Source organism: Burkholderia pyrrocinia (assembly GCF_018417535.1).
GTDB lineage: Bacteria > Pseudomonadota > Gammaproteobacteria > Burkholderiales > Burkholderiaceae > Burkholderia > Burkholderia pyrrocinia_E.
Map to the genome: position 1 here is coordinate 3,486,469 of NZ_CP070977.1, position 111,592 is coordinate 3,598,060.

Below are 111,592 nucleotides of genomic sequence, written 5' to 3' on the forward strand. Positions count from 1 at the left end.
CCAGGAATGCCGTCGTTTCGCCGACGTCCTGCGCGGGCGAAACGGTATTGATGTCGAAAGCGACGAAATCGAGGCCCGACAGTGCGCGCAGCAGTGCAAGACCTTCCCTGGCGCTAAGGCCGCCCCATTCGGGCGTGCAGACGCCGGGCGCGCAGGACGGGTCGAAGATATCCATGTCGAAGCACAGATAGACGGGGCGGCCGCGCAGATGCTCGCGAATCCGCGCGCCGCACGCGGCCGGATCGGCTTCCAGTGCAGTGAACGGCACGATGTTGTAGCCGAGCGAGCGGCCGAATTCGAGCACGCCGTCCATGAAGGTCGTGCCGCGCGCGCCGACATGGAAGCTTTGGCGCACGTCGATCAGCCCTTCTTCCGCCGCGCGCGTGAACGTGGTCGCGGTATTGAAGCCGGCGAGGTCGTAGGTGTCGGTATGCGCGTCGATATGCAGGACGGCGAGGCCGGGGTGATGTTTGCCGACGGCCCGCAACTGCGGGAGCGTGACGGCGCCGTCGCCGCCCATCGACACGGGTACGATGCCGGCCGCCACGATCGGCGCGAGCGCCTGCTCGATCAGCGGATAGCTGCGCTCGACATCGCCGGGAAAGCACGCCACGTTGCCCGCATCGACCAGCCCGAGCGTATCGATCGCATTCGGTGGACGCTTGGCCGGATCGACGAAGAAGGGTCGCAGCAACCGCGACTGACGCCGGATCGCGTCGGGGCCTTCGCGCGATCCCACGCGAAACGCGTGCGTGCCGCAATCGAACGGAATTCCGATGATGCATGCGCGAGGCGCCGGGGACGTTGCATCGTCCTTGACCGGGACGCCCATGAAGGTGGCATAGGACATGGTGCGCTTCCTTGTATATCGCAGATCGCGATGAACAAATCTTAGAAGGCACATATGAATCGCACAACGTTTCAATATTATCGCCATGCGATACGATTGGAAGGTGCTGGCAAACCGCGGCGAGCGGTTTGCGGCTCGGTTGCTGTGCTCAGAGTGCCGTGAGCACGCGTCGATAACGGATCGCCTCGGCGATCTGCGCGGCCGTCGGCAGCGGGTCTCCGGCCAGGTCGGCGATCGTCCGCGCGACCTTCAGCACGCGGAAATAGGCGCGCGCCGACCAGCCGAAGCGCTCGCCGGCCTCGCGCAGCAGCCGCTCGCCTTCGTCGGTCGGCCGGCACAGGTCGTCGGTCTCGCGGCCGCTCAGCATGTGATTCGTCTTGCCCTGCCGGCCGAGCTGCAGCGCGCGCGCCTGCGCGACCCGCGCGGCCACCGCGGCGCTCGGCTCGCCGGGCGCCGACGCACGCGACGCGAGTTCGGCCGGCGACAGCGCGGGCAGGTCGATCTGGATGTCGATGCGGTCGACGAGCGGCCCCGACAGCTTGCGCAGGTAGCGCGCGGCGACGTCCGGCGTGCAGCGGCAGCGCCCGGACGGATCGCCGTGCCAGCCGCACGGGCAGGGGTTCATCGCGGCGATCAACTGGCACGCGGCCGGAAAGTCGGCTTGCTGCGCCGCGCGCGAGATCGTGATGCGGCCGGCTTCCAGCGGCTCGCGCAGCATCTCGAGCACGTGCCGGTCGAACTCCGGCAACTCGTCGAGGAACAGCACGCCGAGGTGCGCGAGCGTGATTTCGCCGGGCTGCGGCGGGTTGCGGCCGCCGACCAGCGCGGCGGCGCTCGACGAGTGATGCGGCGCGCGGAACGGCCGCCGGCGCCACTGTGCGGGCGAGAAGCCGATACGGCTCGCGGAAAGGAGCGCGGCCGACGTCAGCGCCTCGTCGTCGGTCAGCGGTGGCAGGAGCCCTGGCAGCCGAGCGGCCAGCATCGACTTGCCGGCTCCCGGCGGACCGACCATCAGCATGTGGTGACCGCCCGCGGCGGCGACTTCCAGCGCGCGCCGGGCGCCGCGCTGCCCGACCACGTCCGCGAGGTCGGGCGCGGCCGGCGCCGGCAGGCCGTCGAGACAGGGCGCCGCGACCGGCGCGAGCCGCCCGTCGGGCGCATCGGCGAGATGTGCGCACAGCGCGGGCAGGTCGGGCGCGCCGAACACCGTGACGCCCGGCACGAGCGCCGCCTCGGCCGCGCTGTCGAGCGGCAGGTACAGCTCGGGCGGCCGCGACGTTGCCCCGCGGCCGGACAGGGCGCCGGAATCCTGACTTGGATCGGAACCAAGGCCCGATCCGGTTTCGCCCGCGCGCCAGTCGCGCGCGGCGCCGCACGCCATCGCGAATGCGCCGCGCATCGGCCGCAGCGCGCCGGTCAGCGACAGTTCGCCCGCGAATTCGCGGCCGGCCAGCGCGTCGGCCGGAATCTGGCCGTTCGCGGCGAGGATGCCGAGCGCGATCGGCAGGTCGAACCGGCCCGACTCCTTCGGCAGATCGGCGGGCGCGAGGTTGACGGTGATGCGGCGCACGGGGAATTCGAATCCGCAGTTCTGCAGCGCGGCGCGGACGCGCTCGCGGCTTTCGCGGACTTCGAGATCGGGCAGGCCGACGATCGCGAACGACGGCAATCCGTTGGCCAGATGGACTTCGACGGTGACGTCCGGCGCGCGGCCGGATGCAGGCGCGCGACTGCGCACCACGGCGAGCGACATGGCGAGGCTCCTGTAAACAGACGGGCGACGGCCCGTTCGGGGCCGCATGCCGCGGAAATCGGAGGAATCGGTGCGCGCTTGCCGGCGTGGCGCGGGGAAAGAACGAGGCACTGCGGAACGACGAGCTGCGAAGAGCGGGGACAGCGAAGAGCGGGGGAACTGCGAAGAACGACGGACTACGAAGAACGGCGCAACGGCTTCGGGGCGGCGGGCGCGGGCCGCGCGAGGCGGCCCGCGCCCGGACCTTGCGGTCGGGTGACGGGCGTCAGGCCTGTGGTGCCGCGAGCTTCTGCTCGAGTTCCGCGACACGCTTTTCGAGTTCCTCGAGGCGCACGCGGGTGCGGGCGAGCACCTGCGCCTGCGTGTCGAATTCCTCGCGCGTGACGAGATCGAGCTTCGAGAAGCCTTGCGACAGCATGGCCTTCACGTTGCGCTCGACGTCCTTGGCCGGCGAGTTTTTCAGCAGGTCGCTGACGCGCGACTGCAGATCGTTGAAGACGTCGCTGGGTTGCTTCATGTGATTCCCCTTCCTTGCACAAAAAATGTGCATCTTCAGTTGCGTACGTGCCCATGATGCACGCATGACCGGAAATGGTGCGCCCGGAGCGCGAATTCCGGGCATGGCGCCCGCATGGGTGAATGCCCCGGCGATCCGGGACGTGCGTGCACTCTAGCAACGATCCTTTCGCCGCGCCAGCAAACCGGGCCACGTTGGCCATTCGGCCGGGCTTCCGCACCTTACATCACGGGATGCGACCCCGTTCAAGAGCCCTTCGAGACGGTGCTCGGACGAACATGGCATGCGAGTTGCTGAGAAGAGTCCGTTACAACATTCCAACCAATTCGACGGGACAACCCAGCGAGAGGACTTCATGAAACTCATTACCGCAATCATCAAGCCGTTCAAGCTCGATGAGACGCGCGAAGCGCTGTCGGCGCTCGGCGTCTCCGGCATCACGGTGACGGAGGTGAAAGGGTTCGGGCGCCAGAAGGGGCATACCGAGCTGTATCGCGGCGCCGAATACGTGGTCGATTTCCTGCCGAAGATGAAGATCGAGGCGGCCGTGTCCGACGATCTCGTCGACCAGGCAGTCGAGGCGATCGAGCGGGCCGCACGCACCGGCAAGATCGGCGACGGCAAGATCTTCGTCACGCCGATCGAGCAAGTAATCCGGATTCGCACCGGGGAGACAGGCGCTGACGCGCTGTAACAGAACAGACAAGACAAGCGACAAGAGGAAATCCAAGATGCGTAAACTTCTGATGTCCCTGCTGATGGCCGGCTCGCTGATCGCGGCCGGTGTTGGCCCCGCGCTCGCGGACGACGCGGCGTCCGCCGCGGCTGCGTCCGCACCCGCCGCTTCGGCCCCCGACGCATCGGCTGCCGCGGCACCCGCCGCGACGGCGAGCGCCGCGCCTGACGCATCCGCCGCTGCCGCCGCACCGGCTTCGGGCGCCGCCGACGCATCGGCCGCCGCCGCCGCGTCCGCGCCGGCCGCACCCGCCGCGCCGACCGCGCCGTTCTCCGTCGATTCGTCGAAGATCAACTCGGGCGACACCGCGTGGATGCTGACCTCCACCGCGCTCGTGCTGTTCATGACGGTCCCCGGCCTCGCGCTGTTCTACGCGGGCATGGTCCGCAAGAAGAACGTGCTCGCGACCGTGATGCAGAGCTTCGCGATCACCGCGCTGATCACGGTGCTGTGGACGGTGGTCGGCTACAGCCTCGCGTTCACGCCGGGCAACGGCTTCATCGGCGGCCTGTCGCGCACGTTCCTGCACGGGATGAACTACATCCACGGCGACAAGGCGACGACGCTGACCGTCAGCCACCTGGCGCCGACGATTCCGGAATCGGTCTACTTCGTCTACCAGATGACGTTCGCGATCATCACGCCGGCACTGATCTGCGGCGCGTTCGCCGACCGGATGAAGTTCTCGGCGATGCTCGTGTTCATGACGCTCTGGTCGCTGATCGTCTATGTGCCGATCGCGCACATGGTGTGGGAGCCGACCGGCTGGCTGTCATCGGACGGCGTGCTCGACTTCGCGGGCGGTACGGTGGTGCACATCAACGCCGGTATCGCGGGCCTGATGTCGTGCCTGGTGCTCGGCAAGCGCGTCGGCTACGGCCGCGAATCGATGGCGCCGCACAACCTCGTGCTGACGATGATCGGCGGCTCGATGCTGTGGGTCGGCTGGTTCGGCTTCAACGCGGGTTCGGCGGTCGCGGCTGACGGCCGTGCCGGCTTCGCGATGCTGACGACGCAAGTGGCGACCGCCTGCGCGGCGCTCGGCTGGATGTTTGCCGAGTGGGTCGCGAAGGGCAAGCCGTCGGTGCTCGGCATCGTGTCGGGCGCGGTCGCTGGTCTCGTGGCGATCACCCCGGCGGCCGGCTTCGTCGGCGTGGCGGGCGCGCTCGTGATCGGCATCGCGGCGGGCGTCGTGTGCTTCTGGTCGGCGACGTGGCTCAAGTCGAAGCTCGGCTACGACGATTCGCTCGACGCGTTCGGCGTGCACGGCGTGGGCGGGATTCTCGGCGCGCTGCTGACGGGCGTGTTCGCGGTCAAGGACATCGGCGGCGCCGACGGCAGCCTGCTGCTGCAGGCCAAGGGCGTGCTGATCACGCTGGTCTACAGCGGCGTGCTGAGCTTCGTGCTGCTGAAGCTGATCGACCTGACGATCGGCCTGCGCGTGTCCGAAGAGGAAGAGCGCGAAGGTCTCGACGTGATCCTGCACGGCGAGCATGTCGAATAAGTCATGAGGATGCACGGCGGGCCGCCGCGACGACGGCGCCCGCCACGAATGAGCGCAGCGACTTCGGCCCGCCCACCCGGCGGGCTTTTTTTCTCCTGCCGCCTGCTGCCGTAGCGCATAACCCTTCGCGCTATCGGGTCAATAGCCGAAAACTTCCTCCAAACCCTTGCGAAGCCGGGAACAATCCCCAAATGGGCAGGGCAATTGCTCTACAATCTTCATTCTCCCGCTCGCGAGTGATTCATGGTTCCCCACCTCGTTACCGCGTTGAACGGTCCGCTGCTCGAACTCGAGCAGAAGATCCTCGACGCGACGCCTGCGATCGAACGCTGGTTCAGGCTCGAATGGCAGGAACATACCCCGCCGTTCTATTGTTCGGTGGACCTGCGCAATGCCGGCTTCAAGCTGGCGCCCGTCGACGCGAACCTGTTTCCCGGCGCGTTCAACAATCTGCCGTCCGAAGTGCTGCCGCTCGCCGTGCAGGCCGCGATGGCCGCGATCGAGAAGATCTGCCCGGACGCGAAGAACCTGCTCGTGATTCCCGAGCTGCCGACCCGCAACGCGTTCTACCTGGAAAACGTCGCGCGCCTCGCGACGATCATGCGCCAGGCCGGCCTGAACGTGCGCTTCGGCTCGCTCGACCCGAGCATCATCGACATGACGCCGATCACGCTGGCCGACGGCCAGAAGATCGTGCTCGAACCGCTCGAGCGTTCGCAGCGCCGCCTCGGCCTGAAGAATTTCGACCCGTGCTCGATCCTGCTGAACAACGACCTGTCGGCCGGCATCCCGGCCGTGCTGGAAAACCTGCACGAGCAGTACCTGCTGCCGCCGCTGCACGCGGGCTGGGCCGTGCGCCGCAAGTCGACGCACTTCTCGTGCTACGACGACGTCGCGAAGAAGTTCGCGAAGATGGTCGGCGTCGATCCGTGGATGGTGAATCCGTATTTCGCGCACGTCGAAGGCGTCGACTGGCAGGGCCATGAAGGCGAGCAGGCGCTCGCCGACGCGATCGACGGTGTGCTGAAGAAGATCGCGCGCAAGTATCGCGAATACGGGATCAGCGAGAAGCCGTACGTCGTCGTGAAGGCCGACGCGGGCACGGCGGGGCGCGGCGTGATGACCGTGCACGACGCGGCCGAGATCGGCCGCATGTCGAAGGCCGAGCGCGCGCAGATGGCCGAGTCGAAGGCCGGCCTCGCGGTGCGCGACGTGATCGTGCAGGAAGGCGTCTATACGTTCGAGCGCGTCGGCGACGAAGTGGCCGAGCCCGTCGTATACATGATCGACCGCTACGTGGTCGGCGGTTTCTACCGCACGCACGGCGGCCGCGAGCGCGACCAGAACCTGAACGCGCCCGGCATGCACTACGTGCCGCTGGGCTTCGAGCACACCGCGCTGCCGGATGCCGGCGCGAAGCCGGGCGCCGCGCCGCCGAACCGTTTCTACATGTACGGCGTCGTCGCGCGGCTGTCGCTGATCGCGTCGTCGATCGAACTGGAAAAGACCGATCCCGAAGCCATCCAGGTGTAACCGGGCTTCGCTACGCACAGGATTCGCATGGACATTCTTTTTATCGCCGACCCGCTCGAGCATTTCAAGATCTACAAGGATTCGACCTACGCGATGATGGCGGAGGCCGCGCGGCGCGGGCATGCGGTGTACGCGTGCGAGCCGCGCCACCTCGCGTGGACGGGTTCCGCGGTCGAGGCCGACGTGCGGCGCATCACGTTCGTCGGCGAGCTCGACGATCTGCATCGCGAGACCTGGTTTGACGCGGGGTCCGTCGATGCGCGCCGTCTCGAATCGTTCGGCGCGGTGCTGATGCGCAAGGATCCGCCGTTCGACATGGAATACGTGACGTCGACCTGGCTGCTCGAACTGGCCGAGCGCGCGGGCGCACGCGTGTTCAACAAGGCGCAGTCGATCCGCGACCATTCGGAGAAGCTCGCGATCGGCGAGTTTCCTCAGTTCGTCGCGCCCACGCTCGTCACGCGCGACGCGAAACGGCTGCGCGCATTCCATGCCGAGCATGGCGACGTGATCCTGAAGCCGCTCGACGGGATGGGCGGGATGGGCGTGTTCCGCGTGAAGCCGGACGGCATGAACCTCGGCTCGATCGTCGAGATGCTGAGCCACGACGGCACGCGCTCGGTGATGGCGCAGAAGTTCATTCCCGAGATCAAGGCCGGCGACAAGCGCATCCTGCTGATCGGCGGCGAGCCGGTGCCGTATTCGCTCGCGCGGATTCCGCAGGGCAGCGAGGTGCGCGGCAATCTCGCCGCGGGCGGGCTGGGTGTCGCGCAGCCGCTGACTGCCCGCGATCGCGAGATCGCCCGGACGCTCGGGCCGGTGCTCGCGTCGCGCGGGCTGCTGCTGGTCGGCCTCGATGCGATCGGCGACTGGCTGACCGAGGTGAACGTCACGAGTCCGACGTGCTTCCGCGAGATCATGGAGCAGACGGGCTTCGACGTCGCCGCGATGTTCATCGACGCGCTGGAGCGTGCGGCCGCGTAGGCCGCTTCCCGCGCAACCCCGGCGGCGGCCGCGCAGGTCCCCCGTCGCCGGAGCAGCTTGACCGGCCTGCTACAATGCCCGCTTGCCAGGTGCCGAGATCGGCGCACCGAAGGCCCGGCGGTCGGGCCGACACTGTTGCAAGGCTGAACATGAAACGTTTCCCACACTCGCTACGCTCTTTGCCCCGCCAAGGGGTGTCGGCCCGCCAGGGGCGGCCGGGAGCGATCTGACATGGCCGGGATCCTGATCATCGCGCACGCCCCGCTCGCCACCGCGCTGCGGGATTGCATCGCGCACATCTACGGCGGCGTGCCCGCGCGCATCGGCTGTATCGACGTGACGGCGGACAGCGATCCGACCCAGGTGATGGCGTTCGCGCACGCGGAACTCGCGCGGCTCATGGAAGAGAACGGCGTGGTCGTGCTGACCGACATGTACGGCGCGACGCCCGCGAACATCGCGGGCCAGCTCGCGAAGATCGCCAACGTGCGCGTGCTGGCGGGCGCAAACCTGCCGATGCTCGTGCGGGCCGTCTGCTATCGGACCGTGCCGCTCGACAAGCTCGTCGACAAGGCGCTGTCCGGCGGCGCGAAGGGCGTCCACGAAGTGGCGGCCGGTACGCCGCCGCCGCCGACGGAAGCCGGCTGCGGCCAGTGCGCGCCGATTCCGCCCGAACCGCAACCGCGCACCGAATCGCACTGATCGCTGCGTTTTTCGTTTTAGACAGCACCGCCGGCGCGCGCCGCCGGCGGCCCCGACCGACCCGACCGAGAATCATGCTTCAACAAGAAACCACCATCGTCAATAAATTGGGGCTCCATGCGCGCGCATCGGCCAAGCTTACGCAACTGGCTGGCAACTTCCAGTCGGAAGTCTGGATGACACGCAACGGGCGCAAGATCAATGCAAAGAGCATCATGGGCGTGATGATGCTGGCGGCGGGCATCGGCAGCACCGTGACGATCGAGACCGAAGGGGCCGACGAGCGGGAAGCGATGGACGCGCTATTGAAGCTGATTGCCGACAAGTTCGGCGAAGGCCAGTGATCGCGCGGGATCGTTGCCGTTTCCAGTCAGAATGCCGCGGATTTCGCGGCATTTTTTTCGTCGGAAGCATTGATGCGGAATGCGCAATGCTGCGGTGCATGCAGTCAGAGGGGAGTCGCGGAATTTATAATCGCTAACCGGGGTCATAAGCGCATCGCAGCAGTGTGCCGCGGCTTTACTTGTACAGAGGAGGTGCGCGTGTCCTTCACGCTGCATGGCATTCCCGTCTCACGTGGTATCGCGATCGGGCGAGCGTATCTGATCGCGCCGGCGGCGCTTGACGTCGCCCATTACCTGGTCGAGGCGAACCAGATCGACGCCGAGGTCGAGCGTTTTCGCACGGCGCTCGAAGTCGTGCATCACGAACTCGAAGCGTTGCGCGCCGACCTGACCGACGACACCCCGAGCGAAGTGGGTGCGTTCATCGACGTCCACATCATGATCCTGAGCGATGCGATGCTCGTGCAGGAAACCATCGACCTGATCCGCACGCGCCGCTACAACGTCGAGTGGGCGCTGACCGAGCAGCTCGAGTTGCTCACGCGCCACTTCGACGACATCGAGGACGAATACCTGCGCGAGCGCAAGGCCGACATCGAGCAGGTGGTCGAGCGCGTGCTGAAGGCGCTCGCCGGTGCGCCGTCGGCGTCGCAGGCGCTCGACCGCGCGGCCGCGAACGGCACGAACGAGATGATCGTCGTCGCGCACGACATCGCGCCGGCCGACATGATGCAGTTCAAGACGCAGTCGTTCCAGGCGTTCGTCACCGATCTCGGCGGGCGCACGTCGCACACGGCGATCGTCGCGCGCAGCCTCGGCATTCCGGCCGCGGTCGGTGTGCAGCACGCGAGCGCATTGATCCGCCAGGACGACCTGATCATCGTCGACGGCGACCAGGGCATCGTGATCGTCGATCCCGCGCCGATCGTCCTCGAGGAATATTCGTACCGCCAGTCCGAGAAGCTGCTCGAACAACGCAAGCTGCAGCGTCTGAAATTCTCGCCGACGCAAACGTTGTGCGGCACGAAGATCGACCTGTACGCGAACATCGAGCTGCCCGACGACGCGAAGGCGGCCGTTGACGCCGGCGCGGTCGGCGTCGGCCTGTTCCGCTCCGAGTTCCTGTTCATGCATCAGAAGGCGATGCCGGAGGAGGAGGAGCAGTTCGCCGCGTACAAGCGGGCCGTCGAGTGGATGAAGGGCATGCCGGTGACGATCCGCACGATCGACGTCGGCGCGGACAAGCCGCTCGAGGCGCTCGACGAAGGCTACGAGACGGCGCCGAACCCGGCGCTCGGCCTGCGTGCGATCCGCTGGAGCCTGTCCGAGCCGCAGATGTTCCTCACGCAGTTGCGCGCGATCCTGCGCGCGTCCGCGTTTGGCCAGGTGAAGATCCTGATCCCGATGCTCGCGCACGCGCAGGAGATCGACCAGTCGCTCGACCTGATCCGCGAGGCGAAGCGCCAGCTCGACGACGCGGGGCTCGCTTACGATCCGAACGTGCGCATCGGCGCGATGATCGAGATCCCGGCCGCGGCGATCGCGCTGCCGTTGTTCCTGAAGCGGTTCGATTTCCTGTCGATCGGCACGAACGACCTGATCCAGTACACGCTCGCGATCGATCGCGCGGACAACGCGGTCGCGCACCTGTACGACCCGCTGCACCCGGCCGTGCTGCACCTGATCTCCTATACGTTGCGGGAAGCGAAGCGCGCGGGCGTGTCCGTGTCGGTATGCGGGGAGATGGCGGGCGATCCGACGCTCACGCGGCTGTTGCTCGGGATGGGGCTCACCGAGTTCTCGATGCACCCGAGCCAGTTGCTCGTCGTGAAGCAGGAGATCCTGCGCGCGCACCTGAAGGCGCTCGAGAAGCCGACGGCCGACGTGCTGGCCGCGTTCGAGCCGGAGGAACTGCAGGCGGCGCTGCAGCGTCTGTCGGTCGCCGAGCCGCGTGCGGACGCGGCCGCGTAGGTCGCTCAGGCTGCTCAGGCGCCCGCGTTGCCGCTAATTGCCGTGAAGTGTCATGCATGCGCCGGCAGGCGCATGCCGCTCGCGCGTCAGTGCCGGCCCCCGCATACGGGGCAGTCGGCCTGGCGCGCGATTTTCATCGTCGTCCATTCCATCCGCAGCGAATCGAGCATCATCAGCCGCCCGTTGAGCGTCGTGCCGATTTCGCCGATCACGCGCAACGCTTCGGCGGCCTGCATCGCGCCGATGATCCCGACCGTCGGCGCGAACACGCCCATCGTCGCGCATGCGACTTCCTCGAACGGCTGGTCTTCCGGAAACACGCACGCATAGCAGGGCGCGGCCGGGTCGCGGAAATCGAACGTGCTGATCTGGCCGTCGAATCGCAGCGCGGCGCCCGACACGAGCGGCACGCCGTGCGTGACGCACGCGCGGTTGATCGCGTGCCGCGTCGCGAAGTTGTCGGTGCAGTCGAGCACGACGGTCGCGCGCGGCACGTGGGCGTCGAGCCACGCATCGTCGACGCGTTCCGCGACCGCGTTCACGTGCACCTCGGGGTTCAGTTGCGCGAGCGCGTCGCGCCCCGATTCGACCTTGCTGCGGCCGACCGATGACGTCACGTGCAGGATCTGCCGCTGCAGGTTCGTGAGGTCGACCGTATCGGCGTCGACGAGCGTGATCGTGCCGACCCCCGATGCCGCGAGGTACATCGCGGCGGGCGAGCCGAGGCCGCCCGCGCCGACGACGATCGCGTGCGCGTCGAGAAAGCGCTGCTGCGCCTCGATGCCGATTTCGTCGACGAGGATGTGGCGGGAGTAGCGGAGGAGTTGATCGTCGTTCATGGGGAGATCGGGCGAAGCATGCCGCCGACGGCGGTGCGGACGTATCTGCGTATTCTAGGCGCACATGAAAAACGGGCCATCGCGGTCTTCCCGCGATGGCCCGTCGGATGCCGGCCGGCGCTTAATTCGGCGCCGACGCGGGCTTCGGTGCGGAAGCCGGCTTCGCGCTCGCGCCCGATGCCTTCGAGGCCGGGGCGGCCTTGCCTGCCGGGCTCTTCGTCGTGCTCTCGGCGAGCAGCGACTTCGATGCCTGGACGGGCTTGCCTTCGAGCTTGTTGAGCGCCTGCTGCATCATGAAGTCGTCGGTGCTGCCGAACTCGATCGGCTTGCGATCGCGGTCCTTCTGGCGTTGCTCCGGCGTCTTCTTGTCGTTCTGCTCTTCGAGGATGCGCAGTTGATCCATCCGGCGCTGCTCGCGATCTTCCTGTTCCTTCTTCTCGTTCGGGTCCTGCGTGTTCGCGAGGTGGTTCGTATAGTCGACCTCGCGCGTCACGAGCACGTCGTCCGGATCGCCGTCCGCGTACTGATCGACCGGCACGTCGGGCGTGATGCCCTTGTTCTGGATCGAACGGCCGCTCGGCGTGTAGTAGTACGCGGTCGTCAGGCGCAGCGCGGTTTCGGCCGTCATCGGGCGGACCGTCTGCACCGAACCCTTGCCGAACGTCGTCTTGCCCATGATCTGCGCGCGCTTCGAATCCTGCAGCGCGCCGGCGACGATTTCCGACGCGGACGCCGAATACGCGTTCGTCAGCACGATCATCGGCACGGTCTTGAAGACCGGCGGCAGGTTCTTCAGCGGATCGCCGTCGAAGGACGGCAGGCGATAGTTGTCGTACGTATCGCGGTAGACCTGCTTCGAATCGGGGATCTGGCCGTTGGTCGACACGACGACGGAGTCGGGCGGCAGGAACGCGCCGGCAACGCCGACCGCGCTCTGCAGCAGGCCGCCGCCGTTGTTGCGCAGGTCGAGGACGAGGCCCTTCAGGTTCGGCTGCTGGCGTGCGATGTCCTGCAGCTTCGCGGCGAGATCGGGCGTCGTGCGCTCCTGGAAGCTCGTGATGCGGATGTACGCGTAGCCCGGATCGAGGATCTTCATCTTCACGCTCTGGACCTTGATGATCGCGCGCGTGACCGTGACCGGGAACGTGCGGTCGTCGCTCTTGCGGAAGATCGTCAGCGTGACCTTGGTGCCCGGCTCGCCGCGCATCTGCTTGACGGCCTTGTCGAGCGTCATGCCGCGCACCGGCTTGTCGTTGATGCGCGTGATCAGGTCGCCCGGACGGATGCCGGCGCGGAACGCGGGGGTGTCCTCGATCGGCGAGATCACCTTGACGAGGCCGTCTTCCTGCGAGATCTCGATGCCGAGACCCGCGAAGCGGCCCTTCGTCTGCTCCTGCAGTTCGTCATAGTCGGTCTTGTCGAGGAACGACGAATGCGGGTCGAGGCTCGACACCATGCCCTTGATCGCCGCCGTCAGCAGCTTCTTGTCGTCGACCGGTTCGACGTACTCGCGCTTGATCTGGCCGAATACTTCCGCGAACAGGCGGAGCTGGTCGAGGGGAAGCGGCGCCGTGACGGTCTGCTCGGCCGACGCGGAAATCTGCAGCGTGGCGAACACGCCCGTGGCAAGGCCCGCGGCAATCAGGCCGATGTTCTTCAATTTCATTCGCATAGAGAGTCTGGTGCGGTCGGGAAGCGCGTGGCGGTAGCGGGGATATAGCGGACAAGTATAACTGTTCGTCCGATGACTCAGTGGAACGCCGCGAAAAGCGGCGAAAAGGGCCCGGAGAAGGCCCGGCGGGGTGCCGCCGGATGCGCTTGCGGGTTCGAAAGCGGATTCGACAGCGGCGGGCCCGCGAAGGTTCGCGCGGCGTGCCGGGCCGGCCGGGCATGCCGCGCCGGACGCGGCCCGCCCGGCGCGACGGGCGTCAGCCCGCCTTGCCCTGCTTCGCGACGGCGGCCTGCGCCTGCGCGATCGCTTCCTGGTCGCCGAGGTAATAGTGCGTGATCGGCTTCAGGTTCTCGTCGAGTTCATACACGAGCGGCACGCCGTTCGGGATGTTCAGGCCGACGATGTCGCTGTCCGAGATCCCGTCGAGGTACTTGATCAGCGCGCGCAGCGAGTTGCCGTGCGCGGCGATCAGCACCTGCTTGCCGGCGCGGACCGCCGGCGCGATCGACTCGTTCCACAGCGGCAGCACGCGCGCGACCGTGTCCTTCAGGCACTCGGTGAGCGGAAGCTGCTCGCGCGGCACCTTCGCATAACGCGGGTCGTTGAACGGCGCGCGCTCGTCGGTCGGCTCGAGCGCGGGCGGCGGCGTGTCGTAGCTGCGGCGCCAGACGAGCACTTGCTCGTCGCCGAACTTCGCGGCCGTTTCCGCCTTGTTCAGCCCCGACAGCGCGCCGTAGTGGCGCTCGTTCAGGCGCCACGAATGGACGACCGGCAGGTACATCAGGTCCATCCGGTCCTGCACGTGCCACAGCGTGCGGATCGCGCGCTTGAGCACCGACGTGTACGCGAGGTCGAACGTGTAGCCGGCCTCCTTGAGCAATTCGCCGGCCTGGTAGGCCTCGTTGCGACCCTGTTCGGTCAGGTCGACGTCGACCCAGCCGGTGAAGCGGTTTTCCTTGTTCCACGTCGATTCGCCGTGGCGGATGAGAACGAGTTTGTACATGGATCTTGCGGTCGGTAGTGAGGGAAGCGGTGCGCGTCGCGCGGCACCCGATCCGGGCCCGCCATCGCGCAAGACGGTTATTTTATAATGGCGGGATTGTCCTCATCCGATTTCTCTTTTTCCGGCGGAATTCCGTGACGTTCTTTACCGATTACACGAACCTGGCCCTCATCGCGATCCTGCTGGTATCCGGCGGCCTGCTGGCCTGGCCCGCGCTGCGCCGCGGCCGCGGCGGCCTGTCGGCTGCAGAGGCCACCCAACTCATCAACCGCCGCAACGCGGTCGTGATCGACGTGCGTGCCGCGTCCGATTTCGCTGCCGGCCACCTGCCGTCGGCGCGTCAGGTCGCGGCGGGCGAGATCGGCGCGAAGATCGCGCAGGTCGCGAAGAACAAGAGCACGCCGGTGCTGCTCGTCTGCCAGAACGGCCAGCAGTCGCAGAAGGCGGCGCGCGAGGTCGAGGCGGCGGGCTACGCCGAGGTGCACGTGCTCGAGGGCGGCGTGGCCGCCTGGCAGCAGGCCGGGATGCCGGTCGTCAAACAAGGAGTGGCGAAGTGAATAAAGTGGTCATGTACAGCACCCAGGTGTGCCCGTATTGCATCCAGGCCGAGCGGCTCCTGAAGCTGCGCGGCGTCGAGCAGATCGAGAAGGTGCTGATCGACAAGGATCCGACGCGCCGCGACGAAATGATGTCGCGCACCGGCCGCCGCACGGTGCCGCAGATCTATATCGGCGACACGCACGTCGGCGGTTACGACGATCTGTCGAAGCTCGACCGCGATGGCGGGCTCGTACCGCTTCTGCAAGCGGCCTGATTAGGGCAGAATGGCCGCCGGCCGCGCCGCGGCTTGGGCGCGCAGGATTCATCCGTGGCGGCCGGCGAGAAGCCGGGCCGCTCCGTCACCACTTTTAGGGAAACACCATGTCCGACGTCGAAAACCAACCGTTCTTCAATATCCAGCGCGTTTACCTGAAGGATATGTCGCTCGAGCAGCCGAATTCGCCGGCGATCTTCCTCGAGCAGGACATGCCGTCGGTTGAAGTCGAAGTCGACGTCAAGGCCGACCGCCTCGCGGAAAGCGTGTTCGAAGTCGTCGTGTCGGGTACCGTCACCGCGAAGGTGAAGGACAAGGTCGCGTTCCTGATCGAAGCGAAGCAGGCCGGCATTTTCGACATTCGCAACATTCCGGACGAACAGCTCGACCCGCTGGTCGGCATCGCTTGCCCGACGATCCTGTTCCCGTACCTGCGCTCGAACATCGCCGACGCGATCACGCGCGCGGGCTTCCCGCCGATCCACCTGGCGGAAATCAACTTCCAGGCGCTGTACGAGCAGCGTCTCGCGCAGCTTCAGCAGCAGCAAGGCGCCGCCGCAGGCGCGCCGAACGGCACGACGCTGAACTGACGTTTCACTCGGACCGGTGCTGGGTATGAAAGTAGCCGTTCTCGGCGCCGGTGCCTGGGGCACCGCGCTCGCGGGCCATCTGGCCGCGCGGCACGATACGCTTCTATGGGCGCGCGACGCCGCGCTCATCGCCGGGCTGCAGGCCCGGCACGAAAATTCCCGCTATCTGGACGGCATCGCGCTGCCTGACGCATTGCGCTACGACGCCGATCTCGGCGCCGCGCTCGCGCATGGCGCCGCGGACGACGCGCTGTGCGTGATCGCCGCGCCCGTGGCCGGGCTGCGCACGCTGTGTCACGCGATGCGCGACGCTGGCTGCGTGCCCGCGCACGTCGTCTGGGTCTGCAAGGGCTTCGAGGCCGACACGCATCTGCTGCCGCATCAGGTGATCGCGGCCGAGCTGCCCGAACAGCGCAGCAACGGCGTGCTGTCGGGGCCGAGCTTTGCGCGCGAGGTCGGGCAATCGCTGCCTGTCGCGCTGACGGTGGCGAGCGCGTCCGCCGAATGCCGCGAGCACACGCTCGCTGCGTTCCATCACGGCGCGATGCGGATCTATACGGGCGACGACGTGGTCGGCGTCGAGGTCGGCGGTGCAGTGAAGAACGTGCTGGCGATCGCGACCGGCATTTCCGACGGCCTTGGCCTCGGGCTGAACGCGCGCGCCGCACTGATCACGCGCGGTCTTGCCGAAATGTCGCGGCTCGGCGTCGCGCTCGGCGGTCGCGCGGAAACCTTCACGGGCCTCACGGGCCTCGGCGACCTGATCCTCACCGCGACGGGCGACCTGTCGCGCAACCGCACGGTCGGCCTGCAACTCGCGGCCGGCCGCACGCTGGACGATATCCTCGGGGCGCTCGGCCACGTGGCCGAAGGCGTGCGCTGCGCGCAGGCCGTGCTGGCGATCGCGCGCGCGCAATCGATCGAAATGCCGATCACCGAAGCCGTGTGCGGTGTGCTGTTCGACGGCATTGCACCGCGCGACGCCGTCAGCGGCCTGCTGCGGCGCGACGCGCGCGCCGAGTAGCGCGGACGGGCGCCGCCCAAGCGCGCGGCGCCAAAGCGCACTACGCTTGAACAGTCTCCGGCGTTCCGTGAGGTTGTCATGCTGCAGATCCATTCCACCACGCTCGACGCACAGGTCGTCGACATCACGACGCTCGAGGTCGACGTGATCGTCAACGCGGCGAACGGCTCGCTGCTCGGCGGGGGCGGCGTCGACGGCGCGATCCACCGCGCGGCCGGCCCCGGCCTGCTCGCGGAGTGCCGCACGCTCGGCGGCTGCGAGACGGGCGACGCGAAGCTCACGCGCGGCCACGGGCTGCCGGCGCGCTACGTGATCCATGCGGTCGGGCCTGTATGGCACGGCGGCGGTCGCGGCGAGCCGGACCTGCTCGCATCGTGCTACCGGCGCGCGATCGAGCTGGCCGAGGAGGTCGCCGCGACGTCGATCGCGTTCCCGGCGATCAGTTGCGGCATCTACCGCTATCCGGCCGGCGAGGCCGTCGACATTGCAGTCGGCACCGTCACCGAAATGCTGCCGCAGGCGCCGAGCCTCACACGCGTGATATTCGCGTGCTTTTCCCCCGACATCTACGACCTGTATTGCGCGCGGCTCGCGCGGGCCTGACGCATCCCGCGCCGCGCATGCGTCAGGCGCCGCCTTCGAAGCCGGCCTGGCGCCACGCCTCGAACACGACCACCGCGACCGTGTTCGACAGGTTCAGGCTGCGGTTGTCCGGCCGCATCGGCAGGCGCACGCGCTGTTCGTTCGGGAAGCGTTCGAGCAGCTCGGCGGGCAGGCCGCGTGTCTCCGAGCCGAACACGAACCAGTCGCCCGGCAGGAACGCATGATCGTGGAAGCGGCCCGAGCCGCGTGTCGTGAACGCGAACATCCGCGCGGGATCGGGCGATTCGGTCGCGACGAACGCGTCCCAGTCGCGGTGCACGCGCATCTGTGCATATTCGTGATAGTCGAGGCCGGCGCGGCGCATCCTCGCATCGTCGAGCGGGAAGCCGAGCGGCTCGATCAGGTGCAGGCGCGCGCCGGTGTTGGCGCACAGGCGGATCACGTTGCCGGTGTTCGGCGGAATTTCGGGAGCGACGAGGACGACGTTGAACATGTTTCGGTTTGGCTGGGCCGGCCGGGGCGGAGCAACGCGCGCTCCTTCCCGGCCGGCCGGTTCGTGATGGCCGCGGCCGCGTTCAGGCGGCCGGCCTATCTATCTAATTAATCCCTGGCGGTGCGCAGCGCAACCAGATTCGTCACGCGCGCGGCGCCCGCCGCCTTCAGTGCGTGCGCGGCGGCCGCGAGCGTCGCGCCGGACGTCATCACGTCGTCGACGAGCGCGACGTGGCGGCCAGCGACGTTGCCCGCCACCGCGAACGCCGCCATCACGTTGTCGCGCCGCGCGCGCCGGTCGAGCCGCGACTGCGGCGCGGTGTCGGCGACACGCGCGAGCAGCGCCGCATCCGCGGGCACGCCGAGCCGGCGCGCGAGCGGACGCGCGATCGCCCACGCCTGGTTGTAGCCGCGCACGACGAGCCGCCGATGCGACAGCGGCACCGGCGCGACCAGGTCGAAGCCGCCGGTACCGCGCGTATCGTCAACCAGCCGCGCGAGCCGGGCCGCGAATTCGGCGCCGAGCGCGAGCCGCGCATGAAACTTCAGGCCACGTGCGAGCCCGTCGAGCGGCGCGCGGTAATCCGCGAGCGCGAGCGTCGCATCGAACGGCGGCGGCGCCGTGCGGCACGCGTCGCACCGGTACGCGGTCGCGCGGCCGGCGCCGGTGTGTCCGCCGCGGCGCGGGCGCGAACGCGGTTGCCCGGCGCCCAGCGGCAGCGCGCAGACGTCGCAGCGCAGCCGCGCTTCATTCCAGTACGCGGCGTCGCAGGCAACGCAAATCACGGCGTGTGACAAATTGCCGCACAATGCGCAGCGATTCGGCAGCGCGACCGCGGCGACGCGTAGTGCCAGCGCGCGAACCTGCGACAAAACGACGCGCATCGTGCGCGGAGCGAAACTGCGGACCATCGCGAACACTCCTGGCAGCCCCGTCTCGATGAAGCCTGCGGGGCGAGCGAGTATACTTCGGGCTCTTCGCCAGTGTGCCCGACATGTCCCCAGCTTCGACTTCAACCGGCCGTCCGGCCAATGACGCCAGGCGCCTGCGGCGGATCTTCGATCGCCGTGCCGCCACGTTCGACGCGGTCGCGTTCCTGCCGCGCGAGATTGCGCAGCGGATGAACGAGCGCCTCGAATACATCAAGGTGAGCCCCACGGCCGTGCTCGATGCGGGCTGCGGCCCGGGCGACGACCTGCCGGCGCTGCGCGCGCGCTTTCCGGAGGCGCCCGTATTCGGCGTCGACCTGTCCGGTGCGATGCTCGCGCGGGCCGGTCAGCGCGAGATCGAGCAGGCCAGCTGGCGCCGCTGGCTGCCGGCTTCGCTCGGCCGGGCGCTGGGCCAGCGCGGCCCGCGCGTCGCGCAGGCCGACTTCGCCGCGCTGCCGTTCCCGGGCAGCGCGTTCGACCTGATCTGGTCGAATCTCGCGCTCCACTGGCATTCGCGCCCCGACGCGGTGCTGCCCGAATGGCAGCGCGTGCTGCGCGTGAACGGGCTGCTGATGTTCAGCACGCTCGGCCCCGACACGCTGCGCGAGCTGCGCGGGGCCTGCGCGGACGCCGAAGCGGCGCTCGGCATTGCGCCGCCCGCCGCGCGCGTGATCGATTTCGTCGACATGCACGACCTTGGCGACATGCTCGTCGAGAGCGGCTTCGAGATTCCCGTGATGGACCAGGAAGTGCTGACCGTTACCTACCAATCCCCCGACTCCCTGCTGGCCGACGTGCGCCGCTGGGGCGCCTATCCGTTCGAGCGCACGGCGCCGCAGCACGCGACGCGGCGCTTTCGCGCGGCGCTCGGCGATGCGCTGGAAGCGGCCCGGCGCGCGGACGGCACGATTGCGCTGACCTTCGAGGTGATCTACGGCCACGCGTGGAAGGCCGTGCCGCGCACGACTGCCGAAGGGCACGGGATCGTGCGCATCGAGGACATCGGAAAGGGGCGTCCGAAGAATCGGTAAAGCGGTAAAGAGGGGTTTTGTTATGTCTGAAATTAGCGGCGCAAAGCGGGGTCGAATTGGCGCCAAAAATGGCCGGAAAGCTTGTCGCGCTTGGCTTGCGGGGCGATAGCCGCTTGCTTGTGGATGCCATTGAACCCGCCTATAATGCGTCAGCTTGTCGTCCCGGGGTCCCAGCAATACGGGGCGACGAGTCCGATGCAGGCATGCATCGCATGCCATTCGCGTGAGGCGGCGATGGAAGCAGCGAGGGTTTTGGCGGAGACGACGAACGGCGAACCGGTCCTCGAAGACTGGCTCATGAAACGCAACTGTTCGGCGTCGCCACGCCAGTTCGTGCTGTTTTACGCGTCGCTCGCGGGCTTCTCGCTGGTGATCGCGGCGTTGCTGATGTGGCGGGGGGCTTGGCTCGTCATGCCCTTCACCGGAATCGAGTTGCTGGCTGTGGGTGTCGCATTTGCGATCTATGCTCGCCATGCGGTCGATTACGAACGCATCAGGCTGTTCCCGCACCGGCTCGTGATCGAGCGGATGGATGCGGAGCGGCTCACGCAGATCGAATTCAACCCGCGCTGGGTGCGGGTCGAGCCGGGTGCGACGCCACGCGATCCGATTCGGCTGGTATCGCGCGGGCAGACCGTCGTAATCGGGCAGCATCTCGCGCAGTACAAGCGTGCGCAGTTCGCCGACGAACTGCGCGTGTCGCTCAGGCGCTGCGGCTGACGAGGTGCGGGCACCGGCCGGGAACAGGCCGGCGGCTTGCGACGGGGGAGGGTTTGAATGGAAATTTTGGGTAAGGATGCTATGAAAACAATCAAGCGAGCCCTCGCGGGCGTGCTGGCATGCAGCGGATTGCTCTTTGCCGGTGCCGCCCTGGCGGTCGGTGATAGCCCGGGCGGCCCCCGTGTCAACGAGATCAACTTTCAGCCGCCTGTCACGAAGATCGCCGAGGAGCTCTACGATCTCCACACGATGATGCTGATCCTGTGTACGGTGATCTTCGTCGGCGTGTTCGGCGTGATGTTCTATTCGATCTTCGCGCACCGCAAATCCAAGGGCCACAAGGCCGCCAATTTCCATGAAAGCACGACCGTCGAGATCATCTGGACGATCGTGCCGTTCGTCATCGTCGTGCTGATGGCGCTGCCGGCGACGAAGGCCGTCGTCGCGATGAAGGACACGACGAACGCCGATCTCACGATCAAGGTCACCGGCTACCAGTGGAAGTGGGGCTACGACTACGTGAAGGGCCCGGGCGAGGGCATCGGCTTCCTGTCGACGCTGAGCACCCCGCGCGACGAAGTGATGGGCAAGAAGCCGATCACCGACACCTATCTGCAGGAAGTCGACAATCCGCTCGTCGTGCCGGTCAACAAGAAGATCCGCATCATCACGACCGCGAACGACGTCGTCCACTCGTGGTACGTGCCCGCGTTCGGCGTGAAGCAGGATGCGATTCCCGGCTTCGTGCGCGACACGTGGTTCAAGGCCGACAAGGTCGGTACCTTCCGCGGTTTCTGTACCGAGCTGTGCGGCAAGGAACACGCGTACATGCCGGTCGTGGTCGAAGTCCTGTCGGAAGACGACTACGCGAAGTGGGTCACCGCGCAGAAGGCCAAGCTGGCCAGCGCGGCGGTCGATCCGAACAAGGTCTACACGATGGCCGAACTCGTCGCGCACGGCGAGGAAGTCTACAAGGCGAACTGCGCGGCCTGCCACCAGGTGAGCGGCAAGGGCCTCGGCGCATTCCCGGCGATGGACGGCAGCCCGATCGTGAACGGCCCGATCGCCGGCCACGTCGAGCGCGTGCTGCACGGCAAGGGTGCGATGCCGTCGTGGGCGTCGCTGTCGGACCTCGACATCGCATCGGTCATCACGTACGAGCGCAATTCGTGGGGCAACCACAAGAACGACCTGCTGCAGCCGAAGCAAGTGGCTGACGCGCGCAACGGCAAGATGCCGGAAGACACGGCAGGCGCAGCGGCGCCGGCCGAAGCGGCTTCGGCACCGGCGCAAGCCGCGTCGGGCGCAGCCGAGCAGCCGGCGGCAGCGTCGGCATCGGCCGCACTGTCGACGATCTACTTCGAGACGGGCAAGAGCGTGCTGCCGGCCGACGCGAAAGCGGCGATCGCCGCCGCGGCCGACTATGCGAAGGCACATCCGGACGCGAAACTCGCGCTGTCGGGCTTCACCGACACGACGGGCTCGGCCGACGCGAACGCCGAACTGGCGAAGCATCGCGCGCAAGCCGTGCGCGACGCGCTGAAGGCAGCAGGCGTGGCGGAAGACCACATTATTCTCAAAAAGCCGGAAACGATCACGGGCGGGGCAGACGCGAAGGAAGCCCGGCGTGTCGAGATCGGGCCGGCGGCTTGACGTGTCGCTGAGTTAGTCGACGTATTCGCATTAGGAGATTCTCATGTCTAGCATCGGGCACGACGTAGCCGCGGACCACACGGACCACGCGCACGACGACCACGCGCACGAAACCCCGCACGGCTGGCGGCGCTGGCTGTTCGCCACCAACCACAAGGACATCGGTACGCTGTACCTGCTGTTCTCGTTCATCATGTTCCTGTCGGGCGGCGTGATGGCGCTCGCGATCCGCGCCGAGCTGTTCGAGCCGGGCCTGCAGATCATGCGTCCGGAGTTCTTCAACGAACTCACGACGATGCACGGCCTGATCATGGTGTTCGGCGCGATCATGCCGGCGTTCGTCGGCTTCGCGAACTGGATGATTCCGCTGCAGATCGGCGCATCCGACATGGCGTTCGCGCGGATGAACAACTTCAGCTTCTGGCTGCTGCCGGTCGCGGCAGTGCTGCTGGTCGGCTCGTTCTTCGCGCCGGGCGGCGCGACGGCCGCCGGCTGGACGCTGTACGCGCCGCTGTCGACGCAGATGGGCCCGGGCATGGACTTCGCGATCTTCGCGGTCCACATCATGGGCGCGTCGTCGATCATGGGCGGGATCAACATCGTCGTGACGATCCTGAACATGCGCGCGCCGGGCATGACGCTGATGAAGATGCCGATGTTCGCGTGGACGTGGCTGATCACGGCCTACCTGCTGATCGCCGTGATGCCGGTTCTGGCAGGCGCGATCACGATGGTGCTGTTCGACCGCCACTTCGGCACGTCGTTCTTCAACGCGGCAGGCGGCGGCGACCCGGTGATGTACCAGCACATCTTCTGGTTCTTCGGCCACCCCGAGGTGTACATCATGATTCTGCCGGCGTTCGGGATCGTGTCGCAGGTGATCCCGGCGTTCGCACGCAAGACGCTGTTCGGCTATAGCTCGATGGTGTATGCGACGGCTTCGATCGCGATTCTGTCGTTCATGGTCTGGGCGCACCACATGTTCGCCACGGGCATGCCGGTCACCGGTCAGCTCTTCTTCATGTACGCGACGATGCTGATCGCCGTGCCGACGGGCGTGAAGGTGTTCAACTGGCTCGCGACGATGTGGCGCGGCTCGATGACGTTCGAAACCCCGATGCTGTTCGCGATCGGCTTCCTGTTCGTGTTCACGTTCGGCGGCCTGACGGGCCTGATGCTCGCGATGGCGCCGCTCGACATCCAGTATCACGGTACCTACTTCGTGGTGGCGCACTTCCACTACGTGCTGGTGGCAGGCTCATTGTTCGCGCTGTTCTCGGGCTGGTACTACTGGGCGCCGAAGTGGACGGGCTGGATGTACAACGAGACGCGCGGCAAGATCCACTTCTGGGCGTCGATGATCTTCTTCAACCTGACGTTCTTCCCGATGCACTTCGTCGGTCTCGCGGGCATGCCGCGCCGCTATGCGGACTATCCGGCGCAGTTCACGGACTTCAACCAGGTTGCGACGATCGGCGCATTCGGCTTCGGCCTCGCGCAGGTGTACTTCCTGTTCGCGGTCGCGCTGCCGGCCTACCGTGGCGGCGGCGAGCTGGAAAAGGCGTCGGACAAGCCGTGGGATGGCGCAACGGGCCTCGAGTGGACGGTGCCGAGCCCGGCTCCGTTCCACACGTTCGAGCAACCGCCGTACGTCGAGTAAGTTTCACAGTGCGCTCCGCCGCTGCCTGCCGCGCAGGCAGGCGCGGCGGGCGCCGAACCGAAGTTTCAGATGAACCGGAATCCACAAGAAAGACGAACGTCCGAGCAGATTCGCGCGGGCAACAAGCGGCTCGGCCTCATCCTGCTCGTCATCGCCGCCGTTTTTTTTGTGGGTGTCGTGATCAAGCAGTGGTGGCTGTCCACTCACTGAGGCAGTAACTGACGCAGTAGCGAGGAAGTTGTCGTATGTCGAAGCCGGAAGAGGGCGCGGTCGATCGCGCGTTCAATCGTTCGATGCTGGTGAAGCTCTTCGTCGTGGCCGGGCTGATGTTCGGTTTCGGCTTCGCGCTGATCCCGATGTATCGGGCGATCTGCCAGATCACCGGCATCAACAACCTGGTGCAGCGCGACGTCAGCGAGCGCGAGGTGAAGAACTCGCAGGTCGACTACAGCCGTACGGTGTCGGTCGAGTTCGATGCGAACGCGCGCGGCCCGCTCGGTTTCAAGCCGGAGCACAACAGCCTCGACGTGCACCCGGGCGAACTGACGACGATCGTGTACGACGTGACGAACGGGCAGGGCCGGCCGGTCGTTGCACAGGCGATTCCGAGCTACGCGCCGAAGCAGGCGACGGAGTTCTTCAAGAAGATCGAGTGCTTTTGCTTCACGCAGCAGACGCTGGCCGCGAACGAGTCGCGCAAGATGCCGGTGGTGTTCGTGATCGATCCGAAACTGCCGAAGGACGTGAAGACGATCACGCTGTCGTACACGTTCTTCGAGCTGAATACGCCGGCTGCGCCGGCGCCGGCGACGCGCAGTACCGCGGCGCAGGGCGCGGCGAAGCCGGACGCATGACGACGGAGGCGGGGCAATGACGGAGGGCAAGCGGGGCGGATCGTTCGGCCAGGCGGTGAGAGCGGTGCTGTGGTCGTTCTTCGGGGTGCGCAAGCGGCGCGACCTCGAGGCCGACGCGACGCAGCTCAATCCGCTGCACGTGCTGATCGTCGCGTTGATCGCGGCCGGCGTGTTCATCGGCGTGCTGATCCTGATCGTGCGCGCCGTCGTGGGCTGAGGCCCGCGGCTACGAAAGAATGCAGTGCGCAGCGCCACGGTGCTGCGTGCAGGAAAGAGCGGTGGCGGTCGCGCCGCGCAAGAAATAAAGCCGGAGCGGTTTCCGGTACACAAATTGGACTGAAGTGGAGAATCAAGCATGAGCGGTCAAAACCAGACCCCGTACTATTTCGTGCCGCATCCGTCGCAGCATCCGATCAGCGCGGCCATCGGCCTGCTGGTCATGCTCGGATCGGTGGCGCTGTGGATCAACGGTCACGACTGGGCGCCGTTTACGGCGCTGCTCGGCCTGCTGTGGTTGCTCTTCACGCTGTATCACTGGTTCGGCGACGCGATCGCCGAATCGGAAGGCGGTCATTACGGCAAGAACGTCGACAAGTCGTACCGCTGGAGCATGAGCTGGTTCATCTTCTCCGAAGTCATGTTCTTCGGCGCGTTTTTCGGCGCGCTGTTCTATGCGCGTGAAATCGCGCTGCACCAGCTCGGCAGCCTCGACTACAAGCTGATCTGGCCGGACTTCTCCGCCGTGTGGCCGAACGAAGGCCCCGCCGCGCTCGCCGGTCACTTCAAGACGATGGGCCCGTGGCCGATCCCGACGCTGAACACCGCATTCCTGCTGTCGTCGGGCGTGACGCTGACGATCTCGCACCACGCACTGCGCGACGATCATCGCAAGAAGGCGATCGCATGGCTGGCCGCGACGCTCGCGTTCGGTATCTGCTTCCTGTTCCTGCAGGGCTTCGAGTACTTCCACGCGTACAACGAACTGAACCTGACGCTGAACTCGGGCGTGTACGGTTCGACGTTCTTCCTGCTGACCGGCTTCCACGGCTTCCACGTGTTCCTCGGCGGCACGATGCTCGCGGTGGTGCTGGTGCGGATGATCCGTGGCCACTTCAAGCCCGATCACCACTTCGCATTCGAAGGCGCCGCCTGGTACTGGCACTTCGTCGACGTCGTCTGGCTCGGCCTGTACGTCGTCGTCTACTGGCTGTAATGGAAAAACGGCCCGCGCAGCAATGCGCGGGCCGTTTTCATTGGTGTTGGCGCGAGCCGACACCACCCTGGCGCCGCCGCGACTCAGTCAGGCGGCGCTTTTGCTTGGTGGCGCGGCTATGCGGCGAAATGTCACAGCGGTTGCAGCGGGCCGCGGCGGCAAATGCGTCAACGTCCGATCGGCAGGCCGGTCGAATGGATCCAGCCCATCCAGTTCGCGAGCAGGATGAACAGGAACAGCGAGACCGACAGCCCGACGCGGGTGGCGAGCGACCAGGCCATGCGTTTCGTGTGGCCGCGGTCGTGCATCATGAAGTAGAGCGCCGAGCCCATGCTGGCGATGATGAGGACGAAGGCGATGGGAACGAGTATGTGCATGACACGAACCGGACGACGGCAATTCGAAAGGAAGGGGATAATTATCGCACTTCGCTTTCGTGAATGTGCCCGGCGGGCCGCACGATGAAGATTCGCTGGCTGCCTGCGCTGCTGGTTCTCGTCGTCGTCGCGGTCACGATCCGTCTCGGTTTCTGGCAGCTCGACCGCGCGCACCAGAAGGAAGCGCTGCAGGCGAGCATCGTGCGCTACGAGCATGCGGCGCCCGTCGATGTCGGCGCGCAGCCGATTCCGCTCGCGTCGATCGAGTTTCATCGCGTGCGTGCGAAGGGCCGCTTCCTGCCCGAGCAAGCCGTGTTCCTCGACAATCGGCCGTATAACGACCAGCCGGGTTTTTACGTCGTGATGCCGTTTAAACTCACGGGCGGCGGCGTCGTGCTCGTCAACCGTGGCTGGCTGCCGCGCAACATCGCCGATCGCACGGCGATCGAGTCGTTCGCGACGCCCACGGGCGACGTCGAGATCGTTGGCATCGCGCGCGCCGACGCGTCGCGCGCGTTCGAACTCGGCGAAGGCGGATCGGCGGCGCACCAGAAGATCCGGCAGAACCTGGACGTCGCCGCGTATGCGAAGGAAACTGGGCTGCCGCTGCAGCCGTTCGTGATCCAGCAGACGAGCGACGACGGCGACAAGCTCGTGCGCGACTGGCCGGCGGCGACGACCGGCGTCGAGCGCAATTACGGTTACATGTTTCAGTGGTGGGCGATGGCGGCGGCCGCGCTCGGCTTCGGCCTGTATGCCGCGCGGCGTGCAACGAAGAAGTCGGCCGGCGCATGAGTGCCATGCCATGCCAGGACGCGGCGCAAGCGCCGCGGGTTCGTTTCGAGAGGTCTGATTTGTCCATGCAATCTTCCCGTCAGGGTCCGGCCGCTGCGCCGATCTCGCCTGCGGCCCGCAAGCGCGGCCGCTGGATGCTCGTGCTGCTGGGTCTCGTGTGCGCCGCGCCGATGCTCGCGTCGTACTTCACCTATTACGTGATCAAGCCGAAGGGCGGTTCGACGAACTACGGCACGCTGATCGAGCCGCAGCGCCCGATCCCGGCGGATCTGCAGGTCACCGACGAAACCGGCAAGACGGTGCCGCTGTCGTCGCTGCGCGGCGTGTGGCTGTTCGTGATGACCGACCGCAGCGCGTGCGACGACGCCTGCGCGCAGAAGCTCTACTTCATGCGCCAGATCCGCGTCACGCAGGCGGGCGAACGGCACCGGATCACGATGGTGTGGTTGCGCAGCGATACGGGCGCGATGCCGCCGAAGGTGCTGGAAGCCTACCCCGATACGCGCCGGCTCGTCGCCGATCCGGCCGCGGTGGCCGCCTGGCTGCCGGCCGACGCCGGCACGAAGGACAGCGACCATATCTACATGGTCGACCCGAACGGCAACCTGATGATGCGTTTCCCGAAAGACCCGAATCCCGGCAAGATCAAGGCGGACGTCACGAAGCTGCTGAAGTGGTCGAGCATCGGCTAAGGCGATACAACGAGGCACCATTCCGATGTCGTATCTATTGCAACTCGGCCTGATCGGCTTCTGCATCGCGCTGCTGCCGCTGTCGTACGTGTGGGTGAAGGCCGACGACAACAAGTTCCGCAAGCTCGTGTGGATCACCACGTTCCTGACCCTCGACCTGGTGATGTTCGGCGGCTTCACGCGGCTGACCGATTCGGGGCTCGGCTGCCCCGACTGGCCCGGCTGCTACGGCACGTCGTCGCCGTTCATCGCGCACGCCGCGATCACGGCCGCGCACCAGGCGATGCCGACGGGCCCCGTCAGCATGACGAAGGCATGGATCGAGATGATCCACCGCTACTTCGCAATGGCGATCGGCGTGCTGATCATCGCGCAGGTCGTGATCGCGTGGTCCGCGCGGCTGCGCCGCCGCCCGCTGCACGTGTCGCCGTGGTGGCCGACGAGCCTGCTGCTGCTGATCCTCGTGCAGGGCGCGTTCGGCGCGTGGACGGTCACGATGAAGCTGCAGCCCGTGATCGTCACGATCCACCTGCTGCTCGGCCTCATGCTGCTCGGCACGCTCGGCTGGCTCGCGGCGCGGCAGACGCCGTTGCCGTCGCATGATCCCGAGGCCGGCCGCTACCGCGCGGCCGCGCTCGCGGCGCTCGTGCTGCTGGTCGTGCAGATCGCGCTCGGCGGCTGGGTGAGCACCAATTACGCGGTGCTCGCGTGTACCGATTTCCCGACCTGCAACGGCCAGTGGATCCCGCCGATGGATTTCCAGCACGGCTTCCACCTGTGGCGCGCGCTCGGGATGACGAAGGACGGCGACGCGATCACGCAGGATGCGCTGGTCGCGATCCACTGGACGCACCGCACGTTCGCGTTCGTCGTGGTCGCCTACCTGGTCGCGTTCGCGCTGAAGATGCGCCGCTTCGAATCGCTGCGGCGGCCCGCGAACGGCGTGCTGCTGGTCGTCCTGCTGCAGTTCGTGACGGGCCTGACCAACATCGTGCTGCAGTGGCCGCTGCCGGTCGCCGTCGCGCACAACGGCGGGGCCGCGATCCTGCTGCTGCTCGTCGTCATGTTAAACTTTCGCATCCTTTCAAGCCGCCCCGGCCGTGTCGCGCAGCCTGCGCGCGACGCCGCCCCGGCGTGACCGCCCCCATGCAAAGCACCCTCTCCCAATCGCCCGGTAGCCGTTTTTCCCAGTACATGGCGCTGACGAAGCCGCGTGTCACGCAGCTCGCGGTGTTCTGCGCGGTGATCGGCATGTTCCTCGCGACGCCGGGCATGGTGCCGTGGCATGTGCTGATCGGCGGCACGGTCGGCATCTGGCTGCTGGCCGGCGCCGCGTTCGCGATCAACTGCCTCGTCGAACAGAAGATCGACGCGATGATGCGTCGTACCGCATGGCGCCCGTCCGCGCGCGGCGAGATCACGACGCCGCAGATCCTGGTGTTCTCGGCCGTGCTCGGCAGCGTCGGCGCATGGACGCTCTATACGTTCACGAACCCGCTGACGATGTGGCTGACGATCGCGACGTTCGTCGGCTACGCGGTGATCTACACGCTGCTGCTCAAGCCGATGACGCCGCAGAACATCGTGATCGGCGGCGCGTCGGGCGCGATGCCGCCGGCGCTCGGGTGGGCCGCGGTCACCGGCGCGGTGCCCGGCGACGCGTGGATCCTCGTGCTGATCATCTTCGTGTGGACGCCGCCGCATTTCTGGGTACTCGCGCTCTATCGCCGCAAGGATTACGAGAGCGCGGGGCTGCCGATGCTGCCCGTCACGCACGGCGAGAAGTTCACGCGGCTGCACATCCTGCTGTACACGGTGATCCTGTTCGCCGTTACGCTGATGCCGTTCATCTCCGGGATGAGCGGGGCAGTCTACCTGACGAGCGCAGTGCTGCTCGGCGCGGTGTTCCTCGCGTATGCGTGGAAGATCTACCGCGACTATTCGGACGAACTCGCCCGCAAGGCCTTCCGCTACTCGATCGTCTATCTGTCGCTGCTGTTCGCGGCGCTGCTCGTCGATCACTATGCACGCCCGCTGCTCGGCGTGTAACCGCACGGTTTGAACGCAATGCTCCATTCACGGTTCGGGCGCCGCGCGCGCCAAGGCTGGATGCTCGCGTGTGCATTCACGGCAGCGCTGCTGCTCGCCGGATGCGACAACGCGCCGAAATTCCAGAATCTCGACATCACCGGCAACACGCAGTTCGGCAACGACTTCTCGCTGCCCGATACCGCCGGCAAGGTGCGCACGCTTGCCGACTTCAAGGGCCGTGCAGTCGTGATGTTCTTCGGCTATACGCACTGCCCGGACGTGTGCCCGACGACGATGGCCGAACTGTCCGAGGCGCTGAAGCAGCTTGGGCCCGATGCCGCGAAGCGCGTGCAGGTGCTGTTCGTCACCGTCGATCCGGAGCGCGACACGCCAGCGCTGCTCGGCCAGTACGTGCCCGCGTTCGATCCGTCGTTCATCGGCCTGCGGCCGGCCGACGAAGCGGCGCTGAAGAAGGTCACGAAGGATTTCCGCGTGTATTACGCGAAGGTGCCCGGCAAGACGCCCGGCAGCTACACGATGGATCACACCGCCGCGAGCTACGTGTTCGATCGCGACGGCAAGCTGCGCCTGTTCGTGCGCGACGGCCAGGGCGCCGGCCCGTGGGTCCACGACCTGAAGCTGCTGGTCGACTGACCGGCATTCGCCGGGCGCCCGGCCCGGCGTTTCGCGTGACGGCCGTGTTGCGCCGTCGCGCTTTCTCTCTTTCCCTTGTCGTCTGCATGCGCTGCCCGCCGGGCGGTGCGCCGGCACGCGCCTGTGTGCCGCGCAGGTGCCGCGTTACGGCAGCGCCGGCACGTTGAAGCCGGATGCGGCGCGCGTGATCCGGAATTCCGTCACGCGATACGTCGCGAGCCCCTCGGTGACGAACGGGTCGGTCTTCAGGATCGCGTCGAGTTCGTCGCGATCGATGCGGGCCGCGAGGATCACGCCGCCTTCGCGCGGCACCTTCGGCCCCGCCGCGATGAAGATGCCCTTGTCGAGCAGCGGCTGCAGATACGCACGGTGGCGTTCGAGCGCGTCGTCGATGCGCTCGAGGGACGCGGTGTAGTGGATGTCGATGACGTACATGGATGGCCCCGGAATGGCGCCGGCGCTTCGCGCGCCGGCCAGCCGGTCTTTGTAGCACAGCGGATGCGGGCTGTCGCGCCGGCGGGCGCGTGGCGGGGCGACGGCTGTGTGTCGGCCGCCGGTTCGCCGCACCGGCGCGTATTCAAGTTGTAAGCCTCGTTGCCGTAAATAGATGGGCAACCGTTTGCGCGCGACAGGCCGTTCGTGCGCATCGTGTGATCGACATCGACAAAGGCACGCAGATGAGCAGATTGAGTTTGAACCGCAAGCTGTGGCTCGCGCTTGCGCTGGTATGGATCGGTCTCCTGGGCGTCGGCGCATGGAGCGCCTACGAGACGCGCGCGACGATGCTCGCCGAACGCAAGGCCGGCATCGCGAATCTCGTCGACTCGGCAGCAGGCATCGTGACGGCGTATCACGCGCTCGCGCAGAGCGGCGCGCTGCCCGAGGCCGACGCGAAGCGCGATGCGCTCGCGAGCCTTGCCGCGATGCGCTACGGCGATTCGGGCTACGTGTTCGTGATGGACTCGAAGCCGGTCGTGCTGATGCATCCGACGCTGCCGAAGCTGGTCGGCACGCAGGTCGGCGACTATCTCGATCCGGACGGCAAGCCGCTGTTCGTCACGATCCTGGATGCCGCGAAGGCGACCGGCAGCGGCTTCGCCGAATATCGCGGACGGCTGCCGCACAGCGAGACCGCCGTGCCGAAGATCAGCTACGTCACGCGTTTCGCGCCGTGGGACTGGAACATCTCGAGCGGCGTCTTCCTGAAGGACATCGACACCATCTACTACCGGACGCTGCTCGGCCACCTCGCGGTCGTGTTCGTGATCGGCTTCGTGATCAGCGCCGCGATGCTGGTGATCATCCGCAACGTGCGCGCCAGCCTCGGCGGCGAACCCGACGAAGCGGCCGCGCTCGCGGCCCGCATCGCGCAGGGCGACCTGACGCAGCCGGTGTCCGTGCGCGCGGGCGACCGCACGAGCATGATGGCCGCGATGCGCGACATGCAGGCGCGGCTGCAGGCGACGATCGGCGGGATTCGCCAGTCGGCCGAAGCGATCGCGTCGGCGAGCCGCGAGATCTCGGCCGGCAACGATGACCTGTCGCAGCGCACCGAGGAGCAGGCCGCGTCGCTGGAAGAAACGGCCGCGAGCATGGAGCAACTGACCGCGACGGTGAAGCAGAATGCGGACAACGCGCGACAGGCGAGCGGGCTTGCGAACAACGCGTCGGACATCGCGCGCACGGGGAGCGACGTCGTGAACCGCGTGATCGGCACGATGGGCGAGATCGACGACAGCTCGCGCAAGATCGCCGACATTATCGGCGTGATCGAGGGCATCGCGTTCCAGACCAACATCCTTGCACTGAACGCGGCGGTCGAGGCCGCGCGCGCGGGCGAGCAGGGCCGCGGCTTCGCGGTGGTCGCGGGCGAAGTGCGCTCGCTCGCGCAGCGCAGCGCGACGGCCGCGAAGGAGATCCGCGAGCTGATCGTCGACTCGGTCGAGCGCGTGCGCAACGGCTCGACGCTGGTCGGCCAGGCCGGCACGACGATGGGCGAGATCCTGCAGGCCGTCGCGCGCGTGACCGACATCATGGGCGAGATCGCGGCCGCATCCGAGGAGCAGGCGAGCGGCATCACGCAGGTCGGGCGTGCCGTCACGCAGATGGACCAGGTCACGCAGCAGAACGCGGCGCTCGTCGAGGAGGCCGCCGCGGCCGCCGCGTCGCTGCAGGAACAGGCCGCGCGGCTGCGCGATGCGATCGGCGCGTTCCGGGTCGTCGGCGCCGGCGGCGTTTCGTCGGGTCGGGCAGTCGAGCCCGCGTTCGGCACGAAGGCGGCCGACGAAGCAGTGGTCGCGTGACGCGGGCTGGTTGATGCGCGCCACGCACAAACGCAACTAACGGCCAAGCCGCGCATCGTCTGCCGGCACCGCCGCGGTGCATATCCATATGAGCGGGATGTATTTCACTTCCCGCCGATCCTGTGACACCATTTGCGCCTTCCTGCGAGTCGGGGCATACCCGTATCGCGCCCCATTTCCAGTAAGCAAGAAAGCGAGAAACAGATGAAGCGTCGCAGTCTCCTGAAGGTATTTTCCGTGCTGGCCGCCGGTGCAGCGCTGACGCTGTCGGCAGGTGCGCATGCCGAGGACAAGGTGATCAAGGTCGGCACGGTCGCCGGCCCGGATTCGGAAGTGTGGCAACTCGTGCAGAAGGTCGCGAAGGAGAAGGAAGGCCTGAACGTGAAGGTCATCGAGTTCAACGACTACGTGCAGCCGAACGCGGCGCTCGACTCGGGCGACCTCGACGCGAACAGCTTCCAGCATCAGCCCTACCTCGACAGCCAGGTGAAGCAGCGCGGCTACAAGATCGTCAGCGCGGGCCTGACCTACATTTCGCCGATCGGCGTGTATTCGAAGAAGTTCAAGTCGCTGAAGGATCTGCCGCAAGGCGCGAAGCTCGCGGTGCCGAACGACCCGTCGAACGAGAACCGCGCGCTGCTGCTGTTGCAGACGCAGGGTGTGATCAAGCTGAAGGCGGGCGCCGGCACGGGCGGCAACAACGCGACGGTGCTCGACATTGCCGAGAACCCGAAGAAGCTGAAGATCTCCGAGCTCGACGCCGCGCAACTGCCGCGCGTGCTGTCGGACGTCGACGCGGCCGTGATCAACACGAACTACGCGCTGGCCGCGAACCTGCAGCCGACCAGGGACGCGATCGCGCTCGAAGCGCTGACGAGCCCGTACGCGAACCTGATCGCCGTGCGCGCGAAGGACAAGGACCAGCCGTGGGTGAAGAAGCTGGTCAAGGCGTACCAGTCGCCGGAAGTGAAGGAATTCATCAAGAAGCAGTTCAAGGGCTCGATGGTCGCGTCGTTCTGAACGCCGCACACCGGTCGGACCGCTGAACGAAAAGGGCCTGCGGGCCCTTTTTCATTGGCGCGGCCGATTGGCGGCCGCGCGGCGCCCGGCGGTCAGCGCTCGCTCACATCTCGCCGCGCCGCGAGCAGATCGACATGATCTGCTGGATCGCGTAGTTGTCGCGCACGCCCGGCAGCGACTGCACGACACACTCGTGAAAGCGCCGCTCGCGGGGCAGCAGCATCGCGTTGTTGCGGTACAGCGCGTCGCAGGAGCGCTGGATCAACTGGGCCGCCGCGCCGTTGCGGCTTTCGCGCAGCGCGCCGAGCATGCACTCGTCGTATTGCGCATAGCCGTCGGTCAGCGCGAACGCCGCGCCCGGCAGCGTCAGCGCGACGGCCGCGAATGCGATTGCACGGACTCCCCGTTTCATCTGCCCTCCGATGGAGTGGATTGGGTCGGCCGACAGCATAACGTAAAGCCGTGAGCGCGGCTGGCGGGTTGGCCGGAGCCGCCGCCGGCCGGGCTTCGCGCGCGGTCGCGGGCCTCGGCGGGTGCCGCGATCCGGCGCGCCGCACGAAAGCGCGGAGTCAGGCGGTGGTCTGCGGAAATGGTATCCTCGTGCGTTCGCCGCTGCACGCCTTCCCGGGGTGTGTGCGGGCCGGCCGCCGCCGTGTTGTACGCGTGGCGGCGCCCGTCCGACGGCGGCGGGAATCCATCATCCAGAACTGACACAATACGGGGGAGACACACCCATGAAGCGATTCAAGACTTTCGCGATCCGTTCGATCACGGCCGGCGTGGCCGTATTCGCGTTGGCAGGCGCCGCGCACGCGCAGACCGTCAAGGTGCTGTCGATCGTCGATCATCCGGCGCTCGACGCGATCCGCGACGGTGTGCGCGCCGAGCTGAAGGCGGAAGGCTACGGCGACGACAAGCTCAAGTGGGAATACCAGAGCGCGCAGGGCAACACGGGCACGGCCGCACAGATCGCGCGCAAGTTCGTCGGCGACAAGCCCGACGTGATCGTCGCGATCGCGACGCCGGCCGCGCAGTCGGTCGTCGCGGCGACGAAGAGCGTGCCGGTCGTCTATTCGGGCGTGACCGATCCGGTCGCCGCACAGCTCGTGAAGGGCTGGAGCCCGTCGGGCACCAACGTGACGGGCGTGTCCGACAAGCTGCCGCTCGATCGCCAGGTCGCGTTGATCAAGCGCGTCGTGCCGAATGCGAAGACGGTCGGCATGGTCTACAACCCGGGCGAGGCGAATTCGGTCGTCGTCGTGAAGGCGCTCAAGGAGATCCTCGCGAAGCAGGGGATGACGCTCAAGGAAGCGGCTGCCCCGCGCACCGTCGACATCGGCCCGGCCGCGAAGAGCCTGATCGGCAAGGTCGACGTGATCTACACGAACACCGACAACAACGTCGTGTCCGCGTACGAAGCGCTCGTGAAGGTCGCGAACGAAGCGAAGATCCCGCTCGTCGCGGGCGACACCGACAGCGTGAAGCGCGGCGGCATCGCGGCGCTCGGCATCAACTACGGCGACCTCGGCCGCCAGACGGGCAAGGTCGTCGCGCGCATCCTGAAGGGCGAGAAGCCGGGCGCGATCGCGTCGGAGACGAGCAGCAACCTCGAGCTGTTCGTGAACACGGGCGCGGCCGCGAAGCAGGGCGTCACGCTGTCGTCGGATCTCGTCAAGGAAGCGAAGACGGTCATCAAGTAAGCCGCGGCCCGACCGCTGCGCTTGCGGGCCCGATCCGGGCCTGAACGACACCGCCGGACGGGCGGCTCCCACCCGGGGTCGCCCGTTCGCTTCACCCGGCCGTACACGTCCGGCCGGGAAGCAACAGGATTTCCCCATCATGTCTCTGTTCTCGTTTCTGGGCGCGCTGGAGATCGGCCTGATCTTCAGTCTCGTCGCTCTCGGGGTGCTGATCTCGTTTCGCATCCTCAACTTCCCCGATCTCACCGTCGACGGCAGTTTTCCGCTCGGCGGCGCCGTCGCCGCGACGCTGATCTCGGCCGGCTACGATCCGTTCTCCGCGACGGCGTTCGCGATCGTCGCGGGCGCGCTGGCCGGCTTCATCACCGGCTGGCTCAACGTGCGCCTGAAGATCATGGATCTGCTCGCCAGCATCCTGATGATGATCGCGCTGTATTCGGTGAACCTGCGGATCATGGGCCGGCCGAACGTGCCGCTGATCACCGAGCCGACGCTGTTCACCGTGCTGCAGCCCGACTGGATGCCCGACTACGTGCTGCGCCCGGCGCTGCTCGCGATCGTCGTCGTGGTCGCGAAGCTCGGCCTCGACTGGTTCTTCTCGTCGCAGCTCGGCCTCGCGATGCGCGCGACCGGCGCGAACCCGCGGATGGCGCGTGCGCAAGGCATCGCGACCGGCCGCGCGACGCTCGCCGGGATGGCGCTGTCGAACGCGCTCGTCGCGCTCGCAGGCGCCTTGTTCGCGCAGACGCAGGGCGGCGCGGACATCTCGATGGGGATCGGCACGATCGTGATCGGGCTGGCCGCGGTGATCATCGGCGAGACGCTGCTGCCCGCGCGCCGGCTCGTGCTGACGACGCTCGCCGTCGTGCTCGGGGCGATCGTCTACCGCTTCTTCATCGCGCTCGCGCTGAACAGCGAATTCATCGGCCTGAAGGCGCAGGATCTGAACCTCGTGACGGCCGCGCTCGTCACGATCGCACTGGTGCTGCCGGCGACGCGCAAGAAGCTGTTCGCGCGCAAGAACGGAGGGGCATGACATGCTGTCCGCACAAGACCTGAAACTCACGTTCAATCCCGGTACGCCGATCGAGACGCGCGCGCTGCGCGGGCTGTCGCTCGAGATTCCCGACGGCCAGTTCGTCGCGGTGATCGGCTCGAACGGCGCCGGCAAGTCGACCTTCCTCAATGCGGTCAGCGGCGACCAGCGCGTCGATGCGGGGCGCATCTCGATCGACGGTGCGGACGTCACGCGCCAGCCCGCATGGGACCGCGCGCACCTCGTCGCGCGCGTGTTCCAGGATCCGATGGCCGGCACCTGCGAGGCGCTGACGATCGAGGAGAACATGGCGCTCGCGACGGCGCGCGGCGTGCGGCGCGGCTTCCGGGCCGCGCTCGACCGGCCGTCGCGCGAGCTGTTCCGCGACAAGCTGCGGCTCCTGAACCTCGGCCTCGAGAACCGGCTGACCGACCGGATCGGGCTGCTGTCGGGCGGCCAGCGGCAGGCGGTGAGCCTGCTGATGGCGTCGCTGCGGCCGTCGCGGATCCTGCTGCTCGACGAGCACACGGCCGCGCTCGACCCGAAGACGGCCGCGTTCGTGCTGGAACTGACCGCGCGCATCGTCGCCGAGAGCAAGCTGACGACGATGATGGTCACGCACAGCATGCGGCAGGCGCTCGACTACGGCGATCGCACGGTGATGCTGCACCAGGGGCAGGTCGTGCTCGACGTGTCGGGCGACGCGCGCAAGGGGCTCGACGTGCCGGACCTGCTGCAGATGTTCGAGAAGGTGCGTCACGAGCAGCTCGACGACGACGCGTTGTTGCTCGGCTGACGGGCGACGGGCGGGCCGGCGCGATGCGGGGTGCTGCATCGTGCCGGTTTGAGTGCCGATCGGGCCCGATGATTCGGCGCGCGTGCGTCGCATCGGGCCGGATGGTTGTGACGGCGGGTGTTCGGGCGGCATGATCCGGCCACGCCCGATCCGGCGCGCCGTCGCATGACGGGCGCGCCGGCTTTTCCTCTGCCTTTCTTCCGACAAAAACCGGTTTCGCACCGGCGCTGTGCGACGCAAGCGCATTGCCATATACTGTATATCCATACAGTTGTGGGTGGCGTCATGCTCGCATCCTCCATTTCTCCCGAATCCCTTCATCCGTCGCTCTGGCGCGGTTCGCAGCTCGCGCGCGGCGGTCCGCGCACGGTCGATACCGGCTTCGCGCCGCTGTCCGCCGAGCTGCCGGGCGGCGGCTGGCCGGTCGGCGGGCTCGTCGAACTGCTGGCCGCGCAGCCGGGCTGCGGCGAGATGCGGCTGCTCGCGCCCGCGCTCGCACGCACCGTCAGCGCCCGGCGTCCGCTCGCGCTCGTCGCGCCGCCGCAATCGCCGCATGCGACCGCGCTCGCCAGTCTCGGCGTGCCGGCCGACGCGCTGCTGTGGCTGCGCGCCGGCAACCGCACGGATGCATTGTGGGCCGCCGAGCAGGCGCTCAAGACCGGCTGTTGCGGCGCGCTGCTGCTCTGGCAGGACGCGCGGCCCGATGCGCTGCGGCGCCTGCATCTCGCGGCCGCGCGCACGGGCGACACGCTGTTCGTGATGCTGCGCCCGCTGTCGGCCGCGCGGCAGCCGTCGCCGGCCGTGCTGCGCGTCGCGCTGTATCCCGTGCCGGGCGGCGTGTCGCTCGACATCGTCAAGCGTCGCGGGCCCGCGCGCAGCGAGCCGCTCGTGCTCGACCTGCCGTCGCCCATCGTGGAGAGCCGCTATGCGCGTCTTGCTCGGCATCCATCTGCCGCGCCTGCCGCTCGACGTGTGCACCCCGCACCCGTCTGACGCAGCGGCCGGCGGCGCCGGCTGTGCGGTGCTCGAGCAAGGCGTCGTGCTGATCGCCGATGCGGCCGCGCGCCGGCAAGGCGTGCGCGCGGGCATGAAGCGCGGCGGCGTGCTGACGCTCGCGCCCGAGACGCAGCTCGTCGAACGCGATCCCGCGCGCGAGGCCGATGCGCTGCGCGCGGTCGCGCTCGCGTTGCTGCGCTTCTCGCCGTGCGTCGTGCTCGACGACGAAGCCACGCTGATCGTCGACGTCGGCCCGAGCCTGCGCCTGTTCGGCGGCCTGCCGTCGCTGTGCCGCCAGGCGCGCGCGACGCTCGCGGCGCTCGGTTATGCGGCGCGCCTGTCCGCCGCGCCGACCGGGCGCGGCGCGTGGCTGCTCGCGCGCACGTCGGCGCGCGCGCGCATCCGGCGCCGCGTCGCCGGCCAGGCCTCGCTCGTCCGCTTGCTCGACGGCCTGCCCTGTGTGCTGCTGCCCGATGCGCGTCCGTATGCAGGCTGGTTCGACGGCCTCGGTTGCCGCACGCTCGCCGATCTGCGCCGCCTGCCGCGCGCAGGGCTGCAGCGTCGTTGCGGCCCCGCGCTGCTGGCCGCGCTCGATCGCGCGTACGGCGATGCGGTCGAGCCGCTTGCGTGGATGGCGGTGCCGCCCGTGTTCGACGTGCGGCTCGAATTGCCGGAGCGCGTCGAATATGCGGAAGCCGTGCTGTTCGCCGCACGGCGGCTCGTCGTGCAGCTCTGCGGCTGGCTGGCCGCGCGGCAACTGTCGCTGGCCGCGATGACGTTCGATCTCGAGCACGAGCGCGGCCGCCAGGCCGTGCCGCCGACGCCGCTCGAACTCGCGTTCGCCGCGCCCGTGCGCGACGAGGCGCACTTCATGCGGCTGCTCGGCGAGCGGCTCGCGCGCGTCGAGTTGCCGGCCGCGGTGATCGCGGTGCGTCTGAAGGCCACGCGCGTCGAGTCGGTCGCACCGCCGGCCGACGATCTGTTTCCCGAGCCGGGCGGCACGCGCGAGACGCGCGCGCGGCTGTTCGAGCTGCTGGTCGCGCGGCTCGGTGCGGAGAACGTGCTGCGCGCGGCGCCGGTTGCCGATCACCGGCCCGAGGCCGCGAACCGCTGGCTGCCGCTCGATGCGCAGGCCGGCAAGCCGGCCGGCGGCCCGCCGGCCGTGCCGCCGCGTCCCGCGTGGCTGCTGGCCGAGCCGCTGCCGTTGCTGATGCGCGGGGAGCGGCCGGTATTTCATACGCCGCTCAGGATGATGTCGTCGGCGGAGCGGATCGAGGCAGGGTGGTTCGATGGTCAACTGGCCGCGCGCGATTATCACGTTGCGCAGGACGAAGAGGGCGCGTGCTATTGGGTATTCAGGGAGCGGACGAGCAGCCAGGCGGACCCGCACTGGTTTCTGCACGGCCTGTTCGGGTGAGCGGTGATGGCTGCGGAATACAAGTTTCTTCCTGACTACGCGGAGCTGTTCTGCCGTTCGAACTTTTCGTTTCTGCATGGCGCGTCGCATGCGGAGGAATTGGTCGAGCGCGCAGTGAAACTCCACTACCGTGGTATCGCGATCACCGACGAATGCTCGCTCGCGGGCGCGCCGCGCATGCATGTCGCGGCGAAGGCGAAAGGGCTGCCGCTCGTCATCGGTTCGTATTTCGAAGTAACACCGGATGAAGTCGCACCAGGCCACGATCCGGGCCCCGGCGCGTTCGGGCTCGTGCTGCTCGCGCAGAACCGCGAGGGCTACGGCAACCTGTCCGAGCTGATCTCGTGGCGACGGATGGAGGCGCCGAAGGGCACGTACCGACTGACGTCGCGGATGCTGTCGGCGCCGCCCGAGGAATTTGCGCATCTGCGCGGGATGCCGGATTGCTTCGCGATTCTTGTCCCCGCGTATCCGGTTCGCGCGAACGTGCTCGATGCGCAGGTCGCGTGGTTTCGCGCGACGTTCGGCGAGCGGGCACGGCTCGGGCTCGTGCAACTGCAGCGCGCGCTGGATGGGGGGCAGCGCGAGGAGATTCGAGCGGCGGGCGAGCGGCGTGGCGTGCGCGTCGTTGCGCTCGGCGACGTGACGATGCACCTGCGCTCGTGCAAGGCGCTGCAGGACGTGATGACGGCGATCCGGCTCGGGATGCCGGTGATGGAATGCGGGTATGCGCTCGCGCCGAATGCGGAACAGCATCTGCGTTCGCTCGGGCGAATCGGGCAACTGTACTCACCGGACGAGATCGCGGAAACGTGCGCGATTCTCGATGCGTGCCATTTCTCTCTCGACGAGTTGAAGTATGAATATCCGCTCGAACTCGTGCCGCGCGGACATACGCCGACGAGCTACCTGAAGCAGGAGACGTGGGCGGGTGTGGCTCGGCGTTACTGGAATGGTGTGCCGGAGAAAGTAGCAAAGCAGATCCGATATGAACTCGCCCTGATCGCGAAACTGGATTACGAGCCGTTCTTCCTGACCGTCTACGACATCGTCAAATACGCGCGCAGCCAGAACATCCTGTGCCAGGGCAGAGGCTCGGCAGCGAACTCGGTAGTCTGTTACTGCCTGGGCATCACCGAGGTGAATCCCGAGCAGAGCACGATGCTGTTCGAACGTTTCATCAGCAAGGAGCGCGGCGAGCCGCCCGACATCGACGTCGACTTCGAGCATCAGCGCCGGGAAGAAGTCATTCAGCATATCTACAAGAAATACGGCAAGGATCGCGCGGCACTCGCGGCGGCCGTTTCGACCTATCGTCCGCGCGGCGTGCTGCGCGAAACCGGCAAGGCGCTCGGTGTCGATCCGATGCTGATCGACCGCGTCGCGAAGGGGCATCGCTGGTTCGACGGTAGCCGTGATCTGCTGCAGCAATTCGCGACGACCGGGCTCGACCCGGCGACGCCGATGATTCGCGCATGGGCCGAATTGTCGGGGCGATTGCTCAATTTCCCGCGCCACCTGTCGCAGCACTCGGGCGGCTTCGTGATCAGCCGAGGCAAGCTCACGCGGCTCGTGCCGGTCGAGAACGCGGCGATGGACGGGCGGCGCGTGATCCAGTGGGATAAAGACGACCTCGAATCGCTCAAGCTGATGAAGGTCGACGTGCTCGCGCTCGGCATGCTGTCGGCGTTGCATCGCGCGTTCGACATGGTCACTGCGTGGCGCGGGCCGCCGCTGCGCGACGGAAAACCGTTCGCGCTGAAAAACATTCCTCAAAAGGACGAAACGACCTACGACATGATCTGCCGCGCCGACACGGTCGGCGTGTTTCAGATCGAATCGCGCGCACAGATGTCGATGCTGCCGCGCCTGCGGCCGCGCAACTACTACGATCTCGTGATCCAGGTATCGATCGTTCGGCCGGGGCCGATCCAGGGCGGCGCGGTGCATCCGTACCTGAAGCGGCGCAGGATCATCGCTGGCGAGGAAGAGGGCGAGGTGACGTATCCGAGCGAGGCACTCAAGGAGGTGCTCGTTCGTACGCTTGGCGTGCCGATCTTCCAGGAGCAGGTCATGCAGATCGCGATCGTCGCCGCGGGTTTCACACCCGGCGAAGCGGATGAACTGCGTCGCGCGATGGCCGCATGGAAACGCAAGGGCAATCTCGAGAGGTATCACGACAAGATCGTCTACGGCATGCTCGAACGCGGCTATACACGCGAATTCGCCGAACAGATCTTCGAGCAGATCAAGGGCTTCGGCGAATACGGTTTCCCCGAGAGCCACGCGGCAAGTTTCGCGAAGCTCGCCTACGCCAGCAGCTGGCTCAAATGCCACGAACCGGCGATCTTCCTCGCCGCATTGCTGAACAGCCAGCCGATGGGTTTCTACCCGCCGTCGCAACTCGTGCAGGACGCAAAGCGGCACGGCGTGCAGGTCATGCCGATCGATGTCACGCAAAGCGGCTGGGAAGCGTCGCTCGAAGCGCTGCCCGGCCAGCCGCCGCCACACGGCCCGCCCGCCGTGCGGCTCGGCCTGTCGCTCGTCCGCGGCCTTGGCGAAGCCGCTGCGCGCCGCATCGAAGCCGCACGCGCAGTTGGCCCCTTCGAGAACGTCGACACCCTCGCGCGCCGCGCGCAGCTCGAACGCCGCGACCTCGAAGCGCTCGCCGCCGCGAACGCGCTCGCGACGCTCGCCGGCCATCGCCGCGACGCATTGTGGCAGGCCGTCGCCGCGGCGCCGGAGCGCGACCTGCTCGCCGCCGCGCCGATCGACGAAGTGGAGAAGCCCGCGCTCGGCGCACCGTCGGAGGCCGACGACATCCTCGCCGACTATCACACCACCGGCCTCACGCTGAACCGCCACCCGGTCGCGCTGCTGCGGCCTGCGCTGTGCGCACGGCGGCTGTCGTCCGCGGCCGAACTGCGCGACCGCCCCGACGGCCGGCTTGCGCGCGCGTGCGGGCTGGTGACCGCGCGGCAGATGCCGGGCACCGCGAAAGGCGTGATGTTCATGACGCTCGAGGACGAAACCGGCTGCGTGAACGTGATCGTCCGGCCCGAACTGCTCGCGCGGCAGCGCCGCGAAACCCTCGATTCGCGGCTGCTTGCGGCGTCCGGCGTGTGGCAGGTCGTGAGCGACGTGAGGCACCTCGTCGCGCAGCATTTCGAGGATCTGACGCCGCTGCTCGGCGGCCTGCGCACGTCGAGCCGCGAATTCCACTGACGCCACCGACGCGTACCGCCGGCCCGCCCGGCGCTTCGCGAGACGATGCATACCAGTCGGCTCAACTGGTTCTATTCCGGTCTCATATTCACACCCGAAACCCGGCTGAACCGTGCATCGGAACTGTCCCCTTGCATACCACTCCGGGTAAATCCCTATCCCGCACGGCGTTGTAAACAAAGGCTTTATCGGCGCTAAAACGCTTGCCGGGCAAGGCTTTCGGCGATTTGCGCACCGCTAATACCAGTTCGTTGACTGGTATTATGGTGGTTATATAATGCGTTCACTTTCGACGGCCTGAGGTCGTCGTCCGACACCCGGAGGCACATGGAAACCGGCTGGTCCGAACTGGCGCCCGATCCGCTCAACGACACGCCGCTTTATCTGCAGCTCGCCCGCAACCTGGCGAGCGCGATTCACGGCGGCGCGTGGCGGGCCGGGGAGGCGCTGCCGTCGGAGCGGTTGCTGTCGGTGTCGGTCGGCGTATCGCGGATCACGGCTCGCCGCGCACTCGCGCTGCTGGTCGAGCAGGGGCTGATCACGCGGGCGCGCGGTGCGGGCAGTTTCATCACGCCGCGCGTCGCCGATCCGCTGTCGCGCCTGGTCGGCTTCACCGCGAAGATGCAGCAGCGCGGCTTCATGCCCGATTCGGTGTGGCTGTCGCGCAGGCTGCGCGCCGCGAACCGCGACGAGATCACGCATCTCGGCCTCGCGCCGGGTGCGACGGTTGCGCGGCTCGAACGGCTGCGCCGCGCGGACGGCATCGTGATGGCCGTCGAGCATTCGACGCTGCCGGCCGCGGTGGTGCCCGATCCGCAGGCGCTCGGCGCGTCGCTGTACGAATACCTCGAAGCGCGCGGCATGGTCGTCGTGCGTGCGCTGCAGCACTTTCGCGCGGTGAACGCGACGCGCGAGATCGCGAAATGGATGGCGGTGAAGCCGGGCGCGGCGCTCCTCGTGATCACGCGCATCGGCTACGGTGCCGACCAGCGCGCGATCGAAGTGACCGAATCGTATTGCCGCGACGACTATTACGACTTCGTCGCCGAACTGAAACGCTGACGCGCGAGACTGCCCGCGCGTGACATGCGCGAAGCAACGACACGGATTTGCAAATCACGACGCGGATGCCCGCGTCACCAGATCATCAAGAGAACGTCATGCTGACTGGAAACATCCTCACCCCCGACGGCTGGATTCACGGTTCGCTCGATAGCGAGAACGGCCGCATCACCACGCTCGACGGTACGCCCGCCGATCCCGCGAAGAACGACGCGCCGTACATCCTGCCCGGCTTCATCGACCTGCACGTGCACGGCGGCGGCGGCGCCGACGTGATGGAAGGCGGCGACGCGATCGAGACGATCGCCCGCACGCACGCGCAATTCGGCACGACGAGCCTGCTCGCGACGACGATGACCGCGCCGCGCGACGAACTGATGAAAGTCGTCGGCAACCTCGGCAGCGTTGCGCGCACCCGCACGCCGGGCGGCGCGCGCGTGCTCGGCGTGCACCTCGAAGGCCCGTACATCAACCCCGGCAAGCTCGGCGCGCAGCCCGACGCGGCCGTGTCGGCCGTGCTCGACGAAGTGCTGAAGTACCTGTCGATCGCGCCGATCCGCGTCGTCACGCTCGCGCCGGAAATCGCCGGCCACATCGAGATCATCGGCGAGATGGCCGCGCGCGGCGTGCGCGTGCAGCTCGGCCACTCGCTCGCGACCTACGACGATGCCGTCGCCGCGCTCAAGCACGGCGCATGCGGCTTCACGCACCTGTTCAACGCGATGTCGCCGCTGCATCACCGCAACCCGGGCCTGGTGGGCGCGGCGCTTGCGCATGCCGAATACGCGGAAATCATTCCCGACCTGCTGCACGTGCACCCGGGCGCGATTCGTGCGGCGCTGCGCGCGATCCCGCGCCTGTACGTCGTGACCGACAGCACGTCCGCAACCGGCATGCCCGACGGCGAATACCGGCTCGGCAGCCAGCACGTGACGAAGTGCCTCGGCGGCGTGCGGCTGGCCGACGGCACGCTCGCCGGCAGCACGCTGACGATGGACCAGGCGTTGCGCAACCTCGTGTCGCTCGGCCTGCCGATCGCCGACGTGTCGAACCGGATGTCGCGCTATGCGGCCGACTACCTCGGCATCGCCGATCGCGGCCGCCTCGAACGCGGCGCATGGGCCGACCTCGCGGTGTTCGATCGCGACCTGAACCTCACCGCGACCTATGTCGAAGGAGAATCGATTGTCGAATATGCTTAAGGAAGCGCGCGAGTCCGCCCAGGTCGTCGCCGCGCAAATCGCCGACACCACGCGCGTCGAAGCGCTCGCCGGCCAATTGCTCGATCACCCGCCGGCCGTTGCGCTGACGGTCGCGCGCGGCAGCTCGGATCACGCCGCGAGCTATTTCGCGAGCCTGACGATGAGCCGCCTCGGCGTGCCGGTCGCGTCGCTGCCGATGTCGGTCGCGACGCTGCAGCAGGCGCCGCTGAAGGTGCAGGATCAACTCGCGATCGCCTTCTCCCAGTCGGGCAAGAGCCCCGACCTCGTCAACACGATGGCCGCGCTGCGCGAAGCCGGCGCGCGCACCGTCGCCGCCGTGAACGTGCTGCCGTCGCCGCTCGCCGATGCGTGCGAGCACCAGTTGCCGCTGCTCGCCGGCCCCGAACTGTCGGTCGCCGCGACGAAGAGCTATATCGCGATGCTGTCGCTGTCCGCGCAGATCGTCGCCTACTGGCAGCGCGACGCCGCGCTGACGACCGCGCTGCGCGGCCTGCCCGACGTGCTCGCGCAGGCTGGCCGGCTCGACTGGTCGCAGGCCGTTGCCGCGCTTGCGGGCATCGAGCGGATGATCGTCATCGGCCGCGGCCTTGGTCTCGCGATCGCGCAGGAAGCCGCGCTTAAGCTGAAGGAAACGTCCGGCATCCAGGCCGAGGCGTTCTCGAGCGCCGAAGTCCGTCACGGCCCGATGGAGTTGATCGACCGCGACTATCCGCTGCTCGTGTTCGCACCGCCGGGGCCCGAGCAGGCCGGCCTGCTGCAGCTCGCGCAAGACATGCGCGCACGCGGCGCCGCCGTGCTGCTCGCGGCGCCCGCCGGCACGCCCGGCGCGACGTTGCCGCTCGCGCAGTCCGCCCATCCGGCGCTTGACCCGATCGCCGCCATTCTTTCGTTCTACGTGATGGCGGCGGATCTTGCCGTCGCGCGCGGCCGCAATCCCGACACGCCGCGCCACCTGAACAAAGTCACCGAAACGCACTGATAGCCGAGACAGCCGATGAGACGCGCCGAGGAGTCCCAGTTGAAGAGCCCCACCCACGATCAGATCGTCCTGCTTGCCCCGCTCACGGGGCCGATCGTCGCGTTGGCCGACGTGCCCGATCCGGTGTTCTCCGGCGGGATGTTCGGCGACGGCATCGGCATCGACCCGCTCGCGGGCAAGCTCGTCGCGCCGTGCGCGGGCATCGTGTCGCATCTCGCGCGCACGGGCCACGCGGTGACGATCACGACGCCGCAAGGCGCGGAAGTGCTGCTGCACATCGGCATCGACACCGTCGAGCTGAACGGGCAGGGCTTCGCTGCGCACGTCGAGGCCGGCGCACGCGTCGAAGCGGGCGATCTGCTGATCGAGTTCGACCAGGACGCGGTCGCGCGCAGCGCGCATTCGCTCGTGTCGGTGATCGCGATCGCGAACTCCGACGCATTCGAGGTCGTCGATCGCGCGAGCGGTTTCGCGACAGCCGGCGAGACGCCGCTGCTCGCGCTGCGCGGCAAGGGCGAAGCCGCCGCGCAAGCGGCGCAGGCCGGCGCGGCGGCGCACAACGAAGTGCGCCGCGAAATCGTGCTGGCGCAGCCGGGCGGCCTGCACGCGCGGCCGGCCGCGCGTGCGCGTGAAGCCGTGCGCGGGTTCGACGCGACCGTCGACGTGCTGTTCGACGGCCGCAAGGCGTCGATCGCGAGCGTCGTCGGCCTGCTCGGCCTGGGCGCCGGCGAAGGCGCGACGGTCGAGCTGGTCGGCCGCGGCGCGCACGCGCAGCAGGCCGTCGATGCGGTCGAGCGCGAGCTGCTGCGCGAAGCGCACGGCGAGGTCGAGGAAAAGCCGGCGCGGCTGAGGTCGCCCGCGCCGCAGACGGTCGCGCGCAACGTCGGCGTACCGATCGACCCGAACACGCTCGCGGGCGTATGCGCGGCGCCGGGCATTGCAGTCGGCACGCTGGTGCGTCTCGACGATGCGGAAATCGTGCCGCCCGAACAGGCATCCGGCACGCCGGCCACGGAAAGCCGTCAGCTCGACCAGGCGCTGAAGGCCGTCGACGGCGAACTCGATGAAACGGTGCGCAACGCATCGGCACGCGGCGCGGTCGGCGAAGCGGGCATCTTCGCAGTGCATCGCGTGCTGCTGGAGGACCCGACGCTGATCGACGCGGCACGCGACCTGATCAGCCTCGGCAAGAGCGCGGGCTTCGCATGGCGCGCGACGATCCGCACGCAGATCGACACGCTGTCGAAGCTCGACGACGCGCTGCTCGCCGAACGTGCAGCCGACCTGCGCGACATCGAGAAGCGCGTGCTGCGCGCGCTCGGCCACACGAACGGCGCGGCGCGTGCGCTGCCCGACGAGGCCGTGCTCGCGGCCGAGGAATTCACGCCGTCGGACCTGTCGTCGCTCGATCGCCAGCGCGTGACCGCGCTCGTGATGGCGCGCGGCGGCGCGACGTCGCACGCGGCGATCATCGCGCGGCAGCTCGGCATCCCGGCGCTGGTTGCGGTCGGCGATGCGCTGTATGCGATTCCGGACGGCACGCAGGTCGTCGTCGATGCGAGCGCGGGCCGTCTCGAACACGCGCCGACCGCGCTCGACGTCGAGCGCGCGCGGCACGAGCGCCAGCGCCTGGACGGCGTGCGCGAGGCGAACCGGCAGTTGGCAGGCGTTGCGGCCACGACGGCCGACGGCCGCGCGATCGAGGTCGCCGCCAACATCGCGACGCTCGACGACGCGAACACCGCGGTCGACAACGGCGCGGACGCGGTCGGCCTGCTGCGCACCGAACTGATGTTCATCCATCGCCAGGCCGCGCCGACGGTCGTCGAGCACCAGCAGAGCTACCAGTCGATCGTCGACGCGCTGCAGGGCCGCACGGCGATCATCCGCACGCTCGACGTCGGCGCCGACAAGGAAGTCGACTACCTGACGCTGCCGCCCGAACCGAACCCGGCGCTCGGCCTGCGCGGCATCCGCCTTGCGCAGGTGCGCCCCGACCTGCTCGACGATCAGTTGCAGGGCCTGCTCGCGGTGAAGCCGTTCGGCGCGGTGCGCATCCTGCTGCCGATGGTCACCGACGCGGGCGAGCTCGTGCGGCTCAGAAAGCGCATCGACGAGTTCGCACGCGCGCAGGGCCGCACCGAGCCGATCGAGGTCGGCGTGATGATCGAGGTGCCGTCGGCCGCGCTGCTGGCCGACCAGCTCGCGCAACACGCGGATTTCCTGTCGATCGGCACCAACGACCTGACGCAGTACACGCTTGCGATGGACCGCTGCCAGGCCGACCTGGCCGCGCAATCCGACGGCCTGCATCCGGCCGTGCTGCGCCTGATCGACATCGCGGTGCGTGGCGCCGCGAAGCACGGCAAGTGGGTCGGCGTGTGCGGCGCGCTCGGCGGCGATCCGCTCGCGGTGCCGATTCTGGTCGGCCTCGGCGTGACCGAGCTGTCGGTCGACCCGGTCGCGGTGCCGGGCATCAAGGCGCGTGTGCGCCGTCTCGATTACCAGTTGTGCCGTCAGCGTGCGCAGGATCTGCTCGCGCTCGATTCGGCGCAGGCGGTAAGGGCAGCAAGTCGCGAGGTCTGGCCGCTCGACTGAACGTCGACGGCAGGCTCGCGACCCGTTTCACTACGAGACAGCAATTAGGTCAACGACGATTAACGACGAGACAAGGATTGGAGGACTGAATGAACGGGAATCCGTTTCTGAAAATACAGGGCCTGGGCCGGGCACTGATGCTGCCGATCGCGGTATTGCCGGTCGCCGGCATCCTGCTGCGACTCGGCCAGCCGGACGTGTTCAACATCAAGATGATCGCCGACGCCGGCGGCGCGATCTTCGACAACCTGCCGCTGCTGTTCGCGATCGGCGTGGCGGTCGGCTTCGCGAAGGACAACAACGGCGTTGCTGCGCTTGCGGGCGCGATCGGCTACCTGATCGAAACCGCGATCATGAAGGACATCGACCCCAAGCTGAACATGGGCGTGCTGTCCGGGATCATCGCGGGTGTGGTCGCGGGCTTGCTGTACAACCGCTACAAGGACATCAAGCTGCCGGACTACCTCGCGTTCTTCGGCGGGAAACGGTTCGTGCCGATCATCACGGGGCTGGCCTGCGTGATACTCGGCATCGTGTTCGGGTACGTATGGCAGCCGGTCCAGCATGCGATCGACGCGGCCGGCCAGTGGCTGACGACGGCGGGCGCGATCGGTGCGTTCGTGTTCGGCTTCCTGAACCGCCTGCTGCTCGTCACGGGCCTGCACCACATCATCAACTCGCTCGCGTGGTTCGTGTTCGGCAACTTCACGCCGCCCGCCGGCGGCGACATCGTGCACGGCGACCTGCACCGCTTCTTCGCGGGCGACCCGACCGCGGGCACCTTCATGGCCGGCTTCTTCCCGATCATGATGTTCGGCCTGCCGGCTGCGTGTCTTGCGATGCTGCACGAAGCGCCGAAGGAGCGCCGCGCGATGGTCGGCGGCCTGCTGTTCTCGATGGCGCTGACGTCGTTCCTGACCGGCGTGACCGAGCCGATCGAATTCAGCTTCATGTTCCTCGCGCCGGTGCTGTACGTGATCCACGCGGTGCTGACGGGGCTGTCGCTTGCGATCTGCCAGATCCTCGGCGTGAAGCTCGGCTTCACGTTCTCGGCCGGCGCGATCGACTACGTGCTGAACTACGGGCTGTCGACGAAGGGCTGGATCGCGATTCCGCTCGGCATCGCATACGGCGCCGCGTACTACGGGCTGTTCCGCTTCTTCATCCGCAAGTTCAACATGGCGACCCCGGGCCGGGAGCCGGCATCGGCCGATGCGGCGGCAGAATCGTACGCATCGGGAGGCTTCGTCGCGCCTGCTGCGGGCGCCGCTGCGGCTGCGCCGCGTGCGCAGCGCTACATCGCCGCGCTCGGCGGTGCGGGCAACCTGTCGGTCGTCGACGCGTGCACGACGCGCCTGCGCCTGACCGTCGTCGACCCGGAGAAGGTATCGGAGCCGGAACTGAAGTCGATCGGCGCGCGTGGCGTGCTCAAGCGTGGCGGCAACAGCGTGCAGGTGATCATCGGGCCCGAGGCCGACCTCATTGCCGACGAGATGCGTACCGCGATCGGCAGCGGCGCGACCGGCGCGGCATCGACGGCGACGGCCGCCGCGGCGCAGCCCGTCACCGGCGCGGCCGCCGGCCCGCTCGATCCGGAGCCGGCCCGCTGGCTCGCGGTGTTCGGCGGGGCGACCAACGTCGCGTCGCTCGACGCGATCGCGACCACGCGCCTGCGCGTCGTCGTGCGCGATCCGTCGGCCGTCGATCGCGACCGTCTCGGCGCGCTCGACGTCGCATGGGTGTCGCTCGACACGTTCCACATCGTCTGCGGGAACGCGGCGGCACGCTATGCCGAACAGCTCGGCGCACGCCTGCCGCCGGCGAGCGGCGGGGCGGCTGCGCAACCGGCGTGATGCGATGAAGCCGGCCTGATCCGCAACACGGGTTCGGGCCAGCCGGCAAAAATGAAAACGGCTTGCGATGCGTCGCAAGCCGTTTTTCTTTGGTGGGGCGATTGCGCGATGCATTCGTCGGCATCGCGCATGGCTCCACTGCTCAATCGTTCAGCCGCTCGGTCGCACCGCCGTTCACGGGTTCGTCAGCGTGAAGGTCGGCTTCCGGTAGCCGATCCCCGCGCGGTCGAGCTTCGGCAATTCGCGTTGCGTGAGCAGTGTCGCGAACCCGGCCCAGTCGCGCTGCAGCGCGGCCGTGTCGACATGATGCGTATCGCCGCGCTTGTAGCGTACGCCGGCGGCGTACGGCAGCTCCCAGTCGGCCCGATGCCACGCGCGCTCGGCGAGCGCGAGCAGCCGCGGATAGGCCATGTATTCGAGGAAGGTGTCGTTGCGCATCACCTCGCCCCACGCCTGCCCCTGCATGCCTTCGACGCGCGGCGCGGGGCCCGTGCCCGTTACCTCGAACGCGTTGCCGTCACGGTCGCCCATCACCTCGGCGTTCTGCGGCAGGTTCTCCGGCGCGAGCGAGAACACCTTGTACTCGTCCGTCGCGTGCGAGCCCCAGTAGTAGCCGCGCTCGCGCGGGTTGAGCGTGTACGGGAAGTCGAAGTACAGGTAGTCCGGCAGCGCCAGCACCGTCAGGTAGCCCTTGCCGCTCAGGTCGCGCGCGCTGTCCGATGCGCCCCAGAAGATCGTGTCCCACAGCGACACCATCACGTGGCGCGTGCTGAAGTCCTGCGGCCCGTTCGCATGCTTGATGCCGTCCTGCCATGCGGCCATCGTGTCGATCCCGTTCGCGTTGACCGCCGCGCTCACCTGTTTCGCGAAACGCGTCGGCAGCTCGTCGATCGACTTGATCTCGCCGCGCTGGAGCAGCACCGTGCACGCGGGCGAACGCGCCCACGGCTTGTCCTGCGCGGCGAGATCGATGCGGCCCTTGTTCGGGTCGGTGCCGTTCAGCGGCTGGAAGCCCGCGCCGAGCAGGATGTTCTTCGCCTCGTCGCCGCCGTAGTGCCAGATGTGCAGCGGCGCCTGCGCGTCCGCATGCATCGCCGCGATCTCGCGGATCACCTTCGACGCGAAATTGAGCGCGCCCGGCACGCACGGGTTCAGGTCGCTGCGCCGGTCGTAGAACTGCACCGTCAGCAGGTTCGACGTGTCCTGGGGATCGAGCAACCGGTACGCGTTCGCTTCCTGCTCTCGGCCGGCCGCATGCAGCCGGCGGTAACGCGCCTCCATCGTCACGACGGCCGCGCGCGCATGCGCGGGCATGTCGATCTCGGGGATGATCTCGACGAAATGCGCGGCCGCGTAACGCACGAGCGCCACGTAGTCGTCGCGCGTCAGGTAGCCGCCGCCCGAGCGGTTGTCCGGGCCGGAGCCGAGCTGCGGCAGCAGGCAGCGCGTCTCGCTCGGGTCGTGGCAGCGGCGTGAGCCGATCCCGGTCAGCTCGGGCAGGCCGGGAATCTCGATGCGCCAGCCTTCGTCGTCGGACAGATGCAGGTGCAGGCGGTTGAGCTTGTACGCGCTCATCTGGTCGATCAGGCGGCGCAGCGGCGCCGGATGCTTGAAGTTGCGCGCGAGGTCGACATGCATCCCGCGATGCGTGAAGCGCGGCGCATCCTCGACGAGCATCGCCGGGATCGGGCCGCCGCCGGCCGGCGCGACCGAGAAGAGCGTCTGCACGCCGTAGTAAAGGCCCGCGCGATCGTAGCCCTCGATGAGCACGCCGCGCGGCCCGATCGCGAGCCGGTAACCGCCCGGGGTCGCGATGTCGGCCGGCAGCCGGCGCGGCGCGACGGCGCCGCGAACCGGCACGCGCGCCCCGTCGAGCCCGAGTGTCGTCGCGCGCTCGCGCAGCGCCGCGACCTGCGCGTCCGGCAAGTCAGGCAGCGCGAACTCGACGCCGCGCAGGTCGAGCGTGCCGGGCAGCGGCTGCTCGCGCTTCACGCTCGGCAGCGCACGGCTCGCGTCGGGCCGTGCGGCCACGGGCGGTGCATTGCCGGTCGAGTTGTTCTGCGCGTCGGGCGGCAGCGATTCGACGTAGCGCAGTTCGTCGTCGGTGTCGTTGTAGCGGAGCACGGCGGGCGGCGCGCCGTCGACGACGACGTACGGGCGCGGAATCACGTCGCTGTAGCGCAGCAGCCAGTACTCGGCGACGAACGGCAGCTCGATGCGCTCGCCCGGCGCAAGTCGCACCGAGCCCGGCTGCGGCGTCAGTTCGTACAGGTCGCCCGTGAGCCGCCGCAGCGCGAAGCCTGGACGGTCGATCCGCAACAGGCGGCGGATGCTGTGCAGATAGAGCTTCCAGCCGCCGTCGGCGATCGCCTGGTGGCCGCGGTTCTGCAGGATCAGGCGGCCCGTCGCGCAGGCCGCGCCGTCGGCGCCGAGATCGGCGCACGGCACGCCGGCCGCGGCCGCGTGGTTGTTGTCGACGGCGACGCGCAACGCGAGGCCGTTCGACAGCAGCGCCGCGAGATTGGCCGCTTGCGCGGTGGGCTGCGCGATGCCCGCGGTCGCGCCAGACGCGGGCACCGCCGGCTGGGCAGGGATCGCGGCCGGCGACAGCACCGCGATCAGCAGGCCGGCAAAGAGGGATGGCAAGGTACGCTTCATTCGAACTCCTGATAAAAAGGGAGGCATAGCGGCGTCGTGGGGTGACGTCGCTGCGATCGGGTCTTTCATTGGAGCTGCGGGAAATACCCGCGCACGGGGCGATGCGGCCGCACCGCGCGCATTCGGCACGCAGGGACGTGCGTTACGGAACGGGAGGCGGGCAGGCGTGCCGATCGGATCGGCGGGGCGGCGTACGTGTGTTCATCGGCGGCGCGCGGCAATCGGCGCGATGTCGAAGCGGCCGCAGTCGGCTACGTGCGTCCGTCCGCCCACGATGGGGACGGCCGGTACCGCCGAACGGCAACCGGCCGCTACCGCATACGGACGGCGACACGGCGCGCAGGCGCGCGCCACACACGGGATTCGCATGTCTCCCCCACCCAGAAGGATTCGGCCTGTCAGCGGCCGTGTCCAAAGATCTTATGAAACCTTTTATTGGTATTCAAGTGGTATCAATCTGGCGCTAAATTGGCATCGGCGCGCGGCGCCTGTCCCGGCGGCCGGGACGAAAAAAAACCTCGCGCGAAGCGAGGTTCCGTCCGGACGGCGGCGGTGCGATCCGCCGCACGCGTCATGCGTCAGTCGTGGCGCACGCGCGCGGGCGCTTCCTGCGTCTTCTGCCGCGCTTCGAGCCACATCGCATTGACGATGCCGAACGACAGCGCGACGCCGATACCGAGAATCCAGCTGAAATACCACATGATCCGACTCCTTGCGAAACGGTGGACGGGGGCGCCTGCGCGCCCCGGCCCGGTTCAATACATCGAGTGCTTGTTCTCTTCGAGCGTCTGGCGCGTGACCTTGCCGCGCATCACGCGATACACCCAGCTCGTGTAGAGCAGGACGATCGGCAGGAACACGATCACCGCGAACAGCATCACCTGCAGCGTCTTGTGGCTCGACGTCGAATCCCACACGGTCAGGCTGCTGCGCGGGTCGAGCGACGACGGCATGATGAACGGGAACATCGAGAAGCCCGCGGTCAGGATCACGCCGACGATCATCAGGCCCGTGCAGAAGAACGCCGTCTTCTCCTGCTTCGAACCCGCGAGCAGCAGCGCGAGCAGGCCGCCCGCGATCCCGACGACCGGCGCCCCGATCATCCATGGAAACTCGCTGTAGTTCGCGAGCCACAGGCCCGAGCCGGCGGCGACGTCCTTGAGCAGCGGGTTCGCGACCGTGTCGGTCGGCGCGGCGTTCGTGATGTGGAAGCCGCCGATGGTCGATGCGATCAGCACGCCGGCCAGCACGAACAGCACGACCGCGAGGAACGACGCCACGCGCAGCGCGATCGATGCGCGGCGCGCGATCACGCCGTCGGTCTTCATCTTGATGAACGCGGCGCCGTGGGCGACGAGCATCGTGAGGCTGACGAGCCCGCACAGCAGCGCAAACGGGTTCAGCAGCGCCCAGAAGCTGCCGTAGTAGGTTACGCGCAGGTCGCTGTCGAACTTGAACGGCACGCCCTGCAGCAGGTTGCCGAACGCGACGCCGAACACGAGCGCCGGCACGAAGCCGCCGACGAACAGGCCCCAGTCCCACCCGGCGCGCCAGCGCGGGTCCGGCCGCTTGCTGCGGTAGTCGAAGCCCACCGGCCGGAAGAACAGCGCGAACAGCACGAGCAGCATCGCGAAGTAGAAGCCGGAGAACGACGCCGCGTAGACGAGCGGCCAGGCGGCGAACATCGCACCGCCGGCCGTGATCAGCCACACCTGGTTGCCTTCCCACGTCGCGCCGACGGTGTTGACGATGATGCGGCGCTCGTCGTCGGTCTTGCCGAGGAACGGCAGCAGCGCGGTCGCGCCCATGTCGAAGCCGTCGGTGACGGCGAAGCCGATCAGCAGCACGCCGACGAGCAGCCACCAGATCAGCTTGAGAGTTGCATAGTCCATAGCGATTCCTTGTTCCGTTTCAGGTGCGTGCTCAGGCCGGGGCGCGCTCGCTGGCGGCCGCGAGTTCGTGGTGATAGCGGCCGGTATGCAGCGACGACGGGCCGAGGCGCGCGTACTTGAACATCAGCTTGATCTCGATGACGAACAGCGCGGTATAGAACAGGATGAAGCCCGCGAGACTCAGGTACAGGTCGGTCGGCGTCAGGCTCGACGCGGACAGGTGCGTCGGCAGCACGCCGGCGATCGTCCACGGCTGGCGGCCGAGCTCGGCGACGATCCAGCCGAATTCGATCGCGATCCACGGCAGCGGGATCGCCCACACCGCGTAGCGCAGGAACCAGCGGCGGTTGTCCTGCAGCAGTTCGCGGCGCGCGCAGAACCAGAACGCGGCAATGAACGTCGCGACGAACAGGAAGCCGAGGAACACCATGATCCGGAACGAGAAGAACACGGGGGCGACCGGCGGGATCGTCTTCTTCGCGGCGGCCTTGATCTGCTCGGGCGTCGCGTCGGTCACGTTCGGCGTGAACTGCTTGAGCATCAGCCCGTAGCCGAGATACTGCTTGTGCTGGTCGAACAGTTCGCGTGTCGCGGCGCTCGTGTCGCCCTGCTTGAGCTTCTGCAGCGCGCCGTACGCGATCATCCCGCTCTGGATGTGCTCCTCGCCGTGCTTCGCGAGATCGCGCAGGCCGATCACCGGTTCGTCGATCGAGCGCGTCGCGATCAGGCCGAGCGCATACGGGATCTTGATCGCGTAGTCGGTGCGCTGTTCCTCCTGGTTCGGAATGCCGATCAGCGTGAACGATGCGGGTGCCGGCTGCGTTTCCCATTCGGATTCGATTGCCGCGAGCTTCATCTTCTGCACTTCGCCGGTCGTATAGCCCGATTCGTCGCCGAGCACGATCACGCAGAGCGTCGCCGCGAGGCCGAAGCCGGCTGCAACCGCGAACGAGCGCAGCGCGAAGTCGACGTCGCGTTTCTTCAGCAGGTACCACGACGACACGCCGAGCACGAACATCGCCGCCGACACGTAGCCGGCCGACACCGTGTGCACGAACTTCACCTGCGCGACCGGGTTGAACAGCACGTCGAACAGGCTCGTCATCTCCATGCGCATCGTCTGGTAGTTGAACTCGGCGCCGACCGGGTTGTTCATCCAGCCGTTCGCGACGAGGATCCACAGCGCGGACAGGTTCGAGCCCAGCGCGACGAGGAACGTGACGACCAGGTGCTTGACCTTCGACAGGCGGTTCCAGCCAAAGAAGAACAGGCCGACGAACGTCGATTCGAGGAAGAACGCCATCAGGCCTTCGACCGCGAGCGGCACGCCGAAGATGTCGCCGACATAGTGCGAGTAGTACGACCAGTTCGTGCCGAACTGGAATTCGAGCGTGATGCCGGTCGTCACGCCCATCGCGAAGTTGATCCCGAACAGCTTGCCCCAGAACTGGGTCATGTCCTTGTAGACCTGTTTGCCGGTCATCACGTAGACGGCTTCCATGATGACGAGCAGCCAGGACAGGCCGAGCGTCAGCGGCACGAACAGGAAGTGGTAGAGCGCCGTGATGCCGAACTGCAGACGTGACAGATCGACGACTTCACTACTTATCATGGTGGTCTCCCTCGGTAGGTGCAGGCGCCGGTACCGAGAGCAGCTTCTCGGCGACGGCGGCAGGCGGAAGCGACATGTGCTCGGCCTGCGGATGATTGAAGAATGCGTATTTGAGCGACATCAGGAGGATCAGCTTGACGATCAGCACCAGGGTGATGTCGCGGGCGAGGGTGGGGCCGCGAGCCCATGCGGCGATGCGCGCGCGCCAGCCGATCGTACCGGCCGGCCGCGGGGGAGGTGGCGGCGCAGGCTCTTTATTGATCGAGATCAAGGCGATTATCCTGAATCGATTTAGGTCGGATTTGGGGCGACTTTACGTCGGATATATGACGGCCGTGAAGCTGTTTTAATCCTTTTGCACCTGACATGCCAATTTTAAAAGGACGGCTTTCCGATGCCGAGTGCTGCGCTGCGGCAGACCGTCGCGAACCGCGGGTCAAAACTTGAGGCAGATCAAGGTTATGCGGAAGGGGCCCGCAAACCGCCTATTACCTGATGAATCAGGTCAATTAATCGGCGAAGAAACGGACGGAGAAACGGGCGAAGAATCGAGCGGAGAAGCGGGTGAAAAGCGGGCGAAAAATCGGACGAAAAAAAACCGCTGCCGGTCGGGCAGCGGTTTTCGATGAAGCGCTCTAAATCGCCGGGATTTATGCGTATTCGGCGAGGGCAGTGCGCATCTTTTTCATTGCGCTCGCCTCGATCTGGCGGATGCGTTCCGCGGACACGCCGAACTCGGCGGCGAGATCGTGCAGCGTCGAGCCGCCCGAGCCGTCGTCGTCGACGTGCAGCCAGCGCGCCTCGATGATGCGGCGGCTGCGCGCGTCGAGCGCGTCGAGCGCCTGCGCGATGCCGTCCGTCTGCAGCATGTCGCGCTGACGCGCGGCGAGCACGGCGGTCGGCTCGTTATGCGAGTCGGCCAGATAGGCGATCGGCGCGTACGACTCCTCGCCGTCTTCCACCTGCCCTTCGAGCGCGATGTCGCCGCCCGACAGGCGCGTTTCCATCTCGGACACGTCTTCGCGCTTGACGTTGAGTTCCTGCGCGAGGCCGTCGATTTCCTCGGGCGTCATCGCCTGCATGCTCTTCTTGTGGCTGCGCAGGTTGAAGAACAGCTTGCGCTGCGCCTTCGTCGTCGCGACCTTCACCATGCGCCAGTTGCGCAGGATGTACTCGTGGATCTCGGCCTTGATCCAGTGGATCGCGTACGACACGAGACGCACGTTCTGGGCCGGGTCGAAGCGCTTCACGGCCTTCATCAGGCCGATGTTGCCTTCCTGGATCAGATCGCCGTGCGGCAGGCCGTAGCCGAGATAGTTGCGCGCGATCGACACGACGAGACGCAGGTGCGACAGCACGAGGCGGCGCGCCGAATCGAGGTTGTTGTCTTCGCGGAATTCGGTTGCGTACTGGCGTTCTTCTTCGGCCGTCAGCAGCGGAATGCGATTGACGGCCTGGATATACGAATCGATGTTGCCGAGCTGGCCCGGCAACATCGATTGAGCTGCGAGCGCCAGCGAGCCTGCCGATTCGGCCTTGGCCGGCGTCGGGCTCAGGATGTTCGGAAGGGTCAGGGCGTTGCTCACTAAAAAACTCCTTTGGAATCAGGGACAAACCCCCGGCATCGAATGAAATTCCGTGGGGCATCTTAGCACTCCCGCAAGTTGAGTGCTAATTCCTTAGAGCGGGCGTGGGCATCGGAGTTCCCGATTTTCTATCGAACTAGTCGAGTCGATAGTCTAATCTGCGACAGGGGTGGCGACGTGGAGTTCCGTAAACCGTTGTTTTTGAGGGGAATCAGTAGACGATTTCGATTTTTGTCGTTTTGGAAGGAAGCCATTTCGCTTCGTGATGCCGATCCGAAAAGTCCTTTACCATAACATTCAGTTCGCTCGGGCCCGGCTGTTGCGGCAGGCCCCATTCAACCCAAAAAGTTGGAGTGTCAGATGAACAATAAGAAGAATCGCCGGCGTCGCAGCCGGCTTGCGCTGCATGCGATGCTGGCAGCGTCACTTCTGGGCGGATCGGGTGCGGCGTTCGCGGATCGATGGGGTATCCAGGCGGGCGGCGGGTTTTCGGATCGTCACGGGATCGACAAGGCCGATCTCGGCGTGGTGTGGAATCCGGGCTGGAACTGGTGGGAAATCGGCGGCTGGCACTTCGCGTTCGTGATGGAAGGCCACGTCGGCTACTGGCACACGGGCGGCAATGTTCACGGCAACCTCGGCGAGTTCGGCGCGACGCCGATGTTCCGCTTCATCAAGAGCGCGGGCCAGGTGCGCCCGTTCGTCGAGGCCGGCGCGGGCATCCGGCTCCTGACTTCCCCGACGATCTCCCACAATCTTTCGCTGGGGACGTCGTTCCAGTTCGTGGATGTCGTCGGCGTCGGCGCACAGTTCGGAGAACGGCAACAGTATCAGGTCGGTTACCGTTTTCAACATGTGTCTAACGCGGGTATCAAAGAGCCGAATCCTGGTATAAATTTCCACCAGTTCTACGTGCAGTACAACTTCTGATCCGCATGCCCGCGCACGGCGTGCGCGTTGCCGAGGAGTCAGGCGATGGCGAAGGTGGTCGATGCGATCCGCGCGCTCGAGCGCGATCGGTTCCGGGCGATGGTGGACGGGGACGGCGAGGCGCTCGACGCGCTGCTGTCGGACAAGGTGTTCTTCGTGCACACCAACGGCAAACGTGAAACCAAGCAGCAGTTCATCGACGCCATCGTCGCCGGTCGCCGCCGCTATCGTCAGATCGAAATCCAGTCGCAGGACGTGCTGCCCGTCGGCGGCGAAACCTGCGTCGTCACCGGGCGCGCGTTGATCGAGATGGAAACGAACAACGGCGGCCTGGTTTTCCCGATCGCCTATACGTCCGTCCACACCGCGGAGCAGGGCCGCTGGTGCCTGCTCGCATGGCAGGCGACGCGGTGCGCGACCGAGACATGAGCGCGCGTGGAGCTCCTTTTCATGTCCCCGTCGAAGCGGCCTTCCGGGCCGCTTTTTGCTGGCCCGTGCGGCGCGGATCGCGCGGCGCACGGGCGGTCACGCGCCGCTCGCTGACTGTCGAACCCTGAGCGTCAGGCCGCCGCGCGGCGGTCCGTGCAATGCCATCCCGCGCGGTTGATTGCGCTGACGATTGCATCGAGCGCGGCGCTCGCCGCATCGGCGTGCAGGCCGACGCCGTGCCGCAGCGGCGCATCGCCGACCCGGCAGCCGACCGATACCGCGATCCGGCCGTCCGTCGTGCGCGCCTGTTCGCACGACGCGACGTCGATCGCGGCGCCCGCGGCCGCCGCGAATGCCGTGGCCAAACGTCGCACGGTGTCCTCGGGCGTCGCGTCGGCCGCCGGCGCTGCCGCGATCTCGCGGTTCTGCCAGCGCGCAGCGCCGCCATGCCGCGCGGCCGGGCCGTCGGTCTCGAAGAATTCGCGGGCGAACAGCGCGCAGATCGCGTCGCCCGTCACTTCCTCGCCGGACGTGTCGGCGAGCGTCTGCACCGCGTGGCTGAATTCGATCTGCACGCGGCGCGTCGGCGTGAAGCCCATCCCGCGTTCGAGCAGGAACGTCGCGCCGCCCTTGCCGGACTGGCTGTTCACGCGGATCACCGCGTCGTAGCTGCGGCCGAGGTCGGCCGGGTCGATCGGCAGGTACGGCACTTCCCAGGCCGCGTCGGGGCGCTGCTGCGCGAAGCCCTTGCGGATCGCGTCCTGGTGCGAGCCCGAGAACGCGGTGAACACGAGGTCGCCCGCGTACGGATGGCGCGGATGCACGGGAATCTGGTTGCAGCGTTCGACGACGCGGCGCACCGCGTCGATGTCGGAGAAATCGAGGCCCGGATCGATGCCCTGCGTGTAGAGGTTCAGCGCGAGCGTGACGAGATCGACGTTGCCGGTGCGCTCGCCATTACCGAACAGGCAGCCCTCGATGCGGTCGGCGCCCGCGAGCAGCGCGAGTTCGGCCGCCGCGACCGCGGTGCCGCGATCGTTGTGCGGATGCACGGACAGCACGATGCTGTCGCGATACGCGAGGTTGCGGTCCATCCATTCGATCTGGTCGGCGAACACGTTCGGGCTCGCGGCTTCGACCGTGGCAGGCAGGTTGACGATCATCTTGTGGTCGCGGGTCGGCCGCCAGGTTTGCGCGACCGCGTCGCAGATCTCGCGCGCGAACGTCAGCTCGGTCATGCTGAAGGTTTCCGGCGAGTACTGGAAGGTCCAGTGCGTGTCGGGACGCGCGGCGGCGTGCTCCTTGATGATGCGCGTGCCGTCGACCGCGAGCGCCTTCACGTCGTTCTTCGACATCCCGAACACGATGCGGCGGAACGACGGGCAAACCGCGTTGTACAGGTGCACGATCGCGCGCGGCACGCCGTCGAGCGCGTCGAACGTGCGTGCGATCAGGTCCTCGCGCGACTGCACGAGCACCTCGATCGTCACGTCGTCGGGAATCCGCTGGTCGTCGATCAGCTTGCGGACGAAATCGAAGTCGGTTTGCGACGCCGACGGAAAACCGACTTCGATCTCCTTGAAACCGATCGCGACCAGCATCTCGAAGAACTCGAGCTTCTGCTCGATGCTCATCGGCTCGATCAGCGACTGGTTGCCGTCGCGCAGGTCGGTGCTCATCCAGACGGGCGCGCGCTCGATGGTGCGGGTCGGCCAGCGGCGGCCATTGATGCGGACGGGCTCGAACGGACGGTACTTGTCTTGCGGATTGCGCTTCATCTTCTGGACCTCGGGTCTCAAGTCGCGAGCGAAGACGGGCGGCATGGGCGACGGTTGGCGCTGCCTCGCACCGCCGCGCGCGATCGCGCTGCGGATGCGGATGATCTTCGCGAATCGACCGACGGATAGACGGACGAATGCTGACGACTTCGGGTTGTAAAAACTGCGAGAGGGGTACTGCGAGGAACTGCTGGGAGGGACCGTGCGGACAGCACACGGCGCTACGACAGCCTTAGGCTAGTCGTAGCGATAGCGGCCGCGCTAGGCGGCCGGAGGTAATTCGGAGGGTGTTCGGAAAGGAACGCATGACGGCCACTCTATGCCAGGATGCGCTCGCGTGTCAAATGGTCGGGGCGCGGGGGCGGGTCGCCGCCGCGCCGTCAGCGCGCGATGCGGGCGATCTGCACGATCGTCTCGACCTGCCGCGCGACCGTGTCGGGTACCGGCACCTCGCCGCGCAACACGGCGTCCGTCCATGCGGCCGTCGCCTCCGCGTCGCGCGATTCGGGCAGCGTGACGGGCGGCGTATCGCTCGACGAACGTTCGGCCTCGATCAGCGTGTCGCACACGCCGTCGTGCAGCCAGTCGACCTGCACTTGGCGCCGCGTATCGGCGACGGCTTCGCCCTCGGTGCCACGCGCGAGCAGCGCGCCGCCGAGCGCGGCGTCCGGATGGTCGCGGAACAGTTGAGCGAGGCTGTCGCGGTAAGGCGGGTGCGTGTAGTTGACGAGCCGCAGGCCGGCCGGCGCGAACGGCTGCAGGATCTTCACGAGCGTGTGCGTCGAGTTGCGCACGCCGAGCACGCGGCGCATCGACAGCAGGTGCGCGATGCGCGGCGCCAGCGCTTCGATCGGCGCGAACGCGACGCGGCGCTCGGCGAGCATGTCCTCGATCGCATCGTGCGACGTCGACGGCGCGAGCGACAGCGCCGAGAAGATCTCGGCGCTCGTCACGCGGCCCGGGTCGCGCTCGACGCCGTGCACGAGTACCGGCACGCCTTCGCGCGCGAGCAGCAGCGCGAGCAGCGGCACGAGGTTCGGTTGCTTGCGCGCGCCGTTGTAGCTCGGGATCGACACGGGGCGGAACGCGGCGTCCTGCACGTGCACGGGCTCGAACGACGCCTGCGCGGCGGCGAGCATCGCGGCCAGCTCGTCGGCCGTTTCGCCCTTCAGCCGATAGGCGATCAGGATTGCACCGAGTTCGACGTCCGACACGCGCGCGTCGAGCATCGCGCGATAGAGCTCGAACGTGTCCTCCGCGGACAGTGCGCGCGCGCCGTGCGGGCCGCGGCCGATTTCCTTGATGAAGCGGGCGCAAGGGAACGGAACGGCGGCGGGATCGTGGGAAGCGGTCATCGGGGCGTGGGGCGGGCGGCCGGCATCGGGCCGCGCGGTGAGCGGTGAGGAATGCCCCGAGTATCGCACGGGTGCGGCCGGCGCAAGCGCGGCCGCGCATCGCGCTACACTCTGATTCCCGGCGGTGCGCGCGCCGGCTGCGCCGCGCCTGTGCCGTTGCCGGCCGAATACGACTACGAGAGACATCCCATGAAGCTCTACAGCTATTTCCGCAGTTCCGCGTCGTACCGCGTGCGGATCGCCCTGAACTTGAAGCAGTTGCCGTTCGACTATGTCCCCGTGCACATGCTGCGCAGCGGCGGCGAGCAGCTGAAGGACGAGTATCGCGCGCTGAATCCGGATGCGGTCGTGCCGACGCTGACGGATGGCGACGCGACGCTGCAGCAGTCGCTCGCGATCATCGAATATCTCGAAGAAACCCACCCCGAGCCCGCGCTGCTGCCGAAGCAGCCCGTCGACCGCGCGTATGTGCGCGCGATCGCGCTGCAGATCGCGTGCGAAATCCATCCGCTCAACAACCTGCGCGTGCTGAAGTACCTGAAGCACATGCTGCAGGTGTCCGAAGAGGCGAAGAACGCGTGGTACCGGCACTGGATCGAGGCGGGTTTCGAATCGCTCGAGACGCGTCTCGCGAGCGATCCGCGCACCGGCAAGCTGTGCTTCGGCGATACGCCGACGCTCGCCGACGTGTGCCTCGTGCCGCAGGTTTTCAACGCGAACCGCTTCTCGATCGACACGACGCACTATCCGACGATCCAGCGGATCGTCGATCATGCATCGACGATCGACGCGTTCAAGGCCGCCGAGCCCGGCGCGCAGCCGGACGCCGAATGAGCGTGGCGCCCGGTTTTCGGGCGCGCACGAAAAAGGGCGCCCGAAGGCGCCCTGTGCGATGCGTGCCGGCGGCGTTCAGCCGAGCAGCGCGTCCGCGAATTCCACGGCGCTGAACGGCTGCAGGTCCTCGACCTTCTCGCCGACGCCGATGAAGTAGACGGGCACCGGGCGTTGCCGCGCGATCGCGGCGAGAATCCCGCCCTTCGCGGTGCCGTCGAGCTTCGTGACGATGAGGCCCGTGAGGCCGAGCGCGTCGTCGAATGCCTTCACCTGCGTGAGCGCGTTCTGGCCGGTGTTCGCGTCGATCACCAGCAGCACCTCGTGCGGCGAGCCGTCGTGCGCCTTCGAGATCACGCGCTTCACCTTCTTCAGCTCTTCCATCAGGTGGAGCTGCGTCGGCAGGCGGCCGGCCGTGTCGGCCATCATCACGTCGATCTTGCGCGCGCGCGCGGCGCTGACCGCATCGAAGATCACCGCGGCCGGGTCGCCGCTTTCCTGCTGCACGACCGTCACGTTGTTGCGTTCGCCCCAGACCGCGAGCTGTTCGCGCGCGGCTGCGCGGAACGTGTCGCCCGCAGCCAGCAGCACCGACTGGTCGAAGCTCTGCAGATGCTTCGCGAGCTTGCCGATGCTGGTCGTCTTGCCCGCGCCGTTCACGCCGGTGATCATCATCACGAGCGGCTGCGCGCGGCCGAGCATCAGCGATTTCTCGAGCGGCTTCAGCAGCTCGACGAGCAGGTCGTGCAGCGCACCCTTCACCTGCTGCGGGTCGGTCAGCCGGCCCGTGCGCACCTTTTCGCGCAGCGCGCCGAGCAGGTACTCGGTCGCGTCGACGCCCGCGTCGGACATCAGCAGCGCGGTTTCGAGCTCCTCGTACAGATCCTCGTCGATCTTCGTGTTGACGAATACGCCGGTGATGTTCGAGCCCGTCTTCGCGAGCCCCGTTTTCAGGCGCGCAAGCCACGACTGCTTCGCGGAGGCGTCCTGCAGCGGCGGCGGGACGATCTCGACCGTCTCGACGACTTCGTCGCGGCCGTCGTTGGTCGGCGTGACCGTCATCACGATGGCTGGCGCGGCCGGTTGCGCGGGCGCCTGAGGCACGTCGGCCGCGGGCGGGGTCTCGACCGCGGGCGCATCGGACGGCTCGTCCGTTTGCGGTGCGTCGGCCGATTGCGATTCCGCGGGATCGGGCTCCTGCGTTTTCTTGAATCGTTTGAAGAAGCTGAACATGGTCTGACGTCGGGAAGAGGGCGGGCCGCCGCCAGTGGCGGGGCGCCGGAGGGGCCGTTCTGCGTTCGCGCGGGCGCGGCGCACGGCGGCCGAAACCGTGCATTTTATCAGTGCGGCGTCGCGCTCGCGTCAGTGTGCGCCGCCGCTGTGGTAACGTGCGCCTGTTTAGCGGTGCGCCCCTGCGCGCACCCGGTCCCTCCGTTGTCGATATTCCGTATGTCCCGTTCCTCTTCCGGCCGCCCGACGGCCCCTCCTGGCCGCGGCAAGCCGCACACGATCCGCATCATCGGCGGCGACTGGAAACGCACGCCGCTCGCGGTGCTCGATCTCGACGGCCTGCGGCCGACGCCTGATCGCGTGCGCGAGACGCTGTTCAACTGGCTCGGCCAGGATCTCGAGGGCCGGCGCTGCCTCGACCTGTTCGCGGGCACCGGCGCGCTCGGCTTCGAGGCCGCGTCGCGCGGCGCGACGAGCGTCGTGATGGTCGAGCGCCATCCGCGCGCCGCGCAGCAACTGCGTGCGATCAAGGACAAGCTCGGCGCCCGCACGGTCGAGGTCGCCGAAGCCGATGCGCTGCGGCTCGCGGCCGGGCTCACGCCGGGTGCGTTCGACGTCGTGTTTCTCGATCCGCCGTTCGGCGATTCCGCTGCGCTCGAGCGCGCGATCGCGCTGTCGGCGCCGCTCGTCGCGGCGGACGGTGCGCTGTACGTCGAGACGGGGGCGGAACTCGATCCGGCCGCGCACGACGCGCTCGCGGGCTGGCAGGTCGTGAAGCACGGCAAGGCCGGTGCGGTTCACTATCATTTGCTGCGGCGCGAAAATGATGAATAATGCGCGTTCGATACGAGGCGGCGCGCCGCAAAGGCGACGCATGCCCATCTCGGCAGCGGCGTGCGCATCGCACGGCTGCCATCCCGTTTGCGTGATGACAGGAGGAGCGACATGGTAGTCGCCGTGTATCCCGGTACGTTCGATCCGCTGACGCGCGGGCACGAAGACCTCGTGCGGCGTGCGTCGAGTATTTTTGATACGCTGGTGGTTGGTGTCGCCGACAGCCGCGCGAAAAAGCCGTTCTTCTCGCTGGAAGAACGTCTGACGATTGCGAACGAGGTGCTCGGCCATTATCCGAACGTGAAGGTGATGAGTTTCACCGGTCTCCTGAAGGACTTTGTCCGTACCAACAACGCACGCGTGATCGTGCGCGGCCTGCGCGCCGTGTCCGATTTCGAATATGAGTTCCAGATGGCGGGGATGAACCGCTACCTGCTGCCCGACGTCGAGACGATGTTCATGACGCCGTCCGATCAGTACCAGTTCATCTCGGGGACGATCGTGCGCGAAATCGCGCAGTTGGGCGGCGATGTCAGCAAGTTCGTGTTCCCGTCCGTCGAGAAGTGGCTGACCGAGAAGGTCGCCGCGATGGAAGGCCCTGCCGCGTGACGCGGCGCCGGCCGGTTTCGTTGCGAAGCCGGCCGCCGGCCTGAAGAAGTGAGATCAGTATGGCTTTGATGATTACCGACGAGTGCATCAATTGCGACGTGTGCGAGCCCGAGTGCCCGAACGGCGCGATTTCGATGGGCCCGGACATCTACGTGATCGACCCGAACAAGTGCACCGAGTGCGTCGGCCATTTCGACGAACCGCAGTGCCAGCAGGTGTGTCCGGTCGAATGCATTCCGCGCGATCCGCAGCATGACGAATCGCACGCGCAATTGATGGAGAAGTATCACGCGTTGATCGCCGGGAAGGGCGACGACGCGTCGTGATCCTGCGGTGACGCGCGCGCCATCGTCTGCCGGCGCACGCGTCTCGCTACCCGAGCGGCGCCGTCCGGCGCCGGTTCTTCCGTTTCAGGCAAGCAGCTCGCGCAGCGCCGCGACGAGTGCATCGCATTCGGCGTCGGTGCCGACGGTGATGCGCAGATGCTGGTCGATCCGCGGCAGCCGGAAGTGCCGCACGAAAATTTCCCGTTCCTTCAGTTTGGCCGCAATCGCGCCCGCATCGTGCGCGGGATGGCGCGCGAACACGAAATTCGCGGCCGACGGCACGACGTCGAAGCCGAGCGCGTCGAGCGCGTGCGTGAGCCGCGTCCGGCTGTCGATCACGCGCCGGCAGGTCGCGTCGAAATAGTCGGTGTCCTCGTATGCGGCCTGCGCGGCAACCTGCGCGAGCCGGTCGAGCGGATAGGAGTTGAAGCTGTCCTTCACGCGGTTCAGCGCGTCGATCAGCGCCGCATCGCCGAACGCGAAGCCGACGCGCATGCCCGCGAGCGAGCGCGCCTTCGACGTCGTGTGCACGACGAGCAGGTTCGGATGGCGGTCGATCAGCGTAATCGCCGACTGCGCGCCGAAATCGACATAGGCCTCGTCGATCACGACGACCGACGACGGATTCGCGGCCGCGATCCGCTCGACGTCCGCGAGCGGCAGCGCGCGCCCGGTCGGCGCATTCGGGTTCGGAAACAGCACGCCGCCGGCGTCGTCGAGATAGTCGTCGACGCGGATCGAGAAATCGTCCGCGAGCGGCACGACCGTGGTCTCGACGCCGTACAGGCGCGCGTAGGTCGGATAGAAGCTGTATGTGATGTCGGGAAAGCGCAGCGGCCGGTCGTGCTTGAGCAGCGCCTGGAACGTGTGCGCGAGCACCTCGTCGGAGCCGTTGCCGACGAACACCTGTTCGGGCCTGATGCGGTGATGGGCCGCGATCGTCTCGCGCAGCGCGCGCGCGACCGGATCCGGATAACGGCGCAGCGTGTCGCCGGTCTCGCCGAGTTCGCGTGCGATCGCCGCGACGACGCGCGGCGACGGCGGATAGGGATTCTCGTTGGTGTTCAGCTTGACGGGGTGCGCGAGCGCGGGCTGTTCGCCCGGCACGTAAGGCACGAGTTGCTGAACGACGTCGCTCCAGTAACGGCTCACCGCTGGCTCCTGTCGGGCAAAACGACGAGATTACCGCATGTGCGCGTCACGGTGGGGAGGGCGGTACCGCCCGGCGACGCCGGACGGCCCGATGCACCGGGCCGGTGCGACGCGGTCAGTTGCGATGCAGTTGCATCGTCGCGCGGTCGAGTTCGCCCTTGACGACCATCGGCATCACGGCGAGCGCGCGTTCGATCGACGCGTCGATCACGTCCTGTTCCTCGCGGCGCGGCGGCTTCAGCACGAAGTTCGCGACGTCGGGCTTCGCGCCGGCGCGCGCGCCTTCCGGAATCAGGTCGCGCGGATGGCCGATGCCGATCCGCAGCCGCCAGTAATGCTGCGTCGACAGGTGCGCGGAGATGTCCTTGAGGCCGTTGTGGCCGCCGCTGCCGCCGCCGAGCTTCAGCTTCACGGTGCCGGGCGGCAGGTCGAGCTCGTCGTGTGCGACGAGGATCTGGTCGGGCAGGATCTTGAAGAATTGCGCGAGCGCGACGACCGACTGGCCGGAGCGGTTCATGTAGGTCTGCGGCTCGAGCAGGTGGACTTCCTCGCCGTGCAGGCGCGCTTTCGCGTAGAAGCCGTGGAAGCGGCGCTCGTCGCGCAGCGTCGTGCCTGTTTCGCGGGCGAGCTGGTCGATCAGCCAGAAGCCGGCGTTGTGGCGCGTCGCGGTGTATTCCGCCCCGGGATTGCCGAGGCCGACGATCAGTTTGATCATGACGTTTCGAAGGCGGCGGCTGCCGCCTGGGCGCAGAAAAAGAAAAACCCGCCGGGCAAGCCGCGGCGGGTTGCGTCGACCGTTTCGTGAAACGGATCGATTGGGCGCGTAGGCAGCCGCTTAGGCAGCCGGCGTTTCGCCTTCGCCTGCTGCGTCCGACACGGCACCGGCCGGGACCGTCGCCGATGCGACAACCGGGTTTTCCGCGTCGATGTGCGCGACCAGCGCGACGCCGTTCGGCAGCGTGATGTCCTTCGCGTGCAGCGACTGACCGGCTTCGATCTTCGACAGGTCGACTTCGAGGAACTCCGGCAGGGCAGCCGGCAGGCACTCGATTTCGATTTCCGTCGCGACGTGCGAAACGATCGCGCTCGACAGCTTCACGGCCGGGCTGACTTCGGCGTTCAGGAAGTGCAGCGGCACCTTCGTGTGCAGCTTCTTCTTCGCGTCAACGCGCTGGAAGTCCACGTGCAGCACCAGTTGCTTGAACGGGTGGTATTGCACGTCGCGCAGCAGAACCTGTTGCGACTGGCCGGCCACTTCGAGGTCGAGGATCGACGAGTGGAAGGCTTCCTTCTTCAGGGCGTGCCACAGGGCGTTGTGATCGAGTTCGATCTTTTGCGGGGCGGCTTCGCCACCGTAAACGATACCCGTGGTCTTACCAGCGTTGCGCAGGCGGCGGCTCGCACCCGTACCTTGCTCTTGGCGCTCGAAAGCGACGACTTTCATGTGATTCTCCAATAGCTGCCCGCGACCAGGCAGTAAAACGGGGCCGTCAAACGGTGGCCCCCGATGAAACGGCCGGGGTTTCGTCTATCCCGTCCGATTGTGCAAAAAGCGAAGCGTTGCCGCTTCGCTTTCTGCGCATGCTTTGTTGCGTCGACTCGCGATCAGGATTCCGCGAACAGCGACATCACCGAATCGCCGCGGCGGATCCGCGAGAACGTCTCGGCCAGCAGGCTCGCGCTCGTCAGCGAGCGGATCTTCGAGCACGCCAGCGATTCGGCCGACAGCGGGATCGTATCGGTGACAACCAGCTCGTCGAGTGCCGATGCGGCGATGCGATCGGCGGCGCCGCCCGACAGCACGGGGTGCGTCGCGTACGCGAACACCTGCTTCGCACCGCGATCCTTCAGCACTTGCGCGGCCTTGCAGAGCGTGCCGGCCGTATCGACCATGTCGTCCATGATCACGCAGGTGCGGCCTTCGACTTCACCGATGATGTTCATCACCTCGGCGATGTTCGCCTTCGGACGACGCTTGTCGATGATCGCGAGATCGCAGTTGAGCTGCTTCGCGAGTGCGCGGGCACGCACCACGCCGCCGACGTCCGGCGACACGACGAGCAGATCCGAGTAGTTCTGCTTGCGCAGGTCACCCAGCAGAATCGGCGTGGCGTAGATGTTGTCGACCGGGATGTCGAAGAAGCCCTGAATCTGGTCGGCGTGCAGATCCATCGTGATGATCCGCTCGACGCCGGCGATTTCCAGCATGTTCGCGACGACCTTCGCCGAGATCGCGACGCGCGCCGAACGCGGGCGGCGATCCTGACGGGCGTAGCCGAAGTAGGGGATGGCAGCAGTGATCCGGCCGGCGGATGCGCGCTTGAGCGCATCGACCATGATCATCAGTTCCATCAGGTTGTCGTTCGCCGGCGCGCACGTGGATTGCAGGACGAAGACGTCCTTGCCACGTACGTTTTCCTGGATCTCGACCTGGATCTCGCCGTCGGAGAAACGGCTGACCATCGCTTTGCCGAGGGGAATTCCAAGAATGTTGACGACTTCCTGGGCGAGCGCGGGATTCGCGTTGCCAGTAAAAACCATCAGGCCGTCATGGCTGCTCATCGTGCACCTGCTTCAGGCTTAGGCGGGAAATGCGGGAAAATTTTGGCAGGGGAGGAAGGACTCGAACCCTCGCATGCCGGAATCAAAATCCGGTGCCTTGACCAACTTGGCGACTCCCCTACACTTAACTGATAACTTCACCGGACTTGTGTAGGCCATCCGGCAAAGTAAAACTTCATGACGCGAAAGCGAAGAGCGGATGCTCGTTCAGGCTCTCGGCAACTGCGCCGTTCCAACTGGCGGGCAGCCTGGCTTTCGCCGCTTCTGCCTCGTGCTTGCTGCGAAACACTGCAAACACGCTTGCTCCGGAGCCGGTCATCCTCGCGGGGGTCACATCATACAACCATTTGACCACCTGCGCAACTTCCGCGTACTTACTTGTCACAACCTGCTGCATGTCGTTCCGGCCGAAGCTGTCTGGCCATCCCGCATCGCTGTTTTGCTGTGCAAGAAAGTCAGCAATTGTGACGGGCTTCGAATCTCTTGTCAACAACTCATCTGAAAATATTTCAGCGGTCGGGACATGAACGCGTGGCGTCACAACCAAGAACCAGCGAGTCGGCAATTCTACCTCAGCTAATTCTTCTCCGATACCCTCTGCGAACGCATTTTTTCCAAAAATAAAAAACGGGACGTCTGCGCCGAGTTTGACCGCGAGTGACTGGAGTTCCGTGCGCGGCAGGTCGAGTTGCCACAGGCGGTTCAGCGCGAGCAGCGTCGTCGCTGCGTCGGAGCTGCCGCCGCCGAGGCCGGCACCCATCGGCAGGCATTTGTCGATCTCGATGTCGACACCGAACGCGGTGCCCGTGTACGCCTTCAGCAGGTTGGCCGCGCGTACGACGAGATCGCTTTCCTCGGGCACGCCGGGCACGTCGGTGACGCGCGCGACGCGACCGTCGTCGCGCAGCGTGAAGTGCAGCGTGTCACCCCAGTTCAGCAACTGGAACACGCTCTGCAGATCGTGATAACCGTTCGGGCGACGGCCGGTGATGTGCAGGAACAGGTTGAGTTTCGCGGGCGCAAGGCAGTTGCGCAGCGAGCGGGTCGAATCGGTCATGCGTATGTCGGAGCTAGGCGCACGTGCTTACTGATCGAGCACGAGCTTGATGTCGAGCGGCGGTGTCGCACGCACGAGGTTGACGCGTTTGACGCCCGTGGCCGGGGCGTCCGCGTAGGCAAGGTAGTCGATCGTCCAGCCGTCCTGGCGGATCTGCTTGACGCGCGTGCCGTCGGCCGGATCGCGCACCGTCTCCGCGGGCGTCGCGGGCGCGGGCGTCGGCTGCAGCCAGTAGCGCAGGCCCGCGAGCGGCAGTGCGAAGCCGAGGGTTCGCTGCATCAGGTCGCCGACGTCCGCCGCGTATTGCGTCGGACGGTTCGGCAACTCGAGCGACGCCGCCTGCGGTGTCGATTTCACGACCGCGAGCGTCTGGCCGAGCGGGCTGCGCAGTTCGAGCGATACGTCGTCGCCATGCTCCTGCCAGTCGAAGTTGCCGTACACGTTCTGCTGCTTGCCGAGACGGTCGTCGTACTGCACCGCGAAGCGGCCATGGTAAGCGTGCGTCGCGGCGGTCTGCAGCGCCGCGCCTGCCGGCCCGCTGGCCGACGGCGGCGTGCTCGCGCAGCCGGCGAGCGCGAACGCCGCGCCGGCCGCGGCCAGCGTGCGCTGCGCGCGGGAGGACAGGGAAAGCATCGGGAACATCTGCATCAGAGGCCGTTGATCTGGAGGCGTTTCAGCGTCTGCACGAGCGTGTCGTTGTCGGGCTCGAGCTTCTGCGCCGCACGCCACGCGGAACGCGCGTCGTCCTGCGCGCCGCTCTTCCACAGCACTTCGCCGAGATGCGCGCCGATTTCGGCGTTCGGCTGCAGTTCGTACGCGCGCTGCAGGACTTTCGCCGCGCCGGCCGTATCGCCCATCCGGTACTTCACCCAGCCGAGGCTGTCCATGATGTACGCGTCGTTCGGCGCGAGCGTCATCGCCTTGTCGATCAGCTTGCTGGCTTCGGGCAGGCGCTGGTTGCGGTCGGCGAGCGAATAGCCGAGCGCGTTGTATGCCTGCGGATTGTCGGGCTGCGTGCGGATCAGCTCACGCAACTGCTTTTCCATCGTCGTGTAGTGGCCGGTCTTTTCCGCCGCCATCGCGTAGTCGTAGCGCAGGTCGGGATCGTCGGGGAAGTCCTGGACCGCCTGCCCGAGCCGTGCCTCGGCTTCCGGATAGCGCTTCGCGGTGAACAGGATCGACGCGTCGGTGCGCGCAACCACGGCCGCGTCGCGCGGGTCTGTGATCGGCAGGTTGTCGAGCACCTTGCGCGCCTCGTCGGTCTTGCCCTGTTTCTGCAGCAACTGCGCGCGCGTGATCTGCGCGGGGAGATAGTGCTGGCTCGTCTGGTCGACCCTGTCGAGCCATTGCGACGCCTGCGCGTCGTTGTCCTGGTCGATCGCGATTTGCGCGAGGTAGATATAGCCCTGGCCGACGTCGAGGTTCGGCTGCTTGTCGCCGAGCTGCACGTACTGCTTCAGGTAGACGGTCGCTTCGTCGAGCTTCTTCTGCTGGATCCTGATCAGCGCGAGCGCCATCAGCGGCGTCGGATCCTTCGAGTCGAGCTTGCGCATCGTCTCGAACTGCTTCTGCGCGTCGTCGAGGCGATCGTCGGCGAGATAGAGCTGCGACAGCGCGAGCCGCGCGTCGCGCGACTTCGGATTCTGCTGAACATATTTCTCGAACGACGCGATGCCCGCCGCGCGTTCCGCCGGCCCCATCTGCGACAGCATCAGCGCCGCCGGCAGGTAGTCGGGGCGGAGCTGCAGCGCCTGCTTCAGCGACCGCGCGGCGCCTTCCTTGTCGTCGACCGCGAGCTGTTGCCGCGCGATCGCGAGCTGCGCCTCGGGCCGGTTCATGTCGTTCTTCAGCATGTCCTTCAGCACCGCGAGGCCGCCGACGCGGTCGGAGCCGCGCACGAGCAATGCCTGCAGCGCGAGGATCGCGGGGCCGCGCGTCTCGCCGGTCGCGCGGGCCAGCTCGCGCGCGAGCATCGGCTGCGCGTCGGCCGGCTTGCCGGCGAGCACCAGCAGCGCGGCGTCGACCTGCGACGCGCGGTTCGAGTCCGGCGCGTACTGGCGCCACAGGTTCGCGGCGGACAGCGCGTCGGCCGGGCTCTGCGCGCCGAGCGCGATCTCGGTCGCGCGCTGCGCCATGCGCGGATCGCGCGTGTCGCGGGCCAGCGCGAGGTAGGTCTGGTACGCCGGCGCCGGCTGGTTGCGCTGGAGCGCGACCTCGGCGGCGAGCACCTGGTAGACGATCTGGCTCGTCAGCGGGACGCCGGGGAGATTCTTCTGCTCGTCCGGCATCACATGCTCGAACGCACCCTGCGGCTCCGCGTCGTCCGATGCCGGATCCTGCGCGTGAGCCGGGAAGGCGGTGAGGGTCCAGGCGGCAAACAGCGCGGCGCCGAGTGTACGGCGGACCGGGAAGGCGCGCACGCCGCGCGCGGCGGCGGGGCGCTTCTGAAGCAGCGTCGAGGGCAAGGTCATGGAAATCCGTTCGATGTTTCAACCGATTGTAACGCGCTCGCTACAATACACGCACGATCGTGATAGGGTCTGTTTACATATGGAACGCACATGCGAATGCCCGAAATCGCCCGCATGGCAAGAAGCGAGGAGTGCCGTTTGGCGAGCCAAACAAGCGACGAGCGACGCCGCCATGCGGGCGATTTCGGGCATTCCCGTAACATGAATTTTTTAATTTGGGGTTGCCACGAGAACGGCCGCTCGCCGCGTTGCGCTCCTTGGCGATACGTCAGTATTCGCGGCGTCGCGCGCCTCGCGAGCGGCCGTTCTCGTGGCAACGCATGCGCGTTCCATATGTAAACAGACCCTAGTCTCAGACCCGCAAAACATGCCAGAGTTGCCAGAAGTCGAAGTCACGCGCCGGGGCATCGAGCCCTTTGTCGCGGGCCGCCGTGTCGAGCGTGTCGACGTCCGTACCGCGATGCTGCGCTGGCCCGTGCCGGCGGGGCTCGCCGAGCAGTTGCGCGCGCGCGAAGTGCTCGCCGTCGAACGTCGCGGCAAGTACCTGCTGTTCGAGGTCGACGCGGGCTGGTTCATCGTCCATCTCGGCATGACGGGCACGCTGCGCGTGCTACCCGCGGCCGGCGTGCCGGTCGCCGCGAAGCACGACCACATCGACTGGATCTTCGACGAATTCGTGCTGCGGTTTCGCGATCCGCGCCGCTTCGGCGCCGTGCTGTGGCACCCGCGCGAAGCGGGCGACGTGCATGCGCATCCGCTCCTCGCGAGCCTCGGCGTCGAGCCGTTCTCGCCGGCGTTCACCGGCGCGCTGCTGCACGCGCGCACGCGCGGCCGCACGGTGTCGGTCAAGCAGGCGCTGCTCGCGGGCGACATGGTTGTCGGCGTCGGCAACATCTATGCGTCGGAGAGCCTGTTTCGCGCCGGCATCCGGCCGACGACGGCCGCCGGCAAGGTCTCGCTGCCGCGCTACGAGCGGCTGGCCGATGCGGTGCGCGCGACCCTCGCGGATGCGATCGAGCGCGGCGGCAGCACGTTGCGCGACTTTGTCGGCAGCAACGGCGAAAGCGGCTATTTCCAGCTCGACTGCTTCGTCTACGACCGTGCCGGCCAGCCTTGCCGCGTATGCGGCACGCCGATCCGCCAGATCGTGCAGGGTCAGCGGTCGACCTATTTCTGCCCGACCTGCCAGCGTTGAAACCCTTTTCCACGATTAGATAACTTGAAGCCGCCCCGCATCGCCCCCGCTCCGTTTCCCGTCACGCCGCTGCATCGCACGTTCGCCACGCGCCTGGTCGCGTGGCAGCGCGAGCACGGCCGTCACGACCTGCCGTGGCAGAACACCCGCGATCCGTACCGGATCTGGCTGTCGGAAATCATGCTGCAACAGACGCAGGTGTCGACCGTCATCCCGTATTACACGCGCTTTCTCGAACGCTTCCCTGACGTCGCCGTGCTCGCGGCCGCGCCGAACGACGACGTGATGGCGCTGTGGGCGGGGCTCGGCTACTACTCGCGTGCACGCAACCTGCACCGCTGCGCGCAGGTCGTCGTCGCCGAGCACGGCGGCGCGTTTCCGGCGACGCCCGACGCGCTGGCCGAACTGCCCGGCATCGGCCGCTCGACGGCCGCGGCGATCGCGTCGTTCGCCTACGGCGCGCGCGCGACGATCCTCGACGGCAACGTGAAGCGCGTGCTCGCGCGGGTGTTCGGCGTCGAGGGCTTTCCCGGCGAGAAGCGCGTGGAGAACGACATGTGGGCGCTCGCCGAATCGCTGCTGCCCGACGCCGCGAACGCGGCCGACGTGAGCGCATATACGCAGGGCCTGATGGATCTCGGCGCGACGCTGTGCGTGCGCGGCAAGCCCGATTGCGCGCGTTGCCCGTTCGCGGGCGACTGCGTCGCGCAATCGACGGGCCGCCAGCGCGAACTGCCGGCCGCGCGGCCGAAGAAGGCCGTGCCGACGCGCAAGACCTGGATGCTCGTGCTGCGCGATGGCGACGCCGTGCTGCTCGAGCGCCGGCCGCCGGCCGGCATCTGGGGCGGCCTGTGGAGCCTGCCGCAAGCGGACGGCGACGCCGCGCTCGCGGAACTCGCGCGCGGCTTCGGCGGCGGCGGCCCCGTGCCGCTCGCGCCGCTCACGCACACGTTCACGCATTTCCGGCTCGAGATCGAGCCTCGACTGAGCGACATGGCGGACGGCGGCGGCCTGCCGTCGCACGCGCGGGATGCCGAGACCGCATGGGTGCCGCTGAGCCGGCTCGATGCGTACGGCGTGCCGGCGCCCGTGCGCAAGTTGCTCGACGCACTGAGCGGGCCGCTGCTGTAACGAAAGGGGAAGGGCGCGGCGCGGGCCGCGCGCTCAAGAGAACGCCGGGCCGTCCCGGGTTGTTTGCCCCGAAGGCAGTCCCTTCAGGGCGCGCTTACAGCCAGCCGTGCCGGTCGAGCACGTGATGCACGGCGTCGATGCGTGCGCCGACGTCCGGAAACTCCATCAGCTTTTGCCGCGCTCGCAGGTCGAGCGGCAGCAGTTCCGCGAGGCGGTTCGACACCCAGCTCGGATCGTCGAGGCGGAACGGTTCGCCGAACGGCAGCTTGCCGGGCTCGGATTTCTTAAGCGCGTCGATGATGCGCTCGAGCACCTCGGCGCACGAGCCGAACTGCGCGAGCGTCTGTTCGCCTTCGAGCGGGATGTCGTCGGGCAGCGGCTCCGCGATGCCGACCAGCAGCCCGTTGCCTTCGACGCGATACGACAGCAGTTCGAAACGCTGCGTGCCGACGGCTTGCAGATACAGCATCCCGAATTCGCCGGTATCGCACTCGGTGATGCGCGCCATGCAGCCGATGGTCTCGGGCACCGACACGGCGCCGTCCTGTGCGACTTCGGGCCCGCTCTTCAGCAGGCATACGCCGAACGGCGCGTTGTCGCGCAGGCACGCGCGAGACATGTCGAGATAGCGCGCCTCGAACACCTTGAGCGGGAGCAGGCCCCCCGGAAACAGCACCGTGTGCAGCGGAAACAGCGGCAGGTCGATCAGGGTGGTCGATAGGGAGGACATGGCGCGCTGAAGAAGGGGCGGGTGTCGCTAGGGTCGGTCGACCTCGGAGACGAGCCGCGACGACGCGTCGACATCCACTGGCGCGTCACGATGCCGCACGATCACGTTCGCCTCGTGCGCGAGGCGCGCGGCGAGCGTTTCCGCGATGAACACCGAGCGATGCTGGCCGCCGGTGCAGCCTATGGCGACGGTCAGGTAGCTGCGGTTGTCATCGCGGAAGTGCGGCAGCCATTTCATCAGGAACGCATGGATGTCGTCGATCATCTGGTGGACGATCGGCAGTGCGTCGAGAAAGGCGATGACCGGCTGGTCGAGCCCGGTGAGCGGGCGCAACTCGTGGTCGTAGTACGGATTCGGCAGCGCGCGCACGTCGAACATCAGGTCGGCGTCGAGCGGTACGCCGCGCTTGAAGCCGAACGACTCGAACATCACCATCAGGTCGTTGTTCTTCTGCTCGATGAAGCGCTTGACCCACGTGCGCAGCACGTTCGCGCGCAGCGTACTCGTATCGACCTGGTGGCCGAACTCGGCGAGCGGCGCGACGAGGTCGCGTTCGCGCTCGATCGCTTCCTCGAGCGACGACAGCAGGCCGACGTCCGCATCGTGCGACAGCGAACCGGACAGCGGATGGCGGCGGCGCGTTTCGGAGAAGCGCTGGATCAGCGCCTGGGTGCTCGCGTTGAGGAACAGCACGCGCACGTCGTGCTCGCGCGACAGTTCCCGGATCAGGCCGGGCATTTCGTCGAGCGATGCGCTCGAGCGCGCGTCGATCGCGACCGCGAGCCGGCGCTGGCCGTCCTCCGCGAGGTAGCGGGCGAGTTCGGGGAGCACATGCGGCGGCAGGTTGTCGACGCAGTAGTAGCCTGCGTCTTCGAGCGCGTTCAGCGCGACGGACTTGCCTGAGCCGGAGATGCCGGTGATTAGGACGATGCGCATGGGAAGCAGAGAATCCTGACGTTTCATCATAGCACCGGCTCGACGCGTCGGCGTTGCGCGGCCGGCGCGTGCGGGTTACACCAGCTTGCCGGGGAACTGACTGTCGGGATCTTGCATCGCGAGTCGTTGCCGATCCATGAAATCGCGCAACGTGTCGATTCCGCGCAACTGCAGGATCGTGTTCCGGACGGCAGCCTCGACGAGCACCGCGAGGTTGCGGCCGGCCGCGACCTGGATCGTGACCTTGCTGATCGGCAAACCGAGTACGTCGACGGTCTGGCTTTCCAGCGGCAGGCGCTGGAATTCGCCGTCGGGGCGCCGCACGAGCTGGACGATCAGCTTCAGCTTCATTTTCCGCCGCACGGCGGTCTCGCCGAAGATCGTCTTGATGTCGAGCAGGCCGAGGCCGCGCACTTCGAGCAGGTTTTGCAGCAGCGGCGGGCAGCGCCCTTCGACGAAATCGGGGCCAAGACGGACGAAATCGACCGCGTCGTCGGCGACGAGGCCGTGGCCGCGGCTGATCAGCTCGAGGCCGAGTTCGCTCTTGCCGAGGCCCGAGTCGCCGGTCAGCAGCACGCCCATCCCGAGGATGTCGATGAACACGCCGTGCAGCGTCGCGCGCGGCGCGAGGATGCGCGACATGTAGAGCCGCAGGCTGTCGATTACCGCGGCGGCCGACATCGGCGTCGTGAACAGCGGGGTAGACGAGCGCGTGCAGCGCAGCACGAGTTCGGGCGGCGCCGCGGCGCCGCCGGCGACGACGAGGAACGGCGGTTCGAGGGCGATCAGCTCGGCCATGTGGCGCGAGCGGTCTTCGTCGGTCTGGCGCTGGTAGTAGTCGATTTCGGCTTCGCCCAGCACCTGGATCCGGTTCGGGTGGATCAGGTTCAGGTGGCCGACGAGGTCGGCGCTCGACGTCGCGTTGCCGACCGTGTCGGCCGAAAAGCCGCGTTCCCAGCCTTCATGCCCCGTCAGCCAGCTCAGCTTCAGCGTGGCCGCGTTGTCGTCGAAGATGCTCTGGGCGTTGATGCTGGACGTATCCATGACTCCATCACTCCAATGGGCCGGTGCATGCGCGCGGCGACGGACGTCGCCATGCCGGGCCGGCGCCGGGCGGCCCTGGACGGCGGCGTGCGCCGCCTCGTACGGGAAAATATTCCGCCCGGATCAACTCAAGGTTGCCACTGAGTGAGCAGGCGATGCAACTCGGCGATATCCGTTTCGTTGTGCAGACGCTCGCGCGCGTCGCGATCGGACAGCAGTTGCGCGATTTCCGACAGGATTTCGAGGTGCTGCTGGGTGGCTTGCTCGGGGACGAGCAGGAAAATCAGGAGGCCGACCGGCTGGCCGTCGGGCGCTTCGAACGGGATCGCGTCGGCAAGCCGGACGAACGCGGCGAGCGGGTGCTTGAGACCCTTGATGCGCCCGTGCGGAATCGCGACGCCCTCGCCGAGCCCGGTCGAGCCGAGGCGCTCGCGCGCGAACAGGTTGTCCGTGACGGTGCTGCGGGCGATGCCGTTCTGATTCTCGAACATCAGCCCGGCTTGTTCGAACACGCGTTTCTTGCTGGTGACTGAGAGGTCGATGACGACGTTCTCTATGGGCAGGATTTTGGCTAGGCGATTCATGTTGGCAGGCGATTGGGCGGCCTGGGGTCTCCTTGCGGCGGCAGACTGATTTTCCATGTTCAGGCGATATCAAGGCGTTTGGCATCGGCAACCTGCAACGCAGCTACCGCACCCAACGCCCCCCGGCGATAACCGGAACATTATAGAGCACAGCCGCGCGCGTGGCGCAGCATGGACGGACCGGTCGCACCACGGGCGCGGAGTCGCAAAAAAAACGCCCGGCGAACCGGGCGGCGTGCGTGTTGCGGTGACGGTTACTGCGGCGGCAGTTCGATCTGGTCGATCGACGGTTGAAGCTTGATCGGGTCGTGCGCGTGCGTTTGCAGGCGCTCCATGTGCTTGACGACCTGGCGATCCAGCTTGTCGATCAGCAGATCGATCGCCGCGTACAGGTTGCCGTTCGCGCTTTCGACGAAGATGTCCTTGCCCTTCAGGTGCAGGTTGATTTCCGCGCGCTGCTGCTTGTCCTTTTCCTTGTGATTGTCGACCGAGAGGATCACAGTGCCATCGATCACCTGATCGCTATGCCGTAGCACCCTGTCCAGCTTGGTGATCACGTATTCGCGAATTGCAGGCGTGACTTCGAGATGATGTCCACTGATCTTCAGGTTCATAGTGCTTCTCCAAGCGAGTGACCACCCGGCCGCATCGAGGCGGCGCTCCGGTCGACTTGCCCGTGCCGCACGAGGCGGCATATCGCGGACAGGTCGCCCGGCCTGTTCCCCGTGTGCGCGGTGGCCGGAACACGCCTGCCGCCGGGCAGGCAGCAGGCTAAAGAGACTTGCGCAGATTCACTGCCGGGATCTTGAGGGCTTCGCGATATTTGGCAACCGTGCGGCGCGCGACCACGAAACCCTGTTCTGCCAGCAGCTCGGCAATGCGGCTGTCCGAAAGTGGCGATTTTGGGTCTTCAGCTCCTATCAGTTGCTTGATGAGGGCTCGGATGGCGGTCGACGAGGCGGCGCCACCGGTGTCGGTCGAAACGTGAGATCCGAAGAAGTACTTAAATTCAAGCGTCCCGAACGGGGTCAGCATGTACTTCCCGGTTGTCACACGGCTGACAGTCGACTCGTGTAGGCCCAGCGTATCAGCTATTTCCCGCAAAACCAAGGGGCGCATGGCAATTTCACCGTGCGCAAAGAAATTCTTCTGACGCTCGACAATAGCCTGCGCGACACGCAGGATCGTGTCGAAACGCTGCTGAATGTTCTTGATCAGCCAGCGTGCTTCCTGAAGCTGCTGCTTCAGCGAACCAGCCGACGGATCGCCGCGGCTGTTGCGCAGGATGTTCGCGTAGAGGTTGTTGATCCGCAGGCGCGGCACGACCTCCGGATTGAGCTCCGCGAGCCATCCCTGGCCGGCCTTCTTCACGAAGATGTCGGGCACGACGTAGTCGGCCTCGGCCTTGCCGTACGCGGCGCCGGGGAACGGCTCCAGCGAGCGGATCAGCGCGTGCGCGTCGCGCAGCGCGTCGTCGCTCGCCTTCAGGTGCTTGCGCAACCGCGTGAAATCGCGTGCGGCGAGCAGTTCGAGATGCTGCGACACGATCTCGAGCGCGAGCGTACGCGTCGGGGACGGATCGAGGCGCAGCAACTGCAGCTTCAGGCATTCGGATGCCGAGCGGGCGCCGACCCCGGCCGGGTCGAAGCTGTGCAGCAGCGCGAGCGCCGCATTCAGTTCGTCGCAGTCGATCTCCAGCTCGGACGGCAGGTCGGCGAGCACTTCGTCGAGCGTGGCGGTCAGGTAGCCGTCGTCGTCGAGCGATTCGATCAGGAACATCACGAGCGCACGATCGCGCGGGCCGGCCTGCGTGACGCGCAACTGCGCGGACAGGTGGTCGCGCAGCGACGTCGCGGCTTCCTGCACCTGCAGCGGCGGGAGGTCGTCGTCGTCGGACGCGCCGCTCGAGCGGCCGAATTCGTCGAGATTCCATTGCGGGCCGTCGTTGCCGTCGCCGGACGCATAATCGTATTCGTCGGCGCCGGCCGGCTCGTCGCGCTCCGCGCGATCGCTCGACGAGCTGCTGCCGTTCGACACGGCCGGCTCGGTGTTCTGTGCGGGCGGCGTCTGCGCGATCAGCGATCCGTCCGACGCGACGCGCAGCGGGCTCGCGATCCACTCGTCGTCGTTCTCGAGCAGCGGGTTCTGCGCGACGGCCATCGCGACTTCCTGCTGCAATTCGAGCGTCGACAACTGCAGGAGCCGGATCGACTGCTGTAGCTGGGGCGTCAGCGCCAGATGTTGCGACAGGCGGAGTTGAAGGCTGGCTTTCATGGCAAGGAGGGAGTCATACCGGCAGTTTGCCACGACCCAGGCGCGTTGAGCCATCCGCGATTACGCGCGGCGCGCCGCCCGGTCGCGGGCATGGCCGCGAAGCGGGGCACGGCCCCGCGCGGCGATGCCGGGCGGGGTGCAGCCAGCCACGAGGAGGAGGTTACATGCGGAAGTGTTCGCCGAGGTACACGCGGCGGACGCTTTCGTTTTCGATGATTTCGCTCGGCGCGCCGGCGGCGAGCACCGAGCCGTCGCTGATGATATACGCGTGGTCGCAGATGCCGAGCGTTTCGCGGACGTTGTGATCGGTAATCAGCACGCCGATGTTGCGCTGCTTCAGGAACTTGACGATCTTCTGGATCTCGAGCACCGCGATCGGATCGACGCCGGCGAACGGTTCGTCGAGCAGGATGAAGTTCGGGTTGGTCGCGAGCGCGCGCGCAATTTCGACCCGGCGTCGTTCGCCGCCCGACAGCGACAGGGCGGGGTTCTCGCGCAGGTGGCCGATCTGCAGCTCGTCGAGCAGCGCTTCGGTGCGCGATGAAATCGCGTCCTTCGACAGCCGCTTGCCGTCTTCGCCGAATTGCAGCTCGAGCACCGCGCGGATGTTTTCCTCGACGGTCAGCTTGCGGAACACGGACGCTTCCTGCGGCAGGTACGACAGGCCGAGCGACGCGCGCTTGTGGATCGGCAGCAGGCTGATCGAGCTGCCGTTCAGCGAGATCTCGCCCGCGTCGAGCGGCACGAGGCCGACGATCATGTAGAACGATGTGGTCTTGCCGGCGCCGTTCGGGCCGAGCAGCCCGACGACTTCGCCGCTCTTCACGTCGAGCGACACGTCCTTGACGACCGTGCGCGAGCCGTAGCGCTTCTTCAGGTTGCGGACGACGAGCGAGCTCGTGGTGCCGGCCGGCTGGCGGTTCGGTAGCGCGTTCATTGGCCCGGCGCTCCCTGGATCGTGGTCGACGGCGACAACTTCGCCGGTGCACCGTTCAGCGGCGCGGGGCCGCCGTTCTTCGGCGACAGCATCGCGCGCACGCGGCCGTTCGGGTTGCCCGGCGCCGCGACGTCCTTGCCGCCCTTCGCGGTGTAGAAGTCGCGCTGGCCGTCGTACGTGATCACGCTGCCGTGCACGGTGTCGGCGATCGTCGACGTGCCCTGCAGGCGGCGTACGGTTGCGGCTGTCGTCAGCGTGGTCAGGTCCTGCTTGCCGTCGTAGTCGATGCGCTCGGCGTCGCCGTCGATGTATTCGTCGAGGCCTTCGCGCTTCTGGCGGAACGTCGCGTGCTTCTTGCCGCTGCCGAACGACGTCGCGTACTGATAGCCTTCCGGATCCTGGCGCACTTCGACGCGATCGCCCTTGATGATGATCGTGCCCTTCGTGATCACGACGTTGCCGGTCGCGACCGTGACCTGCTTCAGGTCGTCATAGGTCAGGTTGTCGGCCTCGACGTTGATCGGCTTGTTCTGGTCGGCCTTCTCGGCATGGGCGAGCGGCGCCAGCCCGATCAGCGGGAGCGCCACGAGCGTCGCGGCGAGCGCGGCGCGGACGGCGCGCGCAGCGCCGCCGGAATTCTGTCGAGGGAACGGTTCGTTCATGCAGTCACGTGAGGGAAGCGTCACTTGGGTTGACCTTTCGAGCCGCCGGACGTGTCCGCCGCGGCGATCGTGCCGCGCACGTTGCCGTAAAGCTCGATGACCCGGGTGACGTTGTTGTACTTCATGCCGTCGGTCGCGTTGACGAGCGACAGGCCGCGCTGAAGTTTAACCGGCTTTTCGGTCTGGATCACATCGTCATTGACGAAGATCCGGAAATGCTGGGAATCGGCCTGCATCTGCGGATCGCCGCCGCCGGCCGCGCGCAGGATGCGCGCGTTGTCGTACAAATCGACGATCGACACGTCGCCGTTGACGGTGCCGCGCTTGGCGGTGGTGGTCACGACCGGCTTGCCGGGCTGGAATGCGCGCATGGCCGGATCGGTCAGGTCGCTGTTTTCGGTGTCTTCGTAATGGATCAGCTTCGCGGCCGTCAGCCGGTACTGGGTCGTGCCGGACTGGTCGAGCTCGGTGACCGAGAAATTGTCCGCGAAGTAGTCGGGCGTATGGCGCTTCGGCTGCACGGTGCCTTCGCCCGGCGGCGGCAGCGTCGCCTGCAGCAGCCACCAGGTGATGCCCGCGAGCGCGGCGACCGCGACGAGCGGCAGCAACTGGGTCCAGCGGAAATGCGTGTTCATCCGTCAGGCTCCGCAGGCGGCCGCGAGCAGCGCGTCGTAGCGGCGCTGCGCGCGCAGGATCGCGTCGCAGACTTCGCGCACGGCGCCGTGGCCGCCGCGGGCCTCGGCCACCCAGTGCGCGCGGGCGATCACGTCGGGGTGCGCGTTCGCGGGCGCGGTCGCGAAGCCGCAGCGCAGCATCACCGGCAGGTCGGGCCAGTCGTCGCCCATGTAGCCGCACGCGTCGGCGGTGAGGCCGAGCGATGCGATGAGGTCGGCGAACACCGTGAGCTTGTTCTCGACGCCCTGGAACAGGTGCGCGATCTTCATTTCCTTCGCACGCGCCGCGACGATCTCCGAGCGGCGGCCCGTGATGATCGCGGTCGCGATGCCGGCTTCGCCGAGCAGCTTCACGCCGTGGCCGTCGAGCGAATTGAACGACTTCATCGCGTCGCCGGCCGCGGTAAACAGCAGGCCGCCGTCGGTCAGTACGCCGTCGACGTCGAAAATCATCAGCTTCACGCGGCTCGCGCGTTCGGCCGCAGTCAGCGCTGCGCTCATCAGATCACCTTCTTCGAAAACAGGTCGTGCATGTTCAGCGCGCCGATCAGCGCGCCGTCGGCATCGACCACCAGCATCTGGTTGATCCGGTGGCGCTCCATCAGTTCCACGGCCTCGACCGCCAGGTGATCCGGCGCGATCGTGCGCGGGTCGCGCGTCATCACGTCGGTGATCGGCAGCGTGCGGAAGTCGCCGCCGAGCGCGAGCACGCGGCGCAGGTCGCCGTCGGTGAAGATGCCCGCGACCTTGCCGTCGGCGTCGACCACGGCGGTCATGCCCAGGCGCTTCGCGGTGATCTGGAACAGTGCGTCCGACAGCGTCGCGTCGAGCCCGACGGACGGGACATCGTCGCCCGAGCGCATCACGTCGCGCACATAAGTGAGCAGGCGCCGGCCGAGCGCGCCGCCCGGGTGCGAGCGCGCGAAATCTTCCGAACCGAAGCCGCGCGCGTCGAGCACGGCGACGGCGAGCGCGTCGCCGAGCGCGAGCGCGGCGGTCGTGCTCGCGGTGGGCGCGAGGTTCAGCGGGCACGCTTCCTTCGCGACCGCGGCGTTCAGGTTCACGTCGGCGAGCGTGCCGAGGCTCGACCCCGCGCGGCCCGTGATCGCGATCAGCTTCGCGCCGATCCGCTTGACGAGCGGCAGGATCGCGACGAGCTCTTCCGATTCGCCGGAATAGGAGATGCCGATGAAGACGTCGTCGGAGGTGACCATCCCGAGGTCGCCGTGGCTGGCTTCGGCAGGGTGGACGAAGAAGGCCGGCGTGCCGGTGCTGGCCAGCGTTGCTGCGATCTTGCGGGCAATATGCCCCGATTTGCCGATGCCGGACACCACCACGCGGCCGCGGCAGCCGAGCAGCAGCGCGACGGCCTGGACGAAGCCTCCGTCGATCTGGTCGCGCAGCGCGCGCACGGCGTCCGCCTCGATGTCGAGCACTTCGCGGGCGAGCGCGAGCGCCCGATCATCATTGATTTTCGCTATCATGCGCGGAGTATAGCAAAGGCGTTTGTTCGCCGCGCCGGCCCCTCGGACTCGTCCGACGTCGCCTATCCCACGCTACGCCACCGTGCCCGCTTTGCGGTGGCCCCGACGAACGAGGACGCTTTGCCCGTGATTTCCCCGCTCGAAATGACGCTCCTGCTGCTGCTGGCTTCGGTAGTGGGTGTTGTCGTGTTCCGTTCGATGAACCTCCCGCCGATGCTTGGCTACCTGACCGTCGGCATCGTGGTCGGCCCGCATGCGCTCGGGATCGCGGCGGATCTCGAACGGGCCGAGCATCTCGCGGAATTCGGCGTGGTGTTCCTGATGTTCTCGATCGGCCTCGAATTCTCGCTGGCGAAGCTGAGGGCGATGCAGCGGCTCGTGTTCGGGCTCGGGCTGCTGCAGGTCGTCGCGACGCTGGTACTCGCGCTCGTGCTCGGCGCGCTGTTCGAGCGCTGGGTGCACATCACATGGCAGGGCAGCATCGCGCTTGGCGGCGCGCTCGCGATGTCGTCGACGGCGATCGTGTCGAAGATGCTCGCCGAGCGGCTCGAGATCGAGACCGAGCACGGCCGCAACATCTTCGGCGTGCTGCTGTTCCAGGATCTCGCGGTAGTGCCGCTGCTGATCGTGATCGCCGCGTTCGGCGCCGAATCGTCGAAGGACCTCGCGCTGACGCTCGGCTTCGCGGCGGTCAAGATCGTGATCGCGCTCACGCTGCTGCTGGTCATCGGCCAGCGCTTCATGACGCGCTGGCTCAACGTCGTCGCGCGGCGCCGCTCGCAGGAACTGTTCGTGCTGAACCTGCTGCTCGTCACGCTCGGCGCCGCGTTCATCACCGACAAGTTCGGCCTGTCGCTCGCGCTCGGCGCGTTCATCGCGGGGATGCTGATTTCCGAGACGCCGTTCCGCCATCAGGTGGAGGAGGACATCAAGCCGTTCCGCGACGTGCTGCTCGGCCTGTTCTTCGTGACGACGGGGATGCTGCTCGATCCGCGCGTGATCTGGGAGCATCCGCTGCTCGTGCTCGGCTTCTTCGTCGGGCAGATCCTGTTCAAGGGGACGATGATCGCGGGGCTCGCGCGGCTGTTCGGCGCGACGCCGGGCGTCGCGATGCGCACGGGCATCGGCCTCGCGCAGGCCGGCGAATTCGGCTTCGTGCTGCTGAACCTGATCCTCGACCGGCATCTCGTCGATTCGACGCTGCTGCAGGCGATCCTCGCGTCGATGCTGCTGTCGATGCTCGCCGCGCCGTTCCTGATCCAGAACGCCGACCGGATCGTGATGCGGCTGTCGTCGACCGAATGGATGCAGCAGTCGCTGCAGATGACGCGGATCGCGACGCAAAGCCTGAAGCAGCGCGGCCACGTGATCATCTGCGGCTACGGCCGCGCGGGCCAGAACCTGGCGCGGATGCTCGAACAGGAAGGCATTTCGTATGTCGCGCTCGACCTCGATCCCGATCGCGTGAGCGCGGCCGCGGCGGCCGGCGAATCGGTCGTGTTCGGCGACGCGGCGCGCCGCGAGTCGTTGCTCGCGGCCGGTATCCACCGCGCGGCGGCCGTTGCGATCACCTATGCGAACACGCCGTCCGCGCTGCGCGTGCTGCACCACGTGCACGAGCTCGAACCGACGCTGCCGGCGATCGTGCGCACCGTCGACGATGCCGATCTCGAGAAGCTGCTCGCGGCCGGCGCGACCGAAGTGATTCCGGAGATCGTCGAAGGCAGCCTGATGCTCGCGTCGCATACGCTGGTGCTGGTCGGCGTGCCGATGCGCAAGGTCGTGCGGCGCGTCGAGGAAATGCGCGACGAGCGCTACAGCCTGCTGCGCGGCTATTTCCGCGGCGCGGACGACGCGGACGACGACGACCATGAGCAGGTGCGGCTACAATCGGTGCCGGTCGATGCGCGCGCGGACGCGGTCGGTCGCACGCTGGAGGAACTCGGGCTGTATGCGCTCGGGCTGGAAGTCACGGCGATCCGCCGGCACGGCATCCGCGGTGTCGAACCCGATCCGCAGACCAAGCTGCGCGCGAGCGACATCGTCGTGCTGCGCGGGCTGCCCGAGGCGCTCGCGCTCGCGGAGGAGCGGTTGTCGCGCCATCGGCGCGATCCGCCGGCCGCAGCCGCTTGAGCCGCGATTCAATAACCTGACCCGTATTTATTCGAAACGGTGCCCGATCTTCGCGCACCGTTTTTTTCGGAGAGTTTCATGCCGCATTCGTCGTCGGGCGCGCCGCTCGATCCGGTCGCCTTCATCCACAGCCAGATCCGCACGGTGCCCGACTGGCCGCAGCCGGGCGTGATGTTCCGCGACATCACGACGCTGCTGCAGAGCCCGAAGGCGCTGCGCATCCTCGTCGACCTGTTCGTCGAACGCTATGTCGACGCGAAGCTCGACTACGTCGCGGGCCTCGACGCGCGCGGCTTCATCATCGCGCCGATCGTCGCGTACGAGCTGAGCGTCGGCTTCGTGCCGATCCGCAAGGTCGGCAAGCTGCCGTACAAGACACGTTCGGAATCGTACGACCTCGAATACGGCAGCGCGACGGTCGAGATCCACGAGGACGCGTGCCGCCCCGGCGACCGCGTGATCATCATGGACGACCTGATCGCGACCGGCGGCACGATGATGGCGGGGCGCAACCTGCTGCAGCGGCTCGGCGCGGTGGTCGTCGAAGGCGCGGCGATCATCGACCTGCCCGATCTCGGCGGCTCGGCGCTGCTGCGCAACGCGGGACTGCCCGTCTATACCGTTACCGAATTCGCCGGCCACTGAACGCCGGCCCGCCTTACTCACGTTACGCCGCGAGGTCACGATGCCCAACTTCATGCTGTTTCTCGCCACGTCGATCGCGATCACGTTCGCGCCGGGTCCCGACAACCTGCAGGTGCTCGCGCGCGGCATCTCGCAGGGCCGCGCGGCCGGGTTCGTCGCCGCGCTCGGCTTCAGCGCCGGGATCCTGTTCCACACGACGCTCGCGGCGCTCGGCGTCGCGGCCTTGCTGCGTTCGTCGCCGGTCGCGTTCGAGATCCTGAAGCTCGCGGGCGCCGCGTATCTCGTGTGGATCGGCATCAAGGCGCTGCGCAGCCAGGGCCTCGCGAATGCGCATGAGCGCCCGCCGCAGCCGCTCGGCACGATTTTCCGGCAGAGCGTGATCGGCAACCTGATGAATCCGAAGGTCACGCTGTTCTTCGTCGTGTTCCTGCCGCAGTTCGTCGATCCGCACGGCGTGCAGGGCGTGACGCTGCAGATGTTCGAACTCGGCGCGCTGTTCATGCTGCAGACGGCCGCGATCTTCTCGCTGTTCGGCGTCGGCGCGGGCGTGATCGGCGCATGGCTGAAGCGCCGCCCGAAGGTCGGCGTGTGGCTCGACCGGCTGGCCGGCGCGACGTTCATCGCGCTCGGCATCCGCGTCGCGCTGAAGGACTGACGGCGATGACGTTTCCGTGCATCGCGGCCGCGCGGCGCTTCGATCCGGCCGCGCACCTGCGTTTCGAGATCGCCGGCCGGGCGGTCGGCTGGGTGCGCCGCCAGGACGTCGCGAAGCTTGCCCGCTGGCCCGACGTGTTCGAGCTGACCGGCGAGCGCGTCGTGCTGTCGGCGCGCTACGACTCGGTCGACGCGCGCAGCATGGCGCTGGCGAGCGCGATCGGCGCGCTCGCGGCCGAAGGCGCGATTCCCGGTTGGCGCGACGAGATCTATGCGATCCGCAACCGCTTCGACGATCCGCCGCTCGCGTACATCGAGCGCGCCGCGTCGCGCTTCTTCGGGACGCAGACTTACGCGGTGCATCTGAACGGCATCGTAGAATGCAAGGTTGCGCCGGGCGAGCCGTCCGCCGCGGCCGTGCCGCAGATGTGGCTCGGCCGCCGCAGCGCGACCAAGGCAACCGATCCCGGCATGCTCGACAACGTCGTCGCGGGCGGTATCGGCTGGGGCCTGGGCGTTCACGAGACGCTCGCGAAGGAATGCTGGGAAGAAGCCGGCATTCCGGTCGAACTGGCGGCGCGCGCGATCGCGGGCCGCGCGGTGCAGGTGCTGTGCTCGCTGCCGGAAGGCACGCAGTCCGAACTGATCTTCGTGTACGACCTGCCGTTGCCGCACGACTTCGCGCCGCGCAACCAGGACGGCGAAGTGGCCGAGCACCTGCTGGCCGATGTGTCCGAGGTGATCGGCTGGCTGCGCGAAGGCCGCGCAACGATGGATGCGAGCCTCGCGACGCTCGACACGCTGCTGCGCCACCGTTGGCTGACGGCGGAGGAGGCGGCCGATGCGGCTGGCATCGACGCGCTGTTCGTACCGGCCGCGTGACGCGCGCCGCGACGCGCGGTCCGGCGACGCGAACGGGCAATTTGACGAATACGGAAACAAAGGGAGTCGCGGTCATGTCGACCGATCACAGCTTTATCTTGAAACTGTCGTGCCCCGACCGGCACGGCATCGTCCACGCGGTCTCGGGCTTCCTGTTCGAGCGTAGCAACAACATCCTCGATTCGGCGCAGTTCGGCGACAGCCGTACCAGCGAATTCTTCATGCGCGTGCATTTCGAGCAGGACGGCAACGGCACGGATGCCGGGTCGGCGCTCGACACGCTTCGCAAGGAATTCGCACCGCTCGCGGAACAGTTCTCGATGCGCTGGGAGCTGCACGATGCGGCCGTGAAGCCGCGCGTCGTGATCATGGTGTCGAAGATCGGCCATTGCCTGAACGACCTGCTGTTCCGCTACCGCACCGGCCAGCTGCCGATCGAGATCCCGGCGATCGTGTCGAACCACAAGGAGTTCTACCAGCTCGCCGCGAGCTACAACATCCCGTTCCATCACTTCCCGCTGATCGGCGGTTCGTCCGATGCCGCGAAGGCCGCGCAGGAAGCGCGCGTGCTGGAAGTGATCGACGAGCACCAGGCCGATCTCGTCGTGCTCGCGCGCTACATGCAGATCCTGTCGCCGAACATGTGCCAGCAGCTCGCCGGGCGCGCGATCAACATCCACCATTCGTTCCTGCCGAGCTTCAAGGGCGCGAAGCCGTACTACCAGGCGTTCGACCGCGGCGTGAAGCTGATCGGCGCGACCGCGCACTACGTGACGACCGATCTCGACGAAGGCCCGATCATCGAGCAGGAAGTCGAGCGCGTCGACCACAGCATGACGCCCGACCAGCTGACGGCGATCGGCCGCGACGTCGAGTGCGTGACGCTCGCGCGCGCGGTGAAGTGGCATGTCGAGCACCGGATCGTGCTGAACGGGACGAAGACGGTCGTGTTTCGCTGATTCGCGTTGGCTGGCCATCGGCCCAAGGATCGCCGGCTGTCGGATGACCGGCTTCCGGCCGGCCGGCCCCCGGATCGCCGGCCCCCACAAACACAAACGCCGCGCCCTTTACGGGGCGCGGCGTTTTTTTTCGCCGGATGCGCGGCTGTCAGATCAGCCGCAGCAGGTACAGCTCGCGTTTCAGGTACGCATAGAAGATCGGCGCGGCGATCACGCCCGGCAGCCCGAACGCGGCCTCCATGATCAGCATCGCGAGCAGCAGCTCCCACGCGCGCGACTCGATCTGGCCGCCGATGATCTTCGCGTTCAGGAAGTATTCGAGCTTGTGGATGATCACGAGGAACGCCAGCGACGCGATCGCGGTGCCCATGCCGACCGACAGCGACACGGCGACGATCAGCGTGTTGGAGATCAGGTTGCCGATCACGGGCAGCAGGCCGACGATGAACGTGACGAGCACGAGCGTTTTCGACAGCGGCAGCCGCTGGTGGAAGATCGGCAGCGCGACGAGCAGGTAGATGCCCGTGAACGTCGCGTTGATCGCCGAGATCTTGATCTGCGCGAATACGATCCGGCGGAACGCGTCGGAGAAGCGCGATACGCGCGTGACGAGCGCGGTCGACAGCGGCCGGCGCACCTTGCCGTGCTCGACGCCGATCGCGATCATCGCGCCGATGATCATCCCGAACAGCACGTGGCCGAAGCCGCGCGCGACGCTCTTGCCGCTCTGCTGTAGCTGGTCCATGTGCGAGTGCATCAGCACGGCCGCCTTCGTCTTCATCTGCTCGACGTCGACGGGCAGCAGGTTCGCGATCCATGCCGGCGTGCGCGCGCGGGTTTGCTCGACGATCTGCATCAACTGGTCGAGCAGGCTCTGCAGGTTCGGCACGGTGCGCTCGAAGTGTTCGATGATGCCGATCGTCAGGCCCGTGAGCCCGCCGACGATCACGATCGCCAGCAGCACGACGGCGACCCAGCGCGCGCGCATGCTCGTGGTGTGGCGTTCGATCACGGGCGCGATCGTGTGGATGAGCTGGTAGACGAGCAGGCCGGCCAGCAGCCCGCCGAGCAGCTTGAGCTCGATCACGAGCCACATTGCGACGATCGCGAAGAGATAGCTGCCGATCTCGAGTGCCGACAGATTCGGCAGGCTGAAGTCGCTCGTCAGCCGCACGCTGCGCAGGTGCGGCTCGCGGCTCTGCGCATCGCGCGACGAGTCTTGTTGCTTCTCCATCGTGGATTCCTGTCGTTCGTGTGTCATGCCGCGCAATGAGCGACAGAGCGGTGCCCGCCCGGGCAGCACCGGATTGGTGCGGATGGCGAACCTTACGACCGTAAAGTATAGCCGCCATTATGGTCCGCAATCGGGCCGTTTGGCGCATGGTGTAAACGCAGAAGGGAAAACGAGAGGGCGGGCGGCGTACCACTAAATGGGGACGCGCGCGGCCGGGTGGCCGCGCGCGGGAAGGGCGGAAGGGCGTCAGCCGGCCGCGACCTTGCGGGTCGTACGCTTGAGCAGCGGCGCGAGGTACTTGCCGGTGAAGCTCGCCTTGGTTTTCGCGACCTGCTCGGGCGTGCCCTGCGCGATGATCTGGCCGCCGCCGGCACCGCCTTCGGGGCCGAGGTCGATCACCCAGTCGGCCGTCTTGATCACGTCGAGGTTGTGCTCGATGATCACGACCGTGTTGCCCTGGTCGCGCAGCCGGTGGATCACCTCGAGCAGCAGCGCGATGTCGTGGAAGTGCAGGCCGGTGGTCGGCTCGTCGAGGATGTACAGCGTGCGGCCCGTGTCGCGCTTCGACAGCTCCAGCGACAGCTTCACGCGCTGCGCCTCGCCGCCCGACAGCGTCGTGGCCGACTGGCCGAGGCGGATGTAGCCGAGGCCGACGTCGAGCAGCGTCTTCAGCTTGCGCGCAATGACCGGCACCGCGCTGAAGAACTCGTACGCGTGCTCGACCGTCATGTCGAGTACTTCGCTGATGTTCTTGCCCTTGTACTGCACTTCGAGCGTTTCGCGGTTGTAGCGCTTGCCGTGGCATACGTCGCACGGCACGTAGACGTCCGGCAGGAAGTGCATCTCGACCTTCAGCACGCCGTCGCCCTGGCACGATTCGCAGCGGCCGCCCTTCACGTTGAACGAGAAGCGGCCCGGATCGTAGCCGCGCTCCTTCGAGGTCGGCACGCCCGAGAACAGCTCGCGGATCGGCGTGAACAGGCCCGTGTACGTGGCCGGGTTCGAGCGCGGCGTGCGGCCGATCGGCGACTGGTCGACGTTGATCACCTTGTCGAAGTGCTCGAGGCCCTCGATCGCCTCGTGTGGCGCCGGCTCGGCCGACGAGCCGTACAGGTGGCGCGCGACCGCGTGATACAGCGTGTCGTTGATCAGCGTCGACTTGCCGGAGCCCGACACGCCCGTGATGCAGGTCAACAGGCCGACCGGCAATTCGAGATCGACGTGCTTCAGGTTGTTGCCGTGCGCGTCGACGATGCGCAGCATCCGCTCGGGATCGGGCGCGAGCCGCTCGTCCGGATACTCGATCGTGCGCTTGCCGAGCAGGTATTGGCCCGTCAGCGACTGCGGGTTCGACTGCACCTGCTTCGGCGTGCCTTCGGCCACCACCACGCCGCCGTGCTCGCCCGCGCCGGGGCCCATGTCGACGACGTAGTCGGCCGTGCGGATCATGTCTTCGTCGTGCTCGACGACGATCACCGAGTTGCCGAGGTCGCGCAGGTGCTTGAGCGTGCCGATCAGGCGGTCGTTGTCGCGCTGGTGCAGGCCGATCGACGGCTCGTCGAGCACGTACATCACGCCCGTGAGGCCCGAGCCGATCTGCGACGCGAGCCGGATCCGCTGCGCCTCGCCGCCCGACAGCGTTTCGGCGCTGCGCTCGAGCGACAGGTAGTCGAGGCCGACGTTGTTCAGGAAGGTCAGGCGCGCGACGATTTCCTTGATCACCTTGTCGGCGATCTCGCGCTTCGCGCCTTCGAGCGTCAGCCCGTCGAAATAGCCGAGCGCGTCGCGCAGCGGCCAGCCGCTGATTTCATAGATGCCACGCGCGTAGTCGCCCGCGCCGATCCGCACGTGGCGCGCTTCGCGGCGCAGGCGCGTGCCGTCGCACGACGGGCACGGCTGGTTGTTCTGGTACTTCGACAGTTCCTCGCGCACCGCGACCGAATCGGTCTCGCGGTAACGGCGTTCGAGGTTCGGGATGATCCCTTCGAACACGTGCTCGCGGATCGTCGTGCGGCCGCGCTCGTTGATGTACGAGAACGGGATCGTCTGCTTGCCCGAGCCGAACAGCAGCACCTTCCGGATCTTTTCCGGCAGATCCTCGAACGCGGCGTCGATGTCGAATTCGTAGAACGCCGCGAGGCTCTGCAGCATCTGGAAGTAGAACTGGTTGCGGCGGTCCCAGCCCTTCACGGCGCCCGCGGCGAGCGACAGCGACGGGTGCGCGACGACCCGTTTCGGGTCGAAGAACGTGATCTGGCCGAGGCCGTCGCATTCCGGGCACGCGCCCATCGGGTTGTTGAACGAGAACAGGCGCGGCTCGAGCTCCTGCAGCGAGTACGAGCAGATCGGGCACGCGAACTTCGAGCTGAACAGGTGTTCGTGGTCGGTGTCCATCTCCAGCGCGATCGCGCGGCCGTCGGCGAGGCGCAGCGCCGTCTCGAACGATTCGGCGAGGCGCTGCTTCATGTCCGGGCGCACCTTCAGGCGATCGACGACGACGTCGATCGTGTGCTTGTCGTTCTTCTTGAGCTTCGGCAGCGACTCGACCTCGTAGATCTTCGCGACGCCTTCGTTCGCGGTGCCGCCGCCCGAGCGCACGCGAAAGCGCACGAAGCCCTGCGCCTGCATCTCCTCGAACAGCTCGACGTGCTCGCCCTTGCGGTTCGCGACGACGGGCGCGAGGATCATCAGCTTGGTTTCCTCGGGCAGCGCGAGCGCCGCGTCGACCATCTGCGACACGCTCTGCGCCTCGAGCGGGATGTCGTGGTCGGGGCAGTACGGCGTGCCGACACGTGCGTACAAAAGTCGCAGGTAGTCGTGGATTTCCGTGACCGTGCCGACGGTCGAACGCGGGTTGTGGGATGTCGCCTTCTGCTCGATCGAGATCGCGGGCGACAGGCCCTCGATCAGGTCGACGTCCGGTTTCTCCATCAACTGCAGGAACTGGCGGGCATATGCGGACAGGCTTTCGACGTAGCGGCGCTGGCCCTCGGCATAAAGGGTATCGAACGCGAGCGACGATTTGCCCGACCCTGACAACCCGGTAATCACGATCAGCTTGTGGCGCGGCAGGTCGAGATTGACGTTTTTCAGGTTGTGGGTGCGTGCCCCACGGATACGGATCTGTTCCATGAACCTGGCGAAAATGGAGGAAACCAAACCTGCTACTATAACGGCTTTTCGAGACCGTCGTTTGGGGCCCCCAGCCTTACAGCAGGTGGCAGCAAGGCGGCGCCTGCGCCGGGGAAAGCGGTCGCGCCGCGCGGTTCCGGGCGGCCTGCAGGCCGCCAGCATCGTGCCCCGACGTGTCGCCCGTCAGGCCTCCCGGGCCGCTGGTCCTGATCTTCCGCCGCCCGCTGCCGGGTGGACAATCCGATCATTCGAAATTCATTCCCGATGTCCAATCCGTCCGCCACGTCTTCCCGCATGAGTGCGCCCGAACTGCGCGCGACCACGTCGCTCGCGGCAATCTTCGCGCTGCGCATGCTCGGCCTGTTCATGATCATGCCGGTGTTTTCGGTCTACGCGAAAACCATCCCGGGCGGCGACAACGTGCTGCTCGTCGGCATCGCGCTCGGGGCCTACGGCGTCACGCAGTCGCTGTTCTACATTTTCTACGGCTGGGCGTCCGACAAGTTCGGCCGCAAGCCGGTGATCGCCACGGGCCTCGTGATCTTCGCGCTCGGCAGCTTCGTCGCCGCGTTCGCGCACGACATCACGTGGATCATCGTCGGCCGCGTGATCCAGGGGATGGGCGCCGTGTCGTCCGCGGTGCTCGCGTTCATCGCCGACCTGACCTCCGAGCAGAACCGCACGAAGGCGATGGCGATGGTCGGCGGCTCGATCGGCGTGTCGTTCGCGGTCGCGATCGTCGGTGCGCCGATCGTGTTCCACTGGGTCGGGATGAGCGGGCTGTTCACGATCGTCGGCGTGCTGTCGATCCTCGCGATCGGCGTCGTGGTGTGGATCGTGCCCGACGCCGCGAAGCCCGTGCACGTGCCCGCACCGTTCGCCGAGGTGCTGCACAACGTCGAACTGCTGCGCCTGAACTTCGGCGTACTGGTGCTGCACGCGACGCAGACCGCGCTGTTTCTCGTCGTGCCGCGCCTGCTCGTCGACGGCGGGCTGCCGGTCGCTGCGCACTGGAAGGTCTACCTGCCGGTGATGGGGCTCGCGTTCGTGATGATGGTCCCGGCGATCATCGTCGCGGAAAAACGGGGCAAGATGAAGCCGGTGCTGCTGGGCGGCATTCTGGCTATCCTGATCGGCCAATTGCTGCTGGGCAGCGCGCCGCATACCATCCTGATTGTGGCGGCGATCCTGTTCGTCTACTTCCTCGGGTTCAACATCCTGGAAGCGTCGCAGCCGTCGCTCGTGTCGAAGCTCGCGCCGGGTTCGCGCAAGGGCGCGGCCACGGGCGTCTACAACACCACGCAGTCGATCGGGCTCGCGCTCGGCGGCATCGTGGGCGGCTGGCTGCTGAAGCACGGCGGCGCGAACACGGTGTTCTACGCGTGTTCGGGGCTCGTTGCCGCGTGGCTTATAATCGCGGCCAGCATGAAAGCGCCGCCGCGCAAGGCCTGAACCCAATTTTCGGGCAGGCACCGGCGGCGTTCGCCGGCTTGCCCGGCGGGCCGCTCCGACGCATGCGCGGGCGGCCCGGCATCGAATTTACTGGAGAAACACATGGCATCCGTCAACAAGGTCATCCTCGTCGGCAATCTCGGCGCCGATCCTGAAGTCCGTTACCTGCCGAGCGGCGACGCAGTTGCGAACATCCGTCTCGCGACGACCGACCGCTACAAGGACAAGGCAAGCGGCGATTTCAAGGAAATGACCGAGTGGCACCGCGTCGCGTTCTTCGGCCGTCTCGCGGAAATCGTCAGCGAATACCTGAAGAAGGGTTCGTCGGTCTATATCGAAGGCCGCATCCGCACGCGCAAGTGGCAAGGCCAGGACGGCCAGGACCGTTACTCGACCGAAATCGTTGCCGACCAGATGCAGATGCTCGGCGGCCGCGGCGGCGCGGGCGGCGGCGGTGGCGGCGGTGACGAAGGCGGTTATGGCGGCGGCTACGGTGGTGGTGGCGGCGGCCGCGGCGAACAGGCGGAACGCGGCGGCGGCGGCGGCGGTCGTGCCGGCGGCGCGGCGCGTGGCGGTGCTGGCGGCGGCGCGCAGAGCCGTCCGAGCGCACCGGCAGGCGGCGGCTTCGACGAGATGGATGACGATATTCCGTTCTGATCGGCAAGTCGGCATCCCGCATCGCGATGGGCCCGAATGTCCGAGTCAAGCCGCTTGCTTGGCCCGGGTCTTCGGGCCTTTCTTCGTTTACTTCCTTGTACGTCGCACTCCAGGCGAAACGTGGCTGACGCACTCCCCGACCTCATCGCTCCGCATCTCGACGTGCTGTTCTGCGGGATCAACCCCGGCATGACCGCCGCCGCGACCGGGCATCACTTCGCGGGGAGGAGCAACCGCTTCTGGCGCGTAATTCATCTCGCGGGTTTCACGCCGACGGAAATTCCTCCGCAGGACGATCGCGCAATACTCCGGTACGGCTGTGGCGTGACAGCAGTGGTGAAGCGGCCGACGGCGAGTGCCGATCAGCTTTCGCGCGCGGAATTCGTCGCCGCGGCGGCGGAGTTCGAGCAGAAGGTAGCGCGTTATAGGCCGCGCTTTGTCGCGTTTCTCGGCAAGGCGGCGTACTCGGCGCTGTCGGGGCAACGCGAAGTCGCGTGGGGAGTGCAGCCGGCGCGCTTGCAGCGCGCGAGCGTCTGGGTGCTGCCCAATCCCAGCGGGAGAAACCTTGCGTTCGGCCTCGACGAGCTGGTCAAGGCGTATCGTCAGCTTTATCTGCAGGCGACGACCGTTTCCGGTCGTCAGCCGGAGGGGCAGCCGGGTGCGACGCAGTAAGACGGCATCCCCATGGCCGGGCACCGTGTTGCCGCGGGCGTTCTCCGATCGCACGGCCACCGACGTCGCACCTCAACTGCTTAACAAGATCCTCGCGGCAGCCGACGGTCGGGCCGGCCGCATCGTCGAAGTGGAGGCCTATGCCGGCGCGATCGACCCGGCGGCGCATACCTATCGCGGCAAGACGCCGCGCAATGCGACGATGTTCGGGCCGCCCGGGCACCTGTACGTCTATTTCACATACGGCATGCACTGGTGCTGCAATTGCGTGTGCGGCCCGGATGGCATGGGAACGGGCGTGCTGATCCGTGCGCTGGAACCGCTGCACGGGCTCGAACGGATGCGTGCGGCACGGCCGCCGCTGACGCGCGATCGCGACCTGTGCCGCGGGCCGGCGCGGCTGACCCAGGCGATGGGGATCGGCGGAGCGCATGACGGCGCGGATCTCGTTGGCGCGCGCGAAGGGTTCGCGGTCGTGGACGACGGCATGGCGCCGCCCGCGGATCTGGCGGGCGGGCCGCGCATCGGCATTCGCGTCGGCAAGGATCTCCCGTGGCGGTGGAGCGTGCCCGGCAACTGGTATGTGTCGGGGGCGCTGCCGCGCATCTGAGCGTGCCGCGCACAATCGCGCGTAAATCGATCTGCGTCACGCAGCCGCCATTATTGACCGGCTAAGCTGGTCCTTTCGACGTTTCGATCGAGGGGGACACAATGCGGCGGGTCGTATTCAACCAGAAGGGCGGCGTGGGTAAATCGACGATCGTCTGCAACCTGGCGGCGATCAGCGCGAGCGAAGGGTTGCGCACGCTCGTCATCGACCTCGATGCGCAGGCGAACTCCACGCGCTACCTGCTCGGCGACGCCGCAGCCGACGCGCAACCGGGCGTCGCCGGTTTCTTCGAAACCGCGCTGACCTTCAACTTCCGTCCGGTCGACGTCGCATCATTCATCCATCCGACCCCGTTCGAAGGGCTCGACGTGATGCCCGCGCATCCGGACCTCGACACGCTGCACGGCAAGCTCGAATCGCGCTACAAGATCTACAAGCTGCGCGACGCGCTGAACGAGCTCGACACCTACGACGCCGTATACATCGACACGCCGCCCGCGCTGAATTTCTACACGCGCTCGGCGCTGATCGCGGTCGAGCGCTGCCTGATCCCGTTCGACTGCGACGATTTCTCGCGCCGCGCGCTGTACACGCTGCTCGAGAACGTGAAGGAAATCCAGCAGGACCACAACGCGGCGCTCGAGGTGGAAGGCATCGTCATCAACCAGTTCCAGCCGCGCGCGAGCCTGCCGCAGCAGCTGGTCGACGAACTCGTCGACGAAGGGCTGCCGGTGCTCGCGTCGAGGCTGTCGGCGTCGGTGAAGATCCGCGAGTCGCATCAGCAGTCCAAGCCCGTGATCCATCTCGAACCCGGGCACAAGCTCGCGCAGGAATTCCGCGCGCTGCATCGCGAACTGGCGGGCTGATCGCGCGCACGCCGGGACTGGCCGCGGCCGCTTCATGCGCTCGCACCAGGTTTATTCATTGCGACCCGCAATTCATCCGATCATTGATTCCATCATTAATAATCCCGGAAACGATTTCATAATAAATCTGGAAAAACGATTACATAAGTGACCGCTTCATCTTCAATGCGCACCTGTTTCCTAATAACCGGAATAATGCGCAGGTAAATGTTGCGAAAAGTCATGGTACGTTATGCTGTAAAAAGGTAAAAATCGTTCCAGAGCAGGGCGTTGCGACATATCCTCTGCGATGTCAACGTGTCACGGGCTCCAGCGGCCGTTCGGATGAGGGGTAAGGGTTTATACCTATCATTAATGCCATTTAATTGACAATTAATCGATCTAGAATGGCCTCCTTCAACTGCTCGTGCTTAAATAAGTGACGGGTTGTCAATAAGGGACCGGCTGTCGATCCGGCTTCCATTTTTCTTTAAGTCGTCTCTCGCATTGCTAACAGGAGCGTGCCCGATGTCCGTATTTGCCCCCGAAAAACTCGCCGCCGATTATCAATCCGGTATCGCCGCGTGGTTTGCGATCGCCCGTCCGGCGATCCAAGGTTTCGAGGCTGTCGTCGAACTCAACCTGCAGGCGGCCCGGACGGCGCTCGAGGAATACGAAGACAAGCTGAAGAACGCCTTCAACAGCAGCAATCCGGCCGCGGGTTTCGCGCAGCAGGTGGCCGCCCCGCAGGAAGCGGCCGGCAAGGTCGTGTCGTACGGCCGCCATCTGTTCGACATCGCGGTGTCGACGCAATCCGAATGGGCGAAGGTCGCGCAGACCCAATACGAACAGAACGACAAGCGCCTGAAGGACGTGCTCGGCGAACTGTCGAAGCACGCGCCGGCCGGTTCGGCACCGGTGGTGGCTGCGCTGAATTCGGCGCTGTCCGCGGCGACGGCCGCGGCCGACTCCGTGCGTGCAGCGACGGGGCAGGCGATCGAAGCCGCCCAGAGCGGCTTCGATGCGGTCAGCGAAACGGCCACGCGTGGCGGCAAGCAGACGGCCGTCGCCGCACGCAAGGACGCCGCGGCTGCGCGCGAATCGGCTGCGTAACGACGTGACCGCGGACGCGACCGCGGAGTGACCGCGTGTCGCGCGCAGGCGCGACACGATTGATCGGCGCCGGATGGCGCCGTGCACCCCGCGTGTGCCGCGCGGTGCACGGCGTACCTCGGGTTTGCCGCAACGCGCGGGTGCATGTGCGGGCCGTGCCGGTGTGCCGCCGGTGCGACCGGACGCTGCTCGTGGCGCGTCGGCGTGCGACCGTTGTCGCGCCGGATGGCCCGACGTGCGCCATGGCCAGTTGCAGCCGGCGCGTGCCGGCGTCAGAACGACGAACTGATTTCGATGCAGGAACTGAACATGACGGACGTAGTGATCGTATCGGCCGCGCGGACCGCGGTCGGCAAATTCGGCGGCTCGCTTGCGAAGATTGCGGCGCCCGAGCTGGGCGCGACGGTGATCCGCGCGGTGCTGGAGCGCGCCGGCGTGAAGCCGGAGCAGGTGAGCGAAGTGATCATGGGCCAGGTGCTGACGGCCGGCTCGGGGCAGAACCCGGCGCGGCAGTCGCTGATCAAGGCCGGGCTGCCGGCGGCAGTGCCGGGGATGACGATCAACAAGGTGTGCGGCTCGGGCCTGAAGGCCGTGATGCTGGCGGCGAATGCGATCGTCGCGGGCGACGCGGAGATCGTGATCGCGGGCGGCCAGGAGAACATGAGCGCGTCGCCGCACGTGCTGCCGGGCTCGCGCGACGGGTTCCGGATGGGCGACGCGAAGCTGGTCGACACGATGATCGTCGACGGCCTGTGGGACGTGTACAACCAGTACCACATGGGCATCACGGCGGAGAACGTCGCGAAGGAATACGGGATCACGCGCGAAGAGCAGGACGCGTTCGCGGCGCTGTCGCAGAACAAGGCGGAAGCCGCGCAGAAGGCCGGGCGCTTCAACGACGAGATCGTGCCGGTGTCGATTCCGCAACGCAAGGGCGAGCCGCTGCAGTTCGCGACCGATGAATTCGTGCGTCACGGCGTGACGGCGGAATCGCTGGCGGGGCTGAAGCCGGCGTTCTCGAAGGACGGTTCGGTGACGGCGGCGAACGCATCGGGTCTGAACGACGGCGCGGCGGCGGTGCTGGTGATGTCGGCGCAGAAGGCGGCGGCACTCGGCCTGACGCCGCTTGCGCGGATCAAGGCGTATGCGAACGCGGGCGTGGATCCGAGCGTGATGGGCATGGGCCCGGTGCCGGCCTCGCGCCGGTGCCTGGAGCGCGCGGGCTGGACGCCGGGCGACCTGGACCTGATGGAGATCAACGAAGCGTTCGCGGCGCAGGCGCTGGCGGTGCACAAGCAGATGGGCTGGGACACGTCGAAGGTGAACGTGAACGGCGGGGCGATCGCGATCGGTCACCCGATCGGCGCATCGGGCTGCCGGATCCTGGTGACGCTGCTGCACGAGATGGCCAAGCGCGATGCGAAGCGCGGGCTGGCGTCGCTGTGCATCGGCGGCGGGATGGGTGTCGCGCTCGCGGTCGAGCGCGTCTGAGCAGGGTCTGACGACATTACGCGGATGCGGCGCCGGCAAGCGCAGCATCCGCGCGAAGCGGCTTTCGCGCACGACAAGCAGCCAACAACAAGCGCGAAGTTCCGGTGCGTGCCGCACCCGCGACGCGGGCGGCCGCGCATCGAAGCGGTGGGGCGGCAGCATGTGCGATGCCGTCGCCCCGCATTCATCGATTACTTTTTTGTCGGTAATTTATAGGATGACTAAGCGAATTGCAGTTGTGACAGGTGGAATGGGCGGCCTCGGCGAAGCGGTCAGCATCAGGTTGAACGACGCGGGCCACCGGGTAGTCGTCACGTATTCGCCGAACAACACCGGCGCGGACCGCTGGCTGTCCGAGATGCACGCGGCCGGTCGCGAGTTCCATGCGTACCCGGTGGACGTGGCCGATCACGATTCGTGCCAGCAATGCATCGAGAAGATCGTGCGGGACGTCGGCCCGGTCGACATTCTCGTGAACAACGCGGGCATCACGCGCGACATGACGCTGCGCAAGCTCGACAAGGTGAACTGGGATGCCGTGATCCGCACGAACCTCGATTCCGTGTTCAACATGACGAAGCCCGTCTGCGAAGGCATGGTCGAGCGCGGCTGGGGGCGCATCGTCAACATCTCGTCGGTGAACGGCTCGAAGGGTTCGGTGGGCCAGACCAACTACGCGGCCGCGAAGGCCGGCATGCACGGGTTCACGAAATCGCTCGCGCTGGAAATCGCGCGCAAGGGCGTGACGGTGAACACGGTGTCGCCGGGCTACCTCGCGACGAAGATGGTCACGGCGATCCCGCAGGAGATCCTCGACACGAAGATCCTCCCGCAAATTCCGGTGGGGCGGCTCGGCAAGCCCGAGGAAGTCGCGGCACTGGTCGCTTACCTGTGCTCGGAGGAGGCCGGCTTCGTGACGGGCTCCAACATCGCGATCAACGGCGGCCAGCACATGCACTGACGCGCGGCGGCCCGGACCGCGTTCGCGCGCGTGCCGGGCCGCGTTCCGCTGTATCCAGTGCCGGAGCGGCGGCAGGTGCGCCGCTTTGGCCTCGCATTCCGGAGAAGGCATGGGTGACACCTGGATGGGACTCGCGATCGGCGGCTCGGCACTGGCCGTCGCGCTGACGATGGCGATCTCGCTCTACTGGCTCGAGCGGCGCCGCGCGCGGCTGCTGCGGAACTTCGATCATCGCGATTGCTGGCTCGTCGCGTACGGCAAGCGCTTCGCGCGCAGGCCGGCGAAGCCGGCACGCCGCATGCGCGGCGCGCGTTGACACCGGCGACGTCGTACTAACGCGACGTCGCGAATGACGGACGGTCATGCATCGCGCGCATGCAGTCGGTGATGCGCGCGATGCACGTGATCAATTGCTCTTTTCGCTCTTTCCACCCGACTCGCCCGAGTCGTTCTTGTGGAAGATCCGCTTCGTCGTTCGCTTGGTGGCATCCCAGCCTTCGCGCGACGCGTGTGCGACCCCGTGCCCGACGGTCTTCGCGGCGCTCGCGGTCGCGTGGCCGAAGCTGCGTGCCGCCTCACCGGTCTTGTGCGCGGCTTCCTTCGAATCGCGCTTGATGTCCTGCTTCACTTCCGACATGTCCGCGTGCGCGATCGGGCTGATCAGCGCCAGAACGAGCGCGGTGCCAATGAACTGACGAACTTTCACGACCTGGTTTCCTTGAGTAAGCCTCTTCAGCGAGGATTCGAATTGCCGGCGGGCGGCGGGTCGAACGTGCCGCCTGCCGATGCGTCGAGCATCACCGCGGCGCGGCCGGACAGCAGCACGCGATCGCCGCAGCGCAACGCGAAGCCGTACAGCACCGAGCGGCCGTCGCCGCTCACACGCTCCGCGTCGACGGTGAGCGGTTCGTCGAACGTGTCGAGCCGGTCGACGAACGCGTCGACATTGCGCACGCTCGCCAGATAGCCGACGCGTGGACGTTCTTCGTGCGCACCGAGCAATGCGCCGTGCACGGCCATCGCCTGCGCCGCGTATTCGATGCCGCAGACCGACGCGAGCCGGCCGTGCGAGCGCAGCGGGTTGTGCGGATCGCGGTGGCTCGTCGCGGTGCAACGGATGCGTTCGGCGTCCCACGCATCGACCGTATCGAGCACGCACATCGTGCCGCCGTGCGGAATGTGCGCGGCGATCCACGCGTGGTCGAGCGGCGGCGTCAACGGGGGCGTCGCGGTCATTTCGTACGCTCCGCGAAGGCATCCGGCATCGCGACGTCGACCTGCACGCGCGTATCGGCCAGATAGTCGAGCACGACGCGCGTCGAGCGCCGCGCGGCGAGCGCGTCGAGCAGCGGCAGCACGCGCGCGGCCGGAGTGCCGGTGCGCAGTGCGTCGAGCTCGGCATTCGCGAGCGTCGTGGCGGGCGCGTCGGTGAGCTGCACGTCGATGCGGGCGAGCGCACGTTCGCTTGCTTCCGGCGCGAGCACGAGCGCGACGCCGAACGCGTCGCCGATCGGCCGCACCGTGCGCAGCGGTTCCGGATAGTCGGTGTCGTATGCGATCAGCAGGCTCGGCACGCGATCGACCGCGACCTGGCACAGGCTCTCGAGCAGGCCCGCGGCAAAGCTGCCGTCGTGCGCGCACAGCACGTTCGACGTCGCCATCGCGCGGGTCGCGATGCTCCAGTAACCGGCCGGCGCGTTGTGTACCGAGTTGTGGAAACGCGTCGGCGATAGCTGCCGATCGTCGCCGGCGAGCGTTTCGCAGATCGCGTGGCAGTTCTGGCCGTCGCCGCCGGACGCGCTGAACACGGTCGCGAGCGTGGCCGCATCGCGTCCGCTCGCGGCGACCGCTTCGTGGCCGACCGCGAGCGCGACGCGCACGACGGGGCCCGTGCGGCGCCGTTCGGCCGACGGCAGGCCGGCCGGCGGCGGCAGCATGGTGCGTGCGCTCGCATAGGCCGCGCGGCCCGCGAGCACGTCGGCTGCATGCGGCCAGTCGTTCAATCCCGGCCCGACGAGGCCGATGCTTTCGATGAAGGCGGTGAGTGTCATGGCGGGCCTCAACGGCGTGCGTGATCGGCGCGGCCGAGGATCAGGCTGCAATTCGTGCCGCCGAAGCCGAACGAATTGGAGAGCACGGCGCGCACACGCGTATCGCGGCTCGCGAGCACGTAGTCGGCGGCGAGCGCCGGGTCGGGGTCCGTCGTGTTGACGCCGGCCGGCACGAACTGCTCGCGCAGCGCGAGCGCGGCGACGACCGCCTCGAGCGCGCCGGCCGCGCCGAGCGTGTGGCCGGTCGCGCCCTTCGTCGAGCTGCACGGTGTGCTGGCGAACAGCGCGCCGACCGCACGGCTTTCGGCCGCGTCGTTGCTCGGCGTCGCGGTGCCGTGCAGGTTCACGTAGTCGATGTCGGTCGCGTCGAGGCCGGCGGACGCGAGCGCCTGCTCGATCGCGACGCGCGCACCGAGCCCGTCCGGATGCGGCGACGACATGTGGTGCGCATCGCTCGATTCGCCGATGCCGAGCAGCAGGATCGCGTTGCCGTCGAGCGCGGCGGGCGGTTCGGGCACGCGTTCGACGAGCGCGAACGCTGCGGCCTCGCCGATCGAGATGCCGTCGCGCGCAACGTCGAACGGCCGGCACGGACGGCGCGACAGCAGTTCGAGCGAATTGAAGCCGTACAGCGTCGTCAGGCACAGCGAATCGACGCCGCCGACGACGGCCGCGTCGATCAACCCGGCCTCGATCATGCGGCGCGCGGAGCCGAACACCTTCGCGCCGGACGAGCAGGCGGACGAGATCGCCATCGCCGGCCCGCGTAGCGCGAAATATGCGCGCACGAACGCGGCCGGCGAATACGGGTTGTGCGTGTGCGCATAACGAAAGTCGGCGGGCAGCGCGCCGCTCGCCGGGTCGCGGCGCTGGTACGCGCGTTCGGTCTCGAGGATGCCGGCCGTGCTCGTGCCGACGAACACGCCGACGCGCGCCGCGCCGTAGCGCGCCACCGCCGCCGCGACGCTTGCGTCGAAGCCGTCCTGCGTGAGGGCGAGCTGCGCGAGGCGGTTGTTGCGGCATTCGAAGTCGGCGAGGTCCGCGCGCACGGGTTGCGCATCGACGTCGCCCACCGCGCCGATCCACGTGTCGAGATCCGCGCGCTCGAAGTCGCACGGCGCGAGCCCGCCGCGAGCGTCGCGCAGCGCGTCGAGGGTCGCGGCGAGGCCGCGGCCGATGCAGCTGGTGGCGGTGAAGTGCGAGAGCAGGAGAGGTTTCACGAGGGTCGCATCCGGTGGCCGGAACGGGCGCCGCAGCAGGGCTGGCAGGCGCGCCGTTCGAGGTCAGATTCTATCAAACGGGGGAGCCGGCACGCCCGGCTGGCCGGGCGATTCGGGCGCGAGCGCCGCGCGCAACGTGGTCCAGTGCAGTTGCGCATCGGCGGCCGCGCGCAGCACCGCTTGCAGTACGTCGAGCACGACCGGTTCGCCGCGCGCGTCACGTGCCGCGTGACCGTCGTGCACGAGCAGGATGTCGCGCGGTGCGAGGCCGTGCAGCAGGCGGCGTGTGACGGTCGCGGCGTCGCGCGCGCGCGTGTCGAAGCCGCGCCGCGTCCAGCTCGCAAGCTGCAGGCCGAGTTCGCACAGCACCGGTTCGAGAAACGGATTGCGCAGGCCGGCCGGTGCGCGGAAGAAAAGCGGGTGCGTGCCGGCGATATCGGTCAGCGTCTGCTGCGCGGCCGCGATCTCGCGCCGCAGCGCGGCGGGCCCCGACAGCGAGAACGTATGCCGGTGCCGCTGGCTGTGGTTCTCGACCGCGTGACCGCGCGCGACGATCGCCTCGATCCACCGCGGATGACGGCGCGCGAGATCGCCGATGCAGAAGAACGTCGCGCGCGCGTCGTAACGGTCGAGCAGGTCGAGTACGCGCGGCGTGACGTCCGGGTCCGGGCCGTCGTCGATCGTCAGCGCGATCCGGCGGCCGGCGCCGGCCGGCAGGCGCGTCCAGTTCGGGCCGAGCAGCGTGCTGCGCGGCCACAGGCCGGCTGCCGTCAGCGCGAGATGCGACGCGACCACGCCGCCGACGGCCCACGGCCACGCGGCCGGCTGCGCGACGACGGCGGCGGCCGCGCCCGCGTGCAGCGCGGCCGTGCCCGCGATCAGCGGCGTCGGCTTCCAGCGGCGTACGCCGGACTGGCCGGGCTGGCGCGGCGGAACGGACGACGGCGCGTTCATGCCGTACTCCGTTGACGACGATCGCCGGCCGCCGCGGCGCGCGGCGCGAGAATCGCCGCGAACGCGAGCGCGAGCATCGCGCCGGGGCCGACGGTCAGCCCGAAGGTTTCGAGCAGCGGCACCCGCGACAGCGCCAGCAGCCCGAAGCCGGCAACCGTCGCGAGGTTCGCGATCAGCAGCGACACGAGCGTGTACGGCGTGACGGGCTGCGCGTCGTCGCGTTTGCAGAAGAACAGCGCGTAGTTCGAGCCGACCGCGACGATCAGCAGCATGCCGACGAGGTGCAGGATCGTCAGTTGCACGCCGGCGAGTGCGAAGCCGGCCGTCACGACCAGCACGGCCGCGACGAGCGGGGCGAGCGCGCGCACGGCACGGCGCGGCGAGCGCAGCGCGATCAGCAGCAGCACGGCGATCGCCGCGAAACCCGCGAGCGACAGCCGGATGTCCTCGTGCACGTAGCTCACGTACAGGCGATCGGCTTCGGCCTTCATGTCGACGAACAGCGCATCGGGTACGCCCGCGCGCGCGACGGTCGCGCGAATCGGCGTCGCGTCGAGCCCTTGCGCCGGCTGCGCGGTGCGTGCGGCATCCGGCGCGCGCAGCGGCAGCATCGCGCTCCAGCGGCCCTCGCGTTCGGTCAGCAGCGCATTGACGGCGAGCGCCATCGACGTGCCGCGCAAGTCCGCGCGCGTCAGCAGCGGCGCGTGGCGCGCGGCTCCGACGTCGGCGATGAACGGCGCGAACAGGTCGGGCTTCACCGCGATCGGCTGGTTCGCGACGGCGTCGCGCATCCGCGCGGCGAGCACGTCCGCGTCCGGCAGGCTCGCCTGGCGCGCGCGCTGCGCGGCCTCGCTCGGCAGGTAGCGTGCGGGGCTTTCGAAACCTGCGAGCGTGCCCTGGTCGACGAGCGGCTGCAGTTGCGCGGCGACCTGTTCCGCGCGTTCGAGCGCGGCCTGTTCGGTCGGCGCGGAAATCACGACGAGGTAACGCACGTCGGGCGCGCCGACATCGGCGCGCAGCCGTGCGTCGAGCGCCTGCGCGTGCGCCGGCACGGGGCTGAGCGCCGCGAGCTCGCGGCTCCACAGGCCGTCGCGATGCAGCACGAGCGTCGCGCACGCGGCGATCACGAGCACGGCGAGCGGCCAGCGCAACCGCGGCGCGGCGTCGGCCGCGCGCGCGAGCACGGCGCCGACGCGCGACACGTCGCGGATCGCGACATGCTCGCCGCGCAGGTGCGGCAGCACGAAGCGCGTGACAAGCGCGGCGGCCGTCAGCCCGACGATCGAATACAGCCCGAGCTGCACGAGGCCCGGGAATCCGGAGAACAGCATCGACGCGAACCCGCACACGGACGTCAGCACGCCGAGCCGGATCGTCGGCCAGTACGCGGCGAGCCATGCGCGCGTCGCATCGGCCGGGCGCGCGGCGCCGCGCGGGCCGGCCTGCGCCGATTGCACGAACAGGTAGATCGAATAGTCGACGGCTTCGCCGATCAGCGTCGTGCCGAAGCCGAGCGTCAGCCCGTGGACCGTGCCGAATGCGACGCTGACCGCCGCGATCCCGGCCGCGACGCCCGTCAGCACCGGCAGCAACCCGAGCGCAAGCGTGCGCGGCGAGCGGTACAGCGTCAGCAGCAGCGCGACGATCAGCACGACGCTCGCCGTCGACAGCCGTTCGACGTCGTGGCGGATCGTGTCGCGCATGTCGACCGAGAACACGCCGGGGCCCGTCATCGCGAGCGTGGTTGCGGCTGCGTTCGGCACGGCCTGCGTCGCGGCGGCGAACGCACGGCGCACCGTGTCGATCGCGCGCGCCTGCGCGTCGGTATCGGAGCCGGCGGCGGCCGTCTGCACGACGAGCACCGCGCGCGTGCCGTCGCGCGACGCCCACACGCCGTCGCGGCTCGCCGGTTCCGCGGCGCTGTCGAACTGGTCGACGAGCGCGGTGACTTCGCCGGTCGGGTCGCGCGGCAGCATTGCCTTGGCCACGAGGCCGGCCGACGAGCTCAGCAGGTCGAGGCTGTCGCCGAGCGCCTGGCGCAGGCCGTCGGCGCTGAAGCGCTGCGGCGTGACGGCCGGGCTCAGCAGGTAGCGGTGATCGAAGATGAACTGCCGGTCGCGCGCATCGTTCGCGGCTTCGCCGTTGTGAACCGCTGCGAACTGCGGATCGGTGCGCAGCGTGCTGGCGACGCGCCGCGACAGCGCGGCGCGCGTGCCCGCATCGCCGCCGTCGATCGCGACGAGGATCAGCCGCGACACGATGCCGTCGCGCAACTGGTCGACGAGTACGCGCTGCCCGGCGCTCGGCGAGCCTGGCAGGAACGCGGACAGGTCGGCCGTGAAGTGTGCGCGGCCGATCGCGATACCGCACGCGACGAGCGCGAGCAGCCACACGAGCACCGCACGCTGCCGCAACACGTGCAGGCGGCGAGCGACGGGCGAGGGCCGGATGCGTTCGTCCATCAGTTCGGGTTCGCCGGAACGGGTTGCAGGCGCATCACCGAATGATCGCCGTCGGCCTGCCGGATCGCGACGCTGCGCAACATGTCGCGCGTACCGTCGAGCGTGATCGTGCTGACGACCTTCAGCATCCGCGAGTCGAGCGGCGTGAGCGTCAGCGTCCAGTCGTCGCCGCGCCCGGCGAGCGCGACCTTGTACACCTGTTCGAGCGCGAAGCGGTTGCCGGCGAGCGTCGCGCGGATGCTGTCGATGAACGCGCCGAGTTCCGGATAGCGCGCGAGCGCGAGCGTGTACTTGCGGTTGTTGCGCTCGACGGTGAGCATGTCGCCGTCGACGACGAGGTGTTCGGGCTTCGGGCTCAGCGTGTGCTTTTCCAGATGGTCGGGCGCGACGAACACGAGTTCGCCGGATGATTCGACCGGCTGCGTGGCGATCGACAGGTACTTCGTCTCGGTGAATGTTGCGCGTCCCGACTTGTGCTGCGCGAGCGTCGACATCAGCCGGTCGAGGTTCCAGGCCGAACTCGTGTCGGCCGCGTGCGCGGGCGCGGCCAGCGCGATCGCGCTGGCGGTGGCGGCGAGCAAGCGGGCGACGCGGGGCAACGCGAACGGGAGCAGGAAGCGGCGAACGGCGGTCATGCGTCGGAATCCCTCGTGGCGGGCAGGTCGGCAGCGGCGCGCGCAGCGTCGCGGCGCGCGGCCGTGGCATCGCCGACTTGCCAGAAATCGAAATAGTTGAACCAGTTGTACGGCGCCGCGCGGCAGTACTGGTCGAGCAGCGCGACGTAGCGTGCGAGTGCCGCGTCGACGGCCGCCGCGCGCGCGTCGCGCCGCACGTCGGAGAAATCGGCGAGCGTCTCGAAGTGCACATCGTAGCGGTTGCCGTCGCGATAGAGGCCCGTCATGAAGATCACCGGGCGCCGCAGCATCGCGGCCATGTAAAGCGGCCCGAGCGGGAACGCGGCCGGCGCGCCGAGCAGCGGCAGCCGCCGCAGCGACGCGGCCGCGTCGTCGAGCAGCGTGCGGTCGGCGAGCATGCCGATCATGCAGTTCGCGTCGAGGCGCTCGCGCACCTTCAGCATCGAGTCGACCTGCCCCAGCGGGATCACTTCCGGCTTCGCGGCCGGATTCACCGCGGCGAGCGTCGCGTTGATCTTGCGCGCGTTCTTCTCGTACATCGTGACGACGACGCGCAGGTCCGGGCGCGTGCGGCCGATCGCACGCACGACCTCGAAGCTGCCGAGGTGCGCGCCCATCAGGAACACGCCGCGTCCGCCCGCGAGCGCATCGTCGACGAGCGTTTCGCCGTGCAGCCGGATGTCGAACAGGTCGAAGCGCCCGTTCATCAGGTAGATGCGGTCGTGGATCGTCGCCGCGAACGTGAACACGTGCCGGTACACGTCGCGCCAGCGCGCGGGGCGGCCGAGCACGCGGCGCAGGTAGTCGCGCGACGCCGCGCATGCGACCGGCGAGAACAGCACGAAATACGTCGCGATCAGGTGCAGCACGATGCGCGCGCGCTGCCGGCCGAAGCGCAGCGAGATCCACGTCATCGTGCGCAGCAATCCCGCGTTGCTGCGCTCCTGGCGTTCGGCCCACGCGGTGCGCTTCATGGCTGCGCGCCGTCCTGCGCGGCCGGCGGCGCGGACAGCACGCCGGTCGCGACATCGCGCGACCCGGCGCGCAGCATGAAGCGGATCGCGCCGCCGGCTGCGGTGTCGAACGCGAGATCGAGCGGTTCGCCGGGCGCGACCGGG

General features: G+C 67.5%; 109 protein-coding genes and 1 tRNA gene (2 of these 110 running past the window's edge). 60 read left to right on the forward strand and 50 right to left on the reverse strand.

The genetic code is table 11. The annotated features are described in order from the left end of the window. From JYG32_RS16190 to JYG32_RS16200, 3 genes are all read right to left on the reverse strand, one after another. Positions 1-832, reverse strand: partial view of an arginase family protein gene (locus JYG32_RS16190; protein WP_213265442.1) — the 5' portion only. The gene continues 77 nt to the left of window position 1, outside the view; only the first 832 of its 909 coding nucleotides appear in the window; it begins with the start codon at positions 830-832; the stop codon falls past the left edge of the window. Between the two features lie 166 nt (positions 833-998). After that, entirely contained in the window at positions 999-2,603 is a 1,605-nt protein-coding gene (locus JYG32_RS16195) for a YifB family Mg chelatase-like AAA ATPase (protein WP_213264092.1), read from the reverse strand. A gap of 265 nt (positions 2,604-2,868) precedes the next feature. Further along, positions 2,869-3,120 (reverse strand): accessory factor UbiK family protein, encoded by a 252-nt coding sequence (locus tag JYG32_RS16200; RefSeq protein ID WP_006489451.1) that lies wholly within the window; start codon positions 3,118-3,120, stop codon positions 2,869-2,871. Positions 3,121-3,475: 355 nt separating this feature from the next. On the opposite strand from JYG32_RS16200, the gene JYG32_RS16205 reads away from it, so the two are divergent. The 7 genes from JYG32_RS16205 to ptsP (JYG32_RS16235) all read left to right on the forward strand — a co-directional run bounded on the left by JYG32_RS16205 (position 3,476) and on the right by ptsP (JYG32_RS16235) (position 10,894). Continuing rightward, the gene (locus JYG32_RS16205; RefSeq protein WP_006398175.1) at positions 3,476-3,814 is read left to right on the forward strand and encodes a P-II family nitrogen regulator; all 339 of its coding nucleotides are present in this window, start codon (positions 3,476-3,478) and stop codon (positions 3,812-3,814) included. Between the two features lie 37 nt (positions 3,815-3,851). Beyond that, complete coding sequence (locus JYG32_RS16210) at positions 3,852-5,360, forward strand: ammonium transporter (RefSeq protein ID WP_213264093.1); 1,509 nt, start codon at positions 3,852-3,854, stop codon at positions 5,358-5,360. Between the two features lie 243 nt (positions 5,361-5,603). After that, entirely contained in the window at positions 5,604-6,893 is a 1,290-nt protein-coding gene (gene gshA, locus JYG32_RS16215) for a glutamate--cysteine ligase (protein WP_213264094.1), read from the forward strand. A gap of 27 nt (positions 6,894-6,920) precedes the next feature. Further along, the gene (gshB, locus tag JYG32_RS16220) at positions 6,921-7,877 is read left to right on the forward strand and encodes a glutathione synthase (RefSeq protein ID WP_174383721.1); all 957 of its coding nucleotides are present in this window, start codon (positions 6,921-6,923) and stop codon (positions 7,875-7,877) included. Between the two features lie 231 nt (positions 7,878-8,108). Further along, entirely contained in the window at positions 8,109-8,579 is a 471-nt protein-coding gene (locus JYG32_RS16225) for a PTS sugar transporter subunit IIA (RefSeq protein WP_174383720.1), read from the forward strand. 74 nt (positions 8,580-8,653) lie between these two features. Further along, positions 8,654-8,923: an HPr family phosphocarrier protein gene (locus tag JYG32_RS16230; protein ID WP_072437289.1), complete on the forward strand. Its 270-nt coding sequence runs from the start codon at positions 8,654-8,656 to the stop codon at positions 8,921-8,923. A 198-nt stretch (positions 8,924-9,121) separates the two neighbouring features. Beyond that, positions 9,122-10,894: a phosphoenolpyruvate--protein phosphotransferase gene (gene ptsP / locus JYG32_RS16235; protein WP_213264095.1), complete on the forward strand. Its 1,773-nt coding sequence runs from the start codon at positions 9,122-9,124 to the stop codon at positions 10,892-10,894. A gap of 86 nt (positions 10,895-10,980) precedes the next feature. On the opposite strand, the gene JYG32_RS16240 is transcribed toward ptsP (JYG32_RS16235), so the two are convergent. From JYG32_RS16240 to gpmA, 3 genes are all read right to left on the reverse strand, one after another. Beyond that, complete coding sequence (locus tag JYG32_RS16240) at positions 10,981-11,733, reverse strand: HesA/MoeB/ThiF family protein (RefSeq protein WP_213264096.1); 753 nt, start codon at positions 11,731-11,733, stop codon at positions 10,981-10,983. A 121-nt stretch (positions 11,734-11,854) separates the two neighbouring features. After that, positions 11,855-13,405, reverse strand: coding sequence for a S41 family peptidase (locus tag JYG32_RS16245; protein WP_213264097.1), 1,551 nt, complete (start codon positions 13,403-13,405; stop codon positions 11,855-11,857). A gap of 256 nt (positions 13,406-13,661) precedes the next feature. Beyond that, positions 13,662-14,408 carry a 2,3-diphosphoglycerate-dependent phosphoglycerate mutase gene (gene gpmA / locus JYG32_RS16250; RefSeq protein ID WP_174383716.1) on the reverse strand — a complete coding sequence of 249 codons (747 nt, stop codon included), beginning with the start codon at positions 14,406-14,408 and terminating at the stop codon, positions 13,662-13,664. 134 nt (positions 14,409-14,542) lie between these two features. Here gpmA and JYG32_RS16255 point away from each other — a divergent pair, with 134 nt between their 5' ends. The 5 genes from JYG32_RS16255 to JYG32_RS16275 all read left to right on the forward strand — a co-directional run bounded on the left by JYG32_RS16255 (position 14,543) and on the right by JYG32_RS16275 (position 17,439). Further along, positions 14,543-14,965, forward strand: a complete 423-nt coding sequence (locus JYG32_RS16255; RefSeq protein ID WP_034179117.1) for a rhodanese-like domain-containing protein — start codon at positions 14,543-14,545, stop codon at positions 14,963-14,965. Then, positions 14,962-15,222 carry a glutaredoxin 3 gene (grxC, locus tag JYG32_RS16260; protein ID WP_174383715.1) on the forward strand — a complete coding sequence of 87 codons (261 nt, stop codon included), beginning with the start codon at positions 14,962-14,964 and terminating at the stop codon, positions 15,220-15,222. The genes JYG32_RS16255 and grxC overlap by 4 nt, the downstream gene beginning before the upstream one ends. A 107-nt stretch (positions 15,223-15,329) precedes the next feature. Continuing rightward, entirely contained in the window at positions 15,330-15,812 is a 483-nt protein-coding gene (secB, locus tag JYG32_RS16265) for a protein-export chaperone SecB (protein WP_069746946.1), read from the forward strand. Between the two features lie 25 nt (positions 15,813-15,837). After that, a complete protein-coding gene (locus JYG32_RS16270; protein WP_213264098.1) occupies positions 15,838-16,836 on the forward strand; it encodes an NAD(P)H-dependent glycerol-3-phosphate dehydrogenase in 999 nt (332 codons plus the stop codon). 78 nt (positions 16,837-16,914) lie between these two features. Beyond that, a complete protein-coding gene (locus JYG32_RS16275) occupies positions 16,915-17,439 on the forward strand; it encodes an O-acetyl-ADP-ribose deacetylase (protein WP_174383713.1) in 525 nt (174 codons plus the stop codon). Between the two features lie 22 nt (positions 17,440-17,461). On the opposite strand, the gene trmL is transcribed toward JYG32_RS16275, so the two are convergent. After that, entirely contained in the window at positions 17,462-17,932 is a 471-nt protein-coding gene (gene trmL, locus JYG32_RS16280; protein ID WP_213264099.1) for a tRNA (uridine(34)/cytosine(34)/5-carboxymethylaminomethyluridine(34)-2'-O)-methyltransferase TrmL, read from the reverse strand. A 107-nt stretch (positions 17,933-18,039) separates the two neighbouring features. Beyond that, positions 18,040-18,843: a ComF family protein gene (locus JYG32_RS16285; RefSeq protein WP_213264100.1), complete on the reverse strand. Its 804-nt coding sequence runs from the start codon at positions 18,841-18,843 to the stop codon at positions 18,040-18,042. An 83-nt stretch (positions 18,844-18,926) separates the two neighbouring features. On the opposite strand from JYG32_RS16285, the gene JYG32_RS16290 reads away from it, so the two are divergent. From JYG32_RS16290 to JYG32_RS16325, 8 genes are all read left to right on the forward strand, one after another. Continuing rightward, complete coding sequence (locus JYG32_RS16290; protein ID WP_213264101.1) at positions 18,927-19,892, forward strand: methyltransferase domain-containing protein; 966 nt, start codon at positions 18,927-18,929, stop codon at positions 19,890-19,892. A 195-nt stretch (positions 19,893-20,087) separates the two neighbouring features. After that, complete coding sequence (locus JYG32_RS16295; RefSeq protein ID WP_174383353.1) at positions 20,088-20,612, forward strand: DUF2244 domain-containing protein; 525 nt, start codon at positions 20,088-20,090, stop codon at positions 20,610-20,612. A 57-nt stretch (positions 20,613-20,669) separates the two neighbouring features. Next, the gene (gene coxB / locus JYG32_RS16300) at positions 20,670-22,265 is read left to right on the forward strand and encodes a cytochrome c oxidase subunit II (RefSeq protein WP_213264102.1); all 1,596 of its coding nucleotides are present in this window, start codon (positions 20,670-20,672) and stop codon (positions 22,263-22,265) included. Positions 22,266-22,308: 43 nt separating this feature from the next. Continuing rightward, on the forward strand, positions 22,309-23,925 hold the full coding sequence (gene ctaD / locus JYG32_RS16305) for a cytochrome c oxidase subunit I (protein ID WP_174383355.1): 1,617 nt from the start codon (positions 22,309-22,311) through the stop codon (positions 23,923-23,925). 69 nt (positions 23,926-23,994) lie between these two features. Beyond that, positions 23,995-24,135 carry a cytochrome oxidase small assembly protein gene (locus JYG32_RS16310; protein WP_213264103.1) on the forward strand — a complete coding sequence of 47 codons (141 nt, stop codon included), beginning with the start codon at positions 23,995-23,997 and terminating at the stop codon, positions 24,133-24,135. A 35-nt stretch (positions 24,136-24,170) separates the two neighbouring features. Then, complete coding sequence (locus JYG32_RS16315; protein WP_122168354.1) at positions 24,171-24,779, forward strand: cytochrome c oxidase assembly protein; 609 nt, start codon at positions 24,171-24,173, stop codon at positions 24,777-24,779. Positions 24,780-24,795: 16 nt separating this feature from the next. After that, the gene (locus tag JYG32_RS16320; protein WP_174383357.1) at positions 24,796-24,996 is read left to right on the forward strand and encodes a DUF2970 domain-containing protein; all 201 of its coding nucleotides are present in this window, start codon (positions 24,796-24,798) and stop codon (positions 24,994-24,996) included. A 138-nt stretch (positions 24,997-25,134) separates the two neighbouring features. After that, entirely contained in the window at positions 25,135-25,992 is an 858-nt protein-coding gene (locus JYG32_RS16325; RefSeq protein ID WP_174383358.1) for a cytochrome c oxidase subunit 3, read from the forward strand. 167 nt (positions 25,993-26,159) lie between these two features. Here JYG32_RS16325 and JYG32_RS16330 read toward each other — a convergent pair whose 3' ends face one another. After that, entirely contained in the window at positions 26,160-26,369 is a 210-nt protein-coding gene (locus JYG32_RS16330; RefSeq protein ID WP_174383359.1) for a twin transmembrane helix small protein, read from the reverse strand. Between the two features lie 84 nt (positions 26,370-26,453). Between JYG32_RS16330 and JYG32_RS16335 the strand changes: the two genes are divergently transcribed. From JYG32_RS16335 to JYG32_RS16355, 5 genes are all read left to right on the forward strand, one after another. Beyond that, a complete protein-coding gene (locus JYG32_RS16335; protein WP_249744560.1) occupies positions 26,454-27,164 on the forward strand; it encodes an SURF1 family protein in 711 nt (236 codons plus the stop codon). A 65-nt stretch (positions 27,165-27,229) separates the two neighbouring features. Continuing rightward, complete coding sequence (locus JYG32_RS16340) at positions 27,230-27,856, forward strand: SCO family protein (RefSeq protein ID WP_174383361.1); 627 nt, start codon at positions 27,230-27,232, stop codon at positions 27,854-27,856. 25 nt (positions 27,857-27,881) lie between these two features. After that, a complete protein-coding gene (locus JYG32_RS16345) occupies positions 27,882-28,994 on the forward strand; it encodes a COX15/CtaA family protein (protein ID WP_174383362.1) in 1,113 nt (370 codons plus the stop codon). An 8-nt stretch (positions 28,995-29,002) separates the two neighbouring features. Then, entirely contained in the window at positions 29,003-29,905 is a 903-nt protein-coding gene (gene cyoE / locus JYG32_RS16350) for a heme o synthase (RefSeq protein WP_048247036.1), read from the forward strand. An 18-nt stretch (positions 29,906-29,923) separates the two neighbouring features. After that, a complete protein-coding gene (locus tag JYG32_RS16355) occupies positions 29,924-30,541 on the forward strand; it encodes an SCO family protein (protein WP_174383363.1) in 618 nt (205 codons plus the stop codon). A gap of 144 nt (positions 30,542-30,685) precedes the next feature. Here the strand turns inward: JYG32_RS16355 and JYG32_RS16360 are convergent, their stop codons facing one another. After that, complete coding sequence (locus JYG32_RS16360; protein WP_047899084.1) at positions 30,686-30,976, reverse strand: YciI family protein; 291 nt, start codon at positions 30,974-30,976, stop codon at positions 30,686-30,688. A 242-nt stretch (positions 30,977-31,218) separates the two neighbouring features. Between JYG32_RS16360 and JYG32_RS16365 the strand changes: the two genes are divergently transcribed. Beyond that, a complete protein-coding gene (locus JYG32_RS16365) occupies positions 31,219-32,844 on the forward strand; it encodes a methyl-accepting chemotaxis protein (RefSeq protein ID WP_213264105.1) in 1,626 nt (541 codons plus the stop codon). A gap of 204 nt (positions 32,845-33,048) precedes the next feature. Then, positions 33,049-33,864: a MetQ/NlpA family ABC transporter substrate-binding protein gene (locus JYG32_RS16370; RefSeq protein ID WP_174383365.1), complete on the forward strand. Its 816-nt coding sequence runs from the start codon at positions 33,049-33,051 to the stop codon at positions 33,862-33,864. Positions 33,865-33,967: 103 nt separating this feature from the next. Here JYG32_RS16370 and JYG32_RS16375 read toward each other — a convergent pair whose 3' ends face one another. Continuing rightward, positions 33,968-34,276: a VF_A0006 family four-cysteine protein gene (locus JYG32_RS16375; RefSeq protein ID WP_213264106.1), complete on the reverse strand. Its 309-nt coding sequence runs from the start codon at positions 34,274-34,276 to the stop codon at positions 33,968-33,970. Between the two features lie 322 nt (positions 34,277-34,598). On the opposite strand from JYG32_RS16375, the gene JYG32_RS16380 reads away from it, so the two are divergent. From JYG32_RS16380 to nagE, 11 genes are all read left to right on the forward strand, one after another. Continuing rightward, the gene (locus JYG32_RS16380; RefSeq protein ID WP_213264107.1) at positions 34,599-35,564 is read left to right on the forward strand and encodes an ABC transporter substrate-binding protein; all 966 of its coding nucleotides are present in this window, start codon (positions 34,599-34,601) and stop codon (positions 35,562-35,564) included. A 139-nt stretch (positions 35,565-35,703) separates the two neighbouring features. Then, positions 35,704-36,600 carry an ABC transporter permease gene (locus JYG32_RS16385; RefSeq protein ID WP_047899080.1) on the forward strand — a complete coding sequence of 299 codons (897 nt, stop codon included), beginning with the start codon at positions 35,704-35,706 and terminating at the stop codon, positions 36,598-36,600. 1 nt (position 36,601) lies between these two features. After that, positions 36,602-37,396 carry an ABC transporter ATP-binding protein gene (locus tag JYG32_RS16390; RefSeq protein ID WP_174383368.1) on the forward strand — a complete coding sequence of 265 codons (795 nt, stop codon included), beginning with the start codon at positions 36,602-36,604 and terminating at the stop codon, positions 37,394-37,396. Between the two features lie 285 nt (positions 37,397-37,681). Then, positions 37,682-38,389 (forward strand): translesion DNA synthesis-associated protein ImuA, encoded by a 708-nt coding sequence (imuA, locus tag JYG32_RS16395; RefSeq protein WP_213264108.1) that lies wholly within the window; start codon positions 37,682-37,684, stop codon positions 38,387-38,389. Continuing rightward, positions 38,322-39,809 carry a Y-family DNA polymerase gene (locus JYG32_RS16400; protein ID WP_213264109.1) on the forward strand — a complete coding sequence of 496 codons (1,488 nt, stop codon included), beginning with the start codon at positions 38,322-38,324 and terminating at the stop codon, positions 39,807-39,809. Before imuA ends, JYG32_RS16400 begins: the two co-directional genes overlap by 68 nt. Before the next feature lie 6 nt (positions 39,810-39,815). Beyond that, complete coding sequence (locus JYG32_RS16405; RefSeq protein ID WP_213264110.1) at positions 39,816-43,034, forward strand: error-prone DNA polymerase; 3,219 nt, start codon at positions 39,816-39,818, stop codon at positions 43,032-43,034. Between the two features lie 327 nt (positions 43,035-43,361). Next, positions 43,362-44,096: a GntR family transcriptional regulator gene (locus JYG32_RS16410; protein WP_174384468.1), complete on the forward strand. Its 735-nt coding sequence runs from the start codon at positions 43,362-43,364 to the stop codon at positions 44,094-44,096. 98 nt (positions 44,097-44,194) lie between these two features. Further along, complete coding sequence (nagA, locus tag JYG32_RS16415; protein WP_069746988.1) at positions 44,195-45,298, forward strand: N-acetylglucosamine-6-phosphate deacetylase; 1,104 nt, start codon at positions 44,195-44,197, stop codon at positions 45,296-45,298. Beyond that, entirely contained in the window at positions 45,291-46,298 is a 1,008-nt protein-coding gene (locus JYG32_RS16420) for an SIS domain-containing protein (RefSeq protein ID WP_213265443.1), read from the forward strand. The genes nagA and JYG32_RS16420 overlap by 8 nt, the downstream gene beginning before the upstream one ends. A gap of 15 nt (positions 46,299-46,313) precedes the next feature. Further along, positions 46,314-48,896, forward strand: coding sequence for a phosphoenolpyruvate--protein phosphotransferase (gene ptsP, locus JYG32_RS16425; protein WP_213264111.1), 2,583 nt, complete (start codon positions 46,314-46,316; stop codon positions 48,894-48,896). 89 nt (positions 48,897-48,985) lie between these two features. Beyond that, positions 48,986-50,749 carry an N-acetylglucosamine-specific PTS transporter subunit IIBC gene (gene nagE, locus JYG32_RS16430; protein ID WP_213264112.1) on the forward strand — a complete coding sequence of 588 codons (1,764 nt, stop codon included), beginning with the start codon at positions 48,986-48,988 and terminating at the stop codon, positions 50,747-50,749. A 174-nt stretch (positions 50,750-50,923) separates the two neighbouring features. Here the strand turns inward: nagE and JYG32_RS16435 are convergent, their stop codons facing one another. The 6 genes from JYG32_RS16435 to rpoH form a co-directional block, all read right to left on the reverse strand. Next, positions 50,924-53,407, reverse strand: coding sequence for a family 20 glycosylhydrolase (locus JYG32_RS16435; protein WP_213264113.1), 2,484 nt, complete (start codon positions 53,405-53,407; stop codon positions 50,924-50,926). 578 nt (positions 53,408-53,985) lie between these two features. Continuing rightward, entirely contained in the window at positions 53,986-54,108 is a 123-nt protein-coding gene (gene cydX / locus JYG32_RS16440; protein WP_174382946.1) for a cytochrome bd-I oxidase subunit CydX, read from the reverse strand. 54 nt (positions 54,109-54,162) lie between these two features. Next, a complete protein-coding gene (gene cydB / locus JYG32_RS16445; RefSeq protein WP_174382945.1) occupies positions 54,163-55,299 on the reverse strand; it encodes a cytochrome d ubiquinol oxidase subunit II in 1,137 nt (378 codons plus the stop codon). Between the two features lie 31 nt (positions 55,300-55,330). Further along, the gene (locus JYG32_RS16450) at positions 55,331-56,911 is read right to left on the reverse strand and encodes a cytochrome ubiquinol oxidase subunit I (protein WP_213264114.1); all 1,581 of its coding nucleotides are present in this window, start codon (positions 56,909-56,911) and stop codon (positions 55,331-55,333) included. After that, complete coding sequence (gene cydP, locus JYG32_RS16455) at positions 56,901-57,188, reverse strand: cytochrome oxidase putative small subunit CydP (protein WP_174382948.1); 288 nt, start codon at positions 57,186-57,188, stop codon at positions 56,901-56,903. The genes JYG32_RS16450 and cydP overlap by 11 nt, the downstream gene beginning before the upstream one ends. Positions 57,189-57,561: 373 nt before the next feature. After that, the gene (rpoH, locus tag JYG32_RS16460) at positions 57,562-58,497 is read right to left on the reverse strand and encodes an RNA polymerase sigma factor RpoH (protein ID WP_174382943.1); all 936 of its coding nucleotides are present in this window, start codon (positions 58,495-58,497) and stop codon (positions 57,562-57,564) included. Between the two features lie 360 nt (positions 58,498-58,857). Between rpoH and JYG32_RS16465 the strand changes: the two genes are divergently transcribed. Next, positions 58,858-59,427, forward strand: coding sequence for an acyloxyacyl hydrolase (locus JYG32_RS16465; protein WP_213264115.1), 570 nt, complete (start codon positions 58,858-58,860; stop codon positions 59,425-59,427). A 45-nt stretch (positions 59,428-59,472) separates the two neighbouring features. Beyond that, a complete protein-coding gene (locus tag JYG32_RS16470; RefSeq protein WP_152862550.1) occupies positions 59,473-59,856 on the forward strand; it encodes a nuclear transport factor 2 family protein in 384 nt (127 codons plus the stop codon). Between the two features lie 131 nt (positions 59,857-59,987). Here JYG32_RS16470 and leuA read toward each other — a convergent pair whose 3' ends face one another. Together leuA and ybiB are read right to left on the reverse strand one after the other, a co-directional pair. Then, positions 59,988-61,634: a 2-isopropylmalate synthase gene (gene leuA, locus JYG32_RS16475; RefSeq protein WP_213264116.1), complete on the reverse strand. Its 1,647-nt coding sequence runs from the start codon at positions 61,632-61,634 to the stop codon at positions 59,988-59,990. A gap of 380 nt (positions 61,635-62,014) precedes the next feature. After that, on the reverse strand, positions 62,015-62,989 hold the full coding sequence (gene ybiB, locus JYG32_RS16480; RefSeq protein ID WP_213264117.1) for a DNA-binding protein YbiB: 975 nt from the start codon (positions 62,987-62,989) through the stop codon (positions 62,015-62,017). Positions 62,990-63,178: 189 nt separating this feature from the next. Here ybiB and maiA point away from each other — a divergent pair, with 189 nt between their 5' ends. After that, a complete protein-coding gene (maiA, locus tag JYG32_RS16485) occupies positions 63,179-63,823 on the forward strand; it encodes a maleylacetoacetate isomerase (protein WP_213264118.1) in 645 nt (214 codons plus the stop codon). A gap of 75 nt (positions 63,824-63,898) precedes the next feature. Here the strand turns inward: maiA and ftsY are convergent, their stop codons facing one another. Continuing rightward, entirely contained in the window at positions 63,899-65,053 is a 1,155-nt protein-coding gene (ftsY, locus tag JYG32_RS16490) for a signal recognition particle-docking protein FtsY (RefSeq protein ID WP_174382938.1), read from the reverse strand. Positions 65,054-65,269: 216 nt separating this feature from the next. Here ftsY and rsmD point away from each other — a divergent pair, with 216 nt between their 5' ends. From rsmD to JYG32_RS16505, 3 genes are all read left to right on the forward strand, one after another. Then, entirely contained in the window at positions 65,270-65,884 is a 615-nt protein-coding gene (gene rsmD, locus JYG32_RS16495) for a 16S rRNA (guanine(966)-N(2))-methyltransferase RsmD (RefSeq protein WP_213264119.1), read from the forward strand. 111 nt (positions 65,885-65,995) lie between these two features. Further along, entirely contained in the window at positions 65,996-66,493 is a 498-nt protein-coding gene (gene coaD / locus JYG32_RS16500) for a pantetheine-phosphate adenylyltransferase (protein WP_174382936.1), read from the forward strand. A 59-nt stretch (positions 66,494-66,552) separates the two neighbouring features. Next, on the forward strand, positions 66,553-66,819 hold the full coding sequence (locus JYG32_RS16505) for a YfhL family 4Fe-4S dicluster ferredoxin (protein ID WP_034179073.1): 267 nt from the start codon (positions 66,553-66,555) through the stop codon (positions 66,817-66,819). Positions 66,820-66,903: 84 nt separating this feature from the next. Here JYG32_RS16505 and hisC read toward each other — a convergent pair whose 3' ends face one another. From hisC to JYG32_RS16545, 8 genes are all read right to left on the reverse strand, one after another. Then, a complete protein-coding gene (gene hisC, locus JYG32_RS16510; RefSeq protein ID WP_213264120.1) occupies positions 66,904-67,971 on the reverse strand; it encodes a histidinol-phosphate transaminase in 1,068 nt (355 codons plus the stop codon). Between the two features lie 115 nt (positions 67,972-68,086). Further along, positions 68,087-68,686 (reverse strand): aminoacyl-tRNA hydrolase, encoded by a 600-nt coding sequence (gene pth / locus JYG32_RS16515; protein ID WP_174382933.1) that lies wholly within the window; start codon positions 68,684-68,686, stop codon positions 68,087-68,089. Positions 68,687-68,806: 120 nt separating this feature from the next. Next, positions 68,807-69,415 carry a 50S ribosomal protein L25/general stress protein Ctc gene (locus JYG32_RS16520; RefSeq protein ID WP_174382932.1) on the reverse strand — a complete coding sequence of 203 codons (609 nt, stop codon included), beginning with the start codon at positions 69,413-69,415 and terminating at the stop codon, positions 68,807-68,809. A gap of 161 nt (positions 69,416-69,576) precedes the next feature. Then, positions 69,577-70,533, reverse strand: a complete 957-nt coding sequence (locus tag JYG32_RS16525; protein ID WP_174382931.1) for a ribose-phosphate pyrophosphokinase — start codon at positions 70,531-70,533, stop codon at positions 69,577-69,579. A gap of 43 nt (positions 70,534-70,576) precedes the next feature. Further along, positions 70,577-70,653, reverse strand: a tRNA-Gln gene (locus JYG32_RS16530). Between the two features lie 55 nt (positions 70,654-70,708). After that, on the reverse strand, positions 70,709-71,590 hold the full coding sequence (gene ispE, locus JYG32_RS16535) for a 4-(cytidine 5'-diphospho)-2-C-methyl-D-erythritol kinase (RefSeq protein ID WP_213264121.1): 882 nt from the start codon (positions 71,588-71,590) through the stop codon (positions 70,709-70,711). A gap of 27 nt (positions 71,591-71,617) precedes the next feature. Continuing rightward, positions 71,618-72,238: a lipoprotein insertase outer membrane protein LolB gene (gene lolB / locus JYG32_RS16540; RefSeq protein WP_174382929.1), complete on the reverse strand. Its 621-nt coding sequence runs from the start codon at positions 72,236-72,238 to the stop codon at positions 71,618-71,620. Beyond that, positions 72,238-74,061: a tetratricopeptide repeat protein gene (locus tag JYG32_RS16545; RefSeq protein ID WP_213264122.1), complete on the reverse strand. Its 1,824-nt coding sequence runs from the start codon at positions 74,059-74,061 to the stop codon at positions 72,238-72,240. The genes lolB and JYG32_RS16545 overlap by 1 nt, the downstream gene beginning before the upstream one ends. Positions 74,062-74,428: 367 nt before the next feature. On the opposite strand from JYG32_RS16545, the gene mutM reads away from it, so the two are divergent. Both mutM and mutY read left to right on the forward strand, forming a co-directional pair. Then, positions 74,429-75,256 carry a bifunctional DNA-formamidopyrimidine glycosylase/DNA-(apurinic or apyrimidinic site) lyase gene (mutM, locus tag JYG32_RS16550; RefSeq protein WP_048246970.1) on the forward strand — a complete coding sequence of 276 codons (828 nt, stop codon included), beginning with the start codon at positions 74,429-74,431 and terminating at the stop codon, positions 75,254-75,256. Between the two features lie 24 nt (positions 75,257-75,280). After that, positions 75,281-76,387 carry an A/G-specific adenine glycosylase gene (mutY, locus tag JYG32_RS16555; RefSeq protein ID WP_213264123.1) on the forward strand — a complete coding sequence of 369 codons (1,107 nt, stop codon included), beginning with the start codon at positions 75,281-75,283 and terminating at the stop codon, positions 76,385-76,387. Between the two features lie 94 nt (positions 76,388-76,481). Here mutY and JYG32_RS16560 read toward each other — a convergent pair whose 3' ends face one another. The 11 genes from JYG32_RS16560 to kdsD all read right to left on the reverse strand — a co-directional run bounded on the left by JYG32_RS16560 (position 76,482) and on the right by kdsD (position 85,712). Next, positions 76,482-77,117, reverse strand: a complete 636-nt coding sequence (locus JYG32_RS16560; protein WP_174382772.1) for an LON peptidase substrate-binding domain-containing protein — start codon at positions 77,115-77,117, stop codon at positions 76,482-76,484. 27 nt (positions 77,118-77,144) lie between these two features. Beyond that, positions 77,145-78,053, reverse strand: coding sequence for an RNase adapter RapZ (gene rapZ, locus JYG32_RS16565; RefSeq protein ID WP_213264124.1), 909 nt, complete (start codon positions 78,051-78,053; stop codon positions 77,145-77,147). A 75-nt stretch (positions 78,054-78,128) separates the two neighbouring features. Further along, complete coding sequence (gene hprK / locus JYG32_RS16570) at positions 78,129-79,097, reverse strand: HPr(Ser) kinase/phosphatase (protein WP_011353227.1); 969 nt, start codon at positions 79,095-79,097, stop codon at positions 78,129-78,131. Positions 79,098-79,225: 128 nt separating this feature from the next. Beyond that, positions 79,226-79,738 carry a PTS sugar transporter subunit IIA gene (locus tag JYG32_RS16575; protein ID WP_034195643.1) on the reverse strand — a complete coding sequence of 171 codons (513 nt, stop codon included), beginning with the start codon at positions 79,736-79,738 and terminating at the stop codon, positions 79,226-79,228. A gap of 197 nt (positions 79,739-79,935) precedes the next feature. Next, positions 79,936-80,295 (reverse strand): ribosome hibernation-promoting factor, HPF/YfiA family, encoded by a 360-nt coding sequence (hpf, locus tag JYG32_RS16580; protein WP_006477786.1) that lies wholly within the window; start codon positions 80,293-80,295, stop codon positions 79,936-79,938. Positions 80,296-80,452: 157 nt separating this feature from the next. Continuing rightward, positions 80,453-81,955 carry an RNA polymerase factor sigma-54 gene (locus JYG32_RS16585; protein WP_174382774.1) on the reverse strand — a complete coding sequence of 501 codons (1,503 nt, stop codon included), beginning with the start codon at positions 81,953-81,955 and terminating at the stop codon, positions 80,453-80,455. A 160-nt stretch (positions 81,956-82,115) separates the two neighbouring features. Continuing rightward, positions 82,116-82,892: an LPS export ABC transporter ATP-binding protein gene (lptB, locus tag JYG32_RS16590; protein ID WP_174382775.1), complete on the reverse strand. Its 777-nt coding sequence runs from the start codon at positions 82,890-82,892 to the stop codon at positions 82,116-82,118. Continuing rightward, positions 82,889-83,554, reverse strand: a complete 666-nt coding sequence (gene lptA, locus JYG32_RS16595) for a lipopolysaccharide transport periplasmic protein LptA (RefSeq protein WP_069747016.1) — start codon at positions 83,552-83,554, stop codon at positions 82,889-82,891. The genes lptB and lptA overlap by 4 nt, the downstream gene beginning before the upstream one ends. 20 nt (positions 83,555-83,574) lie before the next feature. Beyond that, positions 83,575-84,189 (reverse strand): LPS export ABC transporter periplasmic protein LptC, encoded by a 615-nt coding sequence (gene lptC / locus JYG32_RS16600; RefSeq protein WP_174382776.1) that lies wholly within the window; start codon positions 84,187-84,189, stop codon positions 83,575-83,577. A gap of 3 nt (positions 84,190-84,192) precedes the next feature. Continuing rightward, positions 84,193-84,729 carry a KdsC family phosphatase gene (locus JYG32_RS16605; protein WP_174382777.1) on the reverse strand — a complete coding sequence of 179 codons (537 nt, stop codon included), beginning with the start codon at positions 84,727-84,729 and terminating at the stop codon, positions 84,193-84,195. After that, on the reverse strand, positions 84,729-85,712 hold the full coding sequence (gene kdsD / locus JYG32_RS16610; RefSeq protein ID WP_174382778.1) for an arabinose 5-phosphate isomerase KdsD: 984 nt from the start codon (positions 85,710-85,712) through the stop codon (positions 84,729-84,731). Before kdsD ends, JYG32_RS16605 begins: the two co-directional genes overlap by 1 nt. Before the next feature lie 126 nt (positions 85,713-85,838). Here kdsD and JYG32_RS16615 point away from each other — a divergent pair, with 126 nt between their 5' ends. The 5 genes from JYG32_RS16615 (at position 85,839) to purU (ending at position 90,985) form a co-directional block, all read left to right on the forward strand. Then, positions 85,839-87,845, forward strand: coding sequence for a monovalent cation:proton antiporter family protein (locus JYG32_RS16615; protein ID WP_174382779.1), 2,007 nt, complete (start codon positions 85,839-85,841; stop codon positions 87,843-87,845). A 78-nt stretch (positions 87,846-87,923) separates the two neighbouring features. Continuing rightward, complete coding sequence (locus JYG32_RS16620) at positions 87,924-88,490, forward strand: adenine phosphoribosyltransferase (RefSeq protein WP_040141994.1); 567 nt, start codon at positions 87,924-87,926, stop codon at positions 88,488-88,490. A gap of 40 nt (positions 88,491-88,530) precedes the next feature. Then, positions 88,531-89,145: a LysE family translocator gene (locus tag JYG32_RS16625; RefSeq protein ID WP_174382780.1), complete on the forward strand. Its 615-nt coding sequence runs from the start codon at positions 88,531-88,533 to the stop codon at positions 89,143-89,145. A 5-nt stretch (positions 89,146-89,150) separates the two neighbouring features. Continuing rightward, complete coding sequence (locus JYG32_RS16630) at positions 89,151-90,026, forward strand: NUDIX hydrolase (RefSeq protein ID WP_213264125.1); 876 nt, start codon at positions 89,151-89,153, stop codon at positions 90,024-90,026. Between the two features lie 74 nt (positions 90,027-90,100). Next, entirely contained in the window at positions 90,101-90,985 is an 885-nt protein-coding gene (purU, locus tag JYG32_RS16635; protein ID WP_174382782.1) for a formyltetrahydrofolate deformylase, read from the forward strand. Between the two features lie 148 nt (positions 90,986-91,133). Here the strand turns inward: purU and JYG32_RS16640 are convergent, their stop codons facing one another. Both JYG32_RS16640 and uvrA read right to left on the reverse strand, forming a co-directional pair. Then, a complete protein-coding gene (locus JYG32_RS16640) occupies positions 91,134-92,219 on the reverse strand; it encodes an AI-2E family transporter (protein WP_174382783.1) in 1,086 nt (361 codons plus the stop codon). Between the two features lie 246 nt (positions 92,220-92,465). Beyond that, positions 92,466-95,351 carry an excinuclease ABC subunit UvrA gene (gene uvrA / locus JYG32_RS16645; protein ID WP_174382784.1) on the reverse strand — a complete coding sequence of 962 codons (2,886 nt, stop codon included), beginning with the start codon at positions 95,349-95,351 and terminating at the stop codon, positions 92,466-92,468. 264 nt (positions 95,352-95,615) lie between these two features. On the opposite strand from uvrA, the gene JYG32_RS16650 reads away from it, so the two are divergent. From JYG32_RS16650 to JYG32_RS16690, 9 genes are all read left to right on the forward strand, one after another. Further along, positions 95,616-96,803 carry an MFS transporter gene (locus tag JYG32_RS16650; RefSeq protein ID WP_213264126.1) on the forward strand — a complete coding sequence of 396 codons (1,188 nt, stop codon included), beginning with the start codon at positions 95,616-95,618 and terminating at the stop codon, positions 96,801-96,803. A 102-nt stretch (positions 96,804-96,905) separates the two neighbouring features. Continuing rightward, complete coding sequence (locus JYG32_RS16655; protein ID WP_096471798.1) at positions 96,906-97,460, forward strand: single-stranded DNA-binding protein; 555 nt, start codon at positions 96,906-96,908, stop codon at positions 97,458-97,460. A gap of 120 nt (positions 97,461-97,580) precedes the next feature. Then, positions 97,581-98,132 carry a G/U mismatch-specific DNA glycosylase gene (gene mug, locus JYG32_RS16660; RefSeq protein ID WP_213264127.1) on the forward strand — a complete coding sequence of 184 codons (552 nt, stop codon included), beginning with the start codon at positions 97,581-97,583 and terminating at the stop codon, positions 98,130-98,132. Further along, a complete protein-coding gene (locus JYG32_RS16665; protein WP_213264128.1) occupies positions 98,119-98,742 on the forward strand; it encodes a DNA-3-methyladenine glycosylase in 624 nt (207 codons plus the stop codon). The genes mug and JYG32_RS16665 overlap by 14 nt, the downstream gene beginning before the upstream one ends. Positions 98,743-98,843: 101 nt before the next feature. Further along, positions 98,844-99,608 (forward strand): ParA family protein, encoded by a 765-nt coding sequence (locus tag JYG32_RS16670; protein ID WP_048246937.1) that lies wholly within the window; start codon positions 98,844-98,846, stop codon positions 99,606-99,608. 507 nt (positions 99,609-100,115) lie between these two features. Further along, positions 100,116-100,700 (forward strand): TIGR01841 family phasin, encoded by a 585-nt coding sequence (gene phaP, locus JYG32_RS16675; RefSeq protein WP_174384459.1) that lies wholly within the window; start codon positions 100,116-100,118, stop codon positions 100,698-100,700. Positions 100,701-101,009: 309 nt separating this feature from the next. After that, a complete protein-coding gene (locus JYG32_RS16680; RefSeq protein WP_213264129.1) occupies positions 101,010-102,191 on the forward strand; it encodes an acetyl-CoA C-acetyltransferase in 1,182 nt (393 codons plus the stop codon). Between the two features lie 217 nt (positions 102,192-102,408). After that, on the forward strand, positions 102,409-103,152 hold the full coding sequence (phbB, locus tag JYG32_RS16685; protein WP_213264130.1) for an acetoacetyl-CoA reductase: 744 nt from the start codon (positions 102,409-102,411) through the stop codon (positions 103,150-103,152). 109 nt (positions 103,153-103,261) lie between these two features. Beyond that, entirely contained in the window at positions 103,262-103,468 is a 207-nt protein-coding gene (locus JYG32_RS16690) for a hypothetical protein (RefSeq protein WP_213264131.1), read from the forward strand. A gap of 90 nt (positions 103,469-103,558) precedes the next feature. Here the strand turns inward: JYG32_RS16690 and JYG32_RS16695 are convergent, their stop codons facing one another. From JYG32_RS16695 to JYG32_RS16735, 9 genes are all read right to left on the reverse strand, one after another. Beyond that, positions 103,559-103,858 (reverse strand): hypothetical protein, encoded by a 300-nt coding sequence (locus JYG32_RS16695; protein ID WP_213264132.1) that lies wholly within the window; start codon positions 103,856-103,858, stop codon positions 103,559-103,561. 26 nt (positions 103,859-103,884) lie between these two features. Next, entirely contained in the window at positions 103,885-104,388 is a 504-nt protein-coding gene (locus JYG32_RS16700) for a hotdog family protein (protein ID WP_213264133.1), read from the reverse strand. Further along, the gene (locus JYG32_RS16705) at positions 104,385-105,203 is read right to left on the reverse strand and encodes a beta-ketoacyl synthase chain length factor (protein WP_213264134.1); all 819 of its coding nucleotides are present in this window, start codon (positions 105,201-105,203) and stop codon (positions 104,385-104,387) included. The genes JYG32_RS16700 and JYG32_RS16705 overlap by 4 nt, the downstream gene beginning before the upstream one ends. An 8-nt stretch (positions 105,204-105,211) precedes the next feature. After that, positions 105,212-106,423 carry a beta-ketoacyl-[acyl-carrier-protein] synthase family protein gene (locus tag JYG32_RS16710; protein WP_213264135.1) on the reverse strand — a complete coding sequence of 404 codons (1,212 nt, stop codon included), beginning with the start codon at positions 106,421-106,423 and terminating at the stop codon, positions 105,212-105,214. Positions 106,424-106,486: 63 nt separating this feature from the next. Continuing rightward, positions 106,487-107,377 carry a polysaccharide deacetylase family protein gene (locus JYG32_RS16715; protein WP_213264136.1) on the reverse strand — a complete coding sequence of 297 codons (891 nt, stop codon included), beginning with the start codon at positions 107,375-107,377 and terminating at the stop codon, positions 106,487-106,489. After that, entirely contained in the window at positions 107,374-109,839 is a 2,466-nt protein-coding gene (locus JYG32_RS16720; RefSeq protein WP_213264137.1) for an MMPL family transporter, read from the reverse strand. Before JYG32_RS16720 ends, JYG32_RS16715 begins: the two co-directional genes overlap by 4 nt. Then, entirely contained in the window at positions 109,839-110,474 is a 636-nt protein-coding gene (locus JYG32_RS16725) for an outer membrane lipoprotein carrier protein LolA (RefSeq protein WP_213264138.1), read from the reverse strand. Before JYG32_RS16725 ends, JYG32_RS16720 begins: the two co-directional genes overlap by 1 nt. Continuing rightward, entirely contained in the window at positions 110,471-111,448 is a 978-nt protein-coding gene (locus tag JYG32_RS16730; RefSeq protein ID WP_213264139.1) for an acyl-CoA synthetase, read from the reverse strand. The genes JYG32_RS16725 and JYG32_RS16730 overlap by 4 nt, the downstream gene beginning before the upstream one ends. Next, positions 111,445-111,592: the 3' end of an AMP-binding protein gene (locus JYG32_RS16735; RefSeq protein ID WP_213264140.1), read on the reverse strand. It continues 1,607 nt past the right edge of the window; only the last 148 of its 1,755 coding nucleotides appear in the window; the start codon falls outside the window, past its right edge — the gene reads right to left on this strand; its stop codon occupies positions 111,445-111,447. Before JYG32_RS16735 ends, JYG32_RS16730 begins: the two co-directional genes overlap by 4 nt.

Bases quoted from the DNA above. Each gene is read 5' to 3' on its own strand.
- JYG32_RS16330 (WP_174383359.1), bottom strand. From the start codon at position 26,369: ATGCACATACTCGTTCCCATCGCCTTCGTCCTCATCATCGCCAGCATG.
- JYG32_RS16705 (WP_213264134.1), bottom strand. From the start codon at position 105,203: ATGACACTCACCGCCTTCATCGAAAGCATCGGCCTCGTCGGGCCGGGA.
- JYG32_RS16405 (WP_213264110.1), top strand. From the start codon at position 39,816: ATGGCTGCGGAATACAAGTTTCTTCCTGACTACGCGGAGCTGTTCTGC.
- JYG32_RS16575 (WP_034195643.1), bottom strand. From the start codon at position 79,738: ATGGAAAATCAGTCTGCCGCCGCAAGGAGACCCCAGGCCGCCCAATCG.
- lolB (WP_174382929.1), bottom strand. From the start codon at position 72,238: ATGCAGATGTTCCCGATGCTTTCCCTGTCCTCCCGCGCGCAGCGCACG.
- JYG32_RS16730 (WP_213264139.1), bottom strand. From the start codon at position 111,448: ATGAAGCGCACCGCGTGGGCCGAACGCCAGGAGCGCAGCAACGCGGGA.
- JYG32_RS16285 (WP_213264100.1), bottom strand. From the start codon at position 18,843: ATGGTCCGCAGTTTCGCTCCGCGCACGATGCGCGTCGTTTTGTCGCAG.
- JYG32_RS16270 (WP_213264098.1), top strand. From the start codon at position 15,838: ATGAAAGTAGCCGTTCTCGGCGCCGGTGCCTGGGGCACCGCGCTCGCG.
- JYG32_RS16545 (WP_213264122.1), bottom strand. From the start codon at position 74,061: ATGACCTTGCCCTCGACGCTGCTTCAGAAGCGCCCCGCCGCCGCGCGC.
- JYG32_RS16325 (WP_174383358.1), top strand. From the start codon at position 25,135: ATGAGCGGTCAAAACCAGACCCCGTACTATTTCGTGCCGCATCCGTCG.
- JYG32_RS16345 (WP_174383362.1), top strand. From the start codon at position 27,882: ATGTCGTATCTATTGCAACTCGGCCTGATCGGCTTCTGCATCGCGCTG.
- JYG32_RS16210 (WP_213264093.1), top strand. From the start codon at position 3,852: ATGCGTAAACTTCTGATGTCCCTGCTGATGGCCGGCTCGCTGATCGCG.
- JYG32_RS16700 (WP_213264133.1), bottom strand. From the start codon at position 104,388: ATGACCGCGACGCCCCCGTTGACGCCGCCGCTCGACCACGCGTGGATC.
- JYG32_RS16655 (WP_096471798.1), top strand. From the start codon at position 96,906: ATGGCATCCGTCAACAAGGTCATCCTCGTCGGCAATCTCGGCGCCGAT.
- JYG32_RS16360 (WP_047899084.1), bottom strand. From the start codon at position 30,976: ATGTACGTCATCGACATCCACTACACCGCGTCCCTCGAGCGCATCGAC.
- ybiB (WP_213264117.1), bottom strand. From the start codon at position 62,989: ATGACCGCTTCCCACGATCCCGCCGCCGTTCCGTTCCCTTGCGCCCGC.
- JYG32_RS16420 (WP_213265443.1), top strand. From the start codon at position 45,291: ATGCTTAAGGAAGCGCGCGAGTCCGCCCAGGTCGTCGCCGCGCAAATC.
- JYG32_RS16690 (WP_213264131.1), top strand. From the start codon at position 103,262: ATGGGTGACACCTGGATGGGACTCGCGATCGGCGGCTCGGCACTGGCC.
- nagA (WP_069746988.1), top strand. From the start codon at position 44,195: ATGCTGACTGGAAACATCCTCACCCCCGACGGCTGGATTCACGGTTCG.
- JYG32_RS16650 (WP_213264126.1), top strand. From the start codon at position 95,616: ATGTCCAATCCGTCCGCCACGTCTTCCCGCATGAGTGCGCCCGAACTG.
- JYG32_RS16355 (WP_174383363.1), top strand. From the start codon at position 29,924: ATGCTCCATTCACGGTTCGGGCGCCGCGCGCGCCAAGGCTGGATGCTC.
- JYG32_RS16505 (WP_034179073.1), top strand. From the start codon at position 66,553: ATGGCTTTGATGATTACCGACGAGTGCATCAATTGCGACGTGTGCGAG.
- JYG32_RS16520 (WP_174382932.1), bottom strand. From the start codon at position 69,415: ATGAAAGTCGTCGCTTTCGAGCGCCAAGAGCAAGGTACGGGTGCGAGC.
- JYG32_RS16525 (WP_174382931.1), bottom strand. From the start codon at position 70,533: ATGAGCAGCCATGACGGCCTGATGGTTTTTACTGGCAACGCGAATCCC.
- JYG32_RS16605 (WP_174382777.1), bottom strand. From the start codon at position 84,729: ATGAGCGCAGCGCTGACTGCGGCCGAACGCGCGAGCCGCGTGAAGCTG.
- JYG32_RS16620 (WP_040141994.1), top strand. From the start codon at position 87,924: ATGCCGCATTCGTCGTCGGGCGCGCCGCTCGATCCGGTCGCCTTCATC.
- JYG32_RS16720 (WP_213264137.1), bottom strand. From the start codon at position 109,839: ATGGACGAACGCATCCGGCCCTCGCCCGTCGCTCGCCGCCTGCACGTG.
- leuA (WP_213264116.1), bottom strand. From the start codon at position 61,634: ATGAAGCGCAATCCGCAAGACAAGTACCGTCCGTTCGAGCCCGTCCGC.
- coxB (WP_213264102.1), top strand. From the start codon at position 20,670: ATGGAAATTTTGGGTAAGGATGCTATGAAAACAATCAAGCGAGCCCTC.
- lptB (WP_174382775.1), bottom strand. From the start codon at position 82,892: ATGAACGCGCTACCGAACCGCCAGCCGGCCGGCACCACGAGCTCGCTC.
- JYG32_RS16200 (WP_006489451.1), bottom strand. From the start codon at position 3,120: ATGAAGCAACCCAGCGACGTCTTCAACGATCTGCAGTCGCGCGTCAGC.
- gshA (WP_213264094.1), top strand. From the start codon at position 5,604: ATGGTTCCCCACCTCGTTACCGCGTTGAACGGTCCGCTGCTCGAACTC.
- rapZ (WP_213264124.1), bottom strand. From the start codon at position 78,053: ATGCGCATCGTCCTAATCACCGGCATCTCCGGCTCAGGCAAGTCCGTC.
- phaP (WP_174384459.1), top strand. From the start codon at position 100,116: ATGTCCGTATTTGCCCCCGAAAAACTCGCCGCCGATTATCAATCCGGT.
- ptsP (WP_213264111.1), top strand. From the start codon at position 46,314: ATGAGACGCGCCGAGGAGTCCCAGTTGAAGAGCCCCACCCACGATCAG.
- JYG32_RS16715 (WP_213264136.1), bottom strand. From the start codon at position 107,377: ATGAACGCGCCGTCGTCCGTTCCGCCGCGCCAGCCCGGCCAGTCCGGC.
- imuA (WP_213264108.1), top strand. From the start codon at position 37,682: ATGCTCGCATCCTCCATTTCTCCCGAATCCCTTCATCCGTCGCTCTGG.
- uvrA (WP_174382784.1), bottom strand. From the start codon at position 95,351: ATGGAACAGATCCGTATCCGTGGGGCACGCACCCACAACCTGAAAAAC.
- nagE (WP_213264112.1), top strand. From the start codon at position 48,986: ATGAACGGGAATCCGTTTCTGAAAATACAGGGCCTGGGCCGGGCACTG.
- JYG32_RS16640 (WP_174382783.1), bottom strand. From the start codon at position 92,219: ATGGAGAAGCAACAAGACTCGTCGCGCGATGCGCAGAGCCGCGAGCCG.
- JYG32_RS16450 (WP_213264114.1), bottom strand. From the start codon at position 56,911: ATGATAAGTAGTGAAGTCGTCGATCTGTCACGTCTGCAGTTCGGCATC.
- JYG32_RS16465 (WP_213264115.1), top strand. From the start codon at position 58,858: ATGAACAATAAGAAGAATCGCCGGCGTCGCAGCCGGCTTGCGCTGCAT.
- JYG32_RS16230 (WP_072437289.1), top strand. From the start codon at position 8,654: ATGCTTCAACAAGAAACCACCATCGTCAATAAATTGGGGCTCCATGCG.
- phbB (WP_213264130.1), top strand. From the start codon at position 102,409: ATGACTAAGCGAATTGCAGTTGTGACAGGTGGAATGGGCGGCCTCGGC.
- cyoE (WP_048247036.1), top strand. From the start codon at position 29,003: ATGCAAAGCACCCTCTCCCAATCGCCCGGTAGCCGTTTTTCCCAGTAC.
- ftsY (WP_174382938.1), bottom strand. From the start codon at position 65,053: ATGTTCAGCTTCTTCAAACGATTCAAGAAAACGCAGGAGCCCGATCCC.
- JYG32_RS16625 (WP_174382780.1), top strand. From the start codon at position 88,531: ATGCCCAACTTCATGCTGTTTCTCGCCACGTCGATCGCGATCACGTTC.
- cydX (WP_174382946.1), bottom strand. From the start codon at position 54,108: ATGTGGTATTTCAGCTGGATTCTCGGTATCGGCGTCGCGCTGTCGTTC.
- JYG32_RS16315 (WP_122168354.1), top strand. From the start codon at position 24,171: ATGTCGAAGCCGGAAGAGGGCGCGGTCGATCGCGCGTTCAATCGTTCG.
- kdsD (WP_174382778.1), bottom strand. From the start codon at position 85,712: ATGATAGCGAAAATCAATGATGATCGGGCGCTCGCGCTCGCCCGCGAA.
- JYG32_RS16370 (WP_174383365.1), top strand. From the start codon at position 33,049: ATGAAGCGTCGCAGTCTCCTGAAGGTATTTTCCGTGCTGGCCGCCGGT.
- cydB (WP_174382945.1), bottom strand. From the start codon at position 55,299: ATGGACTATGCAACTCTCAAGCTGATCTGGTGGCTGCTCGTCGGCGTG.
- mutM (WP_048246970.1), top strand. From the start codon at position 74,429: ATGCCAGAGTTGCCAGAAGTCGAAGTCACGCGCCGGGGCATCGAGCCC.
- gshB (WP_174383721.1), top strand. From the start codon at position 6,921: ATGGACATTCTTTTTATCGCCGACCCGCTCGAGCATTTCAAGATCTAC.
- JYG32_RS16390 (WP_174383368.1), top strand. From the start codon at position 36,602: ATGCTGTCCGCACAAGACCTGAAACTCACGTTCAATCCCGGTACGCCG.
- JYG32_RS16380 (WP_213264107.1), top strand. From the start codon at position 34,599: ATGAAGCGATTCAAGACTTTCGCGATCCGTTCGATCACGGCCGGCGTG.
- JYG32_RS16295 (WP_174383353.1), top strand. From the start codon at position 20,088: ATGCAGGCATGCATCGCATGCCATTCGCGTGAGGCGGCGATGGAAGCA.
- JYG32_RS16290 (WP_213264101.1), top strand. From the start codon at position 18,927: ATGTCCCCAGCTTCGACTTCAACCGGCCGTCCGGCCAATGACGCCAGG.
- JYG32_RS16400 (WP_213264109.1), top strand. From the start codon at position 38,322: ATGCGCGTCTTGCTCGGCATCCATCTGCCGCGCCTGCCGCTCGACGTG.
- JYG32_RS16245 (WP_213264097.1), bottom strand. From the start codon at position 13,405: ATGCGAATGAAATTGAAGAACATCGGCCTGATTGCCGCGGGCCTTGCC.
- purU (WP_174382782.1), top strand. From the start codon at position 90,101: ATGTCGACCGATCACAGCTTTATCTTGAAACTGTCGTGCCCCGACCGG.
- JYG32_RS16585 (WP_174382774.1), bottom strand. From the start codon at position 81,955: ATGAAAGCCAGCCTTCAACTCCGCCTGTCGCAACATCTGGCGCTGACG.
- hprK (WP_011353227.1), bottom strand. From the start codon at position 79,097: ATGGATACGTCCAGCATCAACGCCCAGAGCATCTTCGACGACAACGCG.
- secB (WP_069746946.1), top strand. From the start codon at position 15,330: ATGTCCGACGTCGAAAACCAACCGTTCTTCAATATCCAGCGCGTTTAC.
- JYG32_RS16310 (WP_213264103.1), top strand. From the start codon at position 23,995: ATGAACCGGAATCCACAAGAAAGACGAACGTCCGAGCAGATTCGCGCG.
- JYG32_RS16225 (WP_174383720.1), top strand. From the start codon at position 8,109: ATGGCCGGGATCCTGATCATCGCGCACGCCCCGCTCGCCACCGCGCTG.
- JYG32_RS16365 (WP_213264105.1), top strand. From the start codon at position 31,219: ATGAGCAGATTGAGTTTGAACCGCAAGCTGTGGCTCGCGCTTGCGCTG.
- JYG32_RS16435 (WP_213264113.1), bottom strand. From the start codon at position 53,407: ATGAAGCGTACCTTGCCATCCCTCTTTGCCGGCCTGCTGATCGCGGTG.
- JYG32_RS16725 (WP_213264138.1), bottom strand. From the start codon at position 110,474: ATGACCGCCGTTCGCCGCTTCCTGCTCCCGTTCGCGTTGCCCCGCGTC.
- pth (WP_174382933.1), bottom strand. From the start codon at position 68,686: ATGATCAAACTGATCGTCGGCCTCGGCAATCCCGGGGCGGAATACACC.
- JYG32_RS16630 (WP_213264125.1), top strand. From the start codon at position 89,151: ATGACGTTTCCGTGCATCGCGGCCGCGCGGCGCTTCGATCCGGCCGCG.
- JYG32_RS16205 (WP_006398175.1), top strand. From the start codon at position 3,476: ATGAAACTCATTACCGCAATCATCAAGCCGTTCAAGCTCGATGAGACG.
- JYG32_RS16240 (WP_213264096.1), bottom strand. From the start codon at position 11,733: ATGAACGACGATCAACTCCTCCGCTACTCCCGCCACATCCTCGTCGAC.
- JYG32_RS16560 (WP_174382772.1), bottom strand. From the start codon at position 77,117: ATGTCCTCCCTATCGACCACCCTGATCGACCTGCCGCTGTTTCCGCTG.
- JYG32_RS16670 (WP_048246937.1), top strand. From the start codon at position 98,844: ATGCGGCGGGTCGTATTCAACCAGAAGGGCGGCGTGGGTAAATCGACG.
- JYG32_RS16375 (WP_213264106.1), bottom strand. From the start codon at position 34,276: ATGAAACGGGGAGTCCGTGCAATCGCATTCGCGGCCGTCGCGCTGACG.
- coaD (WP_174382936.1), top strand. From the start codon at position 65,996: ATGGTAGTCGCCGTGTATCCCGGTACGTTCGATCCGCTGACGCGCGGG.
- rsmD (WP_213264119.1), top strand. From the start codon at position 65,270: ATGTCCCGTTCCTCTTCCGGCCGCCCGACGGCCCCTCCTGGCCGCGGC.
- JYG32_RS16340 (WP_174383361.1), top strand. From the start codon at position 27,230: ATGCAATCTTCCCGTCAGGGTCCGGCCGCTGCGCCGATCTCGCCTGCG.
- JYG32_RS16385 (WP_047899080.1), top strand. From the start codon at position 35,704: ATGTCTCTGTTCTCGTTTCTGGGCGCGCTGGAGATCGGCCTGATCTTC.
- ispE (WP_213264121.1), bottom strand. From the start codon at position 71,590: ATGACCGATTCGACCCGCTCGCTGCGCAACTGCCTTGCGCCCGCGAAA.
- JYG32_RS16195 (WP_213264092.1), bottom strand. From the start codon at position 2,603: ATGTCGCTCGCCGTGGTGCGCAGTCGCGCGCCTGCATCCGGCCGCGCG.
- JYG32_RS16320 (WP_174383357.1), top strand. From the start codon at position 24,796: ATGACGGAGGGCAAGCGGGGCGGATCGTTCGGCCAGGCGGTGAGAGCG.
- trmL (WP_213264099.1), bottom strand. From the start codon at position 17,932: ATGTTCAACGTCGTCCTCGTCGCTCCCGAAATTCCGCCGAACACCGGC.
- JYG32_RS16275 (WP_174383713.1), top strand. From the start codon at position 16,915: ATGCTGCAGATCCATTCCACCACGCTCGACGCACAGGTCGTCGACATC.
- hpf (WP_006477786.1), bottom strand. From the start codon at position 80,295: ATGAACCTGAAGATCAGTGGACATCATCTCGAAGTCACGCCTGCAATT.
- lptC (WP_174382776.1), bottom strand. From the start codon at position 84,189: ATGAACACGCATTTCCGCTGGACCCAGTTGCTGCCGCTCGTCGCGGTC.
- JYG32_RS16335 (WP_249744560.1), top strand. From the start codon at position 26,454: ATGAAGATTCGCTGGCTGCCTGCGCTGCTGGTTCTCGTCGTCGTCGCG.
- JYG32_RS16680 (WP_213264129.1), top strand. From the start codon at position 101,010: ATGACGGACGTAGTGATCGTATCGGCCGCGCGGACCGCGGTCGGCAAA.
- JYG32_RS16470 (WP_152862550.1), top strand. From the start codon at position 59,473: ATGGCGAAGGTGGTCGATGCGATCCGCGCGCTCGAGCGCGATCGGTTC.
- gpmA (WP_174383716.1), bottom strand. From the start codon at position 14,408: ATGTACAAACTCGTTCTCATCCGCCACGGCGAATCGACGTGGAACAAG.
- lptA (WP_069747016.1), bottom strand. From the start codon at position 83,554: ATGAACGAACCGTTCCCTCGACAGAATTCCGGCGGCGCTGCGCGCGCC.
- ctaD (WP_174383355.1), top strand. From the start codon at position 22,309: ATGTCTAGCATCGGGCACGACGTAGCCGCGGACCACACGGACCACGCG.
- JYG32_RS16410 (WP_174384468.1), top strand. From the start codon at position 43,362: ATGGAAACCGGCTGGTCCGAACTGGCGCCCGATCCGCTCAACGACACG.
- maiA (WP_213264118.1), top strand. From the start codon at position 63,179: ATGAAGCTCTACAGCTATTTCCGCAGTTCCGCGTCGTACCGCGTGCGG.